We start from the raw sequence: 115,343 nt of genomic DNA on the forward strand, positions 1-115,343 counted from the left end.
CTACCGAAAAGCGCTTGGTCAAGCACTTGTCCGTCAGTAGTTTCGCAGTCCCTCCCCCAAGCTCGGTACCACTTCTGAGGTGGGGGTATGACTACGACCGACCTTCGCACCGAAATTCGTGACTTTCTCAGCTCACGGCGATCACGCATATCGCCGGAGGAACCCGGCCTGCCTGCGTACGGCGGCAACAGACGCGTCAAAGAGCTTCGTCGCGAGGAGGTCGTCATGCTGGCCAGCGTTTCGATCCGAAGAGATCGACAAAACTGGCGGTAACCGGTGTGCTGTTGGCGGCACACGATTGCTGAATCCGACGAACAGGGATACCGCGCCCGAGAATCAACACAATCGACGCCGACGGCACGAATCACAATCGTGGTCGTCCCCGCAGTCAGAGCTCCTTGCAACACCAATCTCTCCTACATACGTATGAACGGGGACCGTCGATCTCGTCAGTTCGCGGATAGCTAGGTTCTGCGACAACCAGGATCGTGATGGCAGTCACAAAAGCATGGGTTTCAAGCCCACCGGCCCGTTCGCTGGGGCCATGCCTACATTCGCGGAGAGGGAACAACTGCCATGGCGCAAATCGCCGATCGATCCAACACCCTGAAACCGGGGCTCAAGCAACGTCATCTGACGATGCTCTCGCTTGGTGGCGTCATCGGCGCCGGCCTGTTCGTGGGTTCGAGTGCCATCATCAACCAGGCCGGTCCGCTGGCGTTCGTCACCTACGCGATCACCGGATTGATCGTGTTGCTCGTGATGCGCATGCTCGGCGAAATGGCTGCAGCGAAGCCCTGCACAGGATCGTTCACCGATTACGCGCGTATGGCTTACGGACGGTTCGCCGGGTTCTCGACAGGTTGGCTCTACTGGTACTTCTGGGTCATCGTCGTGGGATTCGAGGCTGTAGTCGGCGGCCAGATGATCAACAAATGGGTACCGAGTATCCCCGTCTGGGCAATCGCTCTGGCGTTGATGATCATCATGACCGGCATCAACATGCTTTCGGTCGGATCGTTCGGCGAGGCCGAGTACTGGTTCGCCGGTATCAAGGTCGTGGCCATCGTCGCATTCATCGCGGTCGCAGCGTTGTTCGCCTTCGGCATCTGGCCCGGTTCCTCACTGACGTTTGCCAACATGACCGACCACGGTGGGTTGCTCCCCAACGGTCTCGGCACGTTGTTCGTCGGTGTCGTCGTCGTCATTTTCTCGATGACCGGCGTCGAAGTGGTCACGATCGCCGCAGCCGAGTCTGCAGAACCTGCGAAAGCCATTCGCAAAGCAGTCAATTCCGTCGTCTTCCGAATCCTCGCGTTCTTCGTGATTTCTACGTTCCTGATCGTCATGATCGTTCCCTGGAGCGACGTCGTCCCGGGAGAGTCCCCGTTCGTTGCTGCACTCGACCGCATCGGCATTCCCGGATCGGCTGATCTGCTCAACCTCGTGATCTTGGTAGCTGTTCTCTCCGTGCTGAATTCGGGCCTCTACACCGCGTCACGTCTGCTGTTCGTCATGGGTTCCCGTGGGGATGCCCCGCAATGGATGACCACTACCAACTCGCGAGGCGTGCCGGTGAAAGGCATTCTGTCGTGCACGATCGTCGGCTACGGCTGTGTCGTTCTCTCCGCCCTCTACCCCGACACAGTCTTCCTGTTCCTGATCAACGCCTCGGGCGCGGTATTCCTGTTCGTCTACTTCATGATCTGCATCTCTGAGCTACGCCTTCGCCGTCGATGGGAGAAGGAAAGCCCCGGAATCCTCGAATTCCGGATGTGGCTGTACCCGGTCCTCCCACTGATCGTCACCGCCGCGATCGTCGCGGTCCTCGTGAGCATGGGCCTGCGAGAGCAGAACCGAATCGAGCTGTTCCAAGGAATCGCCGTGTGGGTCGCACTCTCGATTATCTATTTGTTGCGGCGCAAGTTCGGGAATCTCCGAAACGACGACGTCATCGACGGTCGACTCGACAGCACAACCCCGTCGAAGCCGTCGACCGATACCCCCGCCGTCAACTGATCGACCCGCTCGCGACGTAGGCCGCGGATCCACTGACCGGGATCCGTGGCCTACGCGCTTTCGACCAATTCGGACACCGACAGCCGTGCCTGATCCGCCGCCTCGAACGCCAGCCACAGCAACGCAGACCCCTTCGTCGACGTGACCTTGAGTTCGGTGAGCTGCTCGACTTTCTTGAGCCGGTAGACGAGCGTCTGCCGGTGAACGCCCAACTGATCGGCGCTGCGCTGCCAGTTCGAATCGTTGGCGAGGAAAACGCGAACCGATTCGACCAATTCCCCGTCCGACGCCGCATCATGGGTCACCAGCGGCCCGAGGACCCGCACGACCAAGCGGCGTGTGTCCTCCACGCTTCGGGGGAACACACCCGAATTGCCTTCGAGTTCGTCGTACGACACGGCCGTCACGCCCATCGACGTCGCCCGCGAGGCAGCAATCTGCGCCTGACGCACGGACTCTGCGACATCGCCGGACGGCTTCAGCGGCGCGCTCAGCCCCACCACGCAATTGGGAGCCAGTTTCGATGCCAGCGCGCTCAGCAACTCGACATCGTGGGGAGCGATCGCGATGAGCATCGGACTCCGGTATGTCAGCAGCGGGGCCGAGCGCTGCAGCCGGGTGTCCAAGTGCACGCTCTCGTGCGCCAACGGTGACGACTCGGGCGAGGTCCAACACACAGCCACCACAGGTCCAGGCATGCCGCGATGTCGCAGTTCCGGCCACACTGCCGACGGTGCGATGGATCCATCCAACAAACCGAGTAGCAGATCCTGTCCGGACGCGCGAAGACTGTCCCTCCGAACGGCGTCGTGTTCGAGTTCGAGCGCAATGAGTCCCGCGATATGTTGCAGTAGAACACGATCGGACGCAGGGTCGACTCGGGCCGATCCAGCAACCAGCACGGCGTCACCTGATCCTGGTACCGGCACCGACACTTCCGGTGATGACCGCTTCGCCACGCTCACGTCGGAGTGCGTGGCCGTGGCACGCGCGGAATTGCGTCCACGGGCGATGCAGTCGCCCGACGAGGTGTCACGGACCTCGAGCGTCAGGCCGGTCGCACCCTCGAGGGTGGACACACGATCGTCGAACGAGCCTCGGGCATGTAGTGATTGCCAGTAGACGTCGTAGAGCCGTGTGATCGTGGCTATGCGGTACCTTTCGCCTTCCACGGCGCTTTCGATGACCGTGCGTGCCAGTGCGACGAAATGTAGATCGAAACTCGCGGCGAGTATCGGAAACCGCCGGTTCTCCGCCACCGCGAGTAACGCCGACGAGACTTCCGGGGCGTGGGGTTCCCTGGCGATGACCAAGGCGCTGACTTTGCTGTCGATCAACCGGGTGATCCAGTCGATCTGCGCCTCCTCGGTCACCGGCATCCCGCCGCCCGTCGTCATCATCAGGTCGCCCGCATCGACCCATTCCCAAGGATCAGGAAGATCGCACGCATGTGCCCATGTCACCAGCCGCGCTCCACCAGCCGTTCCCGCCAGGTACGACAACCCCAACGATGGCACCGACGTCAATCTGTCCACCGAAATCATGGCGTCCCTTCCCAGTCGTTAATACAAATGTATAGACCTGACCGGGAAGACTGTCCACCTGGCGTATGTCCCCGCTCACATCGATCGCGTGAGAATAAGTTCACCAGCCCAGCGGCTCGGCCGCGGCACGACACAGTCCGATTCTTGGAGGCACGACATGGTAGTGAACGACGCCCGCACAGGAGGACACACCTCGCAGGGCGTGCCCCTGTGGCTCGATGACCGCGAGACGGTGACTCGCCGACCCGCGCTAGCCCAGAACATCACTGCTGATGTCGCGATCGTCGGTGCAGGATTCACCGGACTGTGGGCCGCCTACTATCTTCTACAGGAAGACCCCTCACTGAAAGTGGTTCTCCTCGAACGTGAATACGCCGGATTCGGCGCATCCGGCCGCAACGGCGGATGGTGCTCGGCGATCTTCCCCGTGTCCTTGGCGCGGGTGGAGAAGCTCTACGACCACCAGGCTGCCATCGAACTCCAACACGCCATGAACGACACCGTCGCCGAAGTGGGGCGTGCGACAAACGCCGCGGGCATCGACTGCGACTACAGCCCGGAAGGATTCGTCTCGCTGGCCCGCACTCCGGCGCAACTCACCCGAGCGCACGCAACCGTAGCCGGTGCAGATGCCTTCGGCGTACCCGGCCAGTGGAAGTTTCTCGACAAGAACGCAGCTACGTCCATAATCAACGCCGACGGAGTACTCGGAGGTGTCCACACCCCGCATTGCGCGTTGCTACACCCGGACAAGCTCGTTCTCGGTCTCGCATCGTGGATCGAGAATCATGGCGGAGTAATATTCGAGGACACCGCTGTCACCGACTTCGGCGACGGCAAGGCCCAGACTCCTGGTGGAACGGTGACAGCGGGCGTCGTCGTCCGTGCTACGGAAGCATTCACCCCAGAGTTTCCGCAGTACCGCCGCAACGTCGCCCCCCTGTACTCGCTCGTCGTCGCCACTGAACCCCTCCCTCAGGACCTCCGCACACGGGTAGGACTGGACACCCGGACTGCGTTCAACGACATGCGCAACCTGCGCATCTATGCCCAAGTCACCTCCGAGGGCCGGCTCGTCTTCGGCGGCCGCGGCGCCCCCTATCACTTCAGGTCGGCGGTATCACCGACGTTCGATGTCAACACCAAGATCCACGACAAGATCGTCTCGACCATGGAAGATTTCTTCCCTTCCCTCGCAGGTGTGAACATCACCCACAAGTGGGGCGGACCGCTGGGGGTTCCCCGCGACTGGTTCCCTTCGGTTGGTTACGACCGCGCCTCCAAGATGGCTTGGGCGGGACCGTATGTCGGCGACGGCGTCGCGACCAGCAACCTCGCCGGACGCGTCCTGCGGAACCTGATCACCGGCACCGACGACGGACTGAACCGCTTACCGATCGTCGACCACCATTCTCGCAAATGGGAAGTCGAACCATTCCGTTGGTTGGGAGTCAACGCAGGCCTGCAAGCCGCGACCGCTTCCGACCTGGAAGAACGCGTCACCGGCAAACCCTCGAAAATTTCGGCCATGCTCGAAAAGCTCACCGGCGCACACTGACCCACAGACAGGGACCTTCACATGCCATCACTGATCCACCTCGACTCAGCCACCGTCACCGGCGAACTCACCCCCGCCGGCCAGCGTCCCGGTGCCGACAGCGGCGACCCGCAACTGGCAACCACGACCGTCGATGGCGGCACCCAAGCCCAGATCGGCATCTGGGAATGCCAACCAGGTGGCTGGCCCGTCATCAACCGCCCGAACACCGAGACGTGCTACATCATCTCGGGTGCCGCGACATTGACCGATGACGACACCGGCAAGAAGACCGAGATCAACGCCGGTGATTACCTCACTCTCCCCCCAGGGTGGAGTGGACGCTGGGACGTCACCGAAACCCTGCGCAAGGCCTACACGATCTTCTGAAAACCTCGAAGCTGATTGGAAATTTATGTCTGACAACACTATCGGTCACTGGCTCGACGGTAAGCCGTTCGCCGGCACGTCCGACAAGACCGCTCCGGTCACCAACCCCGCGACCGGACAGATCACCGGACAGGTAGCGCTGGCCACAGTCGAGGATGCGCGCACGGTCATCGCCTCTGCCGCAGCGGCATTTCCGGCCTGGCGAGACACCTCGCTGGCCAAGCGAACCGCGATCATCTTCAAGTTCCGTGAATTGCTCAACGCCAAGAAGGGTGAGCTCGCCGAGATCATCACCGCCGAGCACGGCAAGGTCCTCTCCGATGCACTCGGCGAGATCAGCCGCGGCCAGGAAGTCGTCGAATTCGCCTGCGGGATACCGCATCTGCTCAAAGGTGGCTTCACCGAGAACGCATCGACGAAGGTCGACATCTACTCGATCCGGCAGCCTCTCGGCCCCGTGGGCATCATCAGCCCGTTCAACTTCCCGGCGATGGTTCCGATGTGGTTCTTCCCCATCGCCATCGCCGCAGGCAACACCGTAGTTCTCAAGCCCAGCGAGAAGGATCCGACAGCGTCGCTGTGGATCGCCGAGCTCTGGGAAGAAGCCGGCCTACCTCCCGGTGTCTTCAACGTGCTCCAGGGCGACAAGGTCTCCGTCGACGAACTGCTCGAGAACACGTCGATCAAGTCGATCAGCTTCGTCGGGTCGACACCGATCGCGCAGTACGTGTACTCCACCGGCACCTCGCACGGTAAGCGCGTCCAGGCCCTCGGCGGCGCGAAGAACCACGCGATCGTCCTACCCGACGCCGATCTGGACCTCGCGGCCGACGCCATGGTCAACGCCGGCTTCGGATCGGCAGGCGAGCGTTGCATGGCCATCTCCGCGCTCGTCGCCGTCGGGAACATCGCCGACGAACTGGTCGCGAAGATCGTCGAACGCACCACACCACTGGTCACGGGCGACGGCACCCGCGGCGCAGACATGGGACCGCTGGTGACCAAGGCGCACCGCGACAAGGTTGCCTCGTACGTTGATGCAGGCGAAGCCGCCGGCGCGACCATCGTGGTCGACGGCCGCACGGTCCAGGCCGACGGCGGAGAGGACGGGTTCTGGCTCGGCCCGACGTTGATCGACAATGTCACCACCGACATGTCCATCTACACCGACGAGATCTTCGGGCCGGTCCTCTCGGTCGTCCGCGTCGATACCTACGACGAGGCACTCGAGCTCATCAACTCGAACCCGTACGGCAACGGCACCGCCATCTTCACCAACGACGGTGGTGCGGCCCGGCGTTTCCAGAACGAGGTCGAGGTCGGCATGATCGGCATCAACGTCCCGATCCCGGTCCCCATGGCGTACTACAGCTTCGGTGGCTGGAAGAACAGCCTGTTCGGTGACACCCACGCCCACGGAATGGAAGGTGTGCACTTCTTCACCCGAGGCAAAGCCGTCACCAGTCGGTGGCTCGATCCGAGCCACCGCGGCATCAACCTCGGCTTCCCAGAAAACGACTGAGACCTGAAACGACTGAGCCCAGAGAACAGCTAGATCGAATCTGCCAGAATCCGCCGAGAACTCACGGATTCAGCCCATGAGCTCATTGGAGACGGTGAGGTCGACGCAGTGACGCGTCGACCTCATCGCTTTCCTATTTACTGGACCATCGAGCCTCTCGTTCGCATCGACATCGTCGAAAATCGGTGCACTCCAAAGCATTTACGCGCACTGGCGTGGCAACTGCACGACCAGAACGAGCTAGTGCAGGACGATCTGATCGTGTCCGTCGTCGAGGACACCCGCGCCGACTGGTCGTTCGGACACGGAGACGCACAGTTTCTATAAAGACACTTGTAAGGGTGATCCATACTGCGCCGCTGGTCACCAGGACCGGTCGTGGAATCATCTCCGCAATGGCGGTATGGGGGTCGGTGGTATCGACTCAACGTGATGTGTCCACTGCGCGCCACCGGACGAAGACCGCGATCGTCACGTCCAATCGCGAACCGCCGGGGTGGCTGACCATGACCGCCGCCCTCCTCAATCGATTCGTCATCGACCGACTGACCTGCACCGCGTTAATATGCAGTCCTGCAAATTTGCAGTACTGTAGATAGGTGCCCACTACCGACAAGCTAGGCCGGCGAGACCGCAAGCGCTACGAGACGCGCGCCCGGATAGAAGAAGCCGCGTTGACTCTCGTGCTCAGGGACGGACTCGGCGAGACCACCGTGGACGCGATTAGCGATCTGGCCGACATCTCCACCCGGACGTTCTTCAACTACTTCGAAAGCAAGGACAGTGCTGTCCTGGGCGTTCACCCCGCCGAAGTCACCGACGAACTGATCGCCGATTACATACACGAGCACCCGGGCCCGGACTTGATCCCTGCCATCGTCGGCTTGATGCTCACGGTCATGGGATCCCCTCACTCGAGCCGAGCCCGAATGAAAACCGACCGCCTCGAAGTCGTCAAACGGCATCCAGAGATTCTCGGAGGCCACATGGCGCACTTCACCGCCCGCGCGAGCAAACTCACCCAGACCATCGAGACGATGCTCACTGGAACGCCGTTCGAGCAAACCAGTGATAGAACTGCGCACGCCGAACTGCTGTTCGTGCTGTGCGGCGGTGCAGTGCGCATAGCCCTTCGCGAGTGGGCGACATCTCTCGACGACTCCGACGTCGACGCCGACTCGAGGGTGACCGACATCGAACGCCGAGCAATCTCGCTCGTACACGAGCTACGAGAAGGACTGTCATGACAACCGCTGACAAAACCGTCGAACAGGCCCCCGTCACCGACGACAGGCGCAGCATCCTGCTCGTCTTCGCCGGCCTCATGGTGACGATGTTGCTCGCCTCACTCGACCAAACCATCTTCAGCACCGCTCTGCCCACCATCGTCGGCGAACTCAACGGTGTCGACCAGATGCTATGGGTGACAACGGCATACATTCTCGCCTCGACGATCATGCTGCCGATCTACGGCAAGGTAGGTGACCTCATCGGCCGAAAATCGCTGTTCATCTTCGCAATTGCATTGTTCATGGCGGGATCGATAGTCGGCGGACTCGCACACGACATGCCCTGGCTCATCACCGGCCGCGCGATCCAAGGACTCGGCGGCGGCGGCCTGATGATCCTCGCTCAGGCAATCATCGCCGACGTCGTTCCCGCACGCCAACGCGGCAAGTACATGGGCATCATGGGCGGCGTCTTCGCGCTCTCTTCGGTCGCAGGCCCCCTACTCGGCGGATTCTTCACCGAAGGAATTGGTTGGCGCTGGGCTTTTTGGATGAACGTCCCACTGGGCGTGCTCGCGATCGCCTCAGCAGTATTTTTCCTGAGACTCCCCACGATCGACCACGACAAACCCCGACTGGACGTCACAGGAATGACGCTTCTCGCACTGGCCTCGACGGGCGTGGTGCTCATAACGACATGGGGCGGAACAACTTACGCCTGGAATTCCCCCGCAATAATCGCCCTGATCATTGCAACGGCCGTTGCAGCTGTCAGCTTCGTCGGTGTCGAGAAGGCAGCCGCGGAACCCATCATGCCGCTACACCTTTTCCAAGATCGAAACTTCAATCTGACCACCGTCGCCGGACTCATCATCGGCGTCTCCATGTTCGGTGCACTCGCCTACCTGCCCACATATCTCCAGATGGTCACCGGCGCGGGAGCAACGAAAGCCGGGTTGCTGATGATCCCCATGATGGCCGGTCTACTGGTGACATCGATCGTGTCCGGCCAACTCGTCAGCAAGACCGGACGCTACAAATACCTACCCATCATGGGCTCGGGAATCGTAGTCGTATCACTGATCTTGCTATCGACGATGACCGCCGGCATGGAAGTGTGGATCATCTGTGCGTACCTGGCCGTCATGGGAATCGGACTGGGTATGAGCATGCAGATCCTCGTACTCATCGTGCAGAACTCCTTCCCGATCACCGAAGTCGGCACCGCCACCGCATCGAACAACTACTTCCGACAGATCGGCGCATCCCTCGGCTCCGCGGTGGTCGGCACGCTGTTCGTCTCCCGACTGACCTCACTCTTGGGAGGAGCCTCGACCGACGGATCATCACCGGAGAGTTCGTTGACACCCGAGTCCGTGCGAGCACTACCCGACGCCGCACGGGAGGTCATCGTCAACGCCTACAACGACGCCCTCACACCGGTCTTCCTCTACATGGTGCCCCTGATGATCATCGCGCTGCTGCTTCTGGTCTTCGTCGACGAAAAACCCCTGGCGACAACGAGAGCGCGCACCCCGAGCACCCGCAGTAGCTGAAATTGCATCGGTAGCCGCCACGCCCAGATCAAGCTGGTATCACAAGGTTTTCACTGGTATCGAGGACCTCCAGACACATCGGTGCCGCACGTAGTCGACCTGCGGTCGCCCGTCATCGCTGTATCCGGTGTGCCGGCTAGCAGTAGAAGCAGCGCGTCTACATGCGACTTCTCCGTGGTCACGCGAGCCGATCTTTCTTGTGGATGATCATGATTGCCGGCTGTCGAAGTCGTTCCTATGTTGTCGGATCTCGTCGGTATGCGCTGATGCCCACATCGCCAGACCCAAGACATGCTCGAGAAGCGAGACACCGAGGTGGGTCAGGGCATATTCGACTCGCAGCGGCACCTCCGGGTACACGGTACGTGTGAGCAGGCCGTCGCGCTCGAGGTGACGCAGCGTAAGGGTGAGCATCCGCTGAGATATGCCAGGGACCGCGCGCTGCAACTCCCTGTATCGCATCGGCGCATCACGAAGCACGGCGATCACGAGAATGCCCCACTTGTCTCCGACACGATCGAGAATTCCGCGGATCAATGCCGCATCCTCGCCCCACCCCTCGCACGGCCCGGGCATCGGAGTGCCGAGCTCGACGGTGCCGGTCTTCCTGGTCGACATGGCGCTCCTCACGAACACGAATGTGCCCTCTTGTGCCGCGGATACGACACACAGAAGATGGGGTGACACACAAATAGTAACCGAGCTGGAGTGAACCCATGTCGTTGATTGTCATAGTCGGTGCCGGCCCCGGAATGGGGTTGGAAATCGCCCGCGTTTTCGGGCGCACAGGTTTCACCGTCGCCCTCGTCGCCCGAAACCAGGCGAAGTTGAGTTCGCTGACCGAACAGCTGAAAAGTGAGGGGATCGACGCGCACGGATTCACCGCAGACCTCCTCGACGAGGAATCGATTACCACGGCCTTCACCCAGATCCGCGCCACACTCGGCACCGTGGACGTTCTCGAATTCTCGGCGGCCGACGCGACTCTGCCTGCTGCCGGCGTCCTCGACGTCACGCCCGCCAACCTTCAGCCGCAGCTCGACTTCTACTTCAGCGCAATACATGTCGTGAGACAGGTCGTCGACGACATGATCGCCGCGAAAGCCGGCACCATCATCGTCACCACCGGCGGCGGATCGATAAACCCGACACCGTCTTTCGCCAACATCAATATCGCGTCGGCCGGCCTGCGCAACTGGGTTCTCAACCTGCACAACGTACTCGCCGAACACGGCGTGTACGCGGCACATCTGGCCATCAACGCATGGATCGGATCCGGGCAACCCGGCACCTCTGCCGCCGAGATCGCTCTCACGTACCTCGAACTGCACGAAAAGCGGTCCGATGCCGACCCCCGCTACCCTGCCGCACCGATGTGACGCCACACCGTGTCGAGGTGAAGCACCACCACTGACCGCGGCCTCGCGCCGGGTTCCCGCGGCGCACTTCACCGAACACGAGCAGTCCAGATTCAGTCGACTGCATCCCCGCACAGGATTTCGAGACTGTCCAACAGGACACGGATCCGGTCGGGGGGCAGGAGCTGGAGCCGCCGCGCCAGGCTGGGGCGCATCCGACCCCCGATGTCAGCGGTGGTTCGCACACCATCGTCGGTCAGTCTGATCCGTGATCGGCGCGAGTCCGCGGAATCGATCTCGCGAATCACCAGGCCCGCGTCGGCAAGCTTGGACAACGACCTGCTCAGCATCGACGGGTTCAGACCGAGATCTACGACGAGATCACCGGGAGTATCGATGCCCATCTTCACGGTGCGAAGCACCAGAAAGTCGACGAGATCCAGGTGCGCGACAGCGGAGACGTGCACGCGAGCGTCGGTCAAGACCAGCTTGTTGAGGCGATACAGCGCGTCGAGGAGCTGCAATTCGGGTGCGTCGGTGTCAACCATGTAAAGAACCTAACATCTGAATATTATTGACAAGTAGCAACTATTGCGCGTTGAGTGTGAGTATGACCCACGACAACGCCACCACACCCGGCCGTATCGACTTCCATCACCACTTCATGCCGTCCAGCATGCTTACCTCTGGCTTGTTCGGCGACACATCCGGCTGGAAATTCAAGGAAGACGAGAGCGCCTGGTCACCGCAGGTCAGTGTCGACTTCATGGACCGACTGCAGATCGACACCGCGATCCTGTCCGTACCCAACGACATCGAATCCCGGCTCCCGGAGAACAAGCGCCATCACTTCGCCCGCGAGGTGAACACCCTGTCCCGTCAGGCCGCGGACGACCATCCAGGACGATTCGGACTGTTCGCTCATCTGCCGACACCGACCGACACCGACGCCGCACTCGAAGAGTTGACCTACGCGTTCGACGTGTTGGGAGCCGACGGAATAACCCTGACCAACGTCTACGGCACCGGAGATCAGGCCCGATCGCTGGGCGACCCTATCTTCGAGCCACTGTGGGCCGAGCTCGACCGCCGCAACGCGCTCGTGTTCCTACACGGTGAGCAGACACCCGGTAGCAATCGCGCCCCGAGCAGATTCCTGCCCACCCCGATCAGCGAAACTCCGAACGAAACCTACAAAGGTGCAGCCGATTTGGTGACCAGTGGACGCAAACGCCAGTACCCGAACGTGCGGATAGTCCTCTCCCATTCGGGTGGGAGCACGCCGTACCTCGCTGCTCGCGTCGCCGCGCTGTGTGCATTCCATCTCGACTGCGAACTGACAGCAGACGAGATCCTCGAGGACTTCCGAACGTTCTACTACGAGACCGCCCTATCCGGATTCGAAACCAACCTGGTGGCACTCGAGAACTTCGTTGCACCGGACCACATTCTCTTCGGTACGGACTTCCCCGCCGCGAACCCGCGCACTGCGAGCTGGTTCACCGACAACGTCGACATCTACTTCGCCGACAGGCCGACAATGCTCGCGCAGGTCATGCACGACAACGCCTACAGCCTCCTACCTCGGCTGACCGCGGGAACCCCCACGCATCCATAGCCTTTGGGCACTCGGGACAATCAGCTACTCCAACCGCTGATCGACCGGGCCACGGCAGCACCGACGCCGGCTCACGAATGTGGGAGTTGACGTGGAACGGGCACGCCCCACCATGGTGGGGCGTGCCCGTTCCGCCGGTGACCGGTGCCCTGTTCGACGCTCTTGGTCTGCAAAGCCGGTATGGCCGCAGAAAGCTCAGTTGTCGGCAGCACCATCCCCGACCCGTGGTCGACGACCGCGTGTACGGTGACGCCGTAGGACGCGAGTAGGTCACTGGCGCACAGTGTTCGAGCTTCGCCGGTCGAGATTCCCAGTGCGCAGAGCCTGCGTTCGGTGGTGCGTCGTCGCGTTGGGTTTGCGCGAGCAGTAAACGCCCCAGTGACAGCACGGAACCGGTAACGACTGCGGCATCAACGTCGTCCACATCGAATCGTCCTTCGGCAGCCGCGGACTCGCTGTCGCGGCGTGACCGCGGTGCCCGGCCCGCCCCGCGAGGCGACAGACCCACTATCTGTTCCATCCCGCCAGAACACGTTGCACCACATCGAGTTCAATCGAACAGGCCAACATCGTTCGACCCGCCACCGCCCTTCGCGGCAGCCGAGACATAAGCCTTTACGATCCGCGAACATCGCCTTCAGCAGAATCCGGCGATCCTCGGTTAAGTGAACTTCGTACGCGCCTACACGCGCTCCCCGGTAGTCGGAGTTGGATCACCGAGTCCAACTTCCGGGGAGTGGTGCAGATCAAGCGCAGATTTCAAACGCGCTCATTGAGCGAACCGGGGTCGGTGACCTCGGCAGCTGCGACGGTCGGTTCGAGCGCCACGGCTTTAGCGCGGCGACGGTGGCCGATAACGACCCCCGCGCATCCGATCAGCGCCCACACCGCCATGGTGAGCAGAACAGGACCCAGTCCCGAGCCGTCGAAGTACGCAATACGTTTCAGTCCATCCAGCGCCGTAGACGTCGGAAGCAGCGGATGCAGGAACTGGTAGAACGACGGTGCCAGATCGAGTCCGACCGCAACGCCCGATGCCGGAACCCCCAGCATGATGTACAGGCCGAGTGAGATGAGCATCATGACCGGTCCGAAGTTCACGAAACCTCCGAGTGTGACGATCCCGCAGGTGAATGCAAGAAGAAACACCATCCCTGCGACTCCGCCGATGTTGTCGTGCAAGGTCCCGGTGATTCCGTAGGAAATCAGCACTTGAATTCCCGCCGCGATGCTGCTCATCACGCCGAGCAACAACACTTTCCACCTGATGCGCACGCCGGGTGCAACCAGCGACGCCACGGCGGTCGTCAGGAAGCCTGCCAGGATGGCTCCGAGTCCGACATACATCACGCCGGCACCTACCGCGTCCGATTCCGGTAGTGGTACCAGATCCTCGACATTCACCGTTGCATTCGTCGATGCAGCGAGCGCGGTCACGAATCGCTCCGCAGCGATGGTCGATTGTGTATTGCCCGCCTGCGCTGTGTACAACGTCGAGGTCGTCGGATCGTATACGGCTCGGGTTTCCAGATCGAGGAGTCGCTCGGTGCCCTCGTCCACTGACGCAACACGGTCGACCACAAAATCGTCGTTGTTGAGGGCATCGCTGCTCTGGACGAATTGCATTGCGGCCGGACCGTTTCCGACAACGTCGATATGAACACCGTTCGGTCCGGGGCTGTGGAACAGTCCGATGTAGGTGAGAGGTAGGACGAACATCATGAACAGTGGGAGCAACAGCCCGCCCGTCAGCATGCGCCTCCGTTTCATCTGCTGCGGAGTCGCGGAATGCTCGTCGCCGAAGTAGAAGCGGAAATGGTTCGTTCCCTGCGTTGGAAAGTCTGCGTTCGATGCAGCCGGCGCAGTTACTGTTTCACTCATTTCGAGTCTCCGTTCTCGGGTGCGGGAATTGCGGCGAAGGAACTCAGGATCGGTTCGTCCGGATCCTTTTTGTGTCGAAGCACCGAGAGCCCGAGTAGTCCGGCGGCCAAGAATCCCCACATCGCCATCACGGCAACGGTGCCCCCGATACTTGCTGCCGGGAAGTACACGAGGCGCTTGAGGCCCTCCAGTAGCGCAGGCGTGGGAAGGAAGCTATTGAGGGTGGTGAAAAAGCCGGGCACCATCTCAGGCGCAATCGCCGCACCCGACGAGGGCACTCCGAGTAGCACCATGATCAGCAGCGTGGGGATCATCATCCCCGGTCCGATCAAACGCATCCCCCCTAGATGGAAGGATCCGACGACGAACGCCGACAGTGCAAGCAGTACGAGCACCTCCAGGATGCTTCCGGACACCGCGCCGTACACCCCGTATGCAACGAAGGCCGGCACGACCGCGGACACCACGCTCATGACGGCAATGACGGTCAGCTCGACACGCAGCGAAAGGCCTGGCAGGAGCAGTTGGAGAACTGTCGCAGTCAAGAAGCCGCCGAGTATCGCCGCGAGGCCGACGAACATCAGCGATGCGCCCAACCTGTCGGTCGAACTCGTCGGTGCTACGTCGAAGACGGTAGGTGCAGTGCCGACTGTCTTGCCCGCAATGGAACCGAAGAGGCCCTCGACCGCCTGCGCAGCGGCCAGGTTTCCTTCGGACGCGACGTACACGATATTCGTCGCCGGATCGTAGGCACCACGCGTTTCCAAGCTGGACACAGCATCCTTTGCAGCGTCGACATCTGCTACGACCCCGACGTCGAATGACGACCCGACCTGCGCCTGCACCTGCTGCGCGAATTGCTCGACTTGCGTCGACGTTCCCACGATCCGCACGTCCATGTCGTGCGGCGTCGGCGAATGGAGGCCCCAGGTATAGAGCAGAGGAAGAAGCGTCATCAGGAAGAGCGGCACCACCATTCCCCCGAGCATCATCACCGTCGGTGACGGTTTCTTGCGGGAGCGTGCATCCTGCACACCCGCTGCCAGCTGGTCGGTCACAATCGAACTCCTCGTCGTTAGTTTACATCTGTTCAATACAATACACATGTAAGATACAGGTGGTGAGAGGAGCGCATCACCCATTAAGGTGGTCCACGATGACCGCAAACATGGACCCTCGGGCAGTACGCAGTCGAGAACTGTTACTGGACGCTGCAGCCGAACTGGTGTCTCACCGTGATCCTGCGGAGGTGTCGATCACCGACATCGCCTCGGCTGCCGGCGTCAGCAGGCCGACCCTGTATCTGCACTTCCAGGACCGAGAGACTTTGTTCGCCGGCGTCGTTCGGAGGCGATTGCAGTCGATCGCCGCGCTGAAAGACGACGTGGCGGTGGACCGAGAGCAGGCAGAACGCAGCATCGGGCTCGTTGTGGCCGAACTGGGTTCGAACCGTGAGTTCTACCGCAAACTGATCGGGGCTCAATCGAACTCGCGATCCCGCGAACAGGTGATGACCGTTTTGCGTGAAGGATTGGGCCAGTACCTCCAACAACAAAGACTGGGCGACACCTCGCCGAACTCCCGTCAATCGAGGCGGCTCGACGAAGAAGCATGGTTCATCACGGGCGGAATGGTGACGGTGCTATCGAAGTGGCTCGATGGCGACCACGTCGACGAGCCCTCGGAGCAACGTTGGTTGGCCGAACGACTGTGGCATCTCTTGTCGACCGTGGCGAGTGCCCCTGAACCGCAGGAGCTGCAGTAACAAAGTCCTCGACTCCCATCGTCAGATCCGTGACGGTGCGCTCGTCCGATCTTGTGCGATGACGCCTGTCCGTCAGGATGCTGGCCATCTCGAGCGCTTCCCGCAGTAGTTCCATCAGATTTAGTTGTGACAGCCTTGTGACAGCGAATCACCTGCGGAAACGACCATCGAACCCGAAGACCGACCCTGAGCAGCACAAATGCGAAGATGCGGCGACGATGAAGGTAACTCCCGCGCGGATCTGAAATCCGCTGTCTCGGTTGTCTACTCAAATCCGTGGTAGGCCGCCGAAGTCCACGCTACCATCCGAAAAGCACTGTCCTGGTCCGAAAATCTGGACCCATATGGACTCTGGTGCCCCCAGTCGGACTCGAACCGACACTGTGCGAATTTTAAGTCCCTAGAAGTGTATCCACCCAGACTTCAGTGGACTCGATATTTGTTTATTCACAACGCTTTTCGTGCATGACCGTCCAGCCCAGTCCAGGTCCGAACGTACCGACTTGTGACACTCTCGTGACACCGAACTGCCGCCGATTCTCCGACTCCGGACAGTCCTGATCGGTGTCGGACAGCCATGGTATCGGGCGGACGGAGAGCATCCTGGCGCACCGACGCTCTGTGCGGACTCGTGACAACGAGACTTATTCGTCGCGAACCCATATCGCCCTCGAATCAGTCGAAAAGTGCGGCGGCAAACCCCACCGCATTGGTCCCACTGCTTGTTGGACAAATGCTGCTCCAGGCGAGGCATTAGCCATCCAGCGATGATGCTGACGGAAGCGAACAATTGCCGAGTTGCCAACAACAGGCACGATGCCGCCGACGGCATCGCGCGGAAACGTCAGTTACCGCACCGTCAAGCCTTCTTGACGGTGCGTAGACGTGTATGAGTCGCCGACCGACGTAGGTGTGTGTGGACTTCGCCCGCCGCTCGGCGTCGGTCAGGATGGTGTCAAACCAAACGACAGAAGCGTTTGGCGTACGGGAACTGCAACGGAATGCGTTGTTTGCCAGACAGATCAGCAGCGCTACTCCGGATCGTCTGACGTAACGGTGGCCTACGCCCCCGCGGACCATCGAAGCCCGGGCCGGGTCCATCTGCGCCAACCTTCAGCGGAAGAGCGTCACTCTGGCTGCGAACTGCGTTGATAATGAACGATACGCGGCGGATGGCCCGCCGGAGCATGTCTCAAATAAAGCTCGTGTCCGTTGCAATAAATTACACATTTACCCAAGTCGTTACAGATATTGGTGTGCTGTAAAAAGGGCCGATATTTTGCGTTCTTTTTAATTAGGCATAGCTAAGTATTGGTTTCAACTGCACTGCGAACGAACAGCTTTCGTGGTTCACATGGTTTTTACGCAAAAAGAGACCACATGGGACGCAACTCGGTTACCGTGGCTATCGGCGTCATTGAAACCCGTAACTTGTGCCACTAGGTCGAGGTCCGCAGGGGGCTTATTCGTGAGCAACATCAGTTCTTCGGTTCTTCAATCCTCCGGCGTGCAAATGCACACACGCGGAGAATCCGAGCCTCATGGGGTCCTGACGACGGGATCCATCTATGCAGAGTCCAATGCCCTGTTGGCCAAAGCCCAAGCTACGTATTCACTCCTGGCTGAAGTGGCTGAGGAGCTACATGGTGCGGACATTACGCCGACGCATGGCCTGTCCGACGACACCGTAGGGCGGCGTTGGCTGGACGATTTCCACGCGCAAACCCGAGGCGTTTCACTGTCCGGCTTCACTTCGTTCGCTCCTGTGACACGCAACCTAACCCCCGCAACGCCTCGCGCCTGGCCGTCAGGTGCGGAAATAATCTCCGCGGACGCTCCTGCGACGCCGTGGACCATCACTCATTCCCGATTGTTCGATGACGTCCTCAATCCTTCTGGCACCGACATCAGGCTGGTAGGTGCCACCGCAGCCGAGACCTCCAGTATCAAAGACGCCGTAAAGTTGCTCCGTGCAGTCGTTCCCGACTTGTATGCAGGCATCTTGCCCCACACGTCGTTCGTCTTCCTGGTTGACGGCACCGACGCGTTCGAGAGTGCCAGCGATCGCCGGCTACCACGCGCGGCGTATCTGAATCGAGACATGGCCGGTGACGTCGTGCGTACAGCAGAAGCACTACTTCACGAATCGACACACCAAAAGCTCTACGATCTTCAGTTGCTGTACACGATCTACGGCGCGACCTACGATCCCGCTTCGGCACCAACCATCCGGCCGCCGTGGCATCCTCCCGATACCCAGTGGAGCATCGACCGTACGACGGCCGCGTCCCACGTCTACGTGCACCTGACGTACTTCCTCGAACGGCTCCGGGAATCGGTACCTGCAGGGTGTGACGCCGAAGCGGTTTCGCGCAGTGCAACGCAAGCAAGGAGTCGAGCCGACAGCCTGCTGGGTGCCCTGACACCGCACCATTTCACTCAGTTCAACGCGCACGGACGGGCATTTCTGTCCTGGCTTCGCCACGCGCACCACAACATATCGACCATTCTGCAGGAGGGCACTCAATGACCGATTCGATCACCGACGATATCCGAGCTCCGCTCGACCTCGTACTTCACACACCGGTCAAGGGCTGGTTGCAGATAACGGCTGCGTGCAACATGCGCTGCAAACAGTGTTACGGCGACTGTGGATCCGAACCACCGACGGACGAACTCCAAACGGAAGAGTTCATCAGGGTGTTGAAAGACATGGCCGATACAGGTGTCATCGAGCTTCTGATGGAAGGCGGCGAACCGCTCGTTCGCCCAGATCTTTTCGAGATTCTGGCCTCGTGCACCGACCGTATCCTAATCCGGCTTCGTACCAACGCCACTTTGCTGGACGCCGCCATGGCCACCAAGCTCAAGGAAGTCGGCGTTGGCAGCGTGGTGGTCGATTTCATGGGCGCATCTGCCGAGACCCACGACTGGCACTACGAGACCAGCGGGGCGTTCGAGAAGACGAAGCGGGGCTTCGAGGTTGCGGTCGAGCACGGTCTCGACCCGGCCGCGCTGATGATCATGACCCGACGCAATGTGACCGAGTTGCAGGACTTCGTCGACATGGCGGTAGCCCTCGGGGCGAAACGGGTCGGTATTCTGCGGCTCTACCCTCTCGGCAGGGCACGCGACAGTTGGCAGGAGATGGCGCTGACCCTGCCCGAACAGATGCAAGCACTGGCCGAGGTCGAGGTACCCGACGGCATCCACCTCATGCGTTCCTGGCATCCACGCGACGCTAATTGCTGTTGGCAATCAACAGGCGTCACCTCCTCGGGACGCTCGGTGGGATGTTCCTACCTCAGAGAATTCGTCAACTTCGGCGACCTACGCACCCAAGACTTCCTGTCGACTTGGCACCACCCGCACGCCGAGCACCTGCGAAGGCGGCAAGTGCACCCTCACTGCCCTGACTGCGCCGAAACGCAGGGCTCTGCGGGCGGCTGCCGCTCCACCGCATTCGCATTCACAGGCGACTGGAACGCGCCTGATCCTTTCTGCACCACAACAAATGGAGGTATCGATGTCAGCGTTCTCCCCCCACGCCGTGATCCGCAAACCTGACAACCTTCGTGTCCGCTCGGTTCCCGAATGGGGTTGCCTGCTGGTGTACACGCCCTCAACCCCCAATTTGCATTACCTCGACGCGCATTCGTGGCTGATTTTCGAGCTGTGCGACGGCCGAGAGCGCAAGCAAATATTCGAGGATTTCGTAGACAACGTTCCGTCCGACACCCCGATGGACAAAGCGCAGTCCGCATTCGACGACGTTGTGACGACCCTGCTCGGCAACGGAGTCCTCGAGACACCCCAGACAGCCGAAGCGTATTCGGCCACGGCCTGACCACGCAGCTCGACCCTTACGGGCGCGCTGCCCTGAGAAGACCGAGGAGGTGATCCAATGACCAATCACAACGACCGAGATGCGCTGCTCAAACGCCTGAAGGGCAAGCTGCGGGAAACCCCACTGGGCGATCCTGCGGTGGAAACCATTCAGCCGGAGATTCGATCCGTATCGCAATACGCGATGCTGCCGTCGATGCGCGCAGGCTTCCGACTCGACGACGCCGACGACGCGTGAGCGGACGAGATGCTGCCGTGGCACCTTCCAGTCGCGGCAGCACCTCGCCGGATACGAGGCCCAGCTCGTCAAACCCAGATGGAGAATCACTGTGGCGCAGCCGATTCAATTGCGTGTACCCGGATCCGACCCAGACCCTGGTTCGACCACGCTCCTGATCAACCCCCCACTATGGAATGCCTACGCCCCGCACCTTGCCATCCCGCTCCTGGCGGGAGTGCTCCGCGATCATGGCCTCGCGGTACGCAGCCACGACGCCAGCATCGCCGTGCTGGACTGGATTCTCAGCAGGGAAGGACAGCAAGCCCTCGCACCACGACTGACCAAAACCGCTGACCAACGATTGTCAGCCAAGGCCATCTTGGTCCACCCCCACGTGCTTGCCTCGATCGATGAGGCGAAGACGGTCATTCGCGACGCGGCAACCCTGGCCGACGCACAACGACACACCTGGGCACGCACCGTGATGCGCAACGCAATGTGGTGTGCATCAGCGGCATTCGAGGACTTTTCTTTCGACTTGGTGGCGAACCAGCTGTACTACGCGGCAACGTCCACCGACGCGGTTCTCGCGGCCACCGATGACCCCGAACGAAACCTCTACTGCTGGGCCCAGGAGCGGATGCTCCCCGAGTCGATTCTGTCCGCGCCCGAAATCGGAGTTGTCGGCCTCAGCATATCCGCGGATACCCAACTCATCGCGGCGATGACCATGGCACGACGAATCCGACGGTTACGCCCCGACATCAAAATCATATGCGGCGGAAACTACACAACCCGCATGGTTCAAGCGTGGCAAGTGCGCCACCCCTTCTTCGACCTCGTAGACGCGTTCGTACTCGCAGAAGGCGAGGAAGCGCTCCCCTCGCTCGTGAGAGCCTTCCACGCCGGCGAAAATGGCGCAGGAATTGCGGGAGTGATGGTCGCCGGCGACGACGGGAATGTAAACCACACCGCTCCCCGCCCTGTGAAGCTGGACTCGGTTGCCCCACCGGACTTCTCGGAAATGCCCTTGGACCGGTACTTCGCACCGGGCCCGATCCTGCCGCTCTACGCCTCGCGCAGCTGCGCATGGTCCTGCGCGTTCTGCTCTATCCCATTCGCATCCAACAACTTCCGGCGCAGACCCGGAGCAACGACCGTAGACCACATGGAAGCTCTCAACGCCCAGTACGGAGCCCGACATTTCATGTTTGTCGACGAAATCATGACGCTGAACGTACTGCGCGAGGTGGCGACCGAGATCGTCCGCCGAGGTATGGACATCTACTGGTACGGCGAGACACGCTTCGCCGCCGGATTCGACCAGGAACTGGCGGATCTGCTCTATGCCTCCGGCTGTCGCCGCCTGAACTTCGGCCTGGAGAGCTACAACCAACGGGTCCTGGATCTGATGCGTAAAGGCACCAAGCTCAGACACATCGACGACACCATCGAATACATGCTCGCCGCCGGCGTCCCTCCCCACCTGTTCGTCATCCACGGCTTTCCCGGAGAAACCAAAGACGAGGCTCAGCGCACGATCACCTACGCCAAGTCCGTGATCGATCGAGCACGACACCACTTCGGTAACCCTTACGCGACGTGGGGCGGCGCGCCCTTTGTTCTGGACATCCATTCACCGATCGGCCAGCACCCCGATGAGTTCGGGATTTCCATACTCGATCCACCTGACGGACATGACCTCGCTCTCGCCCGGGACTACACCGTCAACGGCGGCGGACTCGACCGCACCGAGTCGGAGTTGCTCGCTCGTCAGGCACGCGACGACACTGTAATCGAGAGAAACGTGTGGTTTCGCAGCCACACCCGCATCGCACTGTCGGAGGTGGAGGAGTTCACCTTCCTCCGTGCCTGTGCACAGGCCCCCCTGGCCCAAACCAGACGCGTCGCCATCGTCGCCCGCCCAGTGCGCGATTCGGATCGACTGACGATTTCCGGAACGTGCACAATGATGCCGTGGGCGGCCGACCCCTCGGGTGACGAAGCTGCGTTGGTCCTCTACAACGGCGACCTCGACACCTTCGTTCAGCTCAACTGGCCTCATGCCAAGGACGAGGCAATTTTGAGATCGATGCCTTCCGCTCGGGTGGTCGCGGAGTTCTTCGCCCAGCACTCCATACAGTGGGGCGGCGTCACCGGCAGGGAGCTCGTCGCGCTGCTGGTCCGGCATGGCCTCCTCCGAACAGAACGAAACGAAACGGTCCTGAGTCCCAACCCCCTGTTCGTCGCCGAACCGGCGGTGCTCGAGACCACTGACCCGACCGGGTACGTCATCCTGCATCACCCGACCAACGGCAACACGGTTCGCATCGGCACCATCGGGCAGGTTGTCTGGCTCAGCTGCAGCCTCGAACCAACCGCGCGATCGCAAGTGTCGGCGTGGTTTCCGGTAAGCGATCCGGCGCGAACAATGTTGGCGCAGTCCACGTTCGACGATCTCGCCGAGCTGGGATTCTTGTTTGTCGACACCGCTGTCGACCGGACCGCGGAAGTCGACAACCGCGCTGCCGCAGGTGTGCAATGACGACGCCGATATCGGTCGAGGTCCTCTCGGGCGGTGCCTCCCACCAGGGTAAAGTGGTTCGGGTCGGTAGCACAGTGCGACGGCCCATGGGCTCGTGGAGCACGGCGGTGCACGCTCTCCTCCGGCATCTCGAGGCACAAGGATTCCCAGGAGCGCCCCGTGTGCTCGGTGTCGAGGGCGACTACGAATTGCTGTCGTTCATCCCAGGCCGCGCTCCTTCGCTGCCGCCACCACAATGGTCGCGGACGGAACAAGCCGCCACCAGCGTCGCATCGTTGCTACGCAGCTACCACGACGCCGTTGATGAATTCGATTTCCATCGGTGGACCAATTGGGCGGACTTCGTGCCCGAACAGTACCGAGAGGGAGGGATACTGGGCCACAACGACACCGTTCGCTCAAATATTGTCTTCAGCGAGAAAGACTACACTGCAATTGCTTTGATCGATTTCGATCGAGCAGCACCCAGCAGCGTCGTGTACGAGCTCGCCGTCGCAGCCAGTCAATGGATACCACTCAGGGGCGAAGAAGACGATGATGACGTCGTATCGGGCCTACGCACCAGCAACAGGCTACGTAAATTCCTCGACGACTACGGCGTCGACGACAGTACGCAACGGATCGAAATACTGGCCGCAATCGAAGACAACGAGGAACGGAACCACACGACCCTGACCGACCTCGCACGCTCTGGGCATACCGCGTACCGCGCCATGGTCGAGGGCGGAGCACTCGACCGAATCAGATCGAGGCAGGCCTTTCTCGCCCGACATCATTCGACATTCAGCGATGCGCTGCGGTGAACCAAGAACAGCAGCGCCCACCGACGCCAGCATCTTCGGCCTCCAGCATTTCGATTCCGCTCCCATTCGTCGGTGACCACAGAGAACTGCGCCCAGACAGACGAACACACGCGATCGCGCCATCTGCCGTGACACTTGACTGGGTCCGACCGCTTCCGCCGAATCTGGTGGACGAACTCGACCGAGGGCTGACACTGGATGCGCAACAACTATTCGACGCCGTCGTCGATGTCACACGGATCTTGAACGACGCCCATTCGACTGGCCTCGCCGCCCTGACGACGTGGAGTTTGCGTTGGGAGGGTGCATTGAGCGCCGCGATGCTCCCGGGTATGGCCGACGTGGTCTCCACATGGCAAGCGCCGTTCACTGATCCGCCCGAACCCGGACCGGGCCGCGATCTCTACATCATTGCAACAGTCCTGGTACGTGCGTTGGCCGGGCGATGGCCCCACGATCGACACGATGCCCTCGTGATGGCAGGGGTCTTGGGCGGCGAATGGCCCTTGGGTGCAGATCATTTCGTCCGAAAGGCGGTGCACCCGATAGCAGACCACCGCGCAGCAACAGCATCGGATCTAACCGCATCCCTGCCGTCGACATCATCGGCGTTCATACCCGAGTCCCGCCTGGCAGCGGCCGTGGAAAGCGTAACCGGATGGCAGAAGGCGCAGGGACGGACCAACGGAGACAACGAGGACGTCGCACTTTGGGATCGAACAGACCGAACCGTCGTCGCCCTTCTCGCCGATGGCGTGTCCGGACGCGGAAACGGCACGGGACTACTCGCCGCCGAAACCATTGCGACGCAGCTACACCAGTGCTGGGAGGATGACAACATGCACCCCGCACACTGGTTGCAGACGTGCCATAACGAGTTGCGCAGCCTCGCGGCTCGGCGCGGCATGGAGGGACCCGGACAGCGCCCCGCCGCCACCGCCATTGGGCTCCGCATCACCGCAGACGGCGCGATGCAATCCGCATCGGTCGGAGATTCGGTGGCCTTCTTGTGTCGTCGTACCGATCGCGGAGTCATTGTCACTCGACTGACGCCCGAGGATTCGATCATTGCGCAGCGGACACGCGAAGGTCACCCGATTCGACCGGAAGATCTCGCTGTCGTGACCCGCGCGATCGGCGTCGGTGACGCCATCACCCCGCATCAACGGCACATCCACCTCCATACGGGAGACATCGTCGTCGTCGTCAGCGACGGCGCAAGCCGTGGCCACTCTGTCGACGGAGGAAGCGACTGCTGGCAGTTCGAGGATGCGCTGGAAGAACTCGCGCGGGCGCAACCATCGCCGGCGCTGCTCGCTTCGCAATTGTGCCGCAGAGCCGAAGAATTGGGCGGTCAAGACAACGCCACCGCGTGGGTAGCGGCTATCGTGGCACCCCACGTCGGTGTCGACCGGCCCGAGCCCGGTTGGATACGCCGTATGGAAGTCGACTCGATCGCGTGACGGCGACACCCCCATCTCGCACGAAACGAACAGCACTGGGTGCATTGGTCGCTGCGTCCGGGATATCCAACATCGGTGATGGAGTCCGGCTGGTCGCAATGCCGCTGTTGGCGTCACAGCTAACGGCCGATCCACGATTGATCAGTATCGTCGCTGCTGCGGGCCAACTGCCCTGGCTGGCCGCCCCGGTTCTCGGTCTAGTGGTCGATCGACTTCGTCCGATACGACTGATGAGCGCGATCAACGTGCTCCGCGGAGTCATCGTTGCGGTACTCGCGCTGACGGTCGCAGCGACCGGAGGCCACATAGGCCTTCTCATCGGTACGGCGCTCATGCTGGGATTCGCCGATGTGTTGGCGGATTCGGCCGCTCAGGTAGTGATCCCCACTCTGGTGGCGGACAGTGACCTCGAATCCGGCAACGCCAAGCTGTTCGGCGCGCAAGCGACAGCGGCACTGTTCATCGGTCCTCCGCTGGGCGCGTGGTTGATTTCGATTAGTTACGCCGCACCGTTCACGTTCGACGCAGCCACCTTCGCCGTGTCGTGCATTCTGCTCACTACTATCTGGAAGCACGACCGCCAATCTCGTGATGTCCCACTTCGCAGAAACATCAGGGAGGAAGCCACCATCGGGTTCCGATGGTCATGGTCCGACTCGATCATGCGCAGACTGATCACCGTCGTGATGGGATTGAGTTTCTTCGACGGGATGGTCGGCGGCATTCTTGTCTTGTTCGCCACGCGCAACCTGGGAATGAGCGACATCGGATATGGTGTTTTTTTGTCGGCAGCCGCGCTCGGTAGCGTTGCCGGTACGGCTCTGACCGGCCGCCTACTCGGCCGTATCCGGGTGAAGTCACTTCTGGTGTTGTCCACCGTCGGTGCAGGCACCAGCTACGTGATTCTGGCAGTGTCGGCTGGACCGATCGTGGCAGGCGCGATGCTCGCGATCAACAGCGCGATGACCATGGTGTGGAACGTGCTGACGGTCTCGGCGCGCCAGCGAATCGTTCCGGAGGACATCTTGGGGCGGGTGACCACCACTTACCGTATGGCAGCGTGGGGATCACTTCCGGTGGGTGCCTTGGTTGGGGGCGTGATCGCGCGAGAAGTGAGCGTGCGCGCCGTGATTGCTGTGTCCGGTATCGCTCTGGTGGCACTAACCGCATTGGTGATCAGATTGCCGGCAGGCGCACTGGACGCACCAGGCGTTAGCGGGAGTAGCACTGGGGGCGATTAACTGAGCCCGAGCGTCAACCGCAGAGTTCTTTGCGGTGGACTTCCACTTCACGCTTGTCATTGTCCAGCCGTAGCTCGATAGGCCGGTATCCCTGCTTGCGCCACCACGCGATGCTCTCCTGCTGACTCACCATCGGACCGACGAACACACTCGTCCACCCCGACCCAGCCAACGTCCGTTCCAGCGCGCCGAGAACTGGCTCACCAACGCGGTCGAGACCTTCGTCGGCATCGACGACGAAACTCCCGACCCACGGTTGTTCTTCACGGGGATGCGGAACAAGCAGCGTCAGCGCACCGACCACCCGTTCACTTGCGCGAATCACCAGACAGTGAGAGTTCTCCATGACCGTGTTGTGCCACAGAAACATCTCGACATCCTCTTCGGTAAAAGCCTCGACACCGGTGTGCAACGTACTGGCATCCAAGAAATCTGGATTGCTGTTGAACACGTGCAAGAACTGCGCAGGGCCGTCATCTGGCCCGACCTCGGAAACTGAGTATTCTCTTGCATCGAAGATGAGCTCCATACCTACAAGATATGGCGAGCCGGCCGGCGCTGCTCAGACCTTCGCCCGATCGCCCCATTTTCGCGGTCGTCTGTTGTTGCCACGGCAGCGCCCACACACCGCGGTTCGGAACGGAACACCAACCAGGGCCTCACGAAACCCGCTGGTTCTTAAGTTCGATGCATAGCTGCTGTGCAGATGTCAGGACAGGTGCGTTACGACCTCGATTCTTCCCGTCGCGCTGAATTCGGCGGACAGTGTCGAAACTCCTTCGCTCGCTACTCCCAGACCGCCAAAGAGGCACGTCGATGCTGAATCAAAGAGCATGCACGCGGGGTATGGACACCCCAGCAATTTCGCCGACCACGTGTGCAGTGATTTCTGCAACACTCGGTACATGTCGTCCACACTGAGTGAAGATCGCCAGACCGTCGGGTTTGGATCGGTCGATGCCCGTTCGGCTCGCCGCCCGGCGGTGATTGCCGCACCACACCCGATGAGTCCGATTATGCCGGTCAGCCTCGACACGCAGCCGATCGGCCCAGGCGTCAGCCGCGTCCGTGCTTCGGATCTGCAGCAGGCGACGACGGTGTACAACAGGATGCACGCCGAGGACCATAATGCTGTGGTGTCGCTAGATCTCGAGTTCGTGATTGCTCCGACTGCTCGTGCCGCACGAGCCATACCCGTCAAAAGCCGACCGCGCGATGGCGATTCGACGGCCACTGTTCGGTACGTCGGCACTCCTTTGGGGCTGGCCGGTCTCATCGCCGACGTCGGAGCAGCGCGAGTAGCCGACGGAGTGAACCTCATACCTTTGGACTACTCGGCGTCCGTCGAGCTCCTCGTGTCCTCAACTCTTCCTAAGCTAGTCGGAGACGGCGTCATCGACTCCGAGACAGCCGCTGCGCTAAGGGCTGCTGCAAGCTCCGACCGAAGGTGACATCCACGTTTGGGCCGGGTTTTGCGCCCTCGCAGTATTGTTCACCCTTGACGAGAGGGCAAGTGTGTCATGGAGGTTCGTGAGCTGGAATGGTTCGTGGTTTTGGCGCGGACCGAGAACGTCACCAATGCTGCGGTGCAGCTTCACGTCAGTCAGCCAACGCTCTCGCGTGCGTTGGCCAGAATCGAACGTCAGCTGGGGGTGAAGCTGTTCGACAGGAATCAGAACAGACTTCGACTGAACAAGTACGGCGAGATCTATCGAGCTCACGCGGTCAGAGCCATTCAGGAATTGGTGCAGGGCGAAGAACGCATCCGAACTCTGGTCGACCCGGAGCGCGGGGTCGTCTCGATCGGCTTTCTTCATTCGTTCGGGTCTTGGTTGATACCTTCTTTGCTCGACAGCTACCACGTCGTAGCCCCGCTGACGAAGTTCGAGCTGGAGGGAGGTGCCGCGGATTCCATTGTCGACGCGGTTCGGAGTGGGCGTATAGACGTCGGATTCGTCGCGCCGCGACCGGCTGCCGATGACCTGGCGTGGGTGCCGCTCGGGCGAGAATTGCTCTGCCTCGAGGTCCCTCCCAGCCACGAGTTCGCCGATCGAGACTCGATATCGATCGCCGAGATCGCCACCCGCCCGATGATTGCCCTGGGTCCTACTTATGGCCTGCGGCACGTGGTGGACCGGCTGTTCGAGGACGCAGGATGTGTGCCGTTGATCAGCATCGAGGCGACCGAATTGTCCACTCTCCGTGCGCTCGTACGACACGGCAGCGGCATTGCCATCGTCCCGGTGCCGCGAGCCGACCAACAGTCTCCCACTGTGACCGTTCCGATATCCGACGCAAATGCGTTTCGCTTCTACGGCGTGATCACTCGAAACGATGGACCGACGGGAAGTGCCGCACAAATATTCCTCGACTATGTGTCGGGGGAGTTCGCAACCGACGACGTCGACGAGAGCAATCGGCCTTGACAGTGGTAATTGGCCGTACCGGTCGATTCGACCGGTACGACCATTGTCCTATGTGCTCGGCGACGCCGGGAGCACGATGTCAAAGGTGACTTCGCTCCATGAACTCACTGAGCGGCCGTCTGGTGTAGGACCGTCCGAATGCTGGACGAAGGACTTGATCAGTGATTGCTTTACTCCGAACACAGCGTCGTCCCAACCGATCTCGTCACCGTCGACGAAGATGTGGGTCACCAAACGCCGGAAGCCCTCTGCAGTGACCATGAAGTGCAAATGGCTTGCTCTCATGGGTGACCGCCCTACCGCCGCCAGCATGCCTCCAACAGGCCCGTCGTGCGGGATGGGGTATGGAGTGGGTGTGAGACCCCAAAACCTGAACTCACCGGTTTCGTCGGCGAAAAAGTGGGCTCGCGCTGCCATCCGGTCGTCGTCGTACTGAACGTCGTACTGGCCGTCCTCGTCGGCTTCCCAGACCTCGATGCGAGCGCCGGCAATCGGGTGTCCAGCGGTATCGCGAACACTGCCGGTCACCCAGCAGGGTTCACCGATCGCACCGAAGGCCATATCATCGCCCAGCTCGATCTTTGGGGAACCGTCCACGAAGAACGGTCCGAACACCGTTGCCTCCGTCGAATTTTCGACGGGAGGGTTGTTCATGCCGATTACCTGCATAGACAATCCGAGAACATCGGAGAGCAGAATGAACTCCTGGCGGGTGTCGGTGCACATCTGGCCGGTTTCGGTGAGGAACGCGATCATGGTGTCCCATTCGGCTTCGGTCAACCGGACCTCGCGTGCCGCGGCGTGCACATGGCGAACGACGGTTTCCATGATGAGTTTGAGTCGATCGTCGGGGGCGCGGTCGAAGGAACGTACGACGTTCTCTATCAGTTCTCGTTCCCCAGTGTCCTGCGCATCGTTCGCGGCCATCACTTCTCCCGTCATTTCTACCCACCCACCGGACTACCTGCCCACGCGGCACCGATCAAGACCTGCAGGCTATCCCGATCCACAGGCCGCGGATTGGTGGGCGGCACCAACTCGAGAACCCGGTCGACGGCGTGCTCGATACCGTCCTCGGTCATACCGAGTTCGTGCAACGAGTCGACGACTCCGAGTTCCCTGCGCAATTCGTATAGCCCCCTCGCCGCCTGCACGCCGCCAAGAGCGTCCGAGACCCGCTGCGCAGCGTCCGTCGCCACCGAGCCGTTGAAGTCCATGACGTACGGCAGGACAACCGCATGAGTATCGGCATGCGAAAGTCCGAATGCACCGCCCAGGACGTGGCAGATCTTGTGATGCAATCCGCTGCCCGCAGAGGCGAAGGCCACGGCGGCAAGATAAGCACCGTAAATGGTGGCTTCTCGGGCTTCGAGATCCCCTGCATCCAAGGCGATTCCGCGCAGACCGGGCACCAAAGCGCGAAGCCCCTCGGTACCGAGGGCGGCGTTGATGGGATCTGCTTTCGGTGCCCAGAACCCGTCCACCGCATGCGCCACGGCGTTCAGTCCCGAGGCCACCGCCAACGGGCCGGGCAACGACGCGAACAGAGCGGAATCGTAGATCACTGTGCGGGGCAGGACATCGGGATGCGATCCCGTGGTCTTGCGATCCCCCTCTGTCTGACCCCACACGTTCGTTGCCTCCGACCCTGCAAAAGTGGTCGGAACGGCCACGATCGGTATGCCGGTGTCGCGGGCGACATATTTGGCCAATCCGGTGGCCGATCCCCCACCGATGCAGACGACAACATCGGCGGCCTCGTTGCGCACCAGAGCCACCGCGGCTTCACCGTTGCCCACCGGAACATGCTGAACGATTTCGCTGATTCGGGCGACTACCGGCACTCGGTCGGCAACCTCGTCTGCAAACTCAGCCACGAACGAATCCGAAACGAGCAGGACGCGCGCACCACCGAGCGACTCGACGGCTACGGCGATATTGGCCATCGCACCCCCGTTGGCAAACATCACACGCTGCCCCAGCGTCGCGTGATCGAAGGACATCACGGACGGACCTCCATCGATTCGACTCGGCCTGCCACCACGGCGGTGAGCCAACGATCCAGGCGAACGGCGACCGCTTCCGGTGCCTCGAGGGTCGACAGGTGACCCACCCCGGCCAGCACCTCCAACTCCGCCCCCGAAATCGAAGCCGCGAGCTCTCCGCCGAGCGAACTCGGCGTGATCGCGTCCTCGCCGCCTGCTATCACCAGGGTCGGTACTGTTACCGACGCGAGTTCGGCTCTTCGATCTGCTCTCGTCATAACAGCAATCTGTTGCGCCACAAATACATCGACACCCAGATCCCGCGCCATTACCGATGCGGTAACGGCAATGTCCGGTCTCCCGGGTGCGACCGCCGAGGTGATCAGATCGACCGCGTCGTCGAAGTGCCCCCGCTTGGCCATCTCGATGACACGAAGCGAGTTCTCGCGGCGTCCGGAATCTGCGGCGATCGCAGAGGAGTTGAGCAGAGCGAGACCGACTACCCGCGAAGACGGTTGTCGGAGCGCGATATCCAAGGCCACGTAACCCCCCATGGAGTTTCCGGCGAGAAAGAATTTCTCTGGACTTTGTTCGAGGACGCTGTCGGCCATCTGCCGGATCGAATTGCCCTCGCCGCGAACCACTACGGTTGTGTGCCGATCTGCCAGACGATCGGCAACCGGCTGCCACAGTCGTTCGTCGGACCCGAGTGCGGGAACGAACACCAACGGAGCCGCCGCGGTCATGACGCTGCTCCGTCGACCGCGAGAATGCACCCGGAGGTGAAGCCTGCATCCTCCGAGACCAGATAGGCGACCGCGGCAGCAATTTCGGTCCCGGTTCCGGTTCGACCGACAGGAATTGCTGCGCGAGTAGCCGTTTGCGCGTCCTCGGACAGTGCCTCGAATATCGTCGTGACGCGTCCTTCACTGGGCAGCACCAATCCTGGCGACACTGCATTGACGGTGATGCCGGTTGCGCCGAGGTCCTTGGCCAACTGCTTGGTGAAGCCGTTGATCGCGGCCTTGGATGCGGCATAGGGCAATCGGGCACCGACGGTGCCCGAGGGTCCGGCCAGTCCGTTGGCGACGGCCGAGGAGAAGTTCACGATGCGGCCGTATTTGCCTCGGTTCATGAGCGAGACCGCCTCACGACTGCAGAGAAAGGCACTGGTGAGGTTGTTCTCGAGTACCTTCCTCCACACGTCGCCGCCCAGCTCACTGAGCTGCCGCACCGGATCTGTGCCACTGCCGCCTGCTGTGTTGACGAGCGCGTCGAGCCGGCCGAAACGTCGGTCGATCGACTCGAAGGCGGCGATCACCGCGCTTTCGTCGGACAGGTCGACCACCTCCGTGGACACTTCCACCCCTGGTACGTCGCGTGCGATGTGCTCACGCGTGGCGTCGAGCCCGGTCTTCTGGATATCGAGAAGGGCGACCGAGAAGCCGTCGCGCGCCAACCGCTCGGCGATCTCGGCTCCGAGTCCCTGCGCGGCACCCGTCACGGCCGCGACCCGCTTGTCAGTACTGTGCTCAGGCACGTGTTTCCTTAGTTTGCAGTGTGTTCGGAGGTGGAGTGCTCGGAGGCGGTGGTCGATCTCCCGATCATCCGAGGGGTCCCCAGAACGTCTCGCCGCCGTAAGTGTCGGACATCGGTTCGAGAGTCTCCGGCCAGACACCCGCCTCCACGACGCGCCGGCTCTCGGGCGGCCGTACCTTGCCGTCCCAACCGACCTGCTCCATGTAGTAATACAGTTGCATGACGTGCCCATCAGGAGCGACCGCATGAATCGCGTAGTCCACTCCGGGGTGAATCTCGGGTGGTAGGTCGATCAGCTTGACCCCGCTCTGCTCCAGGAAGAGCTTCGCGGCGACCAACTGCTCGTACGATCCGAGTTGGATTCCGAAGGACAGCAACGTGGAACCGTCGCTGAGACCGAGCGCTCGGCGTGCCTCGAGCGGGAACAGCGCAATGCTGTGGTGTTCGGTGTTGGCGCGCATGAACACTGCTCGGTGTCCCAGGACGGTGGTCTCCTCCGACTTCACGAGCCCGAGCGTGCTGGTGTAAAAGCGTTCCGCCGCATCGAGATCGGCGACAAAAATGCTCACCGGTCCGATTCGGACGGGCCTGAACGGCCGCGCGAGCAAGACGCCGCCCACATCGTAGGTCTTCGGCAGGTTGTCGATCCAACGGTGACCGGAGGTGAGGTCGACGCCCTCGGCTTCGGCATCCTCGAGTTCGGTCGCCTCTGATCTCGTGGGAAGTGCTGGATGCTCGTTTGCCCACGGCCACATCACTTCCGGCTTGCTCATGCCGTCCCAGCCGACCTGCTCGATACCGTATTCGAGTTCGTTGGTATGACCGGTTGGGTCAGGAAAGTACGTGTGCCAGTTGGAACCTGGGTCGCGTCCGTAACGGTCGATCTTCGAACCCTGCTCCTCGAGCCATAAACGTGCCTCGACGACCTCGCGAAGCGATCCCACCTGCCAGGTGATCTGGTTGACCGTGATGTCGGACCGAGCCGGATCGTCGTTCTTGTCGACCCACGCACGCGGCATGATGACGAAAGTATGGTGATCACTGTTGTGTCGGAGGAAGTAGATCCTGGTATCCGACAGTCCGTCCAGCCACGGGCCGGGATCATACTTGTTCAGATCCAACATGTCCGCCACCAAGAAGCCGAGAACATCACGGTAGAAGGCCACGGCTTCACCGGTGTCGGCAACGCTGATTCCGAAATGATTGAGCCGGCGAATCTTGAACGGTCGATCGTAGGAAACGCCGCCGACGGAGTACTTCTTCTCGCCCACTGCTACTGCCCTCCGCGCGTTCCTGAGACGGTATTGGTCACAGAACCGATTGCAGTAGAACTGATCTCGACCACGTCGCCCGGGTTGAGAAACTTCGAGTCGTCGACGAATTTGCCGTCCGCGTCGCGAGTACTCGAGTCGACGGCCGTGCCCTTCGGTGTACCTCCGCTGATCAGATCGCCCGGGAACAACGTGGAGTCCCTGGATAAATACTCGCCAAGAGACGCAAAGCTGTGAATCATCGATTTCGTGTTGCCGCTCTGCCGAACTTCGCCGTTGATTCGAGCCTCGATCGGAATGTCCTGTGGGTCCAGTCCCTCGTCCACCACGATCCAAGGTCCGACCGTCGCAGCGCCGTCGAAATTTTTGGAGTACTGGAAGTCCGGACCGAACGAGACGTTGTCCCGGATGGACCAATCGTTGACCAAGGTGTAGCCCCAGATGTACGAACCGAAATCGTCGGCGGCAACGTCCTTGCCTTGCTTGCCGATCACAACGGCGACCTCGGCCTCGTAATCGAGCAGATCGGTGCGCCTAGGAAAAGCGAGATCGTCACCGTCGGAGGAGACGACACGCGGATCCTTGATGAAATACTTCGGCCCTCCTGAGACGAGCTTTCCCAAGGTGTCCTTGTCGCGTCCGCTCGAGGTGTTGTCGGCGGCCGCTTGCATGTGATCGGCAAAGTTGGCCAGAGCAGCGAAGATTCGCGACCGCCCGTCTATCGGTGCGTGCACCGTCGTCGAGTTCGGGTCGAAGACCAACTGCTCCCCGTCGACGCCGGTTTTGTCATTGCTCTCGGCGAGATGATCCAGCGCGGCTCGGGCACCGGCCAGAGCATCGTCGCCCTGCTCGATGAAGGAGTTGAGGTCGGCCGGAACCTCGTGCGCAGCCTTGGCCGTAGGGCGAAGGCTGCGCTCGACGTCGACCAAGTACCTGGCGTACGCACCGTTGATATCCACGATGCCGTTGTCCACAACGACGCCGACGCGCCTGCTGGGACCGAAGATTGCGATTTTCATGAGGCTCCCTTTACTGATCTTGGCTTCGAGAATTGTTTGCCGACGGGTCGACGCCCACCGTGTTGAGCAGACGGCCACCGTCCGGGGACAGGCTGTAGATGGCCAAGCGGGTGATCTTGCCGTCGCGGACGGTGAAGAAGTCGCCGAGCACGATCGTCGATCCACCGGTGTCGAGGTCGATCTCGACTGCCACGTTGTCGCCGTCCGCCACGAAAGGCCCTGGGGATGGCGACATCGCGCCCGGTTTCAACCCGCCCTGATACATGCGAGCGATCGCGGCCGCGCCGGTGAGGGTCCCGGCTGCGTTGTGCAACACCGCATCATCGGCGAACAGTCCGCTGACCGCTGCAGGATCGCCTGCACGCACTCCAGCGAAGTACGCGGTGACGACCTCGGCTGGGCTGGCTGTCGTCATGACTGCAGGTAACGGGTCGAGGCGTAAACGGACTGGTACTCGAGGTATGCATCGATGGCCTCGGGGCCGAGTTCGCGCCCGAGTCCCGAGTCCTTGAAGCCGCCGAACGGAGCACCGAGATCGAGTGTGTAGTAGTTCAATCCGATGGTTCCGGTACGAACGCGACGGGCGACCGAAAAGGCACGGTCCTCGTCAGCGCTCCAGACGGAGCCACCGAGTCCGTAGTTGCTGTCGTTGGCCATCCTGACTGCCTCGTCGTCCCCGCCGTCGAACGGGATCAGTGCCATGACCGGACCGAATACTTCCTCACGAGCCAGTCGATCGGAGTTGTCCACGTCGGCGAAGACGGTGGGCTGAACGAACCATCCCCGATCGAGGCCTTGGGGGCGCCCGCCGCCGGTCACGAGACGTGCATCGGAGTTCTTGGCGATGTCAACGTATCCGAGCACTTTGTCGCGGTGACCGCTGGTCGCCATCGGACCCATGGTGGTGGCAGGGTCGAGTGGATCACCGAGAGTGTAAGCATCGGCGAAACCTGCAACAGCGTCGACGAACTCGTCGTAGCGGGAGCGCGCGACGAGAATGCGCGACTGCGTCGTGCAGGTCTGGCTGTTGTTCAGGAACGAGGCATTGTCCAATCCGGCGAGGAAGGTATCGACGCTTGCGTCGTCCAAGACGATCGCCGCCGACTTTCCGCCCAGTTCCAAGGTGGAGCGCCGGAGCAGCCGGCCGCATTCCTGGCCGATGATGCGACCGGCCTCGGTCGAACCAGTGAAGGCGATCTTGTCTACCAGAGGGTGGGACACCAAAGCCGCCCCCGCATCGCGGTCTCCGAGCACGATGTTGAGAACGCCTGCCGGTAGTCCGGCTTCTGCGGCTGCGTCGGCGAAAACGTAGGAGTCCAAAGCAGTTTCGGGCGAGGGCTTGAGAACTACGGTGCATCCCGCTGCCAGGGCAGGAGCGATCTTGAACATAGCAAGGGCCTGCGGAAAATTCCACGGGGCGATTGCACCGACGACGCCGACCGGTAAACGGCGGACGATGGTCGATCCGGCTTGGCTGGGGCGAACTTCCTCGAGGGCGAGATTCTCGACGACGTCCGCATACATCCGAAGCAAGGCTCCCGGTGCCCCGCCGTTGAGTGCATTGGACAGCCCGAGAATCATTCCGTTCTCCCGGCTGACCAACGACGCGGTGTCGGCTGCACGGGCATCGAGCGCATCGGCGAACGCATGAAGCACAGCAGCACGTTCGGCAGCGGTCGTACGCCCCCAGGGACCTTCGTCCAATGCTCTTCTTGCAGCGCGAACTGCGGCGTCGATGTCGGCCGCGCCACCGAGCGCGGCCACGCCGATGCGTTCCCCGGTGGCCGCCTCGATCTGGTCCCTCAGCTCGGGCCGAACCGGGTCGGTCCAGCTGCCATCGATGAAGAAGCGGGTGCGGTCCAAGCTGCTCGGCCGGTCGACGGTGACGGACATTGAATTCTCCTAGTGACGAGGACGGTGCATGATCTCGTGACACCGAGTGAGCGGTGCACGGTCGGGTTCACCACCGCTCGCGGTGAGATCCCGATCACTGTCGATCCTGTGCTCTGGGGCACATTCAGCGCAACGCCAGGATGTTCCCAGCCCCCATGCATTCTACGTATCGTCGCAGCTCGAGCGTTCATTTTTGCGGTGGGGAGTTGACACCGAAGTCAACGTCGAAACTATGGCGACAGCAAGAACGCGTTTCGCCGACCTACCGGGCAGGCAGGTTTTGCAGTAGATTCTGCGCCGCCGCGACCACGGGTGCGTCCACCATTCTTCCCTCGACTTCCACAGCGGCACCGAGGGACGCCGCGGCAACAACCCGGCGCGCCCGGTCGATTTCCTCGTCACTGGGTTGCAGTGCCTGTCGAGTCGGATGGACTTGTGCAGGATGTATCAGCAGCTTCCCGGTCATTCCGACTTCGATTGCGTGCTCGACATCCTCGATCAGTGCCGCGGGGTCCTTCAGCGAAGTGGTGACTCCGTCTATCGGAGCCGGCTTACCTGCTAGCCGGGAGGCGAGGACGAGCTGAGATCGGGCGTGCAGCATCGCTGTACGCGTGGGTCGGGCACCGATGTCCAACGCATAGTCGAGATGGCCGAAAGCCAGACGGCATACGTTCGGATCACGAGCGATAACGGTCGAATCATCTATGCCAGCGGCAGATTCCACCAAGGCGAGGACCGGGCAGCGCAGCACACGTCGCAGATCGGCGTAATCGACGGACGCTACGGCTTTGGAGACCATGACCGCGACAAGACCGTCCAACCCAGCCAGCGATTCGACGTCGTCGAGATGGTGGGCCCCATCCACAGCGTTGATCCGAACGCAACCGCGTCCTCCGTTGGACAGCCAGTGAACGACGTGGGCGCGTGCGGCCGATTTGTCCCCGCTGGCTACCGCATCTTCGAGGTCGAGCACGACGATGTCCGCTCCGGCGGCCGCTGCCTTGTCGAATCGGACCGGCTTGTCACCCGGAACGAAGAGCAAAGTCGACGCTTGTCGGACGAGTAGCTCTTTGTGCTCGGACGTCGTTTCGACGGAGAGCACCTCAGGCACCGGCCGGAACCACGCTCGGTACCGACACTCCGAACTCCGCGAGCACTGCCTCGGTATGCTGGCCCACCTCGGGAATCGGACCCATCACCGCGTGGAAGTCCGACATCGTCACCGGCGGTACCAGTGCACGTAGCTCGCCGACCGGCGAGGCATACGACCGCCACCGGTCGCGCGCCTTCAACTGCGGGTGATCGGCAAGGCCATCCATCGTCCGTAGCAGGGCATTCGCAATTCCCGCATGTTCGAGTTGCTCACCTACCTGCTCTGCCGTGCGATCGTCGAAGACCTTCTCGATGACGGCTCTCAGTTCCGTATTGTGTTCGACGCGTAGCGAATTGCGGCAAAAGCGCGCATCACCGGTAAGCTCCGGCGAGGTAAGAATACTGGCACAGAACGTGGCCCATTCACGTTCGTTCTGGATCCCGAGAAACACTTCGTTTCCATCACCACACTTGAAGGGGCCATACGGAGCAATTGCCGCGTGGCTGGCCCCAGCCCGCGTCGGCGAGCTGCCGCCGTACATCGCATAGTTCAACGGGAAGCCCATCCATTCCGCCAACGCTTCCAGCATGGACACCTCGATCGTGGCCCCTTCGCCGGTTCGCTCCCGTCTGATCACAGCTGTCAACACACCGGTGTAGGCGTACATCCCGGATGCGATGTCTGCTATCGAGATTCCGACTTTCGACGGTTCGTCCTGAGTACCTGTGATGGATACGAGCCCTGCCTCGCACTGCACGAGAAGGTCATAGGCCTTTTTGTCCGAATAGGGACCACCTTGGCCGTATCCGGAGATCGATACGTGAATCAGCCGTGGGTGACGTGCGCGGAGCTCTTCGGCCCCGAGTCCGAGTCTTTCCGCTGCCCCTGGAGCGAGGTTCTGCACGAAAACGTCGGCCTCGTCGACCAATGCGTGCATAGCGGCTCGACCCTCGTCGCTCTTGAGGTCCAGTGCGACGGACTCCTTGGAACGGTTCAACCACACGAAATGGCTGGCGAGACCGTTGACCGTCTCGTCGTAGCCGCGCGCGAAATCTCCGACGCCCGGTCGTTCGATCTTGATTACGCGGGCACCGAGATCGGCAAGCTGCCTCGTCGCGAAGGGGGCTGCAACAGCCTGTTCCAACGACACGATCGTAAGTCCGTCGAGAGGGTTCATGTTCGTGCTTCTTTCGCTTCGAATGTAGATGGGTTCAGCCGAATCAGACGGTCATGAGCGACGGGCTCTCGAGTGTCTTCGTGAAATACAGCGCCTGGGCTGCGAATTCCTTGTCTTTCGACATCCGACGGAAGACTTCCAGGTCTCGCTCGCGCTTCACCGGATCCGACGAGTGGAACAGCAGCTTCTTGTTGGCGGCAGCGCGCGGGCTGGCCTTGTCCACGAACGCGGCGCGCCGGAGGCGTGCGTATTCGGTGAGTACCTCGTCGCTCGCACGGCCGCGCACTACAGCGTTGAGACCTTCGATCAGCGCATACGAGTCGAACAAGCCCATGGTCAACCCGAGGCCCCCGGTAGGATTGGTAGCGTGCGCAGCGTCACCGGCGAGCAGCGCCCGTCCCGAACGAAAAGCAGTGGCGGCGCGCTGATGCATCCGGTAGGGCGATGACGCGACCACCTCTATCTTTTCGGCCACCTCCGATCCGAATACGGCCGACAGGAAACTCGGCATACGCTCGTCGATCGAATCGGTCGGAAGATCGGCATCTTCCATGTAGGTGTACCGCCACAGGCCGTGCTCGCCGGATTCATCTATTTTTGCGATGATCGCGCCGTACACGTCGTCGAGATAGAAGGTCGACTGCGCCCAACCGTCACGGTCGTCGGGAAAGCGCACGTTCGTCGCGACGAACCTCTCGGGCCACGTCATTCCCTCGAATTCCAACCCCAGCAGTCGGCGCACTGTCGAACCAGCGCCGTCGGCACCGACGAGCCACTGCGACCGGAGTACCGAATGCCCTTCAGGGCCTCGAAGAGCAACCTCGATTCCAGTCGCATCTTGTTCGATTCCAGTGACCTCGTGACTCCACAGCACTCGAACGTTGTCGAAGTTGTTCAATTCCGCCAGAATTACCTCAGCGAGAGCACCCTGCCCGAGATGCAGGTTGTAAGGCCGCTCTACCTTCCCGTCGAGGGCGGCGAGGCCGTAGGAGATTATCTCACCTGTTGCTCGCACGTGGTATGCGTAATCCTGCTTGAGAAAGCCTGCTGCGCTTGCTTTCTCGAGTAACCCGAGGCGAGCGAGGCCATCGAGCGTGGACCAGTGGTACACGATCGCCCGCGGTGTGTCCTGCAATGCGGGCGCGCGCTCGACTACCGAGACACTGACCCCCTGTTGAGCGAGGCCCAGTGCGGTCAGCAAACCCGTCGGGCCTGCTCCCACCACTGTCACCTGTTGATCTTGGGACACAATTCCTCCAAACGACATTCACGACAACTCGGGGCTGTCGGTTCGATGTTCACGATCCTGCACTTGGGCGCAGAAGGCCAATACCATTGCGATGCAGTTGCCATACACTCGACGCATGGACATCCGGACCGTCAAATACTTTCTGGCCGTTGCCGATGCCGGATCCATCACCGAGGCCGCGCGAATACTGCACCTTTCTCAGCCGCCCTTGAGCAGCGCGATGACCAAACTCGAGACGGACCTCGCCGTGCGCCTTTTCGACCGGCATCCTCGCGGCATCACCCTCACCGACGCGGGTCGCTACCTGCACAGCGCAGGTCGACGCCTCGTCGCGGAGGAGAACCGCATCACCTCCGCGCTGAGATCGATGGGGCAGGGACTCGAAGGCGAACTTCGAGTCGGAGCCGAACCGATCGGCCTCTGGCATCTCGTCAGTGCTGCAGTCTCGGATTTTGTATCCGAATATCCGCGCATCACAATCGAATTGGCGGACGCCAATCCACTGGTGCTGCTCGAGAACCTGGCCAACGGTTACCTCGATCTCGCGGTGGTCCCCGTTCTCGCCGAGGAACCACTGCCCACAGTGAACGAGGTGGCTTTCACCACCGTCATTATCGCCCACTCCCCGCTCACGCTGGTGGTTCCACGCACATCGCCGTTGGCGGCAGGCACGCCAGTTCACCTGTCGGATCTGCGCCGAGAACGATGGATCCTCCCGTCCCGACTCCCCGGTGCCCGCAGTCTGTCGCGACTGATCGACGACCGGTTCGCCGCTGTAGGCGGCAGTCCCGATTCCGTGATCTCCGTACCCACCGTCGAAACGGCTGCCGGACTCGTCGCCGCCGGGGTCGGTGTATCCGTCGTGAGCAAGAAGTTGGCCGACCGACACCCAGGAGTGGTGCCCGTGGCAGTCGAAGACGGCTGGCCGGACCTTCCGTTGGCCATCGTGACAAGGCAAGACGGTGTCGTCACACCCGTGGCCGAGCGGTTCGCACACATTCTCGCAAACCATGGCGACCACGACGACAATCAGACGGACACGGTGCCGGCCGGCAATATGGCTTGAACCGCATCCCATGGCGTCGTACGACGAAGCAGCGCACGAAGTTTGACGAATTCTGCGCGACGATCGAAGGCCAGGACTCCCGTAACCGTATCGCCGAGTCTGTACACGAAGAGCGAACCGTCATCCGCGCGACTTTCGACGACTTCTTCGGCACCAGTCACGAAGCCCGAGAATTGGATGCGCACACCGTGCTGATCCGACCAGAAGTACGGAACCGTTCTGCACTCGATCGGTGGCAGCCCCGACACCGCGTTCGCAGCGTTGATCCCTGCCACGCGCCCTTGCTCGGCGGCGTTGGTCCAATGCTCGATGCGCATCGTCGCATCGAATCGGCTGTTCGGCCAACTCACCACATCGCCTGCGGCGTAGATCCTCTCGGCTGCTCGAAGCGTCGAGTCGCAATCGATACCGTTGTCGAGTGCGATACCCGATGGCTCCAGCCATTGTGTGGCCGGACGAACCCCGATCCCCAGAAGAATGACATCGGCCGGAACGGTGGCACCGCTGGCGAGCCTCAGAACGCGGCCGTCGGAACCCTCCTCGACGCCCACCACTCCGTCACCCAATTTCAGGGTGACACCCGAGTTTCGGTGCAATGCGCAATACTCGGATGCCACGCGGTCACCGAACCGACCCAACGGCTTCTCTGCAAGATCGACAATGGTGACGTCCCTGCCGTCCCTGGCCAGCGTCGCCGCGAACTCCCCGCCGATGAAGCCTGCACCGATCACCGCGACGGAACGGGTTCGGTCGGCCACCGCGGCACGCAGCTCGGTCGCGTCCGCGAAACGTCTGAGCACGAATACATTCCCCAGATCGCGGAACATCGGAGGGAAGATCGGTTCGCAACCGATGGCCAGCACCGCAGCGCCGAACTCGACGACGTCTTCGGTGGTTGCGGCGCGCCGACCAGCGATGTCCAAGTCCGTCACCCTGGTGTCCAAGCAGAAGCGAACACCGTGTTCCAGCAGGCCCGCAACCGAGGGGTAGGTCAGTGCAGCAAGATCGAGATCGGCAGTCAACGCAACCTTCGACAATGGCGGTCGCTCGTAGGGCAGCTGCGGCTCTTCGCTGACGACCGTCACCGACAGGTCGGGTGCATGTCGCATGATGGCTTCGGCCGCGCGGACCGCTGCCACCGAACCTCCGACGATCATGACGTCGGTCTCGTTCGTCATGGCTTCGGACCCTCGTTCAGGGTTCCGACGGCGCACACGACACCGTCAGCGCTGCGAACCTCGGCACCTGCTTCGAGGCCAGCGGCGGCCGGTACGACGGTGAACGTCTGCGGCCGTGTCATCGGCGAGAGCAATCGATAGCCGAAAGTCTTGTTCATCAGCGAAATACCTTCTCGCCGCATGTGTTCGGCCATCATGAATGCCAGTAGCGGTCCATGGACCACGAGCCCGTCGTAGCCTTCTTTGCGGCACCAGTCGAGATCGTAGTGAATACGGTGGGAGTTGTACGTCAGCGCGGAGAACCGGAACAGCAGCTTTTCGTCGACGGACAGGGACAGCGTTGGTTCGGCCAACGGATCGACCGAAGGGGCAGGCGTCGGTAACGGCGCGGATCCTCCCTCACGGTAAACGATGTCCTGTTCCTCGCGGATTACCAGTTCACCGTCCTGGGTAATTTCCTGCAGGACGGTCGTCAGGGTGAGGGCACCGGTGCGGCCCACCTTGTCCACGGATTTGGCAATGGACGTGACCTTCGTGGCGGGTTCGCCGATTCGGATGGCGCCGAACGTGGTGACCCGACCGCCGCCGAACATCCGTCGTCGACCGCCTGCTGGTGGAGCTGGAATGCCGACCATAGAGTGCCCGTCCTCGCCGAGGTCGCGCTCGGCCTCTCGCGGCAACAAGTGCAGCCAGTGCCAGATCGGTGGAACGGTATCGCCGATCCTGTGCGGAATTTCGATGTCGAGGAGCGCAGCCATCGATTCGACCGGTTCGGCCGAGATGACCTCGGTGCGCTCTGCTGTGTCGGGGGAATTCATGATGTCGGTACCCTTTCCGCCGATAGAACGGCGAGGAGATCAGTGAGATCGTCTGCTGCATCCAGGTTTTCGACCGCGGATACAAGCCGTGGGGCCATATCGTCACCGAGCGCCTCCAGCAGCACGGTGGCCTTGTCGACAACTTCGTCGTGCGTCATGGGCGTCACGGCGGAGCCCCGCGCGTCGGTCGGATTTCCGGCGTCGACGGTCACCGTCTCACCGTCGGTCAGCACGAAGGTCAGTCTCGGCCCGTCCTCGATCTGAATCGACTCGTCGACCACCATCGAGATCGTGTCGAAGACTCCGGCGATCCGTGGTTCGGTGATGCGGGGTGGGTCGTAGTCCTGCAGGCCGAGATGGCTTCCGCACAGCGCAAGGCTGACGGCGTAGGGAAGACTGAATTGCGCGTCGAACACCGACTCGATGGGATACGCCGACAGCATGTTCACCGCAGTCGATCCGGCGGTGATCGTAACCGACGCGACGTTGCCCGGCGTCAGGCCACGCTCTGCAACAAGCGTTTTCACTGCATCCACGGCCGAGTGGCTGCCTCGGCAGCACGCGTAGGGCTTGAGGTAGGAGGACGCCACGTTGAAGTCCTCACCGAGATTACGCAGAGCCTGATCGGTATGCCCGTCGCCGCCGGCCATCACGGAGTAGAGCCCACCCCACTCGGCCTCGAAGATCCGACGCGGCCCGGTGATTCCGCCGGTTGCGAATATCGCTGCGTCGACACCGGTTTCACCGGCCTTGCCCGGGTGCAGACGCTTGGTGAGTGCGCCGTCGGCGATGAATGCCCAGACGCCACCTGTGAAAGACCCTGCGATTCCGAGGGCGTCGGCAAATGCCTCCTTGTCTGCACCGAGGCATTTCGCTGCAGCTGCGGCGGCCCCGAAACTGCCCATCGTGCCGCTCGAGTGCCACCCTCGATCGGTATGTGCGGCGAATCCGCCGAGCGAACCGAGTGCGCGATACCCGACGTCGTACCCTGCGACGACAGCCGCGATCAACCGGCGTCCGGTGCACCCGACGTGTTCGCCCACCGCGAGTGCAGCAGGGAGCACTGTCGACCCTGCATGCCCGGCGCCACCGCCATCATCGAAATCTCTTGCGTGAGATGATGTTCCGTTGACCAGCGCAGCCTGCGCAGGCACAAATCTGAGCCCGGTCCCCCACACCAGCGAACCGCTGGGCGAGGAGGCATAGGGCGTGAGCGCTTCGGTCACCCTTCTCACCTCCGGTGTGGCCGCGCCCACCAACGCAACGGCCAGGGTGTCGAGGATGTGGTCCTTGACGCCGTCGACCACATCACGCGGAAGATCGTCGTACCCGGTACGCGCCCACAACTCCGCGAGGTGCTCGGTAACGGTGGGTTCGGGCTCGTTCACGATGCGGTTCGCGGACCGGACGGGCCGAGATCCACCGCGAGTGAACCGACCAGCCAGCGCCCGCCCCCGTGCCCGATCTCGGTACCCTCGTCGACGACGGTCGCGTCGGGGTAATTCTCGAGGAGGAAGCGTACGACCTCTTCCATCTCCACCTTCGCCAGGCTCTGCCCGAGGCAGCCGTGTAGACCGGTGCTGAAAGTGAGCGGCTGGTTTCGTGGCCGGTCGAGATCGAACCGATCGGGGTCCTCGAACCGCTGCGGGTCTCGATTGGCCGACCACACGGCCACGTGGACATCCGATCCCGCCGGAATGACGGTGTGTTCGAGTTCGATGTCCACCGAGGCGACCTTGCTGACGATGCCCGGACGCGGGTAGAGGCGGCACGCTTCGACGACGGCAGCCGGAATCAGCGACGGATCACTGCGCAGTCGCGCCCAGGTCTCCCGCTCGCGCAACAGCGTCCACACGACGAGCCCGGTCTGATGCGCCGTGTTCACCGAGCTCGCTTCGAGCATCGCTGTCGCTTCGCTCAGTAGTTCCCCCGAGTCGAGCTTCCCCTCGTCCTGCTGGCGGATGAGGAAAGAGAGCATGTCGTCGCCGAGCCCGGTTTCGCGCTTGCGGGCAATCAGAGCCCTGAGGTAGGTGAACAACTCGTCGTACGATTCGAGAATGGAGGCGGTCAGGCTCGGATCACGCTGCAGCAGTGCCAGAGTGCCTGCTGACATTCGTGCCACCAGCGGAGCGTCCTCGGCAGGTGCGCCTGCCAAATGGCAGTAAATGCGAGCCGGAATCTTCTGTGCTACAGCCGCATTGAAGTCGACCGGGCCGGTAGACCCCTTTCCCGGGTCGATGTCTTTCAGAATGTCGCGGAGCACTGCGCGAATCTCTTCCACTGTCGTGGGCCCCATGAAGCGGGCGAGCGGGGTCCGAAGACGGATATGCCGCTTACCCTCGGCCATGATCACGCTCTCGGCGCGGAACGTGTGGACAGGGCCGTTGGTGATGCCGAACTGCTCCATCAAGGTCAGCGCGGCGTTGATGAATCGGGTGTCACGGAGCACGGTGGTGGACAGCGCGAAGTCGAGGACGGCATAACCGTACTGACCCTGTACCAGGGATCGGCCCTCCACGGCACCCCCGCTGTGGGTTGGGGAATCGGGAGCGAACGGGTCGAAGGCGTGAAGGATGCTCATGAGCGTGAAATCGCCCCCATCGGGCAGCAGAGAACCACTTCGTCCAGGTCTTCCGAGCGATCGTCGGTGACGGTGGTCGCGAGCTGTTCGAGCAGTCCGTTGTCGCCTATCGCGAACACGTCGGGCATGAGGGCCGCGCACGTGCCGTTGGCATCGCATCGGGCGAAATCTATCGAGACGTCGATCATGACTGTTTCCTTTCCATCGGTCGCCGGTGTGGTGTGCGGTCGTAGCTGCCTACGCTCACCGGGTCAGTGACTATGTCGTACACCACAGTCTCGACCCCAACGAAGTATCTGACAAATATTAAAAAGACGCCCCTGTCATACATTTGAGGTATGCCAGGGGCGTCGGTCGGGCGAACAGCTGTCGGCGTCTACAGCGCGTAGTGGACTACTCGGGGCGGCCCCGCGCACAGCGGCTGTAGGACGTCACGAACCCGTGCTCCCGCATCGGAGTTCGCAAATGCGACGGTGTGGTCCTCCAGCCGATTCCAATGCGCCACCATCAGGTATGTCCCTGGCCGGTCGACGCTGGCGTGGAGACGCGCTTCTGTACATCCGGGCGCGCTCAGAAGGAGCGTCCGGACGGTCGAGAACGACGATTCGAGGTCGGCCTCACGGCCCGGCAACACCTCGATCTCGACATGTTCGGCAATCATGATTGCCGGGCCATTCCATCGCCCGCGATCGTCATGAGCGGCCCGACATGTCGACGAAACTGCCCCGCAGAAAGATCAACGGTTGCTCGGCGTCTCGTTTGACGAGGTCGAGCACCTTGCCCACGACGTGCAGGTGATCGCCGATCCGGTCCACCCGGTACGGCGCGCATTCGATGGTGACGGTCGCACCGTCGAGGAGCGGCACCCCCCGGTCGGAGCTTTCCCACTCGACGCCGGCGAACCGGTCCTGCCCACGTCGCGAGAACGCTCGACACATCTCCTGCGACTTCGACCCCAGAACGTTGATCCCGAAGTACTCGGCCTCGGCGATCACCGGCCATGTCGTCGACCCGAGATCGACGTAGAAGGCAACGAGGCGCGGTTCGAGCGAGACGGAGGTGAAGGTGCCTACCGTCATGCCGGCAGGCCCGGCGTCGGTTGTCGCAGTGATGATGGAAACGGACGTCGGGATGTGGCCCATCACCTGGCGGTAGGCCTCTGGCCCAATGGTTTTGTCGGTCACTGCTGCCACCGTCATCTCAGAGTCCGATGGTCGGATCGTAGTTGCCGAGCAGCTGGCGGCCGTAGGCCTCGCGACCGATCTCGGGAGTGACCAGCGCGTGGCGGGCTGCGGTCTCACTGTCGCGCCAGATCCGTCCGAGTACGTTGACGTCGGCGAAAGAGCCGGCACCGTTCGCGGTGAGTAGGTAGTCGATCTCTTCCTTGACCAATTCGGCCACCACACCGGTGTCGTTACGAATACGCGCCAGGATCTCCGGATTCGGTAGCTCGCCCTTCTCTGCAGCACCGTCGATGTCCGAGGCCATGGCGTCGATCAGCAGTTCCGCGAGGCGCAGCTTGGTGGCCGCCCGTGCCACACCGAGCTGATGCGTCGGCGAGTCCTTGGCCTGGCCGTACGCGGTGTACGCGACCGGCTTCTTCGGCAGCTTCTCGCGGGTCAGCTCGAGTGCGTGACGGCCGAGACCGATCTGCGGTGCTACGAGGATGCCTGCCGCGACGGCATTGAACGGCATCGAGGCGACGTGGTCGTCGGTGAACGGTGAACGGAACGTCGAAGCGAACATGTCGGCGACCGGCTGCACACGGTATTCGGGGACGAAGTGATCGTTCACCACGATGGTGTCACTGCCGGTGCCTTGCATGCCTGCCACGTACCAGGTCGGCTCGATCGTAAATGCCTCCGCGGGTACGAGTGCCATACCGGGAGCGCCACCCTCGAGGGTGATGGTGAGGCTGGCCCACTGAGCAGCGAACGAACCGGAGGCGTACGGCCAGCGCCCGCTCACCAGGTAGCCGCCCTCGACCTTCTCGCTCTTGTCGCCGGGAGAGAAAATTCCGCAGATTCGCGCACCGGGATTCGCGCCGAAAACGTCTTCCTGCGCCTGCGTGGTGTTCGTGCTGCCGTACGCCGTCGCGAGCAGTGTCAGCGCCGTGACCCAGCCGGTCGAACCGTCACCGCGAGCGATCTCGGCGACGACGTCGCAGGCCGTCTTGAACGACGTGCCGTGACCGCCGAGGCGCTTGGGCAACATCACGTGGAACAGCCCGGCCGCGGCGATGGCATCGATGACCTCGGGCGAAGTCTTCCGGTTCTTGGTCCCGTCTGCGGCATGCTCACGGATGAGCGGGATCAGTGCGGTGGCGCGAGCCACCAGGTCTGCGTCGGACACCTCGATGACGTCGAGGTCGGCGATTTCGGTACTGGCGAGCTGGGTCATGGCGGGGTCTCTTCCTTCTGAGAGGACGGATCTTCGGGGCTGGTGACCCCGATCACGTCTGGCTACTCAAGGATGTGACGCAGTGCGCACAGCCGCAAGGACACAAAATTCGGAGATCCCATACGCCGAACACATCGAAGCTGGTCGGTCACAACAACTGCAGCGAACGAGTGGAATTTCCGAGGACGAACCGGTCGATCACCGAGGTGGCCGACTCCGGATCGTCGGCCGCCCCGATAGCCAGCAGGAGCGGCACGAAGTGGTCCGACGTGGGGTGCGCAATCCGAACTCCCGGTGCCTTCCGGCGAAAATCCAGAAGCGAGTCGATGTCACCACGACTGACGGCGTCGGCGGCCCACTCGTCGAACGCCGCTGCGTGGGCGACGAGTTCCGGCTGCCGCATCACCGCAAAGCTATGGGTCATGAAGCCGGACCCGATCAACAGAATCCCCTCGTCCCGCAACGGTCGCAGACGGGTACCCAATCGCAGTAGCGCCTCCGGCTCGAGACTCGGCATGGAAAGCTGAACCACTGGGACGTCGGCGGCCGGGTACATAGCCATGAGCGGAACAAATGCGCCATGATCGAGCCCTCGTTCGGTGGATCGATGGACCTCACCGGTGGCCCCGAGCAGACTCGCGAGCCGTCGTGCGAGATCGGTGGCGTCCGGGGTGTCGTACTTCAGCGTGTAGTAGCGGGGGTGAAAACCGCCGAAGTCGTACAGGAGCGGAGTTCCCGCCGCGCTGCCCGACATCGCAGCCGGTGCATTTTCCCAATGGGCAGACACGATCACAATTGCCCTCGGCCTGGGCAAGGAACGGCCCCAGCGATGGAGGTCGTCGAGCCAGATCGGGTCGTCGAGGGTCGGCGGAGCGCCGTGACTGACGAACAATGCAGGCATCGGCCCGTCGCCCGGGCTCCACTCCGGCGTCGTCTGCGCGACGGGAAGGACGCGGGCCAACAGGTCGTCGTAGGCTCCGGCGGGGATATGCCCGGCTGCCGATCCGATGGTCATCTTCCTTGTCACTTCGCGACGGAGAAGCCGCCGGTGAAGGCAATCTTCTCTCCGACGGCGAGCTGCAACTGAAGGTATCCGATTGCTTCGAGTTCGCGTGCGGCGGTCAGCGCACCGACATCGATCGCCTGCGCTCCACCCGCTGCAATAGCCTGCACCACAGCATCTTTGGCGTGGACATCGTCACCCGCAACAAGCACTGTCGTGGCGTTCGCACCGACAGACCCACTGGCAAGAGTAGCCGCGAAAGTGGTGTTGAAAGCCTTGACCACCGACGTGTCAGGAAGCTGTTCAGCGAGCTGGGCCGCAGCCGAGCTGTCGGCTGGAACGGCCAGGCGGAAGGTCTCGAAGTCGATCGGGTTGCTGATGTCGACCAGGATCTTGCCTGCGAATTTCTCGCTGTACGCGGAAATGATGTCACCGAATGCCGAGTAGGGCGCCGCAAGCACGACGATCTCGCCGTCCACCTCGGTGGGGGCGGTGTGGGAATCGATCTGCTGGACATCGATGCCACCGGCCGTGAAGATTGCCGCGATGGCTTTGCCCATGTTGCCGTTGCCAAAAATCGTTGCAGTAGTCATAGTTTCGTCTCCCAGTTCGGATGGCCTCCACGAATTAACTTTCCGCGGCAAGTGAAATCTTGCTCCTCGAAACTTTCCGTGTCAAGTGAATTCCCGCTAAGCTCGCCGGATGACGAAGGATGGAACTCGCTGGCTCGACGAGAACGAGGCGGCCGCCTGGATGCCCCTGATGTCCACCATCATGTGGCTACCTGTCGCGCTCGACACGCAGCTTCGTCGGGACGCCGGAATCACACATATCGAATACGGCGTGCTGTCCAGCCTGTCCACGGCGGCCGAACGAACGATGCGCCTGCGCGAACTGGCGCGAATCGCCAACAGCACATTGTCCCGCCTGTCGAAGGTCGTCGACCGACTCGCCGATAGGGGGTGGGTGGAGCGCAGGCCTGACCCCGAGGACGGCCGCAGCACCTTGGCAACCTTGACTGACCAGGGGTGGCAAAAGGTGCGCGACACTGCGCCAGGGCACGTGGAACGAGTGCGCGAATTGGTGTTCGACCGACTCACCGGCACCGAAGTGGCACAACTGGGGGCAATCGCGTCGACGCTCGCGTCTGCCGTCGGAGTGGACGGAGCGTGCGCCGACAAAGGACGCTGACGCCGCCACCTGCAGTAATGCTCCGTGCGTATGACGTGCCTCACGATCTTGGCTGTGGACCTCCCCGCCCGACGGTGGTCGGATGTAGCCCACGTCACAAACAGTGGACGCGGCAGCGGTCGGACGCAATTCCACCGCCCACCACAAGGAGCACACATGAGTCGAATCATCATCAGCGGGGCGTCGGGCGATCTTGGACGCCGAGTCACGGGCCTTCTCCTCGCAGCCGACCCGGACCGAGAGCTGATCCTTACGACACGGACGCCGGAGAAGCTGGCTCACCTGAAGTCGGACACGATCCAGATCAGACACAGCGACTACCAATATCCGAACACCGTCCGAGACGCCTACGAGGGCGGTGACATCCTCTTTCTCATCAGCGGACTCAACCTCGGTCGCCGAGTGTCCGAGCACCGCGGCGCGATCGAAGCAGCGCTCCATGCAGGCGTCGGCCACGTCGTCTATACCTCGGTGGGAGGAGTGCAACCAGGCAACCCGGCGCTGTCTGCGATCGACCATTGCCAGACCGAAGCCGACATGCGTGAATCGGGTTTGAAGTACACCTTCCTGCGCAATCACCTGTACGCCGAGATCGTGAGCAATATTCTGGTTGCTCCGGCCGTCCCAGGCGGGGTCCTCTCGCAAGCGACCGGTGACGGGTACTTCGCGCCGGTTGCGAAGGACGACGTCGCCCGTTGCGCCGCAGCGTGTCTCATGGCACCGGATCTTCACACCGGACGCGTGTACGAGATCACCGGCCCAGAACTCCTGAACTTCTATCAGATCGCTGCCATGGCATCGGAGATTCACGCGGCACCCCTCGAGTACCGACCGGTCACCGAGCACCAGCGCCTCGAATTCTTCGACGCCGTCGGCATCCCTCGTACCTACGATCCCAACATGCCGCCAAGCCCGGACGGCCACCTGTGGGCGAGCGACGAATTGGTTTCAGCCGAAGTTGGCTTGGCAGAGGGCTTTCAGGCCTTGATGAGCCAACACGTCAAGCAGATCACCGGGCGTGACCCCGAGCCCCTGCGCTCTGTGATGGACCGCGTTCGCGAAGTGCGCTACGACAAGATCGACGCGACCGTCGCGTGACCTCGGGTCGGAGGCGGCCTCGCGGGGAACGCGATTTTCGCGTTGCCGCTTCCGGCACCATGCGCAACACCAGACAGTTGCGCCGTTCACCCCATGCCTGACCAAGGCGTCGAATACCCAGTGATGGAGCTGAGGATATGAGCATCCCCGTCGAGCCGAGCGCGACCGAGCAGTCGCCCCGTGCGGAGTCACCCGTCGCCGATGGCCACCTACGAAAGAAGCAGATTCGACGGGTGGTGTTCTCGAGTTATTTGGGTAGCACCATCGAGTACTACGACTTTCTGCTGTACGCGACGGCAGCGGCGATCGTGTTCGCGCCGGTCTTCTTCTCGGACCTATCGGCGGTAGCGGGCACCATCGCGTCACTGGGAACTTTTGCGGCCGGGTATCTCGCTCGCCCGTTGGGCGGAGTGATTTTCGGGCACTTCGGAGATCGCTACGGTCGCAAGTCGATGCTGCTCGTGTCGATGTCGGTGATGGGCGCGGCATCGTTCCTGATCGGGCTGGTACCGCCTGCGTCCATGATCGGTTCATGGGGCGCAATCATTCTGGTCATACTGCGGGTAGGGCAGGGCATCGCCATCGGGGGCGAATGGGGCGGTGCCACACTCATGTCACTCGAGCACTCGGACAACCGTGGGCGCGGATTCGCCGCAGCGTTCACCAATGCGGGAGCCCCGACAGGTTCGTTGCTGGGCACGATCGCTCTTGCCGTGGTGGCACTGCTGCCCGAAGAGCAATTCCTCTCGTGGGGATGGCGAATCCCGTTCTTGCTTTCCGCAGTTCTGTTGGCGCTCGGGCTGTTCATCAGAAGCCGAGTAGCGGAGAGCCCGGTGTTCGAGGAGGCACTCGCCATTCGGGACGTGACCGAGGCCTCGGCAGCTCCCCTCATGCAGGTACTGCGTCGGCCGAAGAACGTGATCCTGGTGGCCGGCGGGTGCATGGCCGGCGTCGCGATTCAGATCATGTTCGCTACCTTCGGAATCGGCTATGCAACCAAGTCCGGTGTAGCACGCTCCGACGTCCTCATCGGATTCGCGATCTGCCAATTCCTCGCTATCTTCGCCCTGCTCGGCTTTGCTCGACTGTCGGACCGCGTCGGCCGCCGGCCGGTGATGCTCGCCGGCTTGGCCGGGTTCGCAGTATGCGTCTTCCCGATTCTTTCCATGCTCGCCTCCGGTGACGCCGTACTCGTGGGCATCGCGTTCGTGTTGGGCTTCAGCGTGTTTCAGTCGGCTACCTTCGGACCGATGGCCGCGTACATAGCCGAACAGTTCGGCACATCCGCCCGTTACACCGGCGCTTCACTCGGCTACCAAGCGGCCACCCTCCTCGGGGCAGGCTTCACCCCGGTGATCCTCGTGTCACTTCAGGCGGCCGCAGGGGGAAGCGTTCACCTGGTGGCGGGGTTCATGATTGCGCTCGCCGTGGTCAGCGCCGTCTTCATTGCCTTCACCACCGAAAGCAAAGATCGAGACCTCGCTACCTACCAGCACTGAGTCGAGATCGAACCTACCCTCCCCACGCTGTAACTCAGCGAGACAGTTCGGGCCGTGATCGGTGGATAACGTTGCCCAATACACCGCACCTTTATCCGCCGTTCACGGAAACCTTTGGGTCAGTTCGCGTCCGCGCGATCGATGGCACTACCGTCGAACAGTACCCGTGCACGGTCGATCTCACTGGAGTGCTCGAAACCCCAGCCGATCAGATTCATGACGAGGTCGGACAGTTCACAGCCCAGGGGGGTCAGGGTGTACTCGACATGCCTTCGGACGTCCGCGACCACCGTTCGCGTGTACATACCGTCCCGTTCTAGCATCCGGAGATTGTGGGTAAGCACTTTCTGCGACATCGGGTGAGAGGGATCCAGCGTTGCCAGCAGTCGTCGCATGGCAGACGGACGCAGGGGGCCGACGCGCGAGATGACCAAAAGCCAATTGCGCCAATAGTTTCCGACGTGGCCGACCACGCCGACAACCGGCGCAGTCCTGTCCCTGTCGAATTCGGTGAGCGCGGACGCCAGGTTCCGGAAAAGCTCCTCGGACTCGACGGAGGCGGCCTCGACACCACTCAGAATGCGTCCGATATCGAACATGATCAGATCCACCGGCGACGGATCGGCCGGCGAATGAGTGGTGATCGTGTGCTCGGCCTCCATGTCGCTATCCTTCCCTACCTGTATCCGTCTCCAGCGCTTCGTATTTCGCAGCTCGATATTGCGCGAACACTACTCCAACGAACGAGAACGGCGTGGCTCTTTCGAGCGCGACCGATGGGCCGCCTGGAGGGTCGACCCTCCCGTAGATTGGAGAGGTCACGAGATCACCTGCTTGGATCTCAGTCCCCCTTGCGGGATTGATCGACCAGTTGGCCTTCGTGCGAGTAGCTTTCGTAGGCTTCGGCAAGATCGCGATACTTCTTGAAGTCGCGAAGATTCTCGTAGTCTCCGCGCCTGACGCGGTCGACGAAGTCTGGATTGGAAATCTGTGCGCGACCGACCCCGATCATGTCGAAGTCACCTGCGTCCAGGCCTTGGCGTACTCGTACGACGTCGTCCTCGACCTGTAGCACGGGTTCCTTGTCGTCGAAGACATCGCTGGCCAAGTCGGTGGAGAGCCCCACGCTGCCGATTGTCATGACCGGCAGGTCGGTCATCGTCTTGACCCAGGATGCGACGCTTCGCCGCGGGTCGAGTAATGGCCATCCGGGTGCGTCGAATCGTCGCGCCGATATGTGGAAGACGTTGGCTCCGGCCTGCTCCAGACGAGTAAGGAACGGTCCCAGATCATCCGGGTGCTGCGCAATCCTGGCACCGTAATCCACTTCCTTCCACTGTGAGAAGCGCACCGAAATGATGAAGTCCGGCCCGGTAGCCGCACGAATTGCGCTGATGATCTCGGCAGGGAAGGAAGCGCGCTCGACGAGTGTTCCGCCGCCGTATTCGTCACTGCGGAGGTTCGTTTCGTGCCACAGGAACAGGTCGAGAAGGTAGCCGTGCGCACAGTGCAATTCGATCCCGTGAGCACCGAGCCCCTTGGCGATGACAGCGCTGTCCACGTACGCGTTCTTGGTGTCCTGCAGGTCCTGCGTTGTCATGGCCACACCGTTCGGCCGTCCCTCTTGAATGAGTCCCGAAGGGCTCCAAGCAGGGTGGTCCGGGTAAGGATTCTCGATACCATCGACGACGAGACGAAGGGCTCCGGGGTGCCACAGTTGCATCAGTAGAACCACATCGCCAGTATCGAGCACCTCTCGAACTACGTGTCCCCACTCATCGGCGGTCTCTTTCCCCAGAATACTGAACGCGGGCTGCCAATAACTGGCCGGATGCTCAGGTGCCGCCCCCTCCGTGATGATGACTCCGGGGCCGTTGTCCGCAGTGTTGCGCAGGGTCTTCGCCATACCGACGGTCGGCTTGTAACCGCGAGAGCCTCGTTGCATCGCCGGCAGGAAGAACCTGTTGCGAACCGGAGTCTTGTTCAGCACCAGTGGTGAGAAGAGCGCGTCGGCGGTGGGGCGGTTCCCATCGAATAGAGTCGAATTTGGTTGCATGTGAGTGCCTTTCGGTAGCGAGAGTGATCGCACATCACGTTACGTCCGTCACATTTATCTTGACAATTGGGAACCTTTTAGTTCCCGGTTTCTTCGTCTGAGTGGCGTCATAGCTGTCACCCGACGCCGAATTCAGCCGTGTCGCTCATGCGTTTCACACATGGCAACCGGCAATTACCTGGTGTTGTCCATCTCACACTGCCCGTCCAGGATAGTCAGGACTACAGCTCATCGATTCCATGGAGGTAATTTCGTGACCCGGATTGTCATCAGCGGAGCTTCAGGCGACTTGGCTCGCCGTGTCGCGCAGCAACTTCTCGCCGCGGACCCGCTTCGGGAACTGATCCTGGTCACTCGCACCCCGGCCAGTATCAGCAATCGGGGCTCGAATGTCGTTGTGCGTGAGGGCGACTTCGAGAGGCCTGAGCTTTTCGAGGAAGCTTACCGCGGTGGCGACGTGCTGCTACTGGTGAGCGGGCTGAACCTCGGTCGCCGCACGCTCGAACATCGCAATGCAATCGAGGCCGCGAAGAAGGCCGGAATCGGCCACATCGTCTACACCTCCGTCGGTGGTGTGCAGTCGGGGAATCCAGCACTATCGGCCGTCGATCACTACCAGACCGAACATGACCTTCGCACAAGTGGACTCGCGTACACGATCATGAGGAATTCGCTGTACGCCGAGATCGTCGGTGCGATCTGGTTGGCACCCGCCGCGCGCCAGGGCAACCTCCAGATGGCCGCAGGTAACGGCTCTCTGGCACCGGTGTCCAAGGTCGATGTCGCGAGGGCCGCTACCGCCGTGTTGGCCGAACCTGCTCGACATACCGGTGCAGTCTACGAAATTACCGGGCCGGATTTATTGACCATGACCGACATTGTTCGGCTCGGATCCGAGGTGCTCGGGTCCGAAATCTCCTACACCCCGGTATCGGAACAGCAGCGGCTCGAATTCTTCGACTCGGTCGGAATGCCGCGAACCTACGACCCGAACATGCCGCTCAGTCCCGAGGGGCACATGTGGGCCAGCGACGAGCTGATCTCGGCGGAGGTAGCGGTCGCCCGCGGATACCAGGCCCTGCTATCGGGACACGTCGAGCAGATAACAGGACAGCGCCCAGCATCGCTGCGCACTGTCCTCGAATCCGTGAAAGACGTTCGATACGACCTGATCGGTTCATCTGCTTGATCGCCCCGAACCCGCTCTCCACTCTATTCGGTCTCAGTTGCCGGAAACTAGAGGCGAAGAGCGCCTACGACGCAGTAGAGGATCTGCAACGAGGGCGATACTCAGCGAATCCGCTCCTATTCTGATGAGCCGCCTTACTGGACCCGACGGGCGATCGTGGACGCAACCATCCTCTGGTGCTCGAGCACAACACCCTGTTCTATGACTTGGTCGAGACGACCCGAACTCTACGTTGGGGGGTCACTCTTGCCGACGACGAAGGGTGCAGACGGGCTCGTCATCGAGCATGTGACGGGTCTAGGGCACCGCGACATCACGATACTGTCGGTACCGTGATGTCGGACGAACGGCGCAGCCCGAGGCGACGGCGCTAGCACGGCACTCCGACGGGGCTACCGCACTTCCTGGGGACTACGTGTTCGGGCCAAGGTTCCGGGAACGTCGGGCTCGCAGACCAATTGGCCGCACTGCGGCGGGCGAACGACAACGCCGAGGCATTCGGCGGCTACCCCGACTCGATTACTGTGCTCGGTGAATCGGCCGGCGGAACCTCGACGTTCGCCACCTCACCTCGCCAACGACCGAAGGGTTGATCGACCGTGCCATCTTCTAGTCCGGATCCTGCCGTCTCGCGTGGCCCGCGGGCACCTTTTTCCCAGGACTCCCCGCGTCGTCGTCTCTGATTTCGTTGTTCGACAGCGAGGCTTACAGTTCTGCGGTGACCTCAGCGAGGTGCATCTCGTCGCCGGCAGTGCGATGAGCGTCGATCAACTCTCACATCTCGAACTCGACGACCTGACGAACGTGAACGGACCCGTATGCAGCGGTCGGAATCTTGGCCGCATACGCAACAGCGGCGTCGAGATCGGCCGCTTCGATCGTGTAATAGCCGGCAACTATCGATCCTGCCGCTTCCGCCTTGCTCGTTACGACAGTGCCATTGTCGACGGTCACCACCACAGCGTCCTCGATCGGATGAAAGCCCGCCTCGTGCAGGGCGATACCCGCTTCGGTGAACTCGGCGTCCAACGTCATCCACTGCTCGACCTCGGCTTCGGTCGGACCGGCTACCGCCGGGTCATACGAGTAGAGGAGGGTGAACTTCATAACTGCTCCTTCGCGAATCGTCACAGCACCCGAATGGGCTCGGATATATGAAAGCAGACAATACGGGCGGAGGAAACTCACCGCACGACACACGTGGAACGTCCGCCGAGCATCCTGCAACAACATCAAAGGTGTAGCCCGAGTCGGTGCGACAACCACGCACGATAGACCACCGCCCGATCGTTCGACTCGAACACGTTCCGGCGCAGCAAGTTTCGACGAAACATCGAGATCCCACTCACCGAGCGCACACCAGGGTTACGTCATCGCCCGTCACCGGTGCACGTAGAACGCGGTGGTGGCCTCCACCGCGGCCGCGACGTGGCCCGGTTCCCCGCCGCCGGCCAGGTGCGCCTCACCCCACGCGGCAGCGCTGCGCCGGCTGAACTCCCGACCGGCGGCCGACGCACCGAACTCCCCGTGCTCGACCACCTCGCCGCCAGAGAGGAAGCTCGCGAGCGTGAGCAGATGCAGGTCCCAGCCGACACCACCCGCACCAGGACCGTAAGTGGGGAACATGGGCTCACCGACGGCCGCAGCATGGACCAGCTCGAACTCGGTGCCTCCGCTCGATCCAGGAGACAGGCGCACCTCGACCTCGCTCGTTCCCGGCCACTCGTCCGCGCCGGGCCCGAACATCCAAGACACCCGCAGCACGCGCGGCGGCTCGCACTCGAGGATCTCGCCGTGCTCGCCGCCGTCGAGCTCGAATGCCCCGCCGAGGCGCAGGTCGCCGGTGACCGGCTTCATCCAGCGACCGATCCGCTCAGGGTTGGTGATGGCGTCCCACACGTCATCGAGGGGCGCGTCGTAGCGACGCGTGAGCTCCATCGTGTAAGCCTCCCCAGCAGGAAGGGTTGCTGTGCCCATTTTCCGGCGGGCCGCGGACAGTTCGTCGAGTACATCTTTCATCGTCGTGCTCCGTCCAGTAGAAAACGCTTGTGCCTAGGCTTCTTCGGCTGCGCCGACGTCGTCGCCGGCAGATCTGCGGGTAGTGCGCTTCCCGCGGGCGAGCTCGGTCTCGAGTGCGTCGAGCCTCTGGTCCCAGAATCTGCGGAACCGGTCCAGCCACGCGTCGACTTCGCTCAACGGCCCGGCCTCCACGGCGTAGAACCGACGAGCCCCCTCTGCCCGTACCGATGCGAACCCCTGCTCACGCAGAACACGCAAATGCTGAGACACAGCAGGCTGCGACACCGCGAACTCGGCCCGTACGACGTCCGTGATCGCGCCCGAAGTTTGCTCACCATCGGCAAGTAACTCCAGAATGCGCCGACGCACCGGATCGCCGAGTACATCGAACGCGTTCACGAAGAAACCATACCAACTTTCGCTTATATAAGAAAGGATTGGCATGAATGGAATGGCGCTCGAGGTCAGGCGATGTAGTCCTCTTGTCCCGTCAGCTCCTGATCCGCAACTACTGGGTCCAGGGCACGAGGACCTCGAGCACCCCCAGTCATCAGGTCCTGAGCGCAGGCGAGGTACCCCATCGACCGTCTTCAGCCCCTACAATTGTCCGTTATGCGTAGGTTGTTCGGTGCTCTGACCGCGGTTGTCGTTGTATCTCTGTTGGGCTGCTCGTCGAGCGAGTCACCCGATCCCGTACCAGCGACGGGCGCGAACACCTCTGCCGAGTTCCCGGTCACGATCGAGGGGGCGCACGGTTCGTCCGTGGTCAGCTCGGAGCCCACCCGAGTGGTCGCGCTGTCGTGGACCGACGCCGACATTCTGCTGTCGCTGGGAGTAACGCCGGTGGCCACCGCCCGAGCCACCGCTACGTCGGGGTTCCAACCGTGGGCCGAGGCCGAGCTGGGCGATCAAGATGCCCCCGCGTTCCTCCAAGGAGCCAATGCCGACCTGTCGATCGAAGACGCGCTCGCCTACGAGCCCGACCTGATCGTCGGGACGAAGGCATTCGGACTCGACACCCGCTACGAACAATTGTCGGCGATAGCGCCCGTCGTGCACTACGACAGCACACCCTCGGCAGAAACCTGGCAGGACGCCACCAGGACGATCGCGGCCGCGCTCGGGCGCAGCGACGACGGTGAGCGGATTATCGCCGACACCGACTCGACGGTCGCCGCTGCCGCAGAGGCCAACCCCGACCTGTCCGGCAAGACGTTCACGTTCTTCGTCGGCCCCACCAACGGCAGTGTCTACGTGGTCAATTCGACCGACGACGCCGGTGCGCAATTTCTCGACTCGCTCGGTATGCGGCCCACCGACTACGCGACCGGGTTGCCGAACAGCTCCATTCCGGGGCGAGCGCAGATCACCTACGAGTACCTGGCAGACAACGATGCCGATCTCGTGATCGCGACGGGGCAACCCGCCGACCTCGACGCTTTCCGAGCGCTCCCCGGTACTGCATCCCTGCCCGCAGTCGCACGCGGGGACTACGTTCCACTCTCTCCGACGGAGGCTCAGTCGATCGCATTCCCGTCGCCACTCAGTCTCGAGTGGGCCACCGGCAACATCGTGCCGAAGTTCTGACTGAACCGTCCCGGGTTTGATGCCGCTTCGTTATTTGTGAAAGATGAAGCACATCGACGCTCTGTGCGGACTCGTGACAACGAGACTCGTTCGTCGCGAACTCGTATCGCCCTCGAGTCAGTAAGACCGTGCAACTGCGGGCTCCACCGCAACGACTTTGCATCTGACGTCAGTTCCAGGACTTCGTCGGCTTCGTCGGACCACCCCGGACCACCGCTTCCGAGCGGTTCCGACGAAAAGTTTGATGCCATCAACCAGCAGCGGGTCCCGTGGGGTGCGCGGGCGGTCCCCCGCTCCATGCGGCCTCCCACTGCTGAGGCACGAGAGTGACGCGCGCAGTAGTTGTGCCGAGTCCGTGCACGCCGGTTTGTGTCCAGATGGACACTAAGGAGGCAGTTGTGACAGCGTTGTGACACTGAACAACAGAAAGCGCCGCACACAAGCGCGTGACCTGGAGAAACACGATTTCATGGCTCAGGAACTCGGCGAACCTCGCGGATCTGAAATCCGCTGTCTCGGTTGTCCACTCAGATCCGTGGGAAGCCACCAAAGTCCACGCTACCACCCGAAAAGCACTGTCCTGGTCCAGAAATCTGGATCCATATGGACCGTGGTGCCCCCAGTCGGACTCGAACCGACACTGTGCGGATTTTAAGTCCCTAGAAGTGGATTCACCTGAACCCCACTGGACTCGATATTTCCTAATTTGCAACGCTTTTCGTGCATCACTGTCCGGGCCAGTCCATGTCCGAACGTACCGACTTGTGACACTCTCGTGACACCGAACTGCCGCCGATCCTCCAACACCGGACAGTCCTGATCGGTGTCGGACAGCCACGGTATCGAGTGGACGGAGAGCATCCTGGCGCACCGACGCTCTGTGCGGACTCGTGACAACGAGACTTATTCGTCGCCAACCCACATCGCCCTCGAATCAGTCGAAAAGTGCAACGGCGAACCCCACCGCATTGATCCAACGGCATGTCGGACAAATGCTGCTCCAGGCGAGGCGTTAACCATCCGGCGATGATACTGACGGAAGCGAACAATTGCCGAGTTGCCAACAACAGACACGATGCCGCCGACGACATCACGCGGAAACGGCAGTTACCGCACCGTCAAGAGGTGTTGACGACGTAAGCGTGTGTCGGTGGCCGGGCTGCGCGATAGTGCAAAGGCTCCGACTATGGAGGAGCGTGTTTCTGACCCGCGGCAAGGGGCTTGCTTAAGCCGGATCGGCGCTGTCGAGGGCCGAGCGGTGCCCGATCTGCCGCGCGATGCTAGACCGCCCGGTCGAGTTCCGGCAATCTGCACCGTCTACAGGAGACCTAGCCTGCTACGAGCAAGCTTCAAAAATTGCCAGCGGCAGTCCTGCGGCAGGCTCTAGCTTCACGACGGTGTCGAGGGCGTTGGCCCACTGGAGTGGTTGCGCCTGATTTACATTACAGAAAGTAGGTGTAATGTTACTCACGATTCCCGGGCGAACCGGGTCACACCCCGACACGAGGTATACGTACATGGACGCACGGCAGCAGCTGATCGATCGCAGTATCCCGTTCCTGCGTGAGGTCAAGAATCGAACAGCAGGAGCGGGGTTGGAAACCTGGCTCAACGAGAATTACGGGCCCGATTCGTCGTTGTACCGCGAACTCGCGACGCTTGTATCAGGCGGGGTGGCCGACGGATGGGCGGCGGACATCGAGGTTCAGGGCCGAGACTACAGACGAAGCCGGATCGCCGAACCCAGCGAAGACCTCAACTACTTCAGTATCACTGCGGTGTACATGAACAGCGTCCCCCCTATGCGTGGGGAGTACCATCAGCACCCGTACGGCGAGCTCAATCTGGTTGTCCCCCTTGATGAAAACGCTGAAATTGCGGGACCGCGCGGCTGGCAAGGGGCTGGGTGGACCGCTCCCGGACCCGGCAGTCACCATTACCCCGAAGTGCGGGGCGGTGCCTTGATCGCGTTGTTCTACCTGCCGGCGGGTCGGATCTCCTATGACATCCGGCCATCGGCCAGCCAATGAGGACGGTGCGGGTGCCGCCGGCGAGTTCGACTACGGCAGACATCGAGTCCAGGGGAAATTCGATGTCTGTCCGCGACGCGCTTACTAGCCGTCGAAGCGTCCGGGCATTTAGACCCGACCCGATCCCGACCGCGATCGTCGAGTCACTATTGGAACTTGCGTCCAGTGCGCCGAGCAACTCGAACACTCAGCCGTGGCGCGTTCACGTAGTCACCGGCGCTGCGAAAGCTGCTCTCACGGCGGCCTTGCTGACGGCTCACGATAACCCAGACAATCTGAGACAGCGTGATTACGAGTACCAACCAAACCCAGAAGATTGGTGCGAGCCGCTGAAAAGCCGACGCCGCCGGTTCGGTGAGACGCTCTATTCCGACGTGCTGGGGATCGACTCGGAAGATACGCCGGCCAGAGTTGAGCATCATCGCCGCAACTACGACTTTTTCGGAGCTCCGGTCGGCATCATCCTCACAGTAAACAGGCATGCACTGGACGGTGCATTGATCGACGCTGGATTGTTCTTGCAGGCGTTGATGATAGCCGCGCGAGCCGCGGGCTTGGACACCTGTCCCCAAGCCTCCTTCATCGACTTCTCGCCGACAATTCGGACGCAGCTAGACATCGATATCGACCAACGCATAGTGTGCGGGCTCGCTTTGGGACACGCTGATGGATCGAATCGTCTCAGCCGCTGTATGACCACCAGGCAACCGGTGTCCACGTTCACGCGTTTCCACAGCAGTTAATTGCCAACGCTGCGTCGCCATTTTACGCCGAACTAATGCCCCCGGCTTGAAGGTCGACTGGCAGCTGTAGGTGGTTGCCATCGATTTTGATCGGTGTCCCGCGGATCGAAATCGAGGCTTAAAGGCAGCCCGGACCACTCGGATCGTATGCGTTCGATCCCGTTGGCCCGAATGCTCTTCTCGAGGCAACGCCCGATGTCGGAGTGCGAAGCTATCTGTTCGCACCGCTGGCGGTCGACTCCGAGCGCGGGCTCGCTTACTTACCTCATGACGCCGTGGAGCACGGTTCTTTCCACGTTTCGCGTTGTCATCGCAGACGAGAGACTCGTTTCTTCTTGCGAGAAGACCCCTTGCATGGGCATTCTCGTCGACTTCGAGGCCGCCCACCAGTGCTCGTCGATCGTATGGCTGGGTTTACGGCCTCAGAAATTACGTTACAGGTATTGACTGTAACCGAGTAGATTCCTATCGTTGCTCTACCTCTCGTTCCGTAAAACAAACCGCCGACTTCGGCTGCAACGAACAAAGGATTGCACGTGACATCACAAATCCCGGTTGGTGCGGTCCCAGGGGAACTTGTACGCGCAGACGAATTGATCGAGAAACAGCCCATCGGCCGATTTCACCGCCTCCTGCTAGCGATGGCTGGTGCCGTCATGTTTCTGGACGGATTCGATACACAAGCGATCAGCTTCGTAGCACCCGCTCTTGCACTCGAGTGGGGAGTCCCGAAGTCTGCCCTCGGACCGATCTTTTCGGCAGCGATCGCCGGCCTGATGATCGGTTACCTGGCCTTGTCACCCCTGGCAAGGAGGTTCGGGCACAGGCGAATGGTTATCGCGTGTACCTGCATTTTCGGTGTACTGACGCTCGTGTGCACACTGGCCTCGAACCCGACACAGCTCATCGCACTACGGTTCTGCACGGGAGCCGGACTGGGTGCCGCTATACCCAGCCTTGTGGCACTGACCAGCGAGTTCGCGCCGTCGCGGAGGCGTTCGTCCGCTGTCTTGTTCATCTACTGCTGGCTCGCATTGGGTTTCGTCGCGGCAGGCATCGTGTCCGGGTTGGTAATTCCAACCCTCGGCTGGCGGTTCATGTTCGTGATAGGCGGCGTCGCTCCTTTGCTTTTGACACTGCTCCTCATCAAGTTCTTCCCGGAATCCCCGCAATACCTGTTGAGCAGAGGCCGGAGCGATGAAGCATTGCGAATTCTCCGAAGAATGGACCCGACGGTCGGTCTGACTGTGCGAATCACCGCTACCGCAAACGATAAAAAAACCGCCCCAACCGGAGTTTTCACGGTGGTGCGCGGACGCTGGTTGCCGAACACGTTGCTGTTGTGGGCAGCATTCATCGGCAATCTCGCGGTCTTCTATGCCGTTCAAAGTTGGCTTCCCACGATAATATCCAACCTCGGTGGATCATCCACTGTGATGATCACCTCGACGGTATTGACGACCATCGGTGGCGTAGTGGCGGCATTGTTCATAGGACCGATGATGGACCGTTACAACCCTTTCCGGATTCTTGGATATGTGTACCTGGCAGGCACAGGTCTCGTCATCTTGCTCGGGGTGGCTCTGACCGGCGTCACCACCAGCTTCCTCCTCGTTGTCGCGTTCTTCACCGGAATGGCAGTAACCGGTGGTCAGATGAGCCTGGCCGCGCTGGCCGCTGTCCTCTATCCAGTGGAGCTCAGGTCAGCTGGAGTCGGCTGGGGACTGGGCATCGGACGGTTGGGTGGCATTGCCGGACCGCTGATTGTCGGTGCTGCACTTGCAGCAGACGTCGGAGAACGGCACGTCTTCATAATTTTATCGTTCTTTTTGCTCGCTGCCTGTCTCAGCGTCTTCGTACTGGGGGCGCGAGTTGGCCGACGACCTCGATCGGCGTTGCACAGGTCTATTCCATAAACCCGACATAGTGCAGTGCACCGACTCAACGCACAGAATTCGAGTACTGCGCCGATTCGATCAACCGAACAGTCTTTTTATCAGGCTTTTCGCCGATGGCACCGAAATATCAATTACAAAATCTCTCATCCCAGAATGCATTCAAATCTTATTTGTTCAAAAAGGAGACACCGCAATGCGCCAGGAAGACAACAAGACGCTCACCGGAACCGGGCCTGGCACTCCAGCTGGAGATTGGATGCGCCTGTACTGGCAGCCTGTTGCCCTCTCCGAAGAGCTCGACACCGATCGGGCGGCCGTCCCGGTGCGGGTGCTGGGCGAGGACTTGGTGCTGTTCCGCAACGAAGATTTGTCGTTGGGCTTGATCGATCGTCGCTGTGCACACCGCGGCGCGGATCTGTCACTCGGACGGCTGGAAGATGGAGGCCTGCGTTGCTACTTCCACGGGTGGCTGTTCGAGGGCAGCGGCCAATGCTTGCAGACTCCGGCCGAACCGGATGACAGCCCCCTGGCATCCAAGGTGAAGATCAAAAGCTACCCGGTGGTCGAGCGCAATGGGATCATGTGGGGCTACCTCGGAACCGAGACGCCTCCAAAACTGCCAGCGTTGGACTGCTTCGCAGCTCCAGAGGACTACACCTTCGCGTTCAAGGGATTCCTGGACTGCAACTGGTTACAGGCCCTCGAGGTCGGCATCGACCCGGCACACGCGTCATATCTCCACCGCTTCGAGAACGACGAGGACACCGAGGACGGCTACGGCAAACAGTTCCGCAATGCCTCACTCGGTACCGACCTACCGATGACCAAAATTTTGCGCGAGTACAGCCGCCCGGAAATCAGCAATGCGCGCACTGAATACGGGCAACGCATCGTCGCGTTACGCACGCTCGACAAAGACGGGCTCGACGGGTCCTCGACTCATGTGCGTATCTCTCACCAGGTCTTTCCGCACGGCATCACCATCCCGTTGAGCTCGACAATCGCTATAACTCAATGGCATGTCCCCATCGATGACACCTCATGTTACTGGTACGCGATGTTCACCAGTCTCGACGAGCCTGTCGATAAAGAGCTAATGCGCGCCCAACGAATCGACGCGATTACTTTGCCGGATTACAAGCCTGTACGGAACCGGGCGAATCAGTACCAATTCGACGCGGAAGAGCAGCGCACCGAGACCTACACAGGGCTTGGCAAGGACATCAATGCACACGACCAGATGGCGGTCGAGGGCCAGGGATACATCTACGACCGCTCCCGAGAGCATCTGAGCCGATCGGACCGGGCCATCGTCACCTACCGGCGCATGGTGCTCAGCGCGATCGAGGCAGTAGCCGAAGGACGAAGTCCTCACACACTGCTGACCGATACCGCGGAAGTCGAAAGCCGCGGACCGATTCCACTCGACGGCATCGGTCCGACCGGTGAATGGGAGAGCTACTGGGCGCAATCGATCGCGGATCTTCGCAAGGCAAGCCCCTGGGCGTCGGAGTTGGTAGCGGCCCTGACGACGGGTCCGGCCGGCATTCCAGGCTCACCTACAGAACCCGACCGCTCCCAGTCCACAGATGCCTATGACCGCACCGACACCAAAGACTGAGGCCAGAACACCATGGGTTTCATCGAAAAGTTCGAGCTATGGACCGACGACCAACATGCACATGCTCGGGACGTACTGTCACGGATCCAGAGCGACGGTATTCGTTCTGTCCGACTATCGTTCGTCGACCAGCACGGGCTGCTGCGGGGAAAGACCCTCGCAGCCGACGCTCTGCCAACTGCGTTTCGCGACGGATTCAGCGCGGTGTCCACCTTGCTTTCGAAAGATACTTCCGGAATCACGGTGTTCTCCGCATTCGAGGCCGATGGAGGCCACGGCGTGACGGAAATGGGGGGCGCAGGCGATCTGGTCATGGTGCCTGACCCCACCACGTTCCGGGTCATCCAGTGGGCAGACCGCACCGCCTGGATCCTGTGCGACCTCCGATTCACAGACGGTGGGCAGGTACCGTTCTGCAGCCGCACACTGTTCAAAAATGCGCTCGAACACGCGCATGCCAGCGGATACCAATACATGACGGGACTCGAAATCGAGTTTCACCTCTATCACCGGCGCGGGCATACGAACGACGAATCAGCCGACACCGCCGCACGACCCACGGGCATTGCTCCGATCAACTACGGCAACCAGCTATTGTCCGAAGAACGCGGCGACGAGCTCGAACCGGTCACTCAGATCTTTCGAGACCAACTCGCGACGCTCGGCATCGATCTGCGCACCATCGAAGTCGAATACGGCCCTAACCAGGTCGAAGTCACCCTCGACCCAGAAGTTGGCATCACATCTGCCGACTCGATGGTGCTTCTGCGGAGTTCGATCAAACAACTCGCACGTCGCAACGGGTACCACGCCACTTTCATGTGTCGACCCCAAATTCCCGACACCTGCTCGAGTGGATGGCACCTGCACCAAAGCCTGCTCACCACGGGAGCCGATCCAGGCCACAACGTCTTCTCGCCCGGGGAAGGAACGGGTGCCCTCTCGGAGTTGGGATTGCACTTCATCGCCGGACAACTACGCCATGCCCACGGAGCCTGCGCCTTTGCGGCCCCGACCATCAATGGATACAAGCGGTTTCAGCCGTACTCGATGGCACCTGACCGCGTGACCTGGGCACGGGACAACCGGGGAGCGATGATCCGGATCGTGGGAGCAGTCGACGACCGCAACATCCACATCGAGAACAGAATCGGAGAGCCAGCAGCAAATCCGTACCTGTACATGGCTTCACAGCTGCATGCCGGCCTCTTGGGAATCGAATCGAAGCTGCCGTTGGGACCGTCGGCAGACGACCCCTATTCTACTGCAGCCCAACGACTTCCCTCGAACTTGGCTCAAGCTGTCGATGCACTCGACGACGACACCGCCCTCAAGACAGCAATGGGTGCACAGTTCGTCGACTATTACGTCGCCCTGAAACGCGCCGAAATCGCACGGTTCGACCGCACCGTCACAGACTGGGAACAACGCGAGTACTTCGACCTGTACTGACCTATCTCAGTTCCACGGAAAGAGAAAGACCCATGATCGAGCCGATCAAGGAGAACCTGGGAGTCCTGGTATCCCAGATGCGTTGGGAAGCAATCGGTGTCGCCAGCCTGACTCTAACGCTCCCATCCGGCGCAGCTCTACCGGAATGGGAACCCGGAGCCCACATCGAGTTGACCACACCGTCTGGGCTGATCCGGCAATTCACGTTGTGTGGAGACTCGCGTGACCTGCACAGCTACACCATCGCCGTACGACTGGAAGAGTACGGCCGTGGAGGCTCCGCGGAATTACACAGGACAGCCCTCATCGGTCGCGAGCTGACCATCTCCATTCCTCGGAATCGCTTCACCCTCCGCGACGCGGCAGGGTACCTCTTCATCGCTGGAGGTATCGGAATCACGCCGATACTCACCATGGCAACCGCCGTTCAACGGCGAAGCGTAGCCCCTTGGCAGGCGATCTACACCGGTCGTGGCGTAGCGACAATGGCGTTCAGTTCACAGTTGCAAGCGCTGAGGCCGGAGAGTGTCACGATCCTCGACACTGCCGCCGGTCCGCGAATCGACCTGAAGGACCAGATCTGCCACCTCCCAGAAGGGTCGGTAGTGTACTGCTGCGGCCCGGCCGGCTTGATCGCCGCTGTCACCGAAATCTGCTCGACGAGCTCGGTTCAATATGAAGTCGAACGGTTCCATGCCGAGCCCGCAGCACCGCAGATGGCAGGTGACAGTATGGACCTGTCGTTCGTGCTCGAGCTCCGGCGCAGCGGCCTCACGGTCCCGGTACCTCCGGGCGTCACAGTCCTACAAGCGGTTCGCGATGCCGGTGTGAGTGCCGATTTCTCCTGCGAAGAAGGGTACTGCGGGACATGCGAAGTCACGGTGCTCGAGGGCACCCCCGACCATCGCGACACTGTGCTCTCGACCCGCGAAAAGGCGGCAAACACCTGCATGATGGCCTGCGTCAGTCGTTCCTGCAGTGACACCCTCGTGATCGACCTCTGATCACGTGATTCGATACATCAACCGGGGGAAAGAGCCGACCACATGAGTGAACCGCGGGCCATAATTCTCGTCCACGATCCTGCCGAGGACCGCCGCAACCGAATACCTGGCGCACTGCTCCCGGCTCTGGCCTCCCGGCACGTGCCCTATGACGTGCATTCGTTCGTCGACAGCGAAAACCAGGAGCCCCGACCCGACCTCACCGAATACTCGATGCTGATCGTCATGGGTTCACATGAATCAGCCCATGACGACAGCGTTCCCTGGATACCGATTGAGTTCGACTTCGTCTCGGCAGCAGTAGACAGCCACGTTCCTGTACTAGGAATCTGTTTCGGCAGTCAACTGCTGGCGCGAGTCCTCGGCGGTACGGTATCGGCGTCTACGCATCCCGAACGCGGGTTCACGAAGATTTCGTCCGATGACCTGGACCTCGTACCAGAGGGACCGTGGATGCAACTCCACCAAGATGCGTTCACCGTACCGCCGTCGTCACGAGAGATTGCGCGCAACGACAGTGCACCACAGGCGTTTACCGACGGAACCAACCTCGGAGTGCAATTTCACCCTGAGATCACTGTCGACAGCTTCGACAGCTGGGTCGAGCGTTGGATCGCAAGCGGCGCACTCACGCAATTTCAAGAACAAGGCATCGACATCGACACCATGCGTACAGAGATCTCCCGCCACGAGGCGGACAGTATCCGCGCCTGCGACCAACTGCTCGGAACCTTCCACCGCAACAGTCTCCGCTCCCAATCGTCACTCCGAATGGGTAACACCGAGTCCGCTTGACTCGTGGACCCGAGAGGCTTCCAGCCTCGATCGTTCTTCCCGGTGATGCGCTGGCCTGAGCGGGCTCGAAGTCGCGTGCGTCGAACCCGTCGGCGCACCAGGGTGCGACCGATGTCGATCGGCAACGCCCGGATCCACGCCGTCAGGTAAAGGTATTTCGGGGCCGAGTCGGGTCGAAGTACGACGGTCAGGCGGGCGGTCAGTGCCGCGAACCGGGTCCGCGCGGCGATCACGAGGGTCGACCATATCGCGGCCCTCGACCACGCCAGGTGGGTGCGGCGCGCATCGGCAGAGATGCGCCCCGTGACCGAGAACACCACCAGTCGTACATGTTTCGGTTCATCAGTTGCATTCTGACGAATACGTGCGGGCGTGTGTATTCACGCACGCGGTGCCCTATGGTGCGGTCGTACTCCCCCGGCGAGAGCATCGCAAATGCGGGAACATCGACGAATTCGATGTCGCGCCTCCGCTAAGAAGCGACAACCGCGAAGGCAGGATGGAGAAAGTCCATCACCCTGCCGAGCACCGATGGTGGCGAACACTTCCCGATGACCTGACCTGACCTGACCTGACTGGGGGTCGAGCTTGCGAAAGGGAGTCTCGATCGGCTCCGGGGCCTGCGCTGCGACACCCATATGCGGGCGTCGGGACACGGTAGGTCATCGGTCGCGTCGGTCGCGACCGCAGACGGACTGCACCCGATGCCGTCGAGGGCGTATCCGGCGATCCTGACCACCGAGCGGGCCGGCTTCCTCGTACGCCCTGGCGTGGTAGTGATACGCAAGCCTCTTGGTACTACCACCCGGACCCGCAGCTCGACCCGACAGAGGCGCGACGACATGTTCTGCATCGTCGCGCCTCTGTCGGCACTGGTGCGAGCCGTCAGTCTTCCGTCCTTGCTGTGTCACGCGCAGGATCGACGAACCGGGCGGCCAGGAGGCCTCCCGCGACGCATAGCGCACCCAGCACGAGGAAGGCGGCGTTGTACCCTGCGATCTGATTTTCGGCCGAGTCGATCAGGGCGCCCGTCGCCCAGGGTGCAATGATGCCGGAAGTACTCTGCAACGCAATGAACAGGCTCAATACACTCGTTCGTTGAGCCGGATTCGCGGCTGACCCGATCGCTGCGTACACGAGCGGCAGTGCTGGCAATGTCAGGCAGTACCCCATCACCAGAATCACGTAAGCGACATAGCGTTCGTTCCCGGCGAAAGGCAGCAGCGTAAGCAGTAGGCCGCCGAACGCAAGCGACAGTGTTGGCACCATTCCGCGGGCGACTCGAGACGAGACTCCGGACGCCAGCAATTTGTCGGTGACGTATCCGGCGCTCACCATGCACGCCATGCCGACCAAGCTGGGTAGTCCGAACAGCACTCCCGCCGTCAGTGGGGAAAACCCAAGCCCCACCTCGAGGTAGGACGGAAGCCAAGTGAGGATGACCGACATGAGCGCATAGCCCGGGTACGTGGCAATGAGCAGTATGACGAAAGTCCGACTCCGCACGACGTAGAGAAACGTCCGTCGGCGGGTGGCACGATTGGCTGCGGCTCCCGCGGGTGTCGACGCTGTCGGCGGTTTCACCGCCGCGTAAGGACCGGTCTTTCCGAAAAAAGCCCAAGCTGCTCCCCATGCGATTCCCGAGATGGCCATGGCCAAAAACGCTGAGCGCCAGCCATACTGCAATAACAGGAGTGTGAGGAGCGGTGCGACGAGAAGCTTGGCGAGCGATGCGCCGGAGGTCAGGATCGAGGTAGGCAGTCCGCGGCGATGTTCCGGAAACCAACTGTAGGCGGTCGAGTTCGCCACAGCTGTCGCCGGTCCTTCCGCGGCACCCAATGCGACCCGTGTTCCGAGCAGGACACCGCCGCTCGCGAACAAGAACACTGGCAGCTGCGTCGCGGCCCATAACAGTGACATCGCAAACAACAGCCACTTCAACGAAATGTGACGGGTAGCAAGGAAACCGATGCCGACTGCGCTGACGCTGTACAGAAAATAGAACGAACTGCTGATCAAACCGAACTGCGCCGAAGTGAGTCCGAATTCCCGGATCACGGGTTGTGCGACCAGCGCCAAGAGTATTCGGTCGGAGAAATTTATGACCATGAATACAGTAAGCAATATCAATATCCACCAGGCTGCAAATGGTCGGTAGACAGGATCGACCTGGCCCGAGTGCGTGGACCTGAAATCAGGGTCTCCCGGCGGGCTGAATATAGCCATCAGATTTCCTTCGCTGCAGGTAGCGTCGTTATAGACAACGCTCGGTTGATTTCGATACGACAGCATCGCGAGCTGCTCTTGCTGCCGCGAACGTTTGTAGGCGATTTCGAGGGAAAGGCTCGATTGCCTCGCGCGCATGCGAACCCGATATAGCCATGGCGCGCGGACCGACTCCGCGGACCGGAGAGTGAAGTTTCCTCTTTGTTGCGCTGGTAGTGACGACAGGAAGTCCGCAGGAGGTGAACTACGGAGGGTTCCGACTGATTCGAAGGAGACTGTCGTCCGATTGGACTCGAGTCCTTTCGTCAGTTAAACGACAGGCCCCGCATCGGGTGCATAGCTCCACATCGGTTCAGGGATGGTTGCTCCGATGGATCGCCCCCACTGGTTTCGGCTGCTCACTTCGTGGATCGGGTGTCGATTGGCAGCCACGCCCCATCGCCCGAGCGGATATCCGAAGGCGAGCATGGTATTCATCTTCCAATTTTCCCCAACAGGCACGCCTAGCAGTTCCGCAACTGCTTCTGCCTCGTATCGGAGAACCGTGGTGATCGTGCCGCCTACGCCCTCTGCACGTGCGGCGAGAAGGGCACTCCAGATGGCAGGGTATATATTCGCCCCGCCGTGATCATCGATCGAGAAGACGAAGAGCAGGAGCGGAATCTCCGCAAAATGCTCGGTGAAGTAGTCACCCGATGCTTTGATCTTCCCCAGCGTGGCGGCGTGCTCTTCCTGGTTGTGCATCGATTTGGCGAGCTTACCCGCGGCCATGTCAGCGTATTCCAATTTTCGACATTGCTGGTAGAGCTTGGAGAGCGCTTGTTTCATTGCCGGATCGTCCACCGCGAGAAAATGCCACCGTTGGGTGTTGCCTCCGGTAGGTGCCCTGATTGCCGCATCCAAGATTCGGCACTGCGTCTCGAGCGGGATAGGGTCCGGTCGTAGACGGCGCATCATGCGCGTTGTATACAGAGCTTCGTAGATATTCAATGCACTCTCCTAGGTGGCAACTCCGACGAGATAAAGTCAGAAATTCAGTTCGCTCCGTCAGTCAGCGTGCCGTAATTGGGACGCACCTGATTTTTTCAATGCTTGCAAACTTTGATGCAACGCGTATCCCGCACCTCTAGCAATCTTAGAGAATATATAAGTTCAGGATTGCTCGGTTTGCTTCGGAAGACGGTTGTGCAGTCCGAAATTGATGAATCGTCGCTGGAGGGAAGCGGCAGGTTGATCGAGAGCGGCTACGCCGCCACGACTCGGGAGGGACGGTAGAACAGAAGCATCTGTCCGACGCCACCGATGATGCCGGCGCCGGCTGCTACTACAAGACCACTCCAGCCCGTCAATATATTGTCGCCGAAAACGAGTTGCTCGACACTGAGGGAACCGCTGCCGAGCATCGCAATGGCCACCGCACTGACGGCGATCAGCATCGCGTACTCCCATCCTGCCGCCATGATGAAGAAGCCTTTGGCGCGATGCACGATCCACCCGGCTACAAGCATTACTGCTACGAAGGCCGCTGCAGCGATCGTGGTAAAGATGCCGAGCATCATCGCGATCCCAGCGGTGATTTCAGTGAAAGCTGCAAACCGGGCATGCACCTGGCCCGGGCGCATGCCAAGGCCGTCGAACCACGCTCCGTTTCCTGAAAGTCCAGCGCCGAGAAATATTTTGTGAAATCCGTGCGCCGCTAGAATCCCGCCAACGGCCAGCCTCAGTATAAGTAATGCAACATCGAATGTATCCATAGAGCGACTCCCTGGTTAGTGCCACGTGGCAATTGTTCATTGAAGACCTCGGGCGGCATGCATGCGCCCGAATTATCAGACGATTGAGGGAAGGTTTAAATTTGCACACTTGAGTCCAGCGCTCTGGAATGAAAAAGACGTTTACATCCTCAGCGCAGACTGAATCTAAACTCGGAAACAATAGCTAGCTTGAGAACTGCGATAGATTCGAGTACTGCATCCCTCGTGTGATGGCGTCGCAGTTCTCCCGCAATCTATATTTGCTTGAAAAATTGGGGTTCACTCAATTGTTCGACACCCTCCGAGCCATTCGTCGTATTCGTCGAAAGCCCGAAATTCGGTGAATAGGTACACAATCCGGAAAGGTATGGCACCACTGCTGCGGCGTCCTGCGCGAGGCTGCCACATTCAGACAGTCAATGAGTGTGATGTCAAGTTCGTAGCCCCACTGCCAGGCTTTCGCAAACCGCAGCGTGGCGTGCGCTTGCACTGTTCCTTGTGGCGTTGCACATTCATCCAATCTCTGGGCGACGGACTTCTACTCGGTCGTCGACATCTCTCATGGGAGGACGACCCCGATCTTCTTGCCGGTCCCCGTTGCCTGCTGCGTGTTCTACATCAGATGGTGACGTGGAACACCGTATAACGCCATATGGTTACAGTCAAGTATCGTAATTAAATTGCAGTCTCGCGTCGTCGCTGCGCTGATCCTGCGCATGGGCGGTGTCCGCATGAGTCTCGCGGGTAGGCAGACTGCTCCGTACCGTGACCGCCTTGCACCTGTAGGGCGCGCCGCCGTTTCGCAGCGCCGAGAGTCTTGCCTGTCCAGTCCGCCCAGTTGGAGCCGTTACAGCTAGTATCTGTAACAGTCGATGCGATCAGGCCGCGTGGGTATTGGAAGCGGGTATGGACTAGTGGTCTCAAGAGCGAGGGATGGCAGTGGACGATACGACCGTGATGAACGACGAGCTTCCGCAACGTCGGGGTGGTAGGCCGCGCGACCCGGCTCTGGATGATGCCATCATCGAGGCAACGCGTCGTCGACTTGTGCTGGACGGTTACTCGCAGATGACTCTCGGTGACATCGCTGCCGACGCCGGAGTTACTCGGCCGACCCTGTATCGCAGGTGGCCGGGGAAGCTCGAACTGGTCATCGACGCCCTCGACTACGGCTTTCGAATTCAAAGCGCGCAGCTGAAACCCCTACTGTTGTCGGAGATGGACCCCATGGATGCGTTCCGGGAATCCATTCGCAGGGTCGATCCCTGCTACCTCAATCCTGATGCGATCGTCCTGCAGGGAGGCTTCATCGGCGAAACCTCGCGTGTGCCCGAGTTGCTAGCAATCGTTGTGGACAGAGCTGTAGAACCTCGGGTAAGGCAAGTCGAGGAAGTGCTCGACGAGCTGAGAGCGCGCGGAGCGATCCGTGGCGATGTCGACCATCACACGATTGCGACAATGGTCTTTGGCAGTTATTTCGGCGCGTTTCTTCGCGGTGAGGACGCTGATGTCCGTAAAAGTCTCGCGGAAAGACTGACATTGGCCATCTGGCCGGGTATCAAAGCCTAAAGAAGTGAAGCTGTTTCGCTGTTTGGATAAATTAGCCAACGCGCTCCTCGGCCCCTTTTGCATCAGTCCCCAGGACAGGGCAACCAGGCCTCGATTCGTGAACGTAGGTGATGTGCCGTAGTCAATGATCGAATTGTGGGTCAGGCTTCGTTTGGACATATTTCGCCCGCCGGTCCTCAGCGCATCCACGATTTTTTTTGCGTGGGCCAAGTCGGCGTGGCGGTAGGATCAGAAAGTCGATAGAGTGCGCCCAATGATCCTTCTCCAGAGCTAAATCAGGTGGATTAGGTCCAAACGGGGACGTGCCCCTGTCGGTGTCTTTCGTGCATCGGTCGCGCGAGTAGCCACGTTTGCGACCAAAAGAGTCCGCGTCGACCACCAAGGAACGCTAAGTCGAGCCGAGTGTGCGTGAGACTGCCCGAGCAGCGGCGCGTACTGCCGGGACCAAGGGATATGGATCAGCGGTGTCGGCAGTAACAACTATCGAAAGCGCAGCTATCACTGAGCCATTTGAGTCAGCGATCGGCGCGGCCACGGCAATGGCCACCTCGTCGACGAACCTATTGCAGATGGCGAAGCCATTTCGGCGCACCTCGGCCAACAGCTGACGAAGACCGTGATCCGACACGACGGTGTTGGCCCCCAGTCCGAGCAGGTCGCCCGCGAGTACTTCGTCAATCAAACGCGATTCGCTGCTGGCAAGGATCACTAGACCGCCGCTGGAGGTATGAATGGGAAGTCGGCTGCCCGCTCCGCCGCGGAGTCGAACCGCTCGGGTCCCGAAGATCCGTTCGATGCACACTGCCTCTGTTCCCTCGCGGACCACCAATTGAACATTTTCCCGCGTCGCCAAGAAAAGGTCTTCCATAATCGGCAATGCGACCTCCCGGAGGCCCTGAGAGCGCGGCGCTAGAGCCCCGGCCTCCCATAGTCGTAACCCGATCTGATATTTCCCGTCTCTGCGTCTTTCTAGGGCACCGAACGTCGCCAGTTCCGCACAAATTCGATGCACGGTCGTCAGTGGCAAGCCGGTACGACGACCGATGTCGGTCTGCGACAACGTGCGGTGCGCGATATCGAATGCCGCAACGATTGCAGCTGCACGAGACAGTGCAGTGTGGGTGGGACTGGCCATGTGACGACACTAGCGTCCATTTCATGAATTATTCCGTCACCCGGAAGTCAGGTAGCAATAGTTACCTCAGAACCGTCAAAATCTTGATGAGGCCAGTTCATTCTCGTGCCGCCCAGAACGCCACCACAACAGAAATGTCAGGGACGACCGATGCCCTCACCACCTACCGACCTGTCCGAAACACGACTGTCGAACGGTCCTTATCGTGACCAGACCGACACGCATGCGCCACGAAACTTTGCAGATTACCGAACAACTGCGCTCAGACATCCCCAGCAGCCCCTGATCCTTCTGCCGCAGCGCATCACCGAGATCACCGGCCCGGTTCTCGGCGAAGGGCACGTCACTCCGTCCGATGCCGACCTAACTTCGGCGCGCGGAGGGGAGGCAAGTGGTCAGCGAATTATCGTTCGCGGACGGGTGCTCGACAGCGATGGAAGAGCCGTTCCGAATACACTTGTGGAAATATGGCAAGCGAACGCAGCAGGCCGATATCGACACACACAGGACAACTGGCCGGCACCCCTTGATCCCCACTTCGACGGTGCGGGGCGCGTCATGACAGACGCCACGGGTGAGTATCACTTCACCACCGTCAGGCCTGGGGCGTATCCCTGGGGCAATCACCACAATGCCTGGCGGCCTGCGCACATACACTTCTCTTTGCTCGGTCGGGCTTTTACACAGCGCCTGGTGACTCAGATGTATTTCCCGGACGACCCCATGTTCTTCCAGGATCCCATCTACAACGCAGCACCCGAGGATGCCCGAGCACGCATGACCAGCATTTTTGATTACGAAGCAACACAAGAGAACTGGGCACTAGGGTACCGCTTCGACATCGTTCTCCGCGGACGTAACGCCACTCCGTTCGAGGGAGCCGAGCACGATGACTGACGCCGCCGCAGCCGTAGACTTCGTACCTCGGTATCCCATCGCGGCCGACAGCAACTTCACCACTGTGCCGTTCGGTCAGACGCCTTCGCAAACAGTTGGTCCATACCTGCACATCGGACTCACCTGGCCGGACGGCCCTAAGGTCGTACCCGTCGCCGCCGACGGTGCACTGATCGTGACGGTCAGGGTCGTGGATGGTGCGCGAACGCCTGTGGCGGACGCGATGATCGAGACCTGGCAGGCCGACGCCGCGGGCAGGTTCGACCACTCGGACGATCCGCGCGGACCGGTGCCGGCAACCCCACCAGGCTTCCGCGGCTTCGGTCGCGCAATGGCCGATTCTTCAGGGACTGCCATCGTGTGGACCGTCAAACCGGGTGCACTACCCACAGCGAACGGCCAAACAGAAGCGCCACACATCGACCTCGCAATCTTCGGCCGCGGCATGCTCGATCGACTGGTCACTCGCATCTACTTTCCGGACGAGCTCCGCGCGAACTCCCTCGACCCGGTTCTCGCCTCGTTGGAATGCAGACAGCGTGAGAAGTTGACCGCCCGAGCCACACCGACTGGATATCACTTCGACGTCGTGATTCAAGACGCAGATCCGAACGGTGACGAGACCCCGTTCTTCCTGTTGTGAAGACCCAAGCGACGCGACCGTCGCCGTTCCCGCAGTTGAAAGATCTCGCCGTACTGGGTCCCCATGCGGGTTCGCACAGGGGGGCTGCGCGGGTTGGACTGTCGGTGCTGCTGCCCATGCTCACGTTGTGGGCAACTGATCACATGGCCTGGTCCGGCTATGCGCTTTTGGCCGCGGTCATCGCGGTGTACGCCAGAAACGCGTCCTACACCCGACGCCTTTGCACTCAAGCTTCGGTCGGACTCGTCCAGATTGTATTGATCACTGATGGAGCGGCATTGGCGAGCGCATCGGCGTCGCCTTGGCTCCTGGTGGTGCTGACCGCAGTGGTTGCAGGCGGCGGGACGATACTCGCTGATCGACTGGTGTGGCTTCCCCCCGGAAGCCTGTTTTTCGTCTTCGCGTTCGCTGTTTCTGCCAGCGCGCCAGCAAAACCGGGTTCGGTCGTGATCGCGGCAGCATTGTCGACCGCTACTGTCTTGCTGACTCTCGCGGTGACGGCCGTCTCGACAGTGACGGACGCGCGACGCTCTGCCTACGATCTGCGATCCAGCAGCGCGCGGCCGGTTCCGTGGCCACTGACCGCATTGCACTCCGCTCTCTGCTTTGTCGCGGCCGGAGCCGCTGGGTCCGCATCTCTCGCACTGGCTTTGGGTCACTGGTACTGGGCAATGGTTGCAGCGATCGTCCCCGTGGTCGGCCCCACTACGGCGGGCCAGATTCTTCGAGCCGGACACCGGATCGTGGGAACTGCCATCGGGTTGGTGCTCTCGGCAGCCTTGTTCTGGTACCCACCGCACGGGCTGCTACTCGTGATCATCCTGTCGGGCCTGTTGATCGCCACCGAGCTCTTGGTGACACGCAACTACTCGCTGGCCATGGTTTTCTTGACGCCGACGACGATCGGGCTTCTGTACCTGTTCGACACCGGGCCTGCACTGGGTGTGACGCTATGGTCGCGCGCCGTCGAGACGGTGCTCGGCGCCGCGATCGCAGTGGCGTTGATCTACGCCACGCACAGGATTCGGCACAGGGTTGTCAGCGTGCGGTGATGTCTGCCGGGTCGCGCACCAGGGCAGCGGACGCGCTGTCGATCGCGTCCCGCAGACGCCGCAGTCCAGGGTCGGTGGCCGAGCTGGTCCGCGCAGCGCAGAACAAGTGCCGGGTCACCGGCTGTGCGAGCTCGAGCAATCGCACCCCTGACGGAAGCCGGTCGACGGCCAGATCGGGGACCAGCGCGACACCTGCTCCGGCGTCGACGAGCGCAAGGAGCACCGCGAAGTCGGTGGCCTCGGCGACCACGCGGGGAACGAAACCGGCATCCCCGCAGGCGCGGAAGACCATGTCGTAGCAACTGCGTTCACGGCGAGGCGCGAGCCAGTCGTCGTTCGCGAAGTCGCGAAGGTCGGCGGGCTCGGCGCACCGCCGGCCCGCCGGCACCGCGAGCCACACCGATTCGGATCGCAGCGGCCACAACGACACGTTGCGCGCATCGACGGGCTCCATTGTCGAATACGTATGCGTCACTGCGAGATCGGCGTCACCGGAACGCAACGCTGCCATGGATTCGTCGGGCTCCATCTCGATCAGTTCCAGCTGCACCGAGCCGACACCGGACGTGCGCAACGCGGCCCACGTCGCTGCGATGATGGTGCGAGCGGCCGACGGAAAGGCCGCAACCCGGTAGGTACCCGAGGCACCGTCACGGAGAGCTCGAATTTCCATCTCCGCCAACGTCAGTCGTTCGACGACGTCGACGCCGTGCCCGGCCAGTACACGTCCCGCAGGTGTGAGCCGGACGTTGCGGCCGTTCTTCTCAGTCAGCGCAACGCCGACCTCCTTCTCCAGAGCCGCCAGCTGCATCGACACCCCCGGAGCGGACTGACGGAGGCACTCGGCCACCGCCGCGATCGTCCCGAGTCGTTCGAGCTCGGCCAGCATGCGCAATCGGCGGGGATCCAACACCTAACGAGACCTTACGCATCACATCAAAACAAGTAAATAGCGCTTCATGTATCGAGAGAGCAGGCTGAACCATGCCCAACTACCGTTCGTCGCCCAGGTCGAGCCCCGCCGCAACGGCGGTGGCCGGCGCGGTGGTCGTAATTTCCTGGGCCAGTGCGTTTCCCGCCATCAGAGTGGCCGCACCGGAACTCGGTGTGGTCGGTCTCTCCCTCGTGCGCCTGGTGGTCGCCGCCGTCGCGCTGCTGTCCATCGCGCCGATCATGGGTGTCCGCTTGCCGGCACGCCGCGATCTTCCGCTGGTCATCGCATGCGGGTTCTTCGGCATGGCCTCCTATCAAATTCTGCTCAACTGGGGCGAATTGGACGTCCCAGCGGGCACCGCGAGCATCATCGTCGCGTCCGCGCCGCTGGTCAGCATCGCCATCGCCGCAGGGGCGTTCGGCGAACGGCTGACCGTCGTCAAGGTCGGCGGTAGTGCGGTGGCCGTCGCCGGTGTCGTACTGGTGTCCACCGCCCGCTCGGACATCTCCGTGTCGTCGGCGATCTGGATCGTGATCGCTGCCGCCGTCGTCCAGGGGATCTATCACCCGCTGACCAAACCCCTGCTGCGCCGGCACACCGGGCTGGAGGTCGCGACGTACGGGATGGTCGTCGGGGTGGTCGCGACGCTGCCCTTCGCCGGTTTCGCGTGGGCGGACATGGCAGACGCGAGCGGCGGCTCGTGGTGGGCGGCGGTCTATCTCGGAGTCGTTCCGTCCGCTCTCGGCTTCGTGATGTGGGGATACACCGTCTCCCGCGTCCCGGTCGCCACGTCGACCTCGCTGTTGTATCTCGTTCCTGCCGTGGCGATCCTGATCGCCTACCTCTGGCTCGGCGAGGCACCTGTTCTCGCCGAACTCTTCGGCGGCGTCGTGGTCATCGCCGGGGTCGCCACGGTGACACTGGGCGACCGCATACATTCGCGAATCCACCCGCCCCACCCTCCACACTCCGACACCAACACAGCTGCAGTGGACGTCTCCCCACGCTCATGATCACACCGACGCTGATCGGCCGGACGAGCGCGAGCGAACAGGAGCCGCCGTTCGGCGCGGGCGAGCCGTACAACGAACACAGCGTGCTGATCGTCAGGGACCCGGCTTAGGCAAGACCGCGTTACTCGACTTGCCCCCATCGGCCGCCGGGGGTTGGGTCTATAGGGTTCGGTTCAGCTCTCTGATCGCATGCCTCGCTTCGGCGGACTCATGGGCGCAATGCAACAAGGTTCCGAAGAGCACTTCTGCCCGTGACAGCAGTGTGCGCGCGTTCTCCTGCTCTCCGAGTTTGGTGGACGTGAGGCCACTCAAGAAGTAGGACTTTGCCTCTCCGTACGCGTCGTTGCACTTTGCATACAGTTCGGCGGCGAAGTTGAGGTTGCGAAGGGCATCGGCGCACAAGCCAGATCGATCTTGCGCGAGGCTCAGATTGGTTAACGCCGTGGCTTCACGCTGAAGGTCACCGAGTCTTCGCATGCGTGTGACCTCGCCGAGGTGGTGTTCGATCGCGACTTGTGGATCCCCGAACATTTGCTCTGCAACCAGAGCATTGTTGATCGCACCCGACTGGCGATGGGCGTCCCCCAATCGCTCATACCGGGCGGCCGCTTCACGATGGAGCGACGAGGCATCTTCGTATCGTCCGTTGAGTTGCAAGATTACGCCTCGGAGGTCCAGAGCTCGTGCTATCCCAGCAGGGGCGTCTGCGTCTCTGTACAGTTGCTCGGCCCGCTCGATGTGCGCGACAGCTTGATCGGTGCGGCCCGCCTGGATCAAGACGGCGGCGAGGTTGCCTTGTGTGTCAGCTTCGGATTCGGAATCACCAGCATCTCGGCACAACACGATGTCCTGGTGGTAGAGCTCGATGGCTTCTGGGTAACGACGTTGATCCTGCAACACATTGGCGATGTTGACCAACGCTGCGCCTTGTCCGCGTCGGTCTCCACGGCTTCTGTAGAGCTGGAGCGATCGGTTGTGCACCGATGTCGCATCGTCGAACCGTCGAACCGCCCGCAGGCTTGCGCCCAGTTGGTTGAGAGCGATGTTGAGATCGTCTTCGTCCGAGCCGGTCTCAGCGCACTGGACCCACAGTGTGCATGCTGCGACCCATTCCGACGTCATGTGCATAGTCTCGAAGATGTCACTGGCGCCCTTGGTTAGAGTGCGAGCCATCGGATCACCTGATTGCACGCACCGTTCGATGACTCCGGTGATTGCGAACCTGTCCTCGTACAACCATGTTTCGGCTTCTGCACGATCTCCGAATCCGAATGCTCGCAGCTGTGCTGGTGTGGGACTCTGCAGCACGACTGCAAACTCTGCTGCTGCAAGTCGCAGGGCTACCGTTTGGGCGATTCTGGAGTCAACCGACTTGCGTTCGTCGATGTCTTTTGCGGCTAATTCGTTGGAGTACAGGCGGATAAGGTCGTGCATCCTCCACCGTTCAGCCCGCGGCCTCTCGACCAGGTGGGCCCGAACGAGAGCTGATATCTCGCGTCTTGTCGCAGAAGTCGGCTGATTGCCGGCGGCACCGGCGGACATCAGGCCGAAATCCGGGCCCGGAATCCTCGGCAAACTTCTGAATAGCCGCCGCAGGCGAGATGACAACCGTCTGTAGGAAAGTTCGAACGCGGCCCGCACCGATACATGTTCGTATTCGAAGGCAGCTAACCGAGTGTTCTCGATGCGTAGCTCAGCGGTGAGATCTTCAAGGGATCTGCGTGGTTCGTCGCCGACGAGGGCGCCGACAATATGCAAAGCGAGCGGAAGGTACCCGGACAATGCGCACAGTTCGGCGAGGGCTCTGGGGTTATCAGCCGTGCGGCGGTCACCAGGCACCCGCGCGTCGATGACACTGGTGACAAGATGAGCCGCGTCGGTCGGAGCTAGCGTATCGACAGCAACTGCGCGTGTGCGAGGAAGTGCATTCAAGGTGTCGCGTGTAGTGACCAAGACGTGATGGAAGCCGTTGGTTGGTACGAGGTCCTCGATCTGCATTGCCATGGACACGTTGTCGAATACCAGCAGAATGGCGGTGTCGGATTGCGCGAGCTGCTGCAGCCGTAAGTGGTACTCCGTCTGCATGTCGGCTCCGGGCGGTATTTCCCCGGACTTCGGAGACAAGACGCTGAGCACTCGCAGAATCGAAGGGTAGGCGTTCTCGGCTGATGCGGCCTCGGTCTCGCTGTAGCCGTTCAGATCCACGAAAACTGCAGCGTCATAGGAGGATTGTGACAGAAGCTGTTTGGAGGCATGAACGGCCAGTTGGGTCTTTCCTACGCCTGCCAACCCGGTAAGGGTGGTTACGGACGGCGTCATATCGTTTCTGATCTGCCGGGCCAGCGGGGTTACGATTTCGTTGAGATGTGTGTCTCGGCCGAACAGCGCTGTCGTGTGGTCGTTGGGAAGGATCTGCCGCGCCGATACTTGAGAGGGGCTGGGCGGTGGCAGGTGAACCGACACGGTGTGTGCTGCCCCGACCGCCACGCCGCCATTGGTTGCGCTGATACTGGAATTCGCGATCGACACGGCAGGTTCGCCCGACTGAGGGTCGCTCATTGCGTCGGTCGCGTGGTGTCGTGATCATCGTTCGATGGTGGTGGCGTTCCTACCGTTATGTCTCTGGCGTGCAAGGCAGCAACTGACCCGTTGGATGCGGTCAGCGTGGTAGTCCCCGACGTTCGCACGAGCGGCGTGGGTTCCGTCGAGTTCGCAGACTTACTGCGTTCGAGCCACACGCTCGCACCGAAGATCGTGAGTGTCAACGCGCCCGCGAGGAACCATAACCACCATGCTCCCCCGCTGGTCGCATAGTTGATGACGGCGGTGACACCGACAGTAGCGACAGTCATAGCTGCGGTAGGAAGCGCAACGTGGCGTCGTAAGGACATGCCTGCAATTCTAGTGAAGGGACCAGACAAGGTCGGGATTGTCGGACGTCGTGTGTGATCTGTGGAATGGCTCAGCCGGGCAAGATTCGTATAGGCGCACCGGTGCGATTCAAGACTCAGCTGCCGACCTGCTGCAGAATGTCCGACGCGCGATCAGCAAGCTCTTGACGGCCGACAGCGGCGAGCTGTACGACGACGTTCTGCAGTTCGTTCTTCAGCCAATCCCAGCCTCGCCGCGGGCCATTACGGATCAAGCCGTCCAGATCCTGTTCTGCGTCCTGAGTGTGTTCTTGATTCTGGTCATCTCGTAACTCATCCAGTATGAGGCGTAAGGCATCGAGGACCGCGTCGATCTCCAACCCGTTCGTCACGTTGGATGTGACGGAATGGCCTGAACCCCCAACTACTTGGTTCCCGATTGTTCCGTGGTTGTCTGCGGAATAGGTGGTGGTCACATGTGGTCGACTATCAGCAGGGGAACCTGTTAGTGGGTGGGGGTTCCGCAGTGCCGCGCGCCCGCGCGGCGTGATTTCGATGTAGAAGTAGCCCCCGTTAGCGGCTTTGTGGCCCTTGAGAAGTCCAGCGTCGTGCAGCTCCTCCGTTGCGCTCACAATTTCGTCATTGACTAGTGGGCCGGTGAAGTCCATCGCGCTCGCGTGTTCGGTGAGTCCTTCCGTCGAGTTGCGGGACGCAACCCACTGCAGCACGGTCCGTTGAGCGAACTCAGCCCGGTACTGTGCACGGGTGACTCGCCCGGCGACGGCACCAGCGTCGGTTAGGAAGAAACTGTAACTGCCGTCGAAGGTTCGATCGTCCTCCAAATACCCCGCGCCCAGAAGCTCCAGGAATGCCGAGTACGACTGTTCCTCATCGAACAGTTCTTCGGGGAGTCGCCTTGTGTCTGGATAGTCGGCAAGCCAATGCAGGGCTCGCATTGCTTCATATGTGATTGTCATTCGAGCGCCTCTCAATAGTGGGGGCTGTCGCATACGTCTGAGCAGCGGGTTTTGGCTCTGGGAGGCCCCGCACTTCACTGAGTTCAGCCCTTTAGTAAATGGCCATTTAAGTCGGTGGTCGTCTCAGCCCAGTGACTGAAGCGTGCCCACAGCGAGTTCGGTGACTTGTTGACCGACTTCGGTTGAGGCGGCGATGGCCACTGCCGCAATCGCGCTGCCAAGGAGACCTCGGAGACTGACCTTGTTGGCATCGGGGTCCGATGCTGCGGACCGAAGGTCACTGGCGACCCGCCGCACGTCTGTCGCGTTCGGTGGCTCCTGCGCGGCATATTGATCCAGCGCATCCGCGACATTGACGATGTTTTGCGACTTCTCTCCGACCGTGATGGTCTGCGTGAAGTCGCTGCTATTCACTGCCAGGTTTGCTGTTCCGTGGGTGGTGATGTTGAAGTTGTTTGTGATACCAGTGACGTTTGCTGGACGTTCTGTTCCAGGTCGCACCGACATCCCGGTGGCAGCCTGTTTTTCACCGGTCGATGTAATCGAGGGGCGAATGACACCGCCGCCCCATGCCTGTGGGCCGTCGATTTGCTTTTCGGCCTTGAGGTAGTTGGTCGCGTCTGCAACCTCGTCCTCGGTCATTGGTTCGGCTGCCCAGCCCGCCGCTTCGTGGATAGCGTCGATATTGATGTGCGGGTGGCGGTTGCCGGACGCCGCCTCTTCGTACAGCCAGAGTAGGAACGCATCTCTGATGTTCCACATTCGGTCTACTGCAGAGGTCATTTGTACGTCCGCTCTGTCATGGCTTGTTCCACACTGAGTTAAAGGTTTATCACGGACCTGAGACAAAACCGTCGAAGCAGTCTGGTCCCGCGCGACGAGCCAATCGGACTGGTCCTGGTCAAAGTCCGATGTCGCTGACGGCGTTGCCGGTGAGTGGCGCATGTTCGCGTCGGTACACCTCGACGGAGTCGAGGCTGGCGTGGCCGGTTTGCCGCGCAATTGAGGAGCCGTCGGCGCCGTTGCGGGTACCTTGGGTGACGAAGCCGGCCCGGAGAGAGTGACCGCCCAACTTGGCGAGAGCTGCGGGGTCGAACCCCGCGTGGTCCGCGCGGCGACGGATGGTCTGGTGGATCGCAGCTCCGGACAGTGCCGTTGAGCCCAGGTTGCCGTTCTTCGCCACTGCGCGGAGCAACGGTGCGCGGGCGGCGGTGCGGGGCACTCCCCCACGGCACATATGCTCGGTGAAAGGCTGCCGCTTCCGAAGCAGTCGGATGACCGACGGCCTGCCGCTGACGTCGAATGCGCCGACGATCTGGACCCAGCGAACGTACGCGCATGGCGGGCAGGTCTCGTGAGAGTCGGTGTACGGCAGCGCTTTCACCGCTCCTCTGCCCTCTTGGTCGGTCTTCGACTTCCGCAACCGGATGTGGAGGCCGTCGTACCGATGCACAGTGACGTCCCCACACGCCATCTCCGACAACTCGCTCCGGCGGTATGCGCCGGCGAAGCCGAGGAGCAGAATTGCCGAGTCACGGCGTTCGAGGACCTCGTCGGCCCACCCGCGACACCGCTTCCGGGCCGTCTCGACAAGGAGTTTGATGTCATCGACAAGCAACGGGTCTCGCGGGGTGCGGGCGCGGTCCCCCGCGGCGGCGTACTCCCGGCGTTCCCGGACAGGGTGGCGGTGACGAGTTCGTGTGCGGACGGGGAGAGGTGTCCGGTGGTGCGGTGCTGGTGGTTGATCGCGGCGATCCAGGTCCCGAAGGTAGAGACGGCGTAGGACCGCTCCCCCGCTTCGGTGCGGGTATCTGCGGCGTCGACGAGATCCGCGGCAACGGTGACCGGGTGCGCCGGCAATGCGGCATGTCCCTCGCGTTCGCACCAGCGGGCGAAGCGTCGCCACCCGGCGGCGTAGGTGCGCCGCGTCCCCTCCGACCGCGAAGATTCCACCGCTCTCGCGATCCGCTTCGCGACGGCCGGTGGGATCTCCGGCTCCACGGCCGCAGTTGCAAGTTCCACACGGCCGACCGATGTGCTCACCGCGGGTGTTCTGCCTGGCCGGAAGTCCGTAACGGCAGCCTAGCGCAGGTCACCGACAGAGCTGCGGAGCGAAAACTGTGCTGAACTGGCGTTTCAGCCAAGACGGTGCGGAAAATGCAATTTTCGATGGCGTCATCCGAGACCGCTTCGTCGAACCCAGAGCTACCGCCGCTTTGACTGCATACTTGCGAAACCCGTTTCAGCACAACCTCTTCGACAAACGAAGTCGTAGGGTTGCGGGTATCGCCGAGGTCGAACAGCACCAGTTGCGACAACCTCGTGACACCGGCCAACCGCAGAGACGACCATACATCGCGAAAACCAGCCCTGAGCGGCATGAATCCACCGATACGGCTACGGAAAATGTACACCCCACACGGATCCGAAATCCGCTGTCTCGGTTGTCCACTCAAATCCGTAGTAGACCACCGAAGTCCACGCTACCACCCCAAAAGCACTGTCCCGGTTCACAAACCTGCATCCATATGGACTCTGGTGCCCCCAGTCGGACTCGAACCGACACTGTGCGAATTTTAAGTCCCTGGAAGTGGATCCAACTGAACGACGCTGGACTCCGGATCTGTTTATTTGCAACGCTTTTCGTGCATCACCGTCCGGGCCAGTCCATGCCCGATCGTACCGACTTGTGACACTCTCGTTACACCGAACTGTCTCCGATCCTCCGACACCGGACAGTCCTGATCGGTGCCGGACAGCCACGGTATCGGGTGGACGGAGAGCGTCCTGGCGATCGACGCTCTGTGCGGACTCGTGACAACGAGACTCATTCGGCGCGAACTCAGATCGCCATTGGGTCGGGGGGAATGCACTGCGGGCCACACCGCATTCATCCACCAATTTGCTGGACAAGTATCGCTCCAGGCCAGGCGTCCGCGATCCGGGGACGACTTGCATCAGCGCTTCGGCGTCGAGCGGGCAGGTTTCGTCATCGCCATAGGTTCGGACGCCAGGCGGGGCCGACTTTTCAGGACGTCAGGTCCGTGTGAGAATCCGGTTTTTGAGAATCCGATCAACGCGTGTGCGCGTCGTGTCTGTCGGAATCCGGATGATGAGGCCAGCAGCGTACTTCGTTCGATTGAGGCGTCGATGATGGGTTTGGCGACGACGGGGCGTCCTTCGTAGCTGACGTTGGTCGGCAAGCGTTGAACGAGGATGAAGTATCCGATGCCCATGCGACGAGGCTGACTACCACCTCGATGTTGAAACCAAGTGCCGTATGCGGACGGTGAGTCCGAGGGCGGAGAGCAGATGTCTCAACGAGCGGTCTAAAAGTCGATGACCCTGTGGGTCTGCGCCAGCAGCCTGCCACGCTAGGCGGCTGCGAGTTTTAAGTGGAGTGAATTGCCTGGCGGATTCTGTTCAGTTTGGATAGCAATACTAGGCCCCAGAATAAAGCTCGAGCAGCTACTTCCGCACGATCCGGATGGCCGCGTCCGTGACCAGCGCAGTGATCTCGTCTATCGTCAGGCGACCGTCAAGTCGGCACGACCGCCACACGCTGACCAACAGAGCGAGCACCAGTCGCGCAGACATCCTTGGGTTCGACTCGGCGAACTGGCCCCCCTCGATCCCCTGGCCGACCAATGCAGTCCAATCCCGCTCGATTCGTTGGACGAGTGCGTGGCATTCGACTCGTTCGGCCTCCTCCTTCGCGGACTGACGTTCGGTCGCCAGGAGGTCCATGTGGTTGTGCAGAATGCGACGAGCCAAGGCGTCCTGAGGCGTGGCCGTCAACGACGCGGCAATTGCCGCTCGCAGCGCACCATCGGCGTGCGACAGGCCCTCGGTGGCGGCCACGAAGCGGGCGGCGGAGTCGGCGAGTTCGATCCGCATTATTGTCAGCGGGCAGTGCGCTTTGGATTCGAAATAGTGGTAGAGCGTGGTCTGACCGATACCGACCTCGTCCGCGATGGAAGCCCACTTAGTGTGCTCGTATCCCATCTTCCCGAAGTGGTCGATCGCCGCCGTCAAAATTTGCGTTCGCTTTGACCGCGGATTCTCGCGCCGGACGTCGGTTCCTACGGTCATGGCTGCCTCTACTGATAGAACACGTTCCGGCCTCAACCGAGAACGTGTTCGACGTGAATTGACCAACGGACTCCTGTACGGCAGCGTCCGTCGCGCTGTCGATGGTGTCCGGCAACATGGCATCGACAACGACTCGCGGCGACTCAGTGATCAGCTGCCTCCAGAACTGCTACTACACAGGCGTTACCGTCCACGCCGCCTGCTCCGCCGCCCATTGTCTCGAGCAAACCGAGGCGCGCGCCGGAGACCTGTCGTTGACCGGCCTCGCCCCGTAGCTGCCAGACGAGTTCCGCGACCTGCGCAGTACCTGTTGCACCGAGAGGGTGTCCCCTCGACAGCAGACCACCGGAGGGGTTGACCGGTTGCGCGCCGCCGACGGTGGTGTGCCCGCGCGCAGCCAACAACGCCCCCTCACCGAGGTCCGCCATGCCCAGCGCCTCCGTGGTGACGATCTCGCCGATGGTGAAGGCATCGTGCAACTCGATGACATCGATGTCGGTGACGCCGACACCCGCTGCCTCGTAGGCGCTTTTCGCGGTGAACTCGATCAAGTCGTGACCCCACACGTTCTCGGCCTTCTGATTCCAGAGCCCACCGGTTTGCATGGCGCTTCCACGGACCTTGATGTCGCGTGACGAGTGTCGGGTGCCGCTGACTACCGCCGCACCTGCCCCGTCCGCGATGGCGCAGCACTGAAGCAACGTCAACGGATCGGATATCATGCGCGAGGCCAAGACCTGCTCCACCGTGACGGGCGATCGGTGTTGAGCGCGCGGGTTGTGCATTCCGTGCGCGTGATTCTTGACCGAGATCGATGCAAATTGCTCGTCGGTCACGCCGTAGCGATCCTGATAGCGTGCGGCCGACATCGCGTACAGGGCAGGCAAACCCAGCCCAGCGCGGCCTTCGAAATCTCGAGGGTCGACCGGGATCGCTCCCGAAAAGCGTGAGGTCAAGTGCTCGACGCCGACGACGAGAACGTTGGAGTACCGGCCCGAGTCGACTGCGGTGGCAGCTTCGTGAAACGCGTGAGTCGAGCTCGCGCAGGCGTTCTCCATCACGGTGATGGGCAGGCCGGTGATACCCATTCGATGCAGCGCACGTTGGGCGATCCCGGGCTCTCCGAAACAGGTACCGACGAAGACGGCGTCGGGTTGGTCGAGTTCCGCGTCCGACAGTGCTTCCGTCACTGCAGTCCAGATCAACTGCGACGCGGTAAGTTCCGGCTGTTTTCCGAACATCGAAGTACCAACGCCCCTGATGAATGCGTCCACTGTCGAGCCTTTCGTATTGTGTAATTGATCATTCGGACACGAACAGCAAGTCGCCTTCGGATGACGCCCCGGTGAGCGACACGCGCGTCCCCGCGTGGAGCCGCTGGACGTCTGCAGCGTCGACATGCCCCAGTACGCGTGGCCCGTCGTCGAGATCGACGTAGACCAACACCATCGGAGGTGTGCGGCCGGGCAACGGCACTCGCAGGACGGTCGACGACCACACCTGGCCACCGGGTCCCCAGAGGGCGTCGGTGAGCTCCCCGCGACAGATGGGGCACCACGGTGCCGACAGTGCCAGTGGATGACCGCATTGCGTGCAGACCCACCCGATAATCTTCGGGGTGGCAGAATCGACGCTCAGCTGCGGGCGAGGGTCGGGCCCTGGGTCGACGACCGGTGCGGTGCGGACGGCGCGCCCCGTCGTGCCGCTCATCCGATTGCCCTTGCCTGCTCGGACCAATGCGGAGCCCTGAGAACTTTCTTGTCCACTTTCCCGAACGGTGTCTCGGGTAGGGACGCCACGATTTCGATGCTCTTCGGGCGCGCGTAGGCGGCCAGTCGGCCACGGGTCCACTGCAGGACCGCATCGACATCGAAGTCGGATTCGGTGGTGGTGACTACAGCATGCACGGCTTCACCCCAGTCCGGATGCGGGATACCGATGACCGCAACGTCTTTGATCGACGGGTGCGTGGTGAGTACGTCTTCGACTTCTCGGCAGTACACGTTCATTCCGCCGGAGATCACCATGTCGGACTTGCGGTCGAGTAGGTAGAGATAGCCCGCGGCGTCGAGCATTCCGATGTCGCCCGTCCTGATCCACCCGTCTAGAAACTTCTCCTCGGTGGCTTCGGGTGCCTTGATGTACCGGTCGAGTAGGTATGGCGTGCGCAAGCAGATCTCACCGGTTTCGGTCGGTCCGACACTGCGACCGGCATCGTCGACGATCTTGACGTCGGCCATGATCGACGCTTGGCCACAGGATCCGAGCAGATGGGGACGTGTGATGTCGTGATCGTGTTTGCCCAATCGAGTTCCCCAGTTGGGCGATTCGGTCTGCCCATAGAGCTGTATGAAGACCTGCCCGAACATGGCCAGCGCCTGTTCGAGTCGGGATGGAGCAATGGGTGCGGCACCGTAGACGACGGTCCGCAGATCCAGCTGACTCTCGGTTCCTTCCAGAACGTCGATCAGACGGTAGATCATCGTGGGCACCAGGAACACCCACGTGATGCGCGATTCGGTCAGCAGCGCAGCTGTTTTGGCGGCGTCGAACCCATCGGTCAGGACAATCGTCGCACCGCGAATGAGTGCGGATTGGCCGAACAATCCTGCGGCGTGCGCCAGGGGGGTCATCAGCAGTAGCCGCTCGTCCTGCGTGATCTCTGCTTCGAGCAACTGCGCGTAGTGAAACGCGACCGTGGAAGCTTGACTGTGCAGCACACCTTTGGGCATTCCTGTCGTACCGCCGGTGAAGTACAACGCCGCTGGGCTGGCCGGTGTCACCGCGGTGCCCAGTTCCGGTTGCTTCACCGGTGCACTCTCGGCATCCGGTTGGCCGACAAGAACATTGTCGCCGGTAGGCGCGGCACTGTCGTCTTCGCATGCCTCCACGAGTACGAGATCAGGGAGACCGCTGGCCGCGGTTCGTGCAGAGTCGGCGAGCTTGGTGCCGGCGATCAGTACGCGGACCCCAGCTTTCGCAAGACTGTATCCGACGGTGCCTGTAGGGAGCATGTAGTTCAGCGGAACTTTCACTGCACCGAGACGGGCAATGGCAACATCGACGGCGAAGAACGCCGGGCAATTGTGCAGGTAGATCGCAACAGGGTCGCCCGGTCCGATCCCGTAACCGGCCAGCTGTGCGGCAATAGCGTCAGCCCACCGATCCAATTCTGCGTAGGTCGTTCGGTGCGAACCGAATTCGATCGCCGTCGAGCCTGCGTTGAGAGTCAGGGAGTGGTCGAACGCATCGCGCAAGCTTTGGCGCATCAGGGTCTCACTTTTCGTTGTCGGGGAGACGGACGGTCACGGTCCCGGAAAGTAGATCCGTTCCGTCCTCATGGCGAAGCCATACGTTCACAGTTGCGAGTGCGGGTGTCGAGCTGGCGTCGATCTGAGCAACGCACCCGCCTGCGACCACAGTGTCTCCGGCAAATGCGTTGCCCAAGAACCGCACGCGAGTGCCGATCACACTGAGCCGAGAGCCGGTCCACGCTGTCACCGCGCTGAGTACATAACCGAGGTTGAGTCCGCCCTGGTTGATCACCCGGTCACCGAGACCCGCTTCGATCACGGAATCTGCATTCCAGTGAATAGGATTCGAGTCGTCGGTCATCAGCGTGAAGACTTTCATCGGTTCCGGTTCGACATGTGCCTCGAACGGGGGAATCTCTGTTCCCACCTCGATTGTCATGGTCACGATCTCCTCACGAAGCCCCGAGTCCCGACGACCGTCAGACATAACGGGTGGCAGTTCGACGGCCCCTATCTCGGGACCCTGCAGCCCTGATGCTTGAACCGCGCTTCCTGGCGGAATATCGCGCCCGCCCCGTAGGGGAATCGAAACCCGACGCGAAGCTCGGGAACCGACGCGTCGCCCTCGTCCGCGAGCACGATCAGGCCTCTACTGCGAAGTGAACGATGTCGGTGATCTTGGCGGTACGTTCGTCCGCCCACACCGCACGGACTCGGGTACCGGACTTGAGTTGTGCCCGTGCCGAATCGGAGTCTGTGAGGTCGACCCCACCGATGAAGTGCATGATCAGCGAATCGGTGCCGTCGACCTGGATCGCGCCGACAGCATACGGCGCGGTGGGTCCGCCCTCGAATCCTTGGTACACGATCGTCGACGCGCGGAGCGTGCCGACGGGCTCGAGCTGGACCCATTCGCTGATCGGCTCGAAGGTGGCCTCGTCGTAGGTCTGGGGAGGCAGGTACGTGCGTGCCCCGTCGCTGGTCCGCGTTGCCCACAACTCCTTGTTCTGCAGGCCGCGCATGAATTTGGTCCATGCCTGACCGAGGCGAACCTTGTAGTCGATCTCCCAGTGCACGTCGTGAATCAGTGTGTCAGGGGTGGTGGTGGTTTCGGTCATCGTCTGATCCTTCGTGTGTAGATTTGGGTGGTCGGAACGTGCGAGGTCACGAGACCGTTTCCATGAGTGTGGTCGTGTGGAACTGAAAGAAGGTCCCGCCGGCACTGTGCGCGACGCCTCGTTTCGCACCCTCGACCTGCCTCGACACCGACTGGCCCATCAATTGGAGCGCGACGTGCGCGACCGGAGCAATCTGGCCGGCCAGGCCGGCGTTGGTGCACACGGTTCCGCCCGAAACGTTCACCGGCAGTGTGCCGCCGAAGCTCGTGGTGCCGTTCTTGACGAGAGTGGGTGCGGTCCCGTACTCGCACAGACCGAACGCTTCCATCATCATGTATTCCATCGGCGCAAGGGGATTGAACAACTCTGCGACGTCGAAGTCTTCGAGCGGGTTGAGGATTCCGGCCTCTCGGTACGCCCGACGAGCCATGATCTCGACCACCTCGAACTTCGAGAAATCGCGGCGCTTTCCACCGAGGTAACCGTCACTGATCGACCCGTAACCGGAAATGCGAACCAGTGGATTCTCGGATTCGTTGCGCGCCAAGCTCTCAGCTGTGACCACGAGCGCAATCGCGCCCGACGAGACCGGGCAGGTCATTCCCAGACGGAGCGGGGTGGAGACCATGCGATCTGCATGCTTGGTGTCCAACGAACTGTTGACATGCGCATAAGGATTGTGGTCCGCGTCCAGTCGGTTCTTGGTTGCGACGTACATGAGGTCCTCGTCGCTGATTCCGTACGCTTCCTGGTACGCGGCCGGAAAGAATGCGCCCATATGAGAGGCACCCATTCCGAGTGGTTGCTCCATGATCATCGGCGAGTTGGTGTTGATCACTGCGGCCAAGTCGATCGGCCCGTCGAAAGTGTTGGGTGCAACGCACAGCACACGTTCGGCGAAGCCTCCCCTGATGAGGGTCGCGGCCTGGTTCGGCAAATGCCCGCCCGAGGTTCCGCCGGTGGAGATCGGGATGACCGTCGTCAGCGGAGAGAGACCCAGATGCGGCGCGATGGTCTTGGCGGAGACGCTCGAGGCCTCGAATCCCGCGATGTCGCCGATGATGACGGTATCGATGTCGGTACGAGACACGCCCGAATGAGCAATCGCGCGATCGACGGCGAGTCGGCACAATTCGTACTTCGACATGGTCTGGCGGCGCGGCGACGTCGATTTCGTGATGCCGACGCCACTGATCACTGCATGGTCTTTCACGGTGCCTCCAATACGAGAACATTGCTCGTCGCGGTCACGAGCCCACATAGGTCGTCCGCAGCGTGTACGACGACCGCGCCGCCGGACTGCAGTTGATCGGTCGCTTCGATGACCCGAAGCATTCCGTTCGCGATGCCGGGGTAGCTACTACGAACACCACCCGACGGGTTCACCTGGTCCGCCGACAACGACTCCAAGTCCAGTGCGGTGAGAAGGCCGGAGCTGAGTGCCGGGCTCAGATCGGTCATCTCGAGCGATGCGACCTGGGAGGCCGGATCGGTGATGGCCGCGCGAGCGTAGGCCCGCTTGCGTGCGGCTGCAGCGGCTTCGCTCGGGTCGGACAACCAACGCGGATCCGAGCTGGAACGGCTCGTGGCCGAGCCCCAGCCCGACAGACGCGCCAGCGGTCGTGGGCAACGTCGCGCGGAGACGCCGAGACCGAGAATCATCGCCCCGACACCGGCCGACGATGCCGGCAACATGAGCTGGGTGAGCGGCGCTACGGCGACGGGCGAGGCTTCGACGTCGGCGACGGTCACCGGTCCGCGGCGGCCGCGAGCGCGGTCCGCACCACGATTGATGTCGGACGCGGTCCGCTCGGTCATTTCGGTCCAATCCACCGTGCCGTTGTCCAGCAAGGACGATGCATGCAGCCCGAGAGTTACCGACGACGTCATGCCGACAGGCCGGTCGATGTGAGAATCGAACGTGTAGCTGCTGATGTGCTCGTGCAGACCGCGAATATCGGCTTCCTCGACGCTCGCGATTTCCGGAACATGCACGGCCACAACGATGGCGAACTCTGCGTTACCCGCCACCAGATGCGACGCGGCGAGCAGAATGGAGTTGCTCACGTCGCCCTCGACGCGTACTTCGTCACCGAGATACGCGGCGGCAGCCGGAGCGGTCAACGCATTCGATATAGAACGAGCGTCGTACAGATCCAACGAACTGGTGACGGAGAAGCCGACCTGATGGCGGCGAATACCGGCACTGCGCAACGCCTCGGAACAGGCGGCGAAGACGGCCTCGTCGAGCTGGAGGTCGGTCTCTTCGCTGACGTCCGACCAGGCCGAACCTACGATGTACAAATCATCGTTCATGACTCTTCACCACCATCTGCTGGATGGCTCCGCAGTATTGTCATCTTTTGCCTCTCATTTCTCGTGTGCTCAGTCCGTCGCCCACGTGACGTGAACGCGAACTCACGTACCAGCGCCCGTTCACAACTGGAGTGCCGGTGAGTCCGGACCGGATATAGCGACCCGTCCACCGGTTCGCTTCCGGGATGCGAGCCCTCGCCGCCTCTAGTCCTTCGGTATTCTCCGAGGGACTAGAGCAGTGCAGACTCGGCTTGTAGGATGAGCTCTTCTAAGGGTTACTGCGCTGCCAAAGACGATTTCTCTCTGGAGTCGACGCCATCTACCGGCTGTCTGGGGCGTCTCCGTATCAGCCTTTGATCTGGCGCATAATCTCGGCCACGCGTGAATCAGGTTTTCCCCGACCCCCTGATGCGACGAAACCGCCATCTACCGTGAGATTGATACCCGTGATCCACTCTGCTTCGTCACTGGCCAGGAATACTGCGGCATTCACCACGTCGGAGGACTGGCCCACACGATCCGATAACGATTCCCGAATGAACTCTGCCGCGAGCCCTTCATCTCCCTTCTCCCCGATGAAAGGGGCGAGTTGGGGTGTAAGTATCACGCCAGGCGAAATGGTGTTGACTCGAATTTTCAAAGGCGAAAGCTCGATTGCAGCAACCTCAGAGAGTCGGATCACCCCAGCTTTGGAGATGCAATGGACTGCTGCACCCGGGAGATTGCCAGCTATGGACGTACCCACCTGTCCGGCTATGGATCCCACGTTTATTATCGACCCACCGCCTCGAGTGCGCATACGCGGAATGACGTGCTTCACCGCGAGGAACACAGTGGAAATTTCCGCTCGCAAACTGAACTCGAAATCCTCGTACGACTGAGATTCCAGCGTACCTGCCCGAAATGCACCGGCATTGTTGTAGAGAACATCAATTCCGCCGAATTCTGCTTCGGCGGCCTTCATCAGGCTTTCCACTTCGCCTTCGACCGTTAAGTCGAGTGGGTGTAGACCCAACATCCGACCACCGGCTCGATCTACCAGACGGACCGTTTCTTCGTTTCCTTCGGCTTTGAGGTCGCACCCTACAACCTTTGCGCCTTCGTGTACGAAACGAAGTGCAGCTTCACGCCCCTGCCCGCCACCGGTGCCTGTGATGACGACAACTTTGCCCTCTAGACGACCTGCCACAACCCTACCTCCGAATTTGTCGACTTCGCTTTTCGCGCGGGACCGGCCTACCTACCGAACAGCTGTGGTCTCGGCTTGCTCTCGATCCCACGTATCGGCAGTTACTCCCTGTTTTCGCAGATCGACTTTTCGAATTTTCTGTGTAACCGTCATCGGCATCTCATCCACGAATTCGACGTACCTCGGAACCATGAATCGCGGGAGCTTCGGGGTCAAATAGTCGATCAGTGACTGGGCATCGAAGTCACTGCCAGGCAGACGCTTCACCACGATCTTCACGTCCTCGTCACCGTGTTCCGCCGGAACACCCAAGGCCGCAACCATTTCGACGCCTGGGTGGGTCGAAACCACGTTCTCGACTTCGACAGACGAGATGTTCTCGCCCCGACGTCTAATCGCGTCCTTGAACCGATCGACGTAAAAGTAATTGTTGTCCTCATCCCGGCGGAAGGCGTCTCCCGTGTGAAACCAGCCGTCACTCCATGCGGCCTTGGTCGCCTCCGGCTTATTCCAATATCCCTTGTTCATCTCCCACGAGTTCTCCGAGCGCACGATCAGTTCGCCGATTACGCCTGGATCGACTTGATTGCCATCGGGGTCGATGATTTTGACCTCGCATCCCGGACGCGGTTGACCGCAGGAGGCAGGGTCTGTGATGTTCCAGTCCAGTGTCAGTAGCGGGGTCGATACCTCTGACATCCCAAAAATAGTTCCAGCTCGCAGGCCGAACCTTCGCTCGAAATCGTGTACATCGACGATCGGGGGAACCATCACCACCAACTTCATCGGCGTGTCCGAGTCTCCCGGACTCTCCGGGATCAGCGACAGGACCCGCCCCATGCCACCTAGGAGCAGTCCGACGGTGCAGTCGTATGCACGTACGTTCTGCCAGTACGTCTTCGATGAAAACTTCTCATGAATCAGAACGCTGCCGCCGGCTTGCGCCATCGCGTAAACCGGAGACTTGATGGTGGTGTGGAAGAACGGGAACGGAGCATAGATCCTGTCCTCCGCACCGACATCTCGATGCAACGGAGCCCAGTGGGCCATTGTGTACAACTGACCCCACGGAACCATGACGCCTTTGGACGGTCCTGTTGTTCCAGAGGTATAAATGATCGCTGCGATGTCGTCTCGGGTCGGCGGAATCAGTTCCGTCTCCGCCAAAGGCACAGCGTCGTTGAGCAAGGTTTCGGCCGAATGTACCGCGATTCCGGAAAGTTTCGTCGTGGCTCCGTCTGTACCCAGCACGATCACGGTTTCCACCCGAGGACAGTGTTCGATGACGTCGCCGATCTGTTCCAAGTATTGCTTGTGCGTGATCATCACCTTCGCATGCGAGTCCTCGAGAGCGTAGCTCAGCATCTCCCCGCGGTACTGGGTGTTGATCGGCGTCTCGATTGCTCGCAGCCATCCGATTCCTATCCAGGCAGACACCGCCTCGACACTTGTCGGAACCATCATCAGAACAGTGTCTCCGGCATCCACACCCAGGTCACGAAGGACTCCAGCCCACTTGAGCGCCTTCACGTTCATCTGGGCACGGGTTGCTGTCTCCCCGTCCGGTTCGAGAGCAAAAATTTTGTCCGGCGCTTCACGCGCCCGTCGTGCAAGCAACTGCGGAAGAACATCTGAGTTATCCATTGGAGTACCCCTGTCGATGGCGATCTGAGTGCGATGTAAGTCGGTAAGTCTCTAAATTTGGCTCAGCTGGTTTCGCGCCTTGTAGTCGGCACGAAGGTCCTTCTTGGAGAGCTTCCCGCTCTCCGTGCGCGGCAATCGCTCCACGAATTCAATGGTTCGCGGTCTCTTCGGTCCCGCTAATTCGCTGTAGGCGAAGTCGCGAAGCTCATCGTGCAATTCACGTGATGGGGCGAACCCATCAACCGGCTCGACCAGGGCGATCACACGCTCACCCATTTCCTCGTCGTCGACACCGAAGACGCCCACGTCACCGACCGCGGGATGACGCAGCAGACAGTCCTCGATCTCTCTCGGGTACACGTTCACGCCCCCCGTGATGATCATGAACGACGCCCGATCGGTCAGGAACAAGAATCCGTCGGCATCTACGAAACCTACGTCGTCCAGAGTCATCCAGTTGTCGTGACTCGGATGACGAGAATTTCGCGTCTTCTCCGCATCTCCGTGGTAAGCGAACGTCGCTGAATCGCGTTCGACGAAGATTCGCCCGGTTTGGCCCCGAGGCAACTCGCGACCGTCATCGTCACAGACGTGCACACGAAAACCCAAGGGACGCCCGACAGTTCCGGGGTGAGCGAGCCAGTCTGTCGGACCGACGTAGGTTGCACCTACGTTTTCGGTACCATTGTAATATTCATGGATTATAGGGCCCCACCAATCCATCATGTCTTTCTTGACATGAACGGGGCATGGAGCAGCAGAATGCACTGCCATCGAGTGCGACGTCAGGTCGAACTTGCCCCGAATTTCGGGCGAAAGCCGGAGCAGACGGACGAACATCGTTGGGACCCACTGCGAATGGGTAACTGAGTATCGTTCGATGAGCCGCAGAGACAACTCTGCATCGAACTTTCTCATGACCACAACTGTCGCGCCGAGTGAAGTCGCCGCTACCACAGATGCCAACGGTGCACTGTGATAAAGAGGGGCTGGTGAAAGATAGACACTGTCGCGTCCGACACCGAGCTTGCGCGACAGAAAGCCGTCGAAATTTGTACCGTCGTCTACGGTCCGGCCAGCCAAGGGCCTGAGTATCCCCTTGGGTCGTCCCGTAGTTCCCGAGCTGTAGAACATGTAGTCGCCCAGCCGCGTATCCGAGTCGACGACGAAGCCATCAGAGACAGCCAACGCATCCTCGTAACAGCCGAAACCGTCGACGACGCCACCGAACATGAGCCAGGACTTACATGAATCGAGTCGCTCGGGCAGACCGCCGACGACTTCAGCCATGCGATGCGACGCAACAACTACCGACGAACCACTGTTGTCAACGATATACGCAGCATCATCCACAGTGGAATGAGTACTGACCGTGGTCAGATAGGCACCGACAAGCAATGCACCCCAGGCGATTTCCAGATAACGGGAATCATTCTCTGCAATTACGGTGACATGATCGCCATAACCGACTCCTCTACTCGACAGGACGCCGGCAAACTGCCTGGATCGTGCGTCCAGCTCTGCGTATGTCAGTGATTCTTCGGGATCCGCCACGTGTTGGGCGATTCTGTCGGGCGATATCGACGCCCAGTATCCGGGATAGATGTGGCACCCCCAAGGGTTCGCAGTGGACCAAGCTCCACTTATAACACTCTGTCATTTCCCTGACGGTGTGTCAATCAATCTGCGAGACGAACATCACCTCACCGGAACAGGGACATCGAGGGCCCAAATAGCTGCGGCGTTGGCCTCGACGCAGAGGTGTTCGAAGGGAGTTGGTGCCACGCAGATGAACAGCGTCTGCCCGGAAGGTCCTCCCATTCCGATCGCGTAGGCATTGAGATCACCCAAATCGATGGAATCGAGTATTTCTCCCCCCTTCGCTACGCGGATGACACGCTGGTGGTAGCAGTCTGCGATCCACACCGCGCCCTCGGCGTCGACGCAGATGCCATCAGCACCGACGACCGACCTACCGATGATCTCCATGACATCGGTGGTTGCAGGGGTGGGCCCGAAGACAGCCCAATCACGACGCTCGCCCAACCGTCCATCTACGTCGACATCGAACTCACTCAACCGATTTCCCATTGTCTCTGCAACGATCAGGGTCCGCTCGTCCGACGTCAGCGCGCTTCCGTTGGGGAAGAAGAGTGGCTCTGACGCCACCGTCGCAATGCCCGACGCATCGACACGGACGAGTGGAGCGGGAGCGAAACTCGACAAATCCGAAATGTCGAATCCACTGTTGCCGACATAAGCTACGCCCCGAGACGAGACGACCATGTCGTTTGCGGTGCCCACCATGACCCGAGACATGTCCGAGTGAACCGCTGGCCCGTCCGCTCCGTGTCGATACAGTCGCTTCTCCGCTTGAGACACTGCCAGTAGCTGCCCATCGGGTAGCCACCCGGTTCCGGCCGGGCGGCCGGGTACGCGAACCTCCTCTCGAGGCGCACCGTCGACCTCGACCGAGTACACCGAAGTCCCATAGAAATCCGAGAAATATAGTCGGCCGTCGTGCCAACGGGGACATTCAATAAAGGGCTTCTGATCGACCACTATCCTTTTTTGATCAATTTCTATCTTCGACACGACGTTTCTCCAATTCACCAATTCCGAGCATTCTATTTCTCCATCGAAACGAACTCGATCAGGTTTCCATCAGGGTCCATAGCTATCATCACGTTAACTGTGCGGCTTCCCACTACAGCGCGCTCGATTGGACGACAGGAACCGCCGGCCCCCTTGATTCGTCCCGTCAGAACCGCCATCTCGCCAGGATCGGTTCGGAACGATAGAAAAAGATACCCGCGAGATCCCGGTTCGACCGCGGGGGCGTCTGTTTCGATATCGATCCATTGAACCAATTCAACAAGGGTCGAACTATCTCCGCCGGCAAGAAAGGCATAAGATCCTCGAGCGCCTGCCGGTAGCAGCATGGTCTGCTCAACAGCCGCGCCGGCGAGTTCACCGCCACTCACCTTCTCGAAGCCCAAAGCTTCCTCATAGAACCGCACACTCCGATCGACGTCGGAAACGTTCACACACACATGCTTCAACTTCACTGAACTTGTCCATTCCAGTGATTCATTCGCATGACTTCGGCAATCGGATTCCGAACAACCGGGCCCGGCAGCTTCACTGGCCATCCGACAGGCATCGTAATAGCAATTTCCACATCGTGCGGCAGGCCTAAGATTTCTCGGATCGAATCCTCTGAGCCCTTGTGCAGGGTGGTGAACGCAGCGCCCAATCCGATACTCCGAGCGGCCACGAGCATGTTCTGCGATGCGGAATAGACGGCGGAGTGCATGAACTCGACGTTTGGGTTTACTCGCGGGTACGGAATCATGCATACGAACACAAGCGCGGGCACGTCGGCAAAGTGCGAGATCAGTCGGGCAGCTGAGGCTGCGTTTCTGCGCTCCACCGGATCTTTTGGTAGTTGACTTTCTGCCTTAGCGGGGTAAGCCTTTTGAACCTGAACGGCAATCTTCTGCTTCATGCTCGCCTCAGTGACTACGACAAAGGACCACGGTTGTACATTGTTCGGGCTCGACGCGCGCGTCGCAGCCCAGATCAATTGCCGAAGTGCAGCTTCGGGAACGGGTTCACTCGTAAAGTTCCTGACCGATCGCGCGGAAGCCATTGCCTCCAGAGCGGGGAGGGAATCGATGTGTCCCTCGTCGCGATCGCTCGGTGTGATGTCGCCCATCGACCTTGCCTACCTCTCACTACCGAAGTCTCCCCGTCTCGAATGTACGGTGATTCAGATCCTGACGATGCGTCATCTGATGCTCGGGACGATACTCGCCCGCGCACAGAGACAATGTGTTTTGATGACATCTCGTCAGCATCTGACGGATTGGCACTCAGCTGTCCGGTGCCGAGGCGTCGACTCGCCGCAACTTGGCCTCCAGAAAGGGACAACCCGTGCAAGAATCGCAGACCGACCAGACCCGCAAGGTAATCAACACCTTCTACACGGCCATCGACAATGGCGAGGTTCGAGAAGCACTCGGACTTCTGAGCGATGACTTCGAGGTGACGCAGCCGCCCTACCTGCCCTACGGAGGTACTCACCGCGGCGTTCCTGGATTGAAGGCTGTTTTCCGTGCCGTCGGGGGTTGGATGATTCCTGCTAGTGCGGAAGTGCAATTCGTCGTCGTCGACGGCGACACAGCCGTGAGCACTGCGCACTCTCGTGTGATCGGTACCAACGCCGAGGTGGTCGCAATCGAAATATGGCGTGTCCGCGACGGAGAGCTTACGGAATGCCGGGTGTCGTTCCATGACCCCCGTCCGATTCTTGCAGCCCTGTCCAGCGATGAGGGCGGCGAAGCGTGATCAATCCCTAGAACACCACGACCCCTCCTACGGTGTCCGTGCCGATTCTCGCCCGTTAGCCTCGTCGCCCAGAAGGGTGCGCACGCGGGGCAAGACCGAACTCGATAGAAACTCCAAGCGTTCGTAGGTATCCGACCACGATTCGCCCGGACCTCCACGAGCAAGAAAATGTACATCCTCGATCGTCGGGTGACGCTGGATCAGACGCACTATGCTCTCGACCGCTTTGTCTGCGTCCCACAGAGCGATCATCTTCTTGTTCAACACTTCTTCCGACTTCGTCATCTGCTGGTCGCCGGGAAGATTTCTGTTGGCATGATCCATCGCGTGGGGTCCGACCCTGGACCACTCTCGCTCTGGATCGTCAGCGATGATTGCCTGTTGCGCAGCGAATATCGGTAAATCAGCTCCCGCACCAGCCTGGGAAGCAAGGTCCACGAACTGTCGAATGTGTCCGTTGAACGCACTGAGGAAGCCATCCGAGATCCGGGCGGCACGCGCCATCCCTGCCTCAGAGGTGGCTCCCACGAGAATTCGCGGCGGCGCGGCTGGAACTGGTTGGACGACGGTACCTTCCGGGATGCGATAGCGTTTCCCTTCGAAGCCGAACGCATGCCCCGACCAGGCACGGCGAAGTATCGTGACCGTCTCCTCCAACAAACTCGGCCTGAATCGCATCTCGACTCCGAAGCTCTCGAAGTCGGACTTCTTGTGACCTTGGCCCAGTCCCAGGTCGAAACGCCCATCCGACAGGACTGACACCGATGCGGCATCCTCGGCGAGTCGTAGAGGGTGGTGCAGTGGAGCGACCATGAGGTTGGTTCCGATGCGCACCGAGCGTGTGCGAGCCGCCAGCGCAGATGCGACTATGAGCGGAGATGGGGGGTACGTCGATGAGTGCCGTTCCGCCAACCAGACCGACTCGAAACCGACTGACTCCGCCCAAACCACATGCTCTAAAAGGCCAGACCACGAACGTTCGTAGGAGTTCTGCGGTGACGCTTCGTGTGTGTCGTCGTAGAGGTGCGTGTAGATGAGACCAAATCGGACTGATTGCGGCTTCGTGGACACCATGTTCCCTCGCGTTCGGGCAGAGCAATGCCCCCGACGGGCATAGGCTCCGACACTACTTTCAACTGTCCAGACTTTGGACATCCGTTATCTAATGACATAGTGTCAGAGTTCGGTTCTCGACGAAAGGCCCATGTGATGTCGATTTTCAGATCCGAGTCTCTATGCGCGACGGCAGACGGGCATGTCGCCCGGTTGGTGTTGACTCGACCCGATGAGATGAACCCATTCGACGAAAACATGCACTCCGACTTCGTGAATGCACTCAGCGTGATATCTACAATGCCGAACATTCGAGTAATCCTGCTGACTTCGACGGGACGGGCATTCTCGGCTGGTGGCGATGTTGGAATGATGCGAGAGGTCGCGTCCGACCGCGAGCGGGCGCGGCGCATGATCGACAACGGCTATCGTCTTTTCCTCACCGTGCTGGAGCTGCGAGTTCCCCTCGTGTGCGCTGTTCAGGGTCCCGCGATGGGCTTGGGCGCCAATATTGCTTTCGCCGCAGACGCGCTCGTCGCCGTGAAGACTGCCAGATTCGCGGACTCTCATGTTCTGATGGGTCTGGTCGCCGGGGACGGCGGCGCTGTCGTGTGGCCGCAAGTTGGCGGCATGATGCGTGCGAAATGGCACCTACTCACCGGTCAGCCGATCACAGCCTCGGACGCTTACGCCGCGGGCATGATCACCGAGGTCGTGGATACGGTGCCCGAACTCGAGCCTGCCGCAGAAGCCATCGCACAGCGGCTGGCAGGACTCCCACCCCTGGCTGTACAAGGAACGAAAAAAGCCATGAACCAGATCTTGCTCGGCAGAGCACGCGAAGCCCTTCAGGTCGGCTTGATGTACGAGCTCGACACAATTGGCTCCGAAGACATGATCGAAGCGACAACTGCATTCCTCGATAAGCGCTCCCCGACATTCGTAGGACGGTAACGATGACCGACTCAGAGGTTACCTATCAGGTCACCGGACACACTGCCATCATCACGTTGAACAGGCCCCACGTCCGCAACGCCGTCAACGCTCAGATGGCGAAAATGATCGAATCCTACTGCGACACTGCCGATTCTGATGACCATGTATGGACTGTGGTGGTGGCTGCGGCCGGGAATGCATTCTGCTCCGGCATCGATCTCAACTCGGTAGCATCCGGCGGGTTTCGCGACGTATCCACCGAGCGCGGGGGCTTCGCTGGATTCGTGCAGCGAAAAAGAACCAAACCGTACATCGCCGCCGTCGATGGCCCTGCACTGGCAGGAGGCTGTGAGATCGCTCTTGCGTGCGACCTTGTGATCGCCTCCGAAGCCGCGACGTTCGGTATCCCTGAAGTCAAGCGCTCGTTGATCGCAGCGGCCGGTGGTTTGATGCGGCTGCCGCAGCGACTTCCACGAGGCGTTGCGATGGAAATGGCCCTCACGGGCGACCCGATATCGGCATCCACGGCTGCCGGATTCGGCCTCGTCAGCGAAGTAGTTTCACCTGGTCAAGCGCTGAACTCGGCCCTCGGATTGGCCGAACGCATCAATCTCAACGCACCGTTGGCCGTTCGCGCGAGCCGCACCGCAATGCTGGATGCGCTCGACGCTCCCGACGGTGACGGCTGGCGCATCTGCTGGCGTGCCGCAAAATCATTGTTCGACACAGACGATTTTCGGGAAGGACCCACTGCGTACCTCGAAAAGCGAGCCCCCGAATGGAAGGCACGCTGAATCCTCCACGCGAACCAATACCGATCCCGGCTGAACGGACACATGCTCCGCTTCAGCCGGAATCGGCCGTTCTAACGAGTCGTCGCCGGCATACTGATGTACCCGTTGACAACCGAGGCGTTCGGTAGGGGTACAGCCGCATCGCCGTCCACCACCAAGTCCGGCATCAGTTCGAGAATGGACTCCAGTACCATCACCAGTTCTTGGCGAGCGAAGTTCGCTCCAGGGCACCTGTGCACGCCCCAACCGAAGCTCAAGTGTCGGTTGGGTTTCCGGTCGAACTGGATCTCGTACGGAACGGGGAATGCGTCCTCGTCGAAGTTCGACGCCGCCCACGAAAGAAGTACACGATCACCGGGTGCCATCCTTACCCCACCAACTGTCACATCCTCGGTGACCGTCCTGCCGGAAAACACTGCCGGGGCAAAGTAACGAACGAATTCGTCCACCGCCGACGGTAGCAACGACGGCGTTCCCACAAGAACAGCCTTGCGTTCAGGGTTCTCGGACAGATATCTCAGGATGTGTGCAATGAGACTGCTGGTCGTGTCGAAACCACCACCGAAGACCACCCAGATCACTTCGACGATTCGGTCGTCAGAGAGCAGAACACCGTTTTCGTCCTCGGTGGCAATGAGAACGCTGACCAGGTCACTCCCCGGGGCCTTCCTTCGTTCCGCGATCAACTCGCGCAACTTGGCCTGGGCACGCTCGATGTCCATCAACAACCGCGGAAATTCTCGATCGCCAGGTTTGAGGAAGGCCTGTTCGTGAACAGGCTTGACGTAGAGCTCCCAGTCCTCGGTTGGCAGACCGAAGTAGTCCAGTGTCAGCATCGCTGTCAGAGGGTTGGCCAATTCGTCCACGACATCGAAGGCCTGCAGTTGGGCAACGCGCTCGACGTGCGCATTGACAACTTCCCGCATACGGGGAAAGTAGGCCCTGAGCGCGTCTCCCTGAAACCACGTAGTGACCACGCGTTTGAGTGGTGTGTGTTCAGGCGGGTCCGTCTCGAGGAAGCCGAGGCGCACTGGGCTTGCAGGAATCAAAATCCCGCCGCCCGGCCCTTCGCCCAAGTCGTTCGAATTTGCAAAAGTTTCATGATTCAATGCAAGATCGGACACCTCCTGTCGTCGCGAAATCACATGGTAACCACCGCTGTTGGAAGTGTGCAGCACCGGACACTTGTGCATTTCGCCATAGATCGCGGGAATGCTCTTCTGCACTTCGGCGGAGTTGTGGTCGAAGTCGTCGATCAGGACTTTCAATCGGTCGGTCACGTTGGTGTTCCCTTTTGTGGTAGCTCCGACCGCGAAGTGCAAGGCGCTGCGACGGTCGTGGACGTGCTCTAGCAGCAGATCTGGAGCAGCTCAGACGGCGACGAAGCCGCCGTCGATGACAAGTTCCGAGCCGGTCATGTAGCTCGCTTCATCGCTGGCCAGGAAGAGAATGCCGTTGGCGATCTCCCTCGTCGATGCCGCTCTGCCGATCGGAGTCATTCCCAGAACTGCCGCGATGGCAGCGTCGCCGGCCTCCTTGAGGAGCCCGGTGTCGATCAGACCGGGAAACACGGAGTTCGAACGTATGCCCGCGGCCGCGTAGGTCACAGCGACGTGTTTGGTCAACGTCCTGATTCCACCTTTGGTCGCTCCATACGGTGCCATCGTAGGTGTACCCGTCAGCGCAACGGTCGACGCTATATTGACAATCGAGCCGCCGTTCGACTTCACCATTGCTGGTATGGCAGTTTTGAGCCCCAGGAACGTTCCGGTCAGGTTGACGTTGAGGACTGAGTTCCAGTCGTCCAGCGTGACATCGGTCAACACGTCGAATGTCTTCACGATCGAGGCGTTGTTGACCAGTATGTCGAGCCCACCGTGTGTTTCGACGATCTCATCGACCAAGGCTGTCCAGTCATCGGGATCCGACACGTCGAGATGCCGCTGATGGACACCGTCCGTCTGGTAGTCCCCAAGAACCACATCGCCCGCGTACACGATCGCACCTTCCGATGCGAACAATTCCGCAGTCTCGCGACCGAGCCCCTTGCCGCCTCCGGTGATTATGGCAATTTTGTCTTTCAATCTCACAGTAGTTCCTATTCTGTTGCCGCGCAGGGGATGTGGTGCCTTGGAGCTTCTCCGCGGCCGACGCTGAACAGCACGCCGGCCGCGGAGAAGGACCTACATGAACTTGGCGAAGACCTCTTGGCTCACACGCTCGAGCTGGCGCATCGTGACCTCGGGCGGAAGTGAACCCTGCCCCGCCTGCTGATATGCCAAGTGGCTGACATTGGCACCGATCCCGTGACCGGTCCGTAGATCGTCGACCTGCTCCGCTACATCCGAGGGTGTGCCACACAGAATGAACTTTGTATCGACCCACCGTTTCGCAAGAGCCTCGGGTGAATCGAACATCAACGGGAAGTTCGCAGGGTCATCCTCCGGTCGCCTCCAGTTTTCCATGAAGCCGAAGTTCTGGAAGTAGTCGTAGAAGACCTGACCCGGGCCCCGCACTGCGATGTCGAACGCTTCGTCGTACGAGTCGCCGACGATTACCTCGCGCACCGGACAGACGTTCTCACCGAGCTCGACATCACGGCCGACGCCAGCTGCCGTCTTCTGGAAGAGCTCGAGAAAATCCTGGAATTTACTGGGGTCGCTGTTACTGATGAGCATGTTGTAGCCCTCGGCGGCGGCGTTCACCAGCGTCTGCGGGTTAAGTGTGAACGGAAGCCACAGCTGTGGATACGGCCGGCTGTACGGAGCCGGTACGACTCCGATCTTGGCGATCGTATCGTCGTCGTTCACTTCACCAGGACTGCCGTACCGCCGCGCGATCGCGGCGCCGCCGTAATTCTTGATGCCTTCGTAGGGGAACGGGACCTGTATGTGCTTACCGTTGTAGTTGAACGCGTCTTCGGTCCACGCGAGCTTGATGACCTCGACATACTCGGTATAGATCTCGCGATTGCGAGTATCGGATTCCGAACCCGGCATTCCGCTCGTCACGTTTTCTTGCTGCGCCATGGTTTGCATCCAGCGCGCTTGGTAACCGCGGGCCAAGGCCACCTCGATGCGGCCCGGGAACATCTGGTCGAACATCGCCGCTTGTTCGGCTACATAGAGGGGATTGGTGGAGACCGGGACAAGAGACAAAGGAATGAACTTGATGTTGCGGGTGAGCGTGGCGAGCTTTGTGTACAACATCATTGGCTGCGAGTTGACCTCGTAACCTTCGGTGTGGAAATGATGCTCGGCTGTTCCGTATCCGTAGAAACCGAGTTCGTCGGCACGTAGAACTAGCGCTTGAACCTCTGCAAGCATCTTCTGGTAGGCCTCGGTATTTCGACCGATCGGTGCCAGTTTTTCCTTGTCACCAGGAATCTGCGGAATGTGACTGAGAACGAACTTCATGAGATCACTTTCTTTTTCTGTGTTCGAGAGTGAATATGTTCAGCACGTCATCCGACAATGGATTTCCGGGTACCGAGGTCCCGGAAGTCCGGCGTGTGGTGGGTGAACACCGAGGGCGAGACGAACCCGGGGGCAGCCTCGCAGACCACGGAGATCGCCTGAATGATCGGCATCGCCGTGATGTACGACGTCAAAAATGTTTCGTCTCCGGGCCGGAAGTGCGAACGATCCACCAAAGAGGCATACGCTGAGATATCAGCTCGAATCGATACCGGCTTACCCTCTACCTCGATGATCCATCGGTCGTCGCCGCTGAATACCCATCGAATGACGGTCCTCAATCGCTCTTTACCGTCGATCGTGGCCGAGTAAATGTATTCGAGATTGGACACGTTGCCCTTGGCGATCGTACCCGTCTTGAGGACCAGATCTTCGTCCGCCACCGAATAATTTGTTTGCATCGATATCTCGACCGGTTTACCGAACAGGGCGAGGCCGACTTGAGTCAATTCTTCTGCGAAAACGGTCATGAGCAGGTTGTCGAGAAAAGGATTCGGAGCTTCGGCGACCGACAAGGGCTGACCTACGCCGAACACTTTCATGGTTTCCAACGATGTCCCCGAGACGTTGACGTACTCCTCCATCGTCACCGACTCGAGTTCGGTACACATTCCCGTCAGCGCAACAGCAATTCGCTCGAAGAAGAATCCTGGCTGCTCGCCTGTACCGTGCAGGCTCGAACCACCTGCGATGCAAGCGTCTTCGATACGCCGTGCGTAGTCCTCCCCATGGTAGGGCGGGTAGAAGTAGGCGGTTGCGGAAATGACGTTCTTACCGGACTCCAAGAGCGCGATCGTATCGGCGTTCATTCCGTCGGGGTCGATAGGCGGCTGCCCGCAGTAGAGAACACAGTCAGCGTCGAGCGCAAGGACCGACTCTTTGTCCGTACTGATCTTCAGCCCCGACGGCGACTCGCCGATGAACGTTCCGACATCGAGGCCCTCCTTGCTCGCACTGTGCGCCAGCACCCCGACGACCTCGAACTCCGCCCGGCCGTGCAACAACTTCAGGCATGCCGTTCCCACAGCTCCCGGGCCCCATACGATTATCTTGTAGGGATCGCGCATATGTCACTGTCTCCTATTGACGATTGCCGCTCAACCGAATTCGTCGAGTGACATTGACGGAAACCGGCGTCCATTTCCTGCACCGGCTCGGTGTGACTAGACTAACAGTCCGTCAGCGACTGTGCAATGCGGCATACGGTGACGTTACGATCTCGGACAGTTGTTCCGTGCGCCTGACACCGGTGTGCGGGCACCACAGGGAAGGCTCGGATGAAGACAGCGATCTGCGCGATGCTCGGAATTGATTTCCCACTGATCGCATTCACCCATTGCGCCGATGTGGTTGTGGCAGTGACCAATGCGGGCGGACTGGGAGTACTCGGAGCTTCAGGCAGATCCCCGGCTCAGTTGGACGACGACCTTGCTTGGATCGATGCGCGAGTCGCCGGTCGACCCTATGGCGTGGACATCGTGTGTCCAGCGTCCGATACATCGACGACCGATGCGGCTGATCCTGCGCGCATGGCAGATTCGGTTCCCGACGGACACCGACATTTCGTCAACCAGTTCCTCAAGCAACACGACCTGCCGTTCCGGCACGAGCAGAAGGACATGAACAACCCGATGCGGGTCGACCACGCGATGGGACAACAACTGCTCGATGTCGCGTTTCGCCATCCGATCGCTCTCGTCGCCAACGCACTGGGCGTGCCGCCACGAACCATGATCGATACCGCTCATTCGTCAGGTGTACTCGTCGCCGGGCTCGTCGGGACAGCCAGGCACGCTGTCGAACATGTGGCCGCTGGAGTCGATTTCGTCGTCGCCCAAGGTACGGAAGCCGGCGGTCACACCGGCGAGATCAGCACGCTCGTGCTGGTACCCGAAGTTATCGAAGCGTTGAGGCACACTCGACACGTACCGGTCATTGCGGCCGGTGGCATCGTGACCGGACGTCAGATGGCTGCCGCCATGGCTTTGGGGGCGGAGGGAGTATGGACCGGCTCGGTCTGGTTGACCACTGCAGAGGCGGAAACGCCTGCTGCCACCGTGTCGCGGATGCTCGAGGCTTCCTCGACCGACGCAGTGAGAAGTAGGTCGCGAACCGGCAAACCATGCCGCCAACTACGCTCTACTTGGACTGACGCGTGGGACGCAGACGCCAGCCCACCGCCTCTGCCGATGCCGTTTCAATCTCTGCTCAGTGAGCCGGTGCTTCGAAGAGTGGACCAACTTGCGGAAAGCGATTCGAATGCGCTGGCGTGCGCCACCTACTTCGTTGGACAGGGGGTTGGCCTCCTGCGGTCCAGGCGACATGTTCGTGACGTAATCAACGAAATGCTCGAAGACTTCGTCGACGCCATCGATGGTTTGACCGCCACCCTCACGGACTGAACCCAGGTGCGGTCCGGCGGTTCACCACAACTGCGGTGTTGACGTCTTCACCCGGCTCGACATGCACGTTCAACCCGACCGGTTCCTCGCTACCATCGGTTAGGACAGTAAAACTCGCACGGTCATCGTTTCGAGTGCGGGCGATGAAACGCTTTCCCGACGCCTTCATGGTGCCCACGACGATTCCGGTGCCCGGCGAACCGTCTTCGTTCCATGTCGCAGTATAGGTTTCGATCAATCCTTCCCCCGACGGACGAGGATCCAAATCTATGTGGTCCGTCTCCACCCTGTCTGGTTCTCCAGGAAATTCGGATGCCTGGTAGCGAAGAGTGGACGAACTGCCGCCGAGCACGATTGCATGATGCTTCGTCACGAACTCGCCTTGCCCATAGAGCAATCCGGCCTGCGTCGGCGTATGCCGCAACCGCTCGGTCATGGCTGCAGTTGCGTGCAGCATGTAGTTGTTGCCCGGTCCGCCGAAGAAGCTCAGACCTCCGGTAACAGTCATAGGTGTGTTCCGACCCAATCCGAGGTGCTCCGCAGCCATTTTGGGTACGCAGGGAAAACAACTGTAGAGTTCGACCGATTCGGCATCCGAAACATTCATTTCAGCTCGTGCGAGTACGGTCGTCAGCGTTGATTCCAGGGCGGCCGACCGATCGAACCGCGTTCTCGACAATGGATCCGAGACCTCTCGGGCACCCGCTGCAGCGATCGGCGCGATCAGATGGTGTTCGGGCACGCCCCATGCTCGCGCTCTGGCCCTCGTCGTCACGAGGATCGCGGCGGCTAAATTCACAGCCGGTGCGGCGACCATGAGTCGGGAGTACGGAAAAGCAATCCACCTGTTCGTCGGACCTACCGTTTCGATCTCCTCGGCCGAGCGAGCGTCGGGACGCCACGAGAAAGGATTGCGCGACGCGACTTCCGACATTCGAGCCCAGATCTCCGCGGTCTCCGACTGCCCCTCAGCCAGGGACTGTCCGCGCCGCGCTCGAAACGCGTTCTCGAACAACGGATATACGTCGACTGGCGCACGTAGGCCATGCCGCCATGCCTCGGGGTGCACCAACCCCTTCAACGTCTCGGTGACGCTGGAGGTTCTACTCGGTTTGGTAGGCCATGAGGGTTGCGTACCGGCGCGACGACTACGATTCAACGAAGCCTGCGCTTCTGCGCCGACTATCAGGCCCACGGTAGCGGAACCCTGGGCGATACGCGCTGCCAGTCGGTCCAGAAGCGCTACCGGCTGTTCACCGCCCACCGGACTGTCCTGTTGTCGAGCCGGATCGATCCCGAGGCGACTGGACAACGCTGACGCTGCACCGTGCTCATAACGCCATGAGAGTACGTCCACCACATCGACGGAGTCGATGTGGTGGACGCCGGGCAAACCTGCGTCGTGCATCGCTGCCGACGTTGCTCGTGCCATCAACCCCACTGGGTCCGACATTTCGAGGTCGGAATGTGAACGGTCGATGATCTGTCCGATCCCAATCAGCACCGGTTGTTGGCCCTCTGACATCACGTCGCCGTCTCCTGTCTTATTTGTGCTCGAAAACGGGCTTTCTACGCTCGAGAAATGCCGCCGGCCCGGTTTGCGCATCGGCGCTGTTCGCCACGCGGAGAAATTCTTCCCGCTCGACATCGAGACCGACGTCGAGCGGCTGTGACGAGACTGCGGCTGCGATGGCCCGTTTGATCGACTGAACAGCGATTGCGGGGAGGCCAGCGAGCTGCCGCGCCATTTCCAGGGATTGCTCCTCGACCTCCTCCCGCGGGCACATCCTGCTGATCAGACCCAGCCGCAAGGCCTGCTCGGCTCCGATCGGCGCACCTAACAGCAGCATTTCACGAGCGTGGTGGGAAGGTATCCGCTGAAATAGCCGTTGAGTCCCACCAGCTCCCGGCATGAGACCGATCGATACCTCCGGAAGACCGAACTTCGCTCGCTCACTTGCCACCACGAAATCACACACGAGCAGAAGCTCCAAACCACCCCCCATTGCCGAAGCACCGACCGCTGCAATCGTCACCTGAGGTAGGTCCGCTATCAGTTGATAGAGAGAACCGACATCAGACATGCGTCTTCCGAGCAACTCCGGATCGGCGAGCAGCAGCGGAAGCTCGGTGAGGTCCGCGCCTGACAGAAATGCCGCTTTGCTCGCACCGGAAAACACGACGACCCGGATGTCACGGCGGGACGAGATGCCGGCAACGACATCGTGCAAAGACGACAGAACGGCTTCCGACATCGCGTTGACCGGAGGATTGTCGATGCAGACAATCGCTACTCCAGTTTCGTACGAAACGTCGACACCCATCAACGTGCCGCCAGTCGCGTTCCCGCGTCCAATCGAACAACTTCGCCGTTCAGGAGATTGTTCTCCATCATGTGACCGACGAGAGACGCAAAATCGTCTCCGTTTCCCAACCTGCGGGGGAACAAGGCGATCTCGGTGACGGCAGCTTTTACCTTCTCGTCGACCCCGGCCAACATGGCAGTATCCATGATCCCCGGTGCGATGGTCATCACTCTTATGCCCCACGACGCCAGATCGCGCGCCAGAGGCAGCGTGCTGGCGATCACACCACCCTTGGATGCCGCATACGCCGCCTGACCTACCTGGCCCTCGTAGCCAGCTATGGATGCAACGTTCACAATGAGGCCTCGCTCATCGTCGACGCCCGGCTCGTTGTCCGACATCGCGCGCGCAGCATGGCGCACGACATCGAAGAGACCGATGAGGTTGAGGTCCACGACTTTCTTGTAGAGGTCAAGAGGAAACATTGCCTTGTCTTTGTTCAGAACACGTTTGCCCACGCCGGTACCTGCGCTGTTGACGCACACGTCGACGCGACCGAAAGCCTTTTTGACCTCCCCGAACGCGTTCTCGACACTGCTCGTGTCCGTGACATCGGTGGGGATGAACACAACCGAGTCGCCGAGTTCCGACGCCAGGGAAGCTCCCTCGGAAGCGCCGAGATCAAGGATCGCGGCTTTGCCGCCATTTTTCGCGACCATCGTTACTACCCCGAGCCCAAGACCCGATGCTCCGCCGGTGACCACGGCAACTGAACCATTGATTTTCATGTATTCCTTTTCGTCTGAATTCCGTTTTCGGCGATGCCGGGAGGACGCGTCGCCTGAGCCTGAACTGCCTACCTCTCGTCGACGCTGTCGACGTGAGCTCTGATAGCGCCGTAGGCGTCGATCCAGCCTCTCGTACGTGCAAACTCGATCATGGAGTCGAGACCCGCTTGCCACTTCTGATTCGACCCGGCCTCGCCCGCAATATGTTCCAGGGCAGACCGTCGCACGTGAACATGGGCACCGTCGACCCGACCGAGGGCGGTCGATACTTTTGAAACGAAATTGATGTCAGTCAATTCCGCGTCCGAAATACCCACCAATGCGACTGAAAACGCCGAGAAATCGTCGGGGCGTTCGAGGCCGAATTGCAATGATGCGTTCACGCGTTCGATCAGTATTTTCATTTCGCCCGCCCGTCTATCGTGTTTCGGGTGGCGGACCTGCGACCGGTGAATGCCCCGCGGTGGAAGATCAGCGGTTCGTCTCGGCCCTCGTCAGCACCCAGATGATCGACCATTGCGATCACCACAGTGTGGTCGCCTGCGGGATGTTCGGCGACCACGTGCGCCTCGATCCACGCCGACGCGCCTGCAAGCAGTGGAGCACCGTTGACACCTGGCGACCATCGGACGCCGTCGAATCGATCCCCGCCCGTCGCCGCGAATTGGCGACCCAACGCTTCTTGCTCTACTGCAAGTATGTTCACTGCAACTATTCCGCTCGACTGCATAACGGGCCAAGTAGTCGATGAATGAGCCGGACAGAAGATAATCAGTGGAGGATCCAGTGACGCAGATGTGAACGAGTTCACTGCCATACCGGCCGGACCCTCGGATGTCGCTGCGGTGACGATCGCTACGCCCGTAGGATAACGGCCCACCACGTTACGGAAATGGGCCGACTCCGGCGGGCGCAGTCCACCTCTCATTCGAGTTGCCACTGGAACGGCGTGTCGCTTATTTGACGCATGTTAACAAACTATCGAACTGTCAGTGAAATTACAACGGTCAAATGTGATGCATCTCGAACCCCCGACCCTTCGATGGAGTCGGACCATCGGATGACACCATTTCGGAGGTCGAGAAACTCTCAGACTTGCAGGTGCTTGGATACGTCGCCCATCAAATCGATGCTGAGG

The 115,343-nt window shown here is 61.0% G+C and carries 106 protein-coding genes and 2 pseudogenes (1 of these 108 only partly in view); 42 read left to right on the plus strand and 66 right to left on the minus strand.

Going from position 1 to position 115,343, the window contains the following annotated elements:
- Nucleotides 1–87 precede the first annotated feature (87 nt).
- A pseudogene (locus tag O4220_RS12680) lies at nt 88–246 on the plus strand (transcriptional regulator); the annotation flags it as partial.
- A gap of 330 nt (nt 247–576) precedes the next feature.
- Nucleotides 577–2,019, plus strand: a complete 1,443-nt coding sequence (locus O4220_RS12685; RefSeq protein ID WP_269604713.1) for an amino acid permease — start codon at nt 577–579, stop codon at nt 2,017–2,019.
- A gap of 50 nt (nt 2,020–2,069) precedes the next feature.
- Here O4220_RS12685 and O4220_RS12690 read toward each other — a convergent pair whose 3' ends face one another.
- Nucleotides 2,070–3,563: a PucR family transcriptional regulator gene (locus O4220_RS12690; RefSeq protein WP_269604715.1), complete on the minus strand. Its 1,494-nt coding sequence runs from the start codon at nt 3,561–3,563 to the stop codon at nt 2,070–2,072.
- A 157-nt stretch (nt 3,564–3,720) separates the two neighbouring features.
- Here O4220_RS12690 and O4220_RS12695 point away from each other — a divergent pair, with 157 nt between their 5' ends.
- The 5 genes from O4220_RS12695 (at nt 3,721) to O4220_RS12715 (ending at nt 9,797) form a co-directional block, all read left to right on the plus strand.
- Nucleotides 3,721–5,121, plus strand: a complete 1,401-nt coding sequence (locus O4220_RS12695) for an NAD(P)/FAD-dependent oxidoreductase (RefSeq protein WP_269604717.1) — start codon at nt 3,721–3,723, stop codon at nt 5,119–5,121.
- A 21-nt stretch (nt 5,122–5,142) separates the two neighbouring features.
- Nucleotides 5,143–5,490 (plus strand): cupin domain-containing protein, encoded by a 348-nt coding sequence (locus O4220_RS12700; protein WP_269604719.1) that lies wholly within the window; start codon nt 5,143–5,145, stop codon nt 5,488–5,490.
- A 25-nt stretch (nt 5,491–5,515) separates the two neighbouring features.
- The gene (locus O4220_RS12705; RefSeq protein ID WP_269604721.1) at nt 5,516–7,012 is read left to right on the plus strand and encodes a CoA-acylating methylmalonate-semialdehyde dehydrogenase; all 1,497 of its coding nucleotides are present in this window, start codon (nt 5,516–5,518) and stop codon (nt 7,010–7,012) included.
- Between the two features lie 599 nt (nt 7,013–7,611).
- Nucleotides 7,612–8,259 carry a TetR/AcrR family transcriptional regulator gene (locus O4220_RS12710; protein WP_269604723.1) on the plus strand — a complete coding sequence of 216 codons (648 nt, stop codon included), beginning with the start codon at nt 7,612–7,614 and terminating at the stop codon, nt 8,257–8,259.
- Nucleotides 8,256–9,797, plus strand: a complete 1,542-nt coding sequence (locus O4220_RS12715; protein ID WP_269604725.1) for an MDR family MFS transporter — start codon at nt 8,256–8,258, stop codon at nt 9,795–9,797. Before O4220_RS12710 ends, O4220_RS12715 begins: the two co-directional genes overlap by 4 nt.
- A 207-nt stretch (nt 9,798–10,004) precedes the next feature.
- Here O4220_RS12715 and O4220_RS12720 read toward each other — a convergent pair whose 3' ends face one another.
- Entirely contained in the window at nt 10,005–10,373 is a 369-nt protein-coding gene (locus O4220_RS12720; protein ID WP_269605391.1) for a winged helix-turn-helix transcriptional regulator, read from the minus strand.
- 140 nt (nt 10,374–10,513) lie between these two features.
- Between O4220_RS12720 and O4220_RS12725 the strand changes: the two genes are divergently transcribed.
- The gene (locus tag O4220_RS12725; RefSeq protein ID WP_269604728.1) at nt 10,514–11,176 is read left to right on the plus strand and encodes an SDR family NAD(P)-dependent oxidoreductase; all 663 of its coding nucleotides are present in this window, start codon (nt 10,514–10,516) and stop codon (nt 11,174–11,176) included.
- A gap of 92 nt (nt 11,177–11,268) precedes the next feature.
- Here the strand turns inward: O4220_RS12725 and O4220_RS12730 are convergent, their stop codons facing one another.
- Nucleotides 11,269–11,703 carry a MarR family winged helix-turn-helix transcriptional regulator gene (locus O4220_RS12730; RefSeq protein WP_057477931.1) on the minus strand — a complete coding sequence of 145 codons (435 nt, stop codon included), beginning with the start codon at nt 11,701–11,703 and terminating at the stop codon, nt 11,269–11,271.
- Between the two features lie 62 nt (nt 11,704–11,765).
- Here O4220_RS12730 and O4220_RS12735 point away from each other — a divergent pair, with 62 nt between their 5' ends.
- Nucleotides 11,766–12,773 carry an amidohydrolase family protein gene (locus tag O4220_RS12735; RefSeq protein ID WP_269604732.1) on the plus strand — a complete coding sequence of 336 codons (1,008 nt, stop codon included), beginning with the start codon at nt 11,766–11,768 and terminating at the stop codon, nt 12,771–12,773.
- Between the two features lie 759 nt (nt 12,774–13,532).
- On the opposite strand, the gene O4220_RS12740 is transcribed toward O4220_RS12735, so the two are convergent.
- Both O4220_RS12740 and O4220_RS12745 read right to left on the minus strand, forming a co-directional pair.
- Nucleotides 13,533–14,654, minus strand: coding sequence for an ABC transporter permease (locus tag O4220_RS12740; RefSeq protein ID WP_269604734.1), 1,122 nt, complete (start codon nt 14,652–14,654; stop codon nt 13,533–13,535).
- Nucleotides 14,651–15,712 carry a hypothetical protein gene (locus tag O4220_RS12745; RefSeq protein ID WP_269604736.1) on the minus strand — a complete coding sequence of 354 codons (1,062 nt, stop codon included), beginning with the start codon at nt 15,710–15,712 and terminating at the stop codon, nt 14,651–14,653. Before O4220_RS12745 ends, O4220_RS12740 begins: the two co-directional genes overlap by 4 nt.
- A 98-nt stretch (nt 15,713–15,810) precedes the next feature.
- Between O4220_RS12745 and O4220_RS12750 the strand changes: the two genes are divergently transcribed.
- From O4220_RS12750 to O4220_RS12790, 9 genes are all read left to right on the plus strand, one after another.
- Nucleotides 15,811–16,419, plus strand: a complete 609-nt coding sequence (locus tag O4220_RS12750; protein WP_269604737.1) for a TetR/AcrR family transcriptional regulator — start codon at nt 15,811–15,813, stop codon at nt 16,417–16,419.
- A 1,765-nt stretch (nt 16,420–18,184) separates the two neighbouring features.
- A complete protein-coding gene (locus O4220_RS12755; protein ID WP_269604740.1) occupies nt 18,185–18,949 on the plus strand; it encodes an aKG-HExxH-type peptide beta-hydroxylase in 765 nt (254 codons plus the stop codon).
- Nucleotides 18,946–19,986, plus strand: coding sequence for a radical SAM protein (locus O4220_RS12760; protein WP_269604742.1), 1,041 nt, complete (start codon nt 18,946–18,948; stop codon nt 19,984–19,986). Before O4220_RS12755 ends, O4220_RS12760 begins: the two co-directional genes overlap by 4 nt.
- On the plus strand, nt 19,946–20,266 hold the full coding sequence (locus O4220_RS12765) for a hypothetical protein (protein ID WP_269604744.1): 321 nt from the start codon (nt 19,946–19,948) through the stop codon (nt 20,264–20,266). Before O4220_RS12760 ends, O4220_RS12765 begins: the two co-directional genes overlap by 41 nt.
- 57 nt (nt 20,267–20,323) lie before the next feature.
- A complete protein-coding gene (locus O4220_RS12770; RefSeq protein ID WP_269604746.1) occupies nt 20,324–20,503 on the plus strand; it encodes a hypothetical protein in 180 nt (59 codons plus the stop codon).
- 91 nt (nt 20,504–20,594) lie between these two features.
- Nucleotides 20,595–23,030 (plus strand): B12-binding domain-containing radical SAM protein, encoded by a 2,436-nt coding sequence (locus O4220_RS12775; RefSeq protein ID WP_269604748.1) that lies wholly within the window; start codon nt 20,595–20,597, stop codon nt 23,028–23,030.
- On the plus strand, nt 23,027–23,833 hold the full coding sequence (locus O4220_RS12780; protein ID WP_269604749.1) for an aminoglycoside phosphotransferase family protein: 807 nt from the start codon (nt 23,027–23,029) through the stop codon (nt 23,831–23,833). Before O4220_RS12775 ends, O4220_RS12780 begins: the two co-directional genes overlap by 4 nt.
- A gap of 128 nt (nt 23,834–23,961) precedes the next feature.
- A complete protein-coding gene (locus tag O4220_RS12785; protein WP_269604752.1) occupies nt 23,962–25,296 on the plus strand; it encodes a PP2C family protein-serine/threonine phosphatase in 1,335 nt (444 codons plus the stop codon).
- Entirely contained in the window at nt 25,293–26,537 is a 1,245-nt protein-coding gene (locus tag O4220_RS12790) for an MFS transporter (protein ID WP_269604754.1), read from the plus strand. The genes O4220_RS12785 and O4220_RS12790 overlap by 4 nt, the downstream gene beginning before the upstream one ends.
- A 13-nt stretch (nt 26,538–26,550) precedes the next feature.
- On the opposite strand, the gene O4220_RS12795 is transcribed toward O4220_RS12790, so the two are convergent.
- Nucleotides 26,551–27,066 (minus strand): GNAT family N-acetyltransferase, encoded by a 516-nt coding sequence (locus O4220_RS12795; protein ID WP_269604756.1) that lies wholly within the window; start codon nt 27,064–27,066, stop codon nt 26,551–26,553.
- Between the two features lie 991 nt (nt 27,067–28,057).
- Between O4220_RS12795 and O4220_RS12800 the strand changes: the two genes are divergently transcribed.
- Nucleotides 28,058–28,963, plus strand: coding sequence for a LysR family transcriptional regulator (locus O4220_RS12800; RefSeq protein ID WP_269604758.1), 906 nt, complete (start codon nt 28,058–28,060; stop codon nt 28,961–28,963).
- A 48-nt stretch (nt 28,964–29,011) separates the two neighbouring features.
- Here the strand turns inward: O4220_RS12800 and O4220_RS12805 are convergent, their stop codons facing one another.
- The 11 genes from O4220_RS12805 to O4220_RS12855 all read right to left on the minus strand — a co-directional run bounded on the left by O4220_RS12805 (nt 29,012) and on the right by O4220_RS12855 (nt 40,189).
- Nucleotides 29,012–29,890 (minus strand): dioxygenase, encoded by an 879-nt coding sequence (locus O4220_RS12805; protein ID WP_269605393.1) that lies wholly within the window; start codon nt 29,888–29,890, stop codon nt 29,012–29,014.
- Between the two features lie 17 nt (nt 29,891–29,907).
- Nucleotides 29,908–30,966, minus strand: coding sequence for a maleylacetate reductase (locus tag O4220_RS12810; protein ID WP_269604760.1), 1,059 nt, complete (start codon nt 30,964–30,966; stop codon nt 29,908–29,910).
- Nucleotides 30,966–31,694, minus strand: coding sequence for an alpha/beta fold hydrolase (locus tag O4220_RS12815; RefSeq protein ID WP_269604762.1), 729 nt, complete (start codon nt 31,692–31,694; stop codon nt 30,966–30,968). The genes O4220_RS12810 and O4220_RS12815 overlap by 1 nt, the downstream gene beginning before the upstream one ends.
- Nucleotides 31,691–32,488, minus strand: a complete 798-nt coding sequence (locus O4220_RS12820; RefSeq protein WP_269604764.1) for an SDR family NAD(P)-dependent oxidoreductase — start codon at nt 32,486–32,488, stop codon at nt 31,691–31,693. The genes O4220_RS12815 and O4220_RS12820 overlap by 4 nt, the downstream gene beginning before the upstream one ends.
- Nucleotides 32,489–32,552: 64 nt before the next feature.
- Nucleotides 32,553–33,758 (minus strand): VOC family protein, encoded by a 1,206-nt coding sequence (locus O4220_RS12825; RefSeq protein WP_269604767.1) that lies wholly within the window; start codon nt 33,756–33,758, stop codon nt 32,553–32,555.
- A gap of 2 nt (nt 33,759–33,760) precedes the next feature.
- On the minus strand, nt 33,761–34,777 hold the full coding sequence (locus O4220_RS12830; protein ID WP_269604769.1) for a fumarylacetoacetate hydrolase family protein: 1,017 nt from the start codon (nt 34,775–34,777) through the stop codon (nt 33,761–33,763).
- 10 nt (nt 34,778–34,787) lie between these two features.
- Nucleotides 34,788–35,192, minus strand: coding sequence for a nuclear transport factor 2 family protein (locus tag O4220_RS12835; protein WP_269604771.1), 405 nt, complete (start codon nt 35,190–35,192; stop codon nt 34,788–34,790).
- The gene (locus tag O4220_RS12840; protein WP_269604773.1) at nt 35,189–36,670 is read right to left on the minus strand and encodes an aldehyde dehydrogenase; all 1,482 of its coding nucleotides are present in this window, start codon (nt 36,668–36,670) and stop codon (nt 35,189–35,191) included. The genes O4220_RS12835 and O4220_RS12840 overlap by 4 nt, the downstream gene beginning before the upstream one ends.
- Before the next feature lie 262 nt (nt 36,671–36,932).
- Nucleotides 36,933–37,781 carry an HpcH/HpaI aldolase/citrate lyase family protein gene (locus O4220_RS12845; RefSeq protein WP_269604774.1) on the minus strand — a complete coding sequence of 283 codons (849 nt, stop codon included), beginning with the start codon at nt 37,779–37,781 and terminating at the stop codon, nt 36,933–36,935.
- Entirely contained in the window at nt 37,774–38,940 is a 1,167-nt protein-coding gene (locus tag O4220_RS12850) for a CaiB/BaiF CoA transferase family protein (RefSeq protein WP_269604775.1), read from the minus strand. The genes O4220_RS12845 and O4220_RS12850 overlap by 8 nt, the downstream gene beginning before the upstream one ends.
- A gap of 43 nt (nt 38,941–38,983) precedes the next feature.
- Nucleotides 38,984–40,189 (minus strand): FAD-dependent oxidoreductase, encoded by a 1,206-nt coding sequence (locus O4220_RS12855; RefSeq protein WP_269604776.1) that lies wholly within the window; start codon nt 40,187–40,189, stop codon nt 38,984–38,986.
- A gap of 115 nt (nt 40,190–40,304) precedes the next feature.
- Here O4220_RS12855 and O4220_RS12860 point away from each other — a divergent pair, with 115 nt between their 5' ends.
- Nucleotides 40,305–41,255 (plus strand): LysR family transcriptional regulator, encoded by a 951-nt coding sequence (locus O4220_RS12860; protein ID WP_269604777.1) that lies wholly within the window; start codon nt 40,305–40,307, stop codon nt 41,253–41,255.
- Here the strand turns inward: O4220_RS12860 and O4220_RS12865 are convergent.
- From O4220_RS12865 to O4220_RS12910, 10 genes are all read right to left on the minus strand, one after another.
- Nucleotides 41,219–42,433, minus strand: a complete 1,215-nt coding sequence (locus O4220_RS12865) for an NAD(P)/FAD-dependent oxidoreductase (RefSeq protein WP_269604778.1) — start codon at nt 42,431–42,433, stop codon at nt 41,219–41,221. The two genes, O4220_RS12860 and O4220_RS12865, sit on opposite strands and share 37 nt — an antisense overlap.
- The gene (locus tag O4220_RS12870) at nt 42,430–43,251 is read right to left on the minus strand and encodes an FAS1-like dehydratase domain-containing protein (protein WP_269604779.1); all 822 of its coding nucleotides are present in this window, start codon (nt 43,249–43,251) and stop codon (nt 42,430–42,432) included. Before O4220_RS12870 ends, O4220_RS12865 begins: the two co-directional genes overlap by 4 nt.
- Nucleotides 43,248–44,639, minus strand: coding sequence for an MmgE/PrpD family protein (locus O4220_RS12875; RefSeq protein ID WP_269604780.1), 1,392 nt, complete (start codon nt 44,637–44,639; stop codon nt 43,248–43,250). Before O4220_RS12875 ends, O4220_RS12870 begins: the two co-directional genes overlap by 4 nt.
- Nucleotides 44,636–45,832: a cytochrome P450 gene (locus O4220_RS12880; RefSeq protein WP_269604781.1), complete on the minus strand. Its 1,197-nt coding sequence runs from the start codon at nt 45,830–45,832 to the stop codon at nt 44,636–44,638. The genes O4220_RS12875 and O4220_RS12880 overlap by 4 nt, the downstream gene beginning before the upstream one ends.
- Nucleotides 45,829–46,020: a ferredoxin gene (locus tag O4220_RS12885; protein ID WP_269604782.1), complete on the minus strand. Its 192-nt coding sequence runs from the start codon at nt 46,018–46,020 to the stop codon at nt 45,829–45,831. The genes O4220_RS12880 and O4220_RS12885 overlap by 4 nt, the downstream gene beginning before the upstream one ends.
- 188 nt (nt 46,021–46,208) lie before the next feature.
- On the minus strand, nt 46,209–46,493 hold the full coding sequence (locus O4220_RS12890; protein ID WP_269604783.1) for an antibiotic biosynthesis monooxygenase family protein: 285 nt from the start codon (nt 46,491–46,493) through the stop codon (nt 46,209–46,211).
- A 31-nt stretch (nt 46,494–46,524) separates the two neighbouring features.
- Complete coding sequence (locus O4220_RS12895) at nt 46,525–47,016, minus strand: flavin reductase family protein (RefSeq protein WP_269604784.1); 492 nt, start codon at nt 47,014–47,016, stop codon at nt 46,525–46,527.
- Between the two features lie 16 nt (nt 47,017–47,032).
- Entirely contained in the window at nt 47,033–48,232 is a 1,200-nt protein-coding gene (locus O4220_RS12900) for an acyl-CoA dehydrogenase family protein (RefSeq protein ID WP_269604785.1), read from the minus strand.
- A gap of 148 nt (nt 48,233–48,380) precedes the next feature.
- On the minus strand, nt 48,381–49,247 hold the full coding sequence (locus tag O4220_RS12905) for a DODA-type extradiol aromatic ring-opening family dioxygenase (RefSeq protein WP_269604786.1): 867 nt from the start codon (nt 49,245–49,247) through the stop codon (nt 48,381–48,383).
- Between the two features lie 8 nt (nt 49,248–49,255).
- Nucleotides 49,256–49,828: an NADPH-dependent F420 reductase gene (locus tag O4220_RS12910; protein ID WP_269604787.1), complete on the minus strand. Its 573-nt coding sequence runs from the start codon at nt 49,826–49,828 to the stop codon at nt 49,256–49,258.
- A 109-nt stretch (nt 49,829–49,937) separates the two neighbouring features.
- On the opposite strand from O4220_RS12910, the gene O4220_RS12915 reads away from it, so the two are divergent.
- The 3 genes from O4220_RS12915 to O4220_RS12925 all read left to right on the plus strand — a co-directional run bounded on the left by O4220_RS12915 (nt 49,938) and on the right by O4220_RS12925 (nt 53,023).
- Nucleotides 49,938–50,426 carry a MarR family winged helix-turn-helix transcriptional regulator gene (locus O4220_RS12915; RefSeq protein ID WP_269604788.1) on the plus strand — a complete coding sequence of 163 codons (489 nt, stop codon included), beginning with the start codon at nt 49,938–49,940 and terminating at the stop codon, nt 50,424–50,426.
- A 156-nt stretch (nt 50,427–50,582) separates the two neighbouring features.
- Nucleotides 50,583–51,524, plus strand: a complete 942-nt coding sequence (locus O4220_RS12920) for an NAD(P)H-binding protein (protein ID WP_269604789.1) — start codon at nt 50,583–50,585, stop codon at nt 51,522–51,524.
- 137 nt (nt 51,525–51,661) lie between these two features.
- Nucleotides 51,662–53,023, plus strand: a complete 1,362-nt coding sequence (locus O4220_RS12925; RefSeq protein ID WP_269604790.1) for an MFS transporter — start codon at nt 51,662–51,664, stop codon at nt 53,021–53,023.
- Nucleotides 53,024–53,142: 119 nt separating this feature from the next.
- Here O4220_RS12925 and O4220_RS12930 read toward each other — a convergent pair whose 3' ends face one another.
- Together O4220_RS12930 and O4220_RS12935 are read right to left on the minus strand one after the other, a co-directional pair.
- On the minus strand, nt 53,143–53,685 hold the full coding sequence (locus O4220_RS12930) for a winged helix-turn-helix transcriptional regulator (protein WP_269604791.1): 543 nt from the start codon (nt 53,683–53,685) through the stop codon (nt 53,143–53,145).
- Between the two features lie 179 nt (nt 53,686–53,864).
- A complete protein-coding gene (locus O4220_RS12935; protein ID WP_269604792.1) occupies nt 53,865–55,079 on the minus strand; it encodes a 12-oxophytodienoate reductase in 1,215 nt (404 codons plus the stop codon).
- A 253-nt stretch (nt 55,080–55,332) separates the two neighbouring features.
- On the opposite strand from O4220_RS12935, the gene O4220_RS12940 reads away from it, so the two are divergent.
- Complete coding sequence (locus O4220_RS12940) at nt 55,333–56,268, plus strand: SDR family oxidoreductase (RefSeq protein ID WP_269604793.1); 936 nt, start codon at nt 55,333–55,335, stop codon at nt 56,266–56,268.
- Between the two features lie 458 nt (nt 56,269–56,726).
- Nucleotides 56,727–56,861, plus strand: a complete 135-nt coding sequence (locus O4220_RS12945) for a carboxylesterase family protein (RefSeq protein WP_269604794.1) — start codon at nt 56,727–56,729, stop codon at nt 56,859–56,861.
- A 181-nt stretch (nt 56,862–57,042) separates the two neighbouring features.
- Here the strand turns inward: O4220_RS12945 and O4220_RS12950 are convergent, their stop codons facing one another.
- From O4220_RS12950 to O4220_RS12960, 3 genes are all read right to left on the minus strand, one after another.
- On the minus strand, nt 57,043–57,375 hold the full coding sequence (locus tag O4220_RS12950) for a YciI family protein (RefSeq protein WP_269604795.1): 333 nt from the start codon (nt 57,373–57,375) through the stop codon (nt 57,043–57,045).
- A gap of 273 nt (nt 57,376–57,648) precedes the next feature.
- The gene (locus O4220_RS12955) at nt 57,649–58,287 is read right to left on the minus strand and encodes an SRPBCC family protein (protein WP_269604796.1); all 639 of its coding nucleotides are present in this window, start codon (nt 58,285–58,287) and stop codon (nt 57,649–57,651) included.
- A gap of 33 nt (nt 58,288–58,320) precedes the next feature.
- Nucleotides 58,321–58,686, minus strand: a complete 366-nt coding sequence (locus tag O4220_RS12960) for an ArsR/SmtB family transcription factor (RefSeq protein ID WP_269604797.1) — start codon at nt 58,684–58,686, stop codon at nt 58,321–58,323.
- 213 nt (nt 58,687–58,899) lie between these two features.
- Between O4220_RS12960 and O4220_RS12965 the strand changes: the two genes are divergently transcribed.
- From O4220_RS12965 to O4220_RS13000, 8 genes are all read left to right on the plus strand, one after another.
- Nucleotides 58,900–59,874, plus strand: coding sequence for an iron-siderophore ABC transporter substrate-binding protein (locus O4220_RS12965; RefSeq protein ID WP_269604798.1), 975 nt, complete (start codon nt 58,900–58,902; stop codon nt 59,872–59,874).
- 1,517 nt (nt 59,875–61,391) lie between these two features.
- Nucleotides 61,392–61,904, plus strand: a complete 513-nt coding sequence (locus O4220_RS12970; RefSeq protein WP_269604799.1) for a DUF4863 family protein — start codon at nt 61,392–61,394, stop codon at nt 61,902–61,904.
- Nucleotides 61,905–61,966: 62 nt separating this feature from the next.
- Nucleotides 61,967–62,647, plus strand: a complete 681-nt coding sequence (locus O4220_RS12975; protein ID WP_269604800.1) for a nitroreductase — start codon at nt 61,967–61,969, stop codon at nt 62,645–62,647.
- 536 nt (nt 62,648–63,183) lie between these two features.
- Entirely contained in the window at nt 63,184–64,563 is a 1,380-nt protein-coding gene (locus O4220_RS12980) for an MFS transporter (protein WP_269604801.1), read from the plus strand.
- The gene (locus O4220_RS12985; protein ID WP_269604802.1) at nt 64,520–66,166 is read left to right on the plus strand and encodes an aromatic ring-hydroxylating dioxygenase subunit alpha; all 1,647 of its coding nucleotides are present in this window, start codon (nt 64,520–64,522) and stop codon (nt 66,164–66,166) included. Before O4220_RS12980 ends, O4220_RS12985 begins: the two co-directional genes overlap by 44 nt.
- Nucleotides 66,167–66,178: 12 nt before the next feature.
- Nucleotides 66,179–67,618: a glutamine synthetase family protein gene (locus O4220_RS12990; protein WP_269604803.1), complete on the plus strand. Its 1,440-nt coding sequence runs from the start codon at nt 66,179–66,181 to the stop codon at nt 67,616–67,618.
- 32 nt (nt 67,619–67,650) lie between these two features.
- Nucleotides 67,651–68,622 carry a PDR/VanB family oxidoreductase gene (locus tag O4220_RS12995; protein ID WP_269604804.1) on the plus strand — a complete coding sequence of 324 codons (972 nt, stop codon included), beginning with the start codon at nt 67,651–67,653 and terminating at the stop codon, nt 68,620–68,622.
- A gap of 42 nt (nt 68,623–68,664) precedes the next feature.
- Complete coding sequence (locus tag O4220_RS13000) at nt 68,665–69,417, plus strand: type 1 glutamine amidotransferase (RefSeq protein WP_269604805.1); 753 nt, start codon at nt 68,665–68,667, stop codon at nt 69,415–69,417.
- 885 nt (nt 69,418–70,302) lie between these two features.
- On the opposite strand, the gene O4220_RS13005 is transcribed toward O4220_RS13000, so the two are convergent.
- The 3 genes from O4220_RS13005 to O4220_RS13015 all read right to left on the minus strand — a co-directional run bounded on the left by O4220_RS13005 (nt 70,303) and on the right by O4220_RS13015 (nt 73,397).
- Complete coding sequence (locus O4220_RS13005; RefSeq protein ID WP_269604806.1) at nt 70,303–71,781, minus strand: MFS transporter; 1,479 nt, start codon at nt 71,779–71,781, stop codon at nt 70,303–70,305.
- A gap of 171 nt (nt 71,782–71,952) precedes the next feature.
- Nucleotides 71,953–72,633, minus strand: a complete 681-nt coding sequence (locus tag O4220_RS13010; RefSeq protein ID WP_269604807.1) for a nitroreductase family protein — start codon at nt 72,631–72,633, stop codon at nt 71,953–71,955.
- Nucleotides 72,634–72,887: 254 nt separating this feature from the next.
- Complete coding sequence (locus O4220_RS13015) at nt 72,888–73,397, minus strand: DoxX family protein (RefSeq protein ID WP_269604808.1); 510 nt, start codon at nt 73,395–73,397, stop codon at nt 72,888–72,890.
- A 933-nt stretch (nt 73,398–74,330) separates the two neighbouring features.
- On the opposite strand from O4220_RS13015, the gene O4220_RS13020 reads away from it, so the two are divergent.
- A complete protein-coding gene (locus O4220_RS13020) occupies nt 74,331–74,966 on the plus strand; it encodes a TetR/AcrR family transcriptional regulator (RefSeq protein ID WP_269604809.1) in 636 nt (211 codons plus the stop codon).
- 388 nt (nt 74,967–75,354) lie between these two features.
- Here O4220_RS13020 and O4220_RS13025 read toward each other — a convergent pair whose 3' ends face one another.
- On the minus strand, nt 75,355–76,101 hold the full coding sequence (locus O4220_RS13025) for an IclR family transcriptional regulator (RefSeq protein ID WP_269604810.1): 747 nt from the start codon (nt 76,099–76,101) through the stop codon (nt 75,355–75,357).
- Between the two features lie 150 nt (nt 76,102–76,251).
- On the opposite strand from O4220_RS13025, the gene pcaH reads away from it, so the two are divergent.
- The 3 genes from pcaH to O4220_RS13040 all read left to right on the plus strand — a co-directional run bounded on the left by pcaH (nt 76,252) and on the right by O4220_RS13040 (nt 78,693).
- Nucleotides 76,252–76,998, plus strand: a complete 747-nt coding sequence (gene pcaH / locus O4220_RS13030; protein WP_269604811.1) for a protocatechuate 3,4-dioxygenase subunit beta — start codon at nt 76,252–76,254, stop codon at nt 76,996–76,998.
- Complete coding sequence (gene pcaG, locus O4220_RS13035) at nt 76,991–77,641, plus strand: protocatechuate 3,4-dioxygenase subunit alpha (RefSeq protein WP_269604812.1); 651 nt, start codon at nt 76,991–76,993, stop codon at nt 77,639–77,641. Before pcaH ends, pcaG begins: the two co-directional genes overlap by 8 nt.
- 104 nt (nt 77,642–77,745) lie before the next feature.
- Entirely contained in the window at nt 77,746–78,693 is a 948-nt protein-coding gene (locus tag O4220_RS13040; RefSeq protein ID WP_269604813.1) for an FUSC family protein, read from the plus strand.
- On the opposite strand, the gene O4220_RS13045 is transcribed toward O4220_RS13040, so the two are convergent.
- Nucleotides 78,680–79,606, minus strand: a complete 927-nt coding sequence (locus O4220_RS13045; RefSeq protein WP_269604814.1) for a LysR family transcriptional regulator — start codon at nt 79,604–79,606, stop codon at nt 78,680–78,682. The genes O4220_RS13040 and O4220_RS13045 overlap by 14 nt on opposite strands.
- A gap of 71 nt (nt 79,607–79,677) precedes the next feature.
- Here O4220_RS13045 and O4220_RS13050 point away from each other — a divergent pair, with 71 nt between their 5' ends.
- Complete coding sequence (locus O4220_RS13050; RefSeq protein ID WP_269604815.1) at nt 79,678–80,640, plus strand: DMT family transporter; 963 nt, start codon at nt 79,678–79,680, stop codon at nt 80,638–80,640.
- A 159-nt stretch (nt 80,641–80,799) separates the two neighbouring features.
- On the opposite strand, the gene O4220_RS13055 is transcribed toward O4220_RS13050, so the two are convergent.
- From O4220_RS13055 to O4220_RS13140, 18 genes and pseudogenes are all read right to left on the minus strand, one after another.
- Nucleotides 80,800–83,169, minus strand: coding sequence for a tetratricopeptide repeat protein (locus tag O4220_RS13055; protein WP_269604816.1), 2,370 nt, complete (start codon nt 83,167–83,169; stop codon nt 80,800–80,802).
- A 478-nt stretch (nt 83,170–83,647) separates the two neighbouring features.
- Entirely contained in the window at nt 83,648–84,487 is an 840-nt protein-coding gene (locus O4220_RS13060) for a hypothetical protein (protein WP_269604817.1), read from the minus strand.
- A 123-nt stretch (nt 84,488–84,610) separates the two neighbouring features.
- A complete protein-coding gene (locus O4220_RS13065) occupies nt 84,611–85,270 on the minus strand; it encodes a serine recombinase (protein WP_269604818.1) in 660 nt (219 codons plus the stop codon).
- 118 nt (nt 85,271–85,388) lie between these two features.
- A pseudogene (locus O4220_RS13070) lies at nt 85,389–86,509 on the minus strand (integrase).
- Between the two features lie 1,446 nt (nt 86,510–87,955).
- On the minus strand, nt 87,956–88,579 hold the full coding sequence (locus O4220_RS13075; protein ID WP_269604819.1) for a TetR/AcrR family transcriptional regulator: 624 nt from the start codon (nt 88,577–88,579) through the stop codon (nt 87,956–87,958).
- A 143-nt stretch (nt 88,580–88,722) separates the two neighbouring features.
- Nucleotides 88,723–89,820: a thiolase family protein gene (locus O4220_RS13080; RefSeq protein WP_269604820.1), complete on the minus strand. Its 1,098-nt coding sequence runs from the start codon at nt 89,818–89,820 to the stop codon at nt 88,723–88,725.
- A 61-nt stretch (nt 89,821–89,881) separates the two neighbouring features.
- Nucleotides 89,882–90,289, minus strand: coding sequence for a Zn-ribbon domain-containing OB-fold protein (locus O4220_RS13085; protein ID WP_269604821.1), 408 nt, complete (start codon nt 90,287–90,289; stop codon nt 89,882–89,884).
- On the minus strand, nt 90,286–91,848 hold the full coding sequence (locus O4220_RS13090) for a class I adenylate-forming enzyme family protein (RefSeq protein ID WP_269604822.1): 1,563 nt from the start codon (nt 91,846–91,848) through the stop codon (nt 90,286–90,288). The genes O4220_RS13085 and O4220_RS13090 overlap by 4 nt, the downstream gene beginning before the upstream one ends.
- A 7-nt stretch (nt 91,849–91,855) precedes the next feature.
- Nucleotides 91,856–92,272 carry a MaoC family dehydratase gene (locus O4220_RS13095; RefSeq protein WP_269605395.1) on the minus strand — a complete coding sequence of 139 codons (417 nt, stop codon included), beginning with the start codon at nt 92,270–92,272 and terminating at the stop codon, nt 91,856–91,858.
- Nucleotides 92,273–92,474: 202 nt separating this feature from the next.
- The gene (locus tag O4220_RS13100) at nt 92,475–92,951 is read right to left on the minus strand and encodes a Zn-ribbon domain-containing OB-fold protein (protein WP_269604823.1); all 477 of its coding nucleotides are present in this window, start codon (nt 92,949–92,951) and stop codon (nt 92,475–92,477) included.
- A 46-nt stretch (nt 92,952–92,997) separates the two neighbouring features.
- The gene (locus O4220_RS13105) at nt 92,998–94,164 is read right to left on the minus strand and encodes a thiolase family protein (RefSeq protein ID WP_269604824.1); all 1,167 of its coding nucleotides are present in this window, start codon (nt 94,162–94,164) and stop codon (nt 92,998–93,000) included.
- Nucleotides 94,161–95,267: a hypothetical protein gene (locus tag O4220_RS13110; RefSeq protein WP_269604825.1), complete on the minus strand. Its 1,107-nt coding sequence runs from the start codon at nt 95,265–95,267 to the stop codon at nt 94,161–94,163. Before O4220_RS13110 ends, O4220_RS13105 begins: the two co-directional genes overlap by 4 nt.
- Before the next feature lie 346 nt (nt 95,268–95,613).
- Nucleotides 95,614–96,456, minus strand: coding sequence for an SDR family NAD(P)-dependent oxidoreductase (locus tag O4220_RS13115; protein WP_269604826.1), 843 nt, complete (start codon nt 96,454–96,456; stop codon nt 95,614–95,616).
- 51 nt (nt 96,457–96,507) lie between these two features.
- Nucleotides 96,508–98,100 (minus strand): AMP-binding protein, encoded by a 1,593-nt coding sequence (locus O4220_RS13120; protein ID WP_269604827.1) that lies wholly within the window; start codon nt 98,098–98,100, stop codon nt 96,508–96,510.
- Nucleotides 98,101–98,151: 51 nt separating this feature from the next.
- A complete protein-coding gene (locus tag O4220_RS13125) occupies nt 98,152–99,747 on the minus strand; it encodes an AMP-binding protein (protein ID WP_332112820.1) in 1,596 nt (531 codons plus the stop codon).
- A gap of 51 nt (nt 99,748–99,798) precedes the next feature.
- On the minus strand, nt 99,799–100,713 hold the full coding sequence (locus O4220_RS13130) for an SMP-30/gluconolactonase/LRE family protein (RefSeq protein WP_332112821.1): 915 nt from the start codon (nt 100,711–100,713) through the stop codon (nt 99,799–99,801).
- Between the two features lie 14 nt (nt 100,714–100,727).
- Nucleotides 100,728–101,252 carry a VOC family protein gene (locus tag O4220_RS13135; protein ID WP_269604829.1) on the minus strand — a complete coding sequence of 175 codons (525 nt, stop codon included), beginning with the start codon at nt 101,250–101,252 and terminating at the stop codon, nt 100,728–100,730.
- Entirely contained in the window at nt 101,165–101,818 is a 654-nt protein-coding gene (locus O4220_RS13140; RefSeq protein WP_269604830.1) for a nitroreductase family protein, read from the minus strand. The genes O4220_RS13135 and O4220_RS13140 overlap by 88 nt, the downstream gene beginning before the upstream one ends.
- Nucleotides 101,819–102,036: 218 nt before the next feature.
- Here O4220_RS13140 and O4220_RS13145 point away from each other — a divergent pair, with 218 nt between their 5' ends.
- A complete protein-coding gene (locus O4220_RS13145; RefSeq protein WP_269604831.1) occupies nt 102,037–102,450 on the plus strand; it encodes a nuclear transport factor 2 family protein in 414 nt (137 codons plus the stop codon).
- Between the two features lie 27 nt (nt 102,451–102,477).
- Here the strand turns inward: O4220_RS13145 and O4220_RS13150 are convergent, their stop codons facing one another.
- On the minus strand, nt 102,478–103,605 hold the full coding sequence (locus tag O4220_RS13150; RefSeq protein WP_332112817.1) for an LLM class flavin-dependent oxidoreductase: 1,128 nt from the start codon (nt 103,603–103,605) through the stop codon (nt 102,478–102,480).
- A 54-nt stretch (nt 103,606–103,659) separates the two neighbouring features.
- On the opposite strand from O4220_RS13150, the gene O4220_RS13155 reads away from it, so the two are divergent.
- The gene (locus O4220_RS13155) at nt 103,660–104,457 is read left to right on the plus strand and encodes an enoyl-CoA hydratase/isomerase family protein (RefSeq protein ID WP_269605401.1); all 798 of its coding nucleotides are present in this window, start codon (nt 103,660–103,662) and stop codon (nt 104,455–104,457) included.
- A gap of 2 nt (nt 104,458–104,459) precedes the next feature.
- On the plus strand, nt 104,460–105,233 hold the full coding sequence (locus O4220_RS13160) for a crotonase/enoyl-CoA hydratase family protein (RefSeq protein WP_269604832.1): 774 nt from the start codon (nt 104,460–104,462) through the stop codon (nt 105,231–105,233).
- A 71-nt stretch (nt 105,234–105,304) separates the two neighbouring features.
- Here the strand turns inward: O4220_RS13160 and O4220_RS13165 are convergent, their stop codons facing one another.
- The 4 genes from O4220_RS13165 to O4220_RS13180 all read right to left on the minus strand — a co-directional run bounded on the left by O4220_RS13165 (nt 105,305) and on the right by O4220_RS13180 (nt 109,776).
- Nucleotides 105,305–106,426 (minus strand): cytochrome P450, encoded by a 1,122-nt coding sequence (locus tag O4220_RS13165; RefSeq protein WP_332112822.1) that lies wholly within the window; start codon nt 106,424–106,426, stop codon nt 105,305–105,307.
- 177 nt (nt 106,427–106,603) lie between these two features.
- Nucleotides 106,604–107,323, minus strand: a complete 720-nt coding sequence (locus O4220_RS13170) for an SDR family NAD(P)-dependent oxidoreductase (protein ID WP_269604834.1) — start codon at nt 107,321–107,323, stop codon at nt 106,604–106,606.
- A gap of 93 nt (nt 107,324–107,416) precedes the next feature.
- On the minus strand, nt 107,417–108,649 hold the full coding sequence (locus tag O4220_RS13175) for an LLM class flavin-dependent oxidoreductase (RefSeq protein ID WP_269604835.1): 1,233 nt from the start codon (nt 108,647–108,649) through the stop codon (nt 107,417–107,419).
- Nucleotides 108,650–108,696: 47 nt separating this feature from the next.
- A complete protein-coding gene (locus O4220_RS13180; RefSeq protein WP_269604836.1) occupies nt 108,697–109,776 on the minus strand; it encodes a hypothetical protein in 1,080 nt (359 codons plus the stop codon).
- Nucleotides 109,777–109,986: 210 nt separating this feature from the next.
- Here O4220_RS13180 and O4220_RS13185 point away from each other — a divergent pair, with 210 nt between their 5' ends.
- Complete coding sequence (locus O4220_RS13185; protein WP_269604837.1) at nt 109,987–111,111, plus strand: nitronate monooxygenase; 1,125 nt, start codon at nt 109,987–109,989, stop codon at nt 111,109–111,111.
- Here O4220_RS13185 and O4220_RS13190 read toward each other — a convergent pair.
- From O4220_RS13190 to O4220_RS13215, 6 genes are all read right to left on the minus strand, one after another.
- Complete coding sequence (locus O4220_RS13190; protein WP_269604838.1) at nt 111,101–112,519, minus strand: acetyl-CoA acetyltransferase; 1,419 nt, start codon at nt 112,517–112,519, stop codon at nt 111,101–111,103. The genes O4220_RS13185 and O4220_RS13190 overlap by 11 nt on opposite strands.
- A 136-nt stretch (nt 112,520–112,655) precedes the next feature.
- Nucleotides 112,656–113,435, minus strand: a complete 780-nt coding sequence (locus tag O4220_RS13195) for an enoyl-CoA hydratase/isomerase family protein (protein WP_269604839.1) — start codon at nt 113,433–113,435, stop codon at nt 112,656–112,658.
- The gene (locus O4220_RS13200) at nt 113,435–114,205 is read right to left on the minus strand and encodes an SDR family NAD(P)-dependent oxidoreductase (protein ID WP_269604840.1); all 771 of its coding nucleotides are present in this window, start codon (nt 114,203–114,205) and stop codon (nt 113,435–113,437) included. Before O4220_RS13200 ends, O4220_RS13195 begins: the two co-directional genes overlap by 1 nt.
- Nucleotides 114,206–114,273: 68 nt before the next feature.
- Complete coding sequence (locus O4220_RS13205) at nt 114,274–114,588, minus strand: hypothetical protein (RefSeq protein ID WP_269604841.1); 315 nt, start codon at nt 114,586–114,588, stop codon at nt 114,274–114,276.
- 17 nt (nt 114,589–114,605) lie between these two features.
- Nucleotides 114,606–115,133, minus strand: coding sequence for a flavin reductase family protein (locus tag O4220_RS13210; protein ID WP_269604842.1), 528 nt, complete (start codon nt 115,131–115,133; stop codon nt 114,606–114,608).
- 161 nt (nt 115,134–115,294) lie between these two features.
- Nucleotides 115,295–115,343, minus strand: the end of a protein-coding gene (locus O4220_RS13215; protein WP_269604844.1) for a nuclear transport factor 2 family protein. 449 nt of this gene lie beyond the right edge of the window; 49 of the gene's 498 nt are visible here — the last part of the coding sequence; its start codon lies off the right edge, out of view; its stop codon occupies nt 115,295–115,297.

The sequence above is a fragment of the Rhodococcus ruber genome (genome assembly GCF_027270735.1).
Classification (GTDB): Bacteria; Actinomycetota; Actinomycetes; order Mycobacteriales; family Mycobacteriaceae; genus Rhodococcoides; species Rhodococcoides rubrum_A.

Coding starts and splice junctions, on each gene's coding strand:
- O4220_RS12685 (WP_269604713.1), top strand. CDS start 577: ATGGCGCAAATCGCCGATCGATCCAACACCCTGAAACCGGGGCTCAAG.
- O4220_RS12690 (WP_269604715.1), bottom strand. CDS start 3,563: ATGATTTCGGTGGACAGATTGACGTCGGTGCCATCGTTGGGGTTGTCG.
- O4220_RS12695 (WP_269604717.1), top strand. CDS start 3,721: ATGGTAGTGAACGACGCCCGCACAGGAGGACACACCTCGCAGGGCGTG.
- O4220_RS12700 (WP_269604719.1), top strand. CDS start 5,143: ATGCCATCACTGATCCACCTCGACTCAGCCACCGTCACCGGCGAACTC.
- O4220_RS12705 (WP_269604721.1), top strand. CDS start 5,516: ATGTCTGACAACACTATCGGTCACTGGCTCGACGGTAAGCCGTTCGCC.
- O4220_RS12715 (WP_269604725.1), top strand. CDS start 8,256: ATGACAACCGCTGACAAAACCGTCGAACAGGCCCCCGTCACCGACGAC.
- O4220_RS12720 (WP_269605391.1), bottom strand. CDS start 10,373: ATGCCCGGGCCGTGCGAGGGGTGGGGCGAGGATGCGGCATTGATCCGC.
- O4220_RS12725 (WP_269604728.1), top strand. CDS start 10,514: ATGTCGTTGATTGTCATAGTCGGTGCCGGCCCCGGAATGGGGTTGGAA.
- O4220_RS12730 (WP_057477931.1), bottom strand. CDS start 11,703: ATGGTTGACACCGACGCACCCGAATTGCAGCTCCTCGACGCGCTGTAT.
- O4220_RS12735 (WP_269604732.1), top strand. CDS start 11,766: ATGACCCACGACAACGCCACCACACCCGGCCGTATCGACTTCCATCAC.
- O4220_RS12740 (WP_269604734.1), bottom strand. CDS start 14,654: ATGAGTGAAACAGTAACTGCGCCGGCTGCATCGAACGCAGACTTTCCA.
- O4220_RS12750 (WP_269604737.1), top strand. CDS start 15,811: ATGACCGCAAACATGGACCCTCGGGCAGTACGCAGTCGAGAACTGTTA.
- O4220_RS12760 (WP_269604742.1), top strand. CDS start 18,946: ATGACCGATTCGATCACCGACGATATCCGAGCTCCGCTCGACCTCGTA.
- O4220_RS12765 (WP_269604744.1), top strand. CDS start 19,946: ATGTCAGCGTTCTCCCCCCACGCCGTGATCCGCAAACCTGACAACCTT.
- O4220_RS12770 (WP_269604746.1), top strand. CDS start 20,324: ATGACCAATCACAACGACCGAGATGCGCTGCTCAAACGCCTGAAGGGC.
- O4220_RS12780 (WP_269604749.1), top strand. CDS start 23,027: ATGACGACGCCGATATCGGTCGAGGTCCTCTCGGGCGGTGCCTCCCAC.
- O4220_RS12795 (WP_269604756.1), bottom strand. CDS start 27,066: ATGGAGCTCATCTTCGATGCAAGAGAATACTCAGTTTCCGAGGTCGGG.
- O4220_RS12800 (WP_269604758.1), top strand. CDS start 28,058: ATGGAGGTTCGTGAGCTGGAATGGTTCGTGGTTTTGGCGCGGACCGAG.
- O4220_RS12805 (WP_269605393.1), bottom strand. CDS start 29,890: ATGGCCGCGAACGATGCGCAGGACACTGGGGAACGAGAACTGATAGAG.
- O4220_RS12810 (WP_269604760.1), bottom strand. CDS start 30,966: ATGTCCTTCGATCACGCGACGCTGGGGCAGCGTGTGATGTTTGCCAAC.
- O4220_RS12815 (WP_269604762.1), bottom strand. CDS start 31,694: ATGACCGCGGCGGCTCCGTTGGTGTTCGTTCCCGCACTCGGGTCCGAC.
- O4220_RS12830 (WP_269604769.1), bottom strand. CDS start 34,777: ATGAAAATCGCAATCTTCGGTCCCAGCAGGCGCGTCGGCGTCGTTGTG.
- O4220_RS12835 (WP_269604771.1), bottom strand. CDS start 35,192: ATGACGACAGCCAGCCCAGCCGAGGTCGTCACCGCGTACTTCGCTGGA.
- O4220_RS12840 (WP_269604773.1), bottom strand. CDS start 36,670: ATGTCCGTCACCGTCGACCGGCCGAGCAGCTTGGACCGCACCCGCTTC.
- O4220_RS12850 (WP_269604775.1), bottom strand. CDS start 38,940: ATGAACCCTCTCGACGGACTTACGATCGTGTCGTTGGAACAGGCTGTT.
- O4220_RS12860 (WP_269604777.1), top strand. CDS start 40,305: ATGGACATCCGGACCGTCAAATACTTTCTGGCCGTTGCCGATGCCGGA.
- O4220_RS12865 (WP_269604778.1), bottom strand. CDS start 42,433: ATGACGAACGAGACCGACGTCATGATCGTCGGAGGTTCGGTGGCAGCG.
- O4220_RS12870 (WP_269604779.1), bottom strand. CDS start 43,251: ATGAATTCCCCCGACACAGCAGAGCGCACCGAGGTCATCTCGGCCGAA.
- O4220_RS12880 (WP_269604781.1), bottom strand. CDS start 45,832: ATGAGCATCCTTCACGCCTTCGACCCGTTCGCTCCCGATTCCCCAACC.
- O4220_RS12885 (WP_269604782.1), bottom strand. CDS start 46,020: ATGATCGACGTCTCGATAGATTTCGCCCGATGCGATGCCAACGGCACG.
- O4220_RS12890 (WP_269604783.1), bottom strand. CDS start 46,493: ATGATTGCCGAACATGTCGAGATCGAGGTGTTGCCGGGCCGTGAGGCC.
- O4220_RS12900 (WP_269604785.1), bottom strand. CDS start 48,232: ATGACCCAGCTCGCCAGTACCGAAATCGCCGACCTCGACGTCATCGAG.
- O4220_RS12905 (WP_269604786.1), bottom strand. CDS start 49,247: ATGACCATCGGATCGGCAGCCGGGCATATCCCCGCCGGAGCCTACGAC.
- O4220_RS12910 (WP_269604787.1), bottom strand. CDS start 49,828: ATGACTACTGCAACGATTTTTGGCAACGGCAACATGGGCAAAGCCATC.
- O4220_RS12915 (WP_269604788.1), top strand. CDS start 49,938: ATGACGAAGGATGGAACTCGCTGGCTCGACGAGAACGAGGCGGCCGCC.
- O4220_RS12920 (WP_269604789.1), top strand. CDS start 50,583: ATGAGTCGAATCATCATCAGCGGGGCGTCGGGCGATCTTGGACGCCGA.
- O4220_RS12925 (WP_269604790.1), top strand. CDS start 51,662: ATGAGCATCCCCGTCGAGCCGAGCGCGACCGAGCAGTCGCCCCGTGCG.
- O4220_RS12930 (WP_269604791.1), bottom strand. CDS start 53,685: ATGGAGGCCGAGCACACGATCACCACTCATTCGCCGGCCGATCCGTCG.
- O4220_RS12935 (WP_269604792.1), bottom strand. CDS start 55,079: ATGCAACCAAATTCGACTCTATTCGATGGGAACCGCCCCACCGCCGAC.
- O4220_RS12950 (WP_269604795.1), bottom strand. CDS start 57,375: ATGAAGTTCACCCTCCTCTACTCGTATGACCCGGCGGTAGCCGGTCCG.
- O4220_RS12955 (WP_269604796.1), bottom strand. CDS start 58,287: ATGAAAGATGTACTCGACGAACTGTCCGCGGCCCGCCGGAAAATGGGC.
- O4220_RS12965 (WP_269604798.1), top strand. CDS start 58,900: ATGCGTAGGTTGTTCGGTGCTCTGACCGCGGTTGTCGTTGTATCTCTG.
- O4220_RS12970 (WP_269604799.1), top strand. CDS start 61,392: ATGGACGCACGGCAGCAGCTGATCGATCGCAGTATCCCGTTCCTGCGT.
- O4220_RS12975 (WP_269604800.1), top strand. CDS start 61,967: ATGTCTGTCCGCGACGCGCTTACTAGCCGTCGAAGCGTCCGGGCATTT.
- O4220_RS12990 (WP_269604803.1), top strand. CDS start 66,179: ATGGGTTTCATCGAAAAGTTCGAGCTATGGACCGACGACCAACATGCA.
- O4220_RS12995 (WP_269604804.1), top strand. CDS start 67,651: ATGATCGAGCCGATCAAGGAGAACCTGGGAGTCCTGGTATCCCAGATG.
- O4220_RS13000 (WP_269604805.1), top strand. CDS start 68,665: ATGAGTGAACCGCGGGCCATAATTCTCGTCCACGATCCTGCCGAGGAC.
- O4220_RS13005 (WP_269604806.1), bottom strand. CDS start 71,781: ATGCGCGCGAGGCAATCGAGCCTTTCCCTCGAAATCGCCTACAAACGT.
- O4220_RS13015 (WP_269604808.1), bottom strand. CDS start 73,397: ATGGATACATTCGATGTTGCATTACTTATACTGAGGCTGGCCGTTGGC.
- O4220_RS13020 (WP_269604809.1), top strand. CDS start 74,331: ATGGCAGTGGACGATACGACCGTGATGAACGACGAGCTTCCGCAACGT.
- O4220_RS13025 (WP_269604810.1), bottom strand. CDS start 76,101: ATGGCCAGTCCCACCCACACTGCACTGTCTCGTGCAGCTGCAATCGTT.
- pcaH (WP_269604811.1), top strand. CDS start 76,252: ATGCCCTCACCACCTACCGACCTGTCCGAAACACGACTGTCGAACGGT.
- pcaG (WP_269604812.1), top strand. CDS start 76,991: ATGACTGACGCCGCCGCAGCCGTAGACTTCGTACCTCGGTATCCCATC.
- O4220_RS13050 (WP_269604815.1), top strand. CDS start 79,678: ATGCCCAACTACCGTTCGTCGCCCAGGTCGAGCCCCGCCGCAACGGCG.
- O4220_RS13060 (WP_269604817.1), bottom strand. CDS start 84,487: ATGACAATCACATATGAAGCAATGCGAGCCCTGCATTGGCTTGCCGAC.
- O4220_RS13065 (WP_269604818.1), bottom strand. CDS start 85,270: ATGACCTCTGCAGTAGACCGAATGTGGAACATCAGAGATGCGTTCCTA.
- O4220_RS13075 (WP_269604819.1), bottom strand. CDS start 88,579: ATGACCGTAGGAACCGACGTCCGGCGCGAGAATCCGCGGTCAAAGCGA.
- O4220_RS13080 (WP_269604820.1), bottom strand. CDS start 89,820: ATGTTCGGAAAACAGCCGGAACTTACCGCGTCGCAGTTGATCTGGACT.
- O4220_RS13085 (WP_269604821.1), bottom strand. CDS start 90,289: ATGAGCGGCACGACGGGGCGCGCCGTCCGCACCGCACCGGTCGTCGAC.
- O4220_RS13090 (WP_269604822.1), bottom strand. CDS start 91,848: ATGCGCCAAAGCTTGCGCGATGCGTTCGACCACTCCCTGACTCTCAAC.
- O4220_RS13095 (WP_269605395.1), bottom strand. CDS start 92,272: ATGACAATCGAGGTGGGAACAGAGATTCCCCCGTTCGAGGCACATGTC.
- O4220_RS13100 (WP_269604823.1), bottom strand. CDS start 92,951: ATGACCGAAACCACCACCACCCCTGACACACTGATTCACGACGTGCAC.
- O4220_RS13110 (WP_269604825.1), bottom strand. CDS start 95,267: ATGAACGATGATTTGTACATCGTAGGTTCGGCCTGGTCGGACGTCAGC.
- O4220_RS13120 (WP_269604827.1), bottom strand. CDS start 98,100: ATGGATAACTCAGATGTTCTTCCGCAGTTGCTTGCACGACGGGCGCGT.
- O4220_RS13135 (WP_269604829.1), bottom strand. CDS start 101,252: ATGGCCAGTGAAGCTGCCGGGCCCGGTTGTTCGGAATCCGATTGCCGA.
- O4220_RS13140 (WP_269604830.1), bottom strand. CDS start 101,818: ATGGGCGACATCACACCGAGCGATCGCGACGAGGGACACATCGATTCC.
- O4220_RS13150 (WP_332112817.1), bottom strand. CDS start 103,605: ATGTCCAAAGTCTGGACAGTTGAAAGTAGTGTCGGAGCCTATGCCCGT.
- O4220_RS13155 (WP_269605401.1), top strand. CDS start 103,660: ATGTCGATTTTCAGATCCGAGTCTCTATGCGCGACGGCAGACGGGCAT.
- O4220_RS13160 (WP_269604832.1), top strand. CDS start 104,460: ATGACCGACTCAGAGGTTACCTATCAGGTCACCGGACACACTGCCATC.
- O4220_RS13165 (WP_332112822.1), bottom strand. CDS start 106,426: ATGCACAAGTGTCCGGTGCTGCACACTTCCAACAGCGGTGGTTACCAT.
- O4220_RS13175 (WP_269604835.1), bottom strand. CDS start 108,649: ATGAAGTTCGTTCTCAGTCACATTCCGCAGATTCCTGGTGACAAGGAA.
- O4220_RS13180 (WP_269604836.1), bottom strand. CDS start 109,776: ATGCGCGATCCCTACAAGATAATCGTATGGGGCCCGGGAGCTGTGGGA.
- O4220_RS13185 (WP_269604837.1), top strand. CDS start 109,987: ATGAAGACAGCGATCTGCGCGATGCTCGGAATTGATTTCCCACTGATC.
- O4220_RS13190 (WP_269604838.1), bottom strand. CDS start 112,519: ATGCACGACGCAGGTTTGCCCGGCGTCCACCACATCGACTCCGTCGAT.
- O4220_RS13195 (WP_269604839.1), bottom strand. CDS start 113,435: ATGGGTGTCGACGTTTCGTACGAAACTGGAGTAGCGATTGTCTGCATC.
- O4220_RS13200 (WP_269604840.1), bottom strand. CDS start 114,205: ATGAAAATCAATGGTTCAGTTGCCGTGGTCACCGGCGGAGCATCGGGT.
- O4220_RS13210 (WP_269604842.1), bottom strand. CDS start 115,133: ATGAGAGGTGGACTGCGCCCGCCGGAGTCGGCCCATTTCCGTAACGTG.